102 protein-coding genes and 2 pseudogenes (2 of these 104 only partly in view) are annotated in these 114,380 nt (G+C 63.3%); 62 read left to right on the top strand and 42 right to left on the bottom strand.

Features of this window, described 5'->3' with window-relative positions; translation table 11 throughout:
- The 12 genes from NY023_RS22870 to lpxC form a co-directional block, all read left to right on the top strand.
- Positions 1-1,251, top strand: the 3' portion of a protein-coding gene (locus NY023_RS22870; RefSeq protein WP_013974116.1) for a UDP-N-acetylmuramoyl-L-alanyl-D-glutamate--2,6-diaminopimelate ligase. Its footprint begins 240 nt before the window's first position; 1,251 of the gene's 1,491 nt are visible here — the last part of the coding sequence; the start codon falls outside the window, past its left edge; its stop codon occupies positions 1,249-1,251.
- Positions 1,244-2,611 (top strand): UDP-N-acetylmuramoyl-tripeptide--D-alanyl-D-alanine ligase, encoded by a 1,368-nt coding sequence (locus tag NY023_RS22865; protein WP_023661970.1) that lies wholly within the window; start codon positions 1,244-1,246, stop codon positions 2,609-2,611. Before NY023_RS22870 ends, NY023_RS22865 begins: the two co-directional genes overlap by 8 nt.
- Positions 2,611-3,693, top strand: a complete 1,083-nt coding sequence (gene mraY / locus NY023_RS22860; protein ID WP_013974114.1) for a phospho-N-acetylmuramoyl-pentapeptide-transferase — start codon at positions 2,611-2,613, stop codon at positions 3,691-3,693. The genes NY023_RS22865 and mraY overlap by 1 nt, the downstream gene beginning before the upstream one ends.
- Positions 3,694-3,699: 6 nt before the next feature.
- A complete protein-coding gene (gene murD / locus NY023_RS22855; protein ID WP_024087703.1) occupies positions 3,700-5,046 on the top strand; it encodes a UDP-N-acetylmuramoyl-L-alanine--D-glutamate ligase in 1,347 nt (448 codons plus the stop codon).
- Entirely contained in the window at positions 5,043-6,257 is a 1,215-nt protein-coding gene (ftsW, locus tag NY023_RS22850; protein ID WP_013974112.1) for a putative lipid II flippase FtsW, read from the top strand. Before murD ends, ftsW begins: the two co-directional genes overlap by 4 nt.
- Positions 6,247-7,326 (top strand): undecaprenyldiphospho-muramoylpentapeptide beta-N-acetylglucosaminyltransferase, encoded by a 1,080-nt coding sequence (gene murG, locus NY023_RS22845; RefSeq protein WP_013974111.1) that lies wholly within the window; start codon positions 6,247-6,249, stop codon positions 7,324-7,326. The genes ftsW and murG overlap by 11 nt, the downstream gene beginning before the upstream one ends.
- On the top strand, positions 7,319-8,767 hold the full coding sequence (gene murC, locus NY023_RS22840) for a UDP-N-acetylmuramate--L-alanine ligase (protein WP_013974110.1): 1,449 nt from the start codon (positions 7,319-7,321) through the stop codon (positions 8,765-8,767). Before murG ends, murC begins: the two co-directional genes overlap by 8 nt.
- Positions 8,764-9,720 (top strand): D-alanine--D-alanine ligase, encoded by a 957-nt coding sequence (locus NY023_RS22835; protein WP_013974109.1) that lies wholly within the window; start codon positions 8,764-8,766, stop codon positions 9,718-9,720. Before murC ends, NY023_RS22835 begins: the two co-directional genes overlap by 4 nt.
- Before the next feature lie 4 nt (positions 9,721-9,724).
- Positions 9,725-10,594: a cell division protein FtsQ/DivIB gene (locus NY023_RS22830; RefSeq protein ID WP_012274056.1), complete on the top strand. Its 870-nt coding sequence runs from the start codon at positions 9,725-9,727 to the stop codon at positions 10,592-10,594.
- Positions 10,595-10,608: 14 nt separating this feature from the next.
- Positions 10,609-11,865, top strand: coding sequence for a cell division protein FtsA (gene ftsA / locus NY023_RS22825; RefSeq protein WP_015271706.1), 1,257 nt, complete (start codon positions 10,609-10,611; stop codon positions 11,863-11,865).
- Positions 11,866-11,920: 55 nt separating this feature from the next.
- Complete coding sequence (ftsZ, locus tag NY023_RS22820; RefSeq protein ID WP_003260772.1) at positions 11,921-13,117, top strand: cell division protein FtsZ; 1,197 nt, start codon at positions 11,921-11,923, stop codon at positions 13,115-13,117.
- A gap of 112 nt (positions 13,118-13,229) precedes the next feature.
- Positions 13,230-14,141: a UDP-3-O-acyl-N-acetylglucosamine deacetylase gene (gene lpxC / locus NY023_RS22815; protein ID WP_003260771.1), complete on the top strand. Its 912-nt coding sequence runs from the start codon at positions 13,230-13,232 to the stop codon at positions 14,139-14,141.
- Positions 14,142-14,188: 47 nt separating this feature from the next.
- On the opposite strand, the gene NY023_RS22810 is transcribed toward lpxC, so the two are convergent.
- Positions 14,189-14,644 carry a DUF721 domain-containing protein gene (locus NY023_RS22810; RefSeq protein ID WP_023661964.1) on the bottom strand — a complete coding sequence of 152 codons (456 nt, stop codon included), beginning with the start codon at positions 14,642-14,644 and terminating at the stop codon, positions 14,189-14,191.
- 390 nt (positions 14,645-15,034) lie between these two features.
- Here NY023_RS22810 and secA point away from each other — a divergent pair, with 390 nt between their 5' ends.
- From secA to NY023_RS22790, 4 genes are all read left to right on the top strand, one after another.
- Positions 15,035-17,770, top strand: coding sequence for a preprotein translocase subunit SecA (secA, locus tag NY023_RS22805; RefSeq protein WP_015271704.1), 2,736 nt, complete (start codon positions 15,035-15,037; stop codon positions 17,768-17,770).
- Positions 17,771-17,944: 174 nt separating this feature from the next.
- The gene (gene argJ / locus NY023_RS22800) at positions 17,945-19,162 is read left to right on the top strand and encodes a bifunctional glutamate N-acetyltransferase/amino-acid acetyltransferase ArgJ (RefSeq protein WP_013974105.1); all 1,218 of its coding nucleotides are present in this window, start codon (positions 17,945-17,947) and stop codon (positions 19,160-19,162) included.
- A 143-nt stretch (positions 19,163-19,305) separates the two neighbouring features.
- Positions 19,306-19,938 (top strand): glutathione S-transferase family protein, encoded by a 633-nt coding sequence (locus NY023_RS22795; RefSeq protein WP_013974104.1) that lies wholly within the window; start codon positions 19,306-19,308, stop codon positions 19,936-19,938.
- Positions 19,935-20,879, top strand: a complete 945-nt coding sequence (locus tag NY023_RS22790; RefSeq protein ID WP_013974103.1) for a Nudix family hydrolase — start codon at positions 19,935-19,937, stop codon at positions 20,877-20,879. The genes NY023_RS22795 and NY023_RS22790 overlap by 4 nt, the downstream gene beginning before the upstream one ends.
- A gap of 125 nt (positions 20,880-21,004) precedes the next feature.
- Here the strand turns inward: NY023_RS22790 and NY023_RS22785 are convergent, their stop codons facing one another.
- From NY023_RS22785 to NY023_RS22775, 3 genes are read right to left on the bottom strand one after another with little or no spacing between them, the layout of a single operon-like run.
- Positions 21,005-21,571 (bottom strand): cob(I)yrinic acid a,c-diamide adenosyltransferase, encoded by a 567-nt coding sequence (locus NY023_RS22785; RefSeq protein ID WP_013974102.1) that lies wholly within the window; start codon positions 21,569-21,571, stop codon positions 21,005-21,007.
- Between the two features lies 1 nt (position 21,572).
- Entirely contained in the window at positions 21,573-23,603 is a 2,031-nt protein-coding gene (locus NY023_RS22780) for an ATP-binding protein (RefSeq protein ID WP_013974101.1), read from the bottom strand.
- Between the two features lie 38 nt (positions 23,604-23,641).
- Positions 23,642-24,559 (bottom strand): putative 2-dehydropantoate 2-reductase, encoded by a 918-nt coding sequence (locus tag NY023_RS22775; protein ID WP_013974100.1) that lies wholly within the window; start codon positions 24,557-24,559, stop codon positions 23,642-23,644.
- A 100-nt stretch (positions 24,560-24,659) separates the two neighbouring features.
- Here NY023_RS22775 and NY023_RS22770 point away from each other — a divergent pair, with 100 nt between their 5' ends.
- The 3 genes from NY023_RS22770 (at position 24,660) to NY023_RS22760 (ending at position 27,551) form a co-directional block, all read left to right on the top strand.
- Positions 24,660-25,145, top strand: a complete 486-nt coding sequence (locus NY023_RS22770; protein ID WP_013974099.1) for a YajQ family cyclic di-GMP-binding protein — start codon at positions 24,660-24,662, stop codon at positions 25,143-25,145.
- Between the two features lie 114 nt (positions 25,146-25,259).
- A complete protein-coding gene (locus tag NY023_RS22765; RefSeq protein WP_015271698.1) occupies positions 25,260-26,102 on the top strand; it encodes a mechanosensitive ion channel family protein in 843 nt (280 codons plus the stop codon).
- A gap of 204 nt (positions 26,103-26,306) precedes the next feature.
- Positions 26,307-27,551 carry an MFS transporter gene (locus NY023_RS22760; RefSeq protein ID WP_013974097.1) on the top strand — a complete coding sequence of 415 codons (1,245 nt, stop codon included), beginning with the start codon at positions 26,307-26,309 and terminating at the stop codon, positions 27,549-27,551.
- A gap of 50 nt (positions 27,552-27,601) precedes the next feature.
- Here the strand turns inward: NY023_RS22760 and NY023_RS22755 are convergent, their stop codons facing one another.
- Positions 27,602-29,149: an AmpG family muropeptide MFS transporter gene (locus tag NY023_RS22755; protein WP_013974096.1), complete on the bottom strand. Its 1,548-nt coding sequence runs from the start codon at positions 29,147-29,149 to the stop codon at positions 27,602-27,604.
- Positions 29,150-29,192: 43 nt separating this feature from the next.
- Positions 29,193-29,546 carry an MGMT family protein gene (locus tag NY023_RS22750; protein WP_003260756.1) on the bottom strand — a complete coding sequence of 118 codons (354 nt, stop codon included), beginning with the start codon at positions 29,544-29,546 and terminating at the stop codon, positions 29,193-29,195.
- Between the two features lie 166 nt (positions 29,547-29,712).
- On the opposite strand from NY023_RS22750, the gene NY023_RS22745 reads away from it, so the two are divergent.
- The 5 genes from NY023_RS22745 (at position 29,713) to groL (ending at position 34,481) form a co-directional block, all read left to right on the top strand.
- On the top strand, positions 29,713-30,723 hold the full coding sequence (locus NY023_RS22745) for a DUF481 domain-containing protein (protein WP_023662443.1): 1,011 nt from the start codon (positions 29,713-29,715) through the stop codon (positions 30,721-30,723).
- 181 nt (positions 30,724-30,904) lie between these two features.
- Positions 30,905-31,636 (top strand): HugZ family protein, encoded by a 732-nt coding sequence (locus tag NY023_RS22740; protein WP_013974093.1) that lies wholly within the window; start codon positions 30,905-30,907, stop codon positions 31,634-31,636.
- A gap of 67 nt (positions 31,637-31,703) precedes the next feature.
- The gene (locus NY023_RS22735) at positions 31,704-32,165 is read left to right on the top strand and encodes an FxsA family protein (RefSeq protein WP_039612990.1); all 462 of its coding nucleotides are present in this window, start codon (positions 31,704-31,706) and stop codon (positions 32,163-32,165) included.
- A gap of 333 nt (positions 32,166-32,498) precedes the next feature.
- Positions 32,499-32,792: a co-chaperone GroES gene (locus NY023_RS22730; RefSeq protein WP_003260750.1), complete on the top strand. Its 294-nt coding sequence runs from the start codon at positions 32,499-32,501 to the stop codon at positions 32,790-32,792.
- A 48-nt stretch (positions 32,793-32,840) separates the two neighbouring features.
- Positions 32,841-34,481 carry a chaperonin GroEL gene (gene groL / locus NY023_RS22725; protein ID WP_013974091.1) on the top strand — a complete coding sequence of 547 codons (1,641 nt, stop codon included), beginning with the start codon at positions 32,841-32,843 and terminating at the stop codon, positions 34,479-34,481.
- Between the two features lie 178 nt (positions 34,482-34,659).
- Here the strand turns inward: groL and NY023_RS22720 are convergent, their stop codons facing one another.
- Complete coding sequence (locus tag NY023_RS22720; protein WP_013974090.1) at positions 34,660-35,388, bottom strand: phosphatase PAP2 family protein; 729 nt, start codon at positions 35,386-35,388, stop codon at positions 34,660-34,662.
- A 183-nt stretch (positions 35,389-35,571) separates the two neighbouring features.
- Here NY023_RS22720 and colR point away from each other — a divergent pair, with 183 nt between their 5' ends.
- The 5 genes from colR to NY023_RS22695 all read left to right on the top strand — a co-directional run bounded on the left by colR (position 35,572) and on the right by NY023_RS22695 (position 39,284).
- Positions 35,572-36,255, top strand: a complete 684-nt coding sequence (gene colR, locus NY023_RS22715; RefSeq protein WP_003255215.1) for a two-component system response regulator ColR — start codon at positions 35,572-35,574, stop codon at positions 36,253-36,255.
- Positions 36,245-37,555 (top strand): sensor histidine kinase, encoded by a 1,311-nt coding sequence (locus NY023_RS22710; protein WP_013974089.1) that lies wholly within the window; start codon positions 36,245-36,247, stop codon positions 37,553-37,555. The genes colR and NY023_RS22710 overlap by 11 nt, the downstream gene beginning before the upstream one ends.
- Before the next feature lie 107 nt (positions 37,556-37,662).
- Positions 37,663-38,346: a class I SAM-dependent methyltransferase gene (locus NY023_RS22705; protein WP_013974088.1), complete on the top strand. Its 684-nt coding sequence runs from the start codon at positions 37,663-37,665 to the stop codon at positions 38,344-38,346.
- Positions 38,347-38,352: 6 nt separating this feature from the next.
- Positions 38,353-39,054 (top strand): lipopolysaccharide kinase InaA family protein, encoded by a 702-nt coding sequence (locus NY023_RS22700; RefSeq protein WP_013974087.1) that lies wholly within the window; start codon positions 38,353-38,355, stop codon positions 39,052-39,054.
- A complete protein-coding gene (locus NY023_RS22695) occupies positions 39,051-39,284 on the top strand; it encodes a hypothetical protein (RefSeq protein ID WP_013974086.1) in 234 nt (77 codons plus the stop codon). Before NY023_RS22700 ends, NY023_RS22695 begins: the two co-directional genes overlap by 4 nt.
- Before the next feature lie 168 nt (positions 39,285-39,452).
- Here NY023_RS22695 and NY023_RS22690 read toward each other — a convergent pair whose 3' ends face one another.
- The 10 genes from NY023_RS22690 to NY023_RS22645 all read right to left on the bottom strand — a co-directional run bounded on the left by NY023_RS22690 (position 39,453) and on the right by NY023_RS22645 (position 54,475).
- Positions 39,453-42,497, bottom strand: a complete 3,045-nt coding sequence (locus tag NY023_RS22690; RefSeq protein ID WP_013974085.1) for a multidrug efflux RND transporter permease subunit — start codon at positions 42,495-42,497, stop codon at positions 39,453-39,455.
- A gap of 12 nt (positions 42,498-42,509) precedes the next feature.
- Positions 42,510-43,658 (bottom strand): efflux RND transporter periplasmic adaptor subunit, encoded by a 1,149-nt coding sequence (locus NY023_RS22685; RefSeq protein WP_013974084.1) that lies wholly within the window; start codon positions 43,656-43,658, stop codon positions 42,510-42,512.
- A gap of 233 nt (positions 43,659-43,891) precedes the next feature.
- On the bottom strand, positions 43,892-44,989 hold the full coding sequence (locus NY023_RS22680) for a DUF1513 domain-containing protein (RefSeq protein WP_013974083.1): 1,098 nt from the start codon (positions 44,987-44,989) through the stop codon (positions 43,892-43,894).
- Between the two features lie 2 nt (positions 44,990-44,991).
- Complete coding sequence (locus NY023_RS22675) at positions 44,992-46,056, bottom strand: imelysin family protein (RefSeq protein WP_013974082.1); 1,065 nt, start codon at positions 46,054-46,056, stop codon at positions 44,992-44,994.
- 20 nt (positions 46,057-46,076) lie between these two features.
- Complete coding sequence (locus NY023_RS22670) at positions 46,077-47,504, bottom strand: di-heme oxidoredictase family protein (protein ID WP_013974081.1); 1,428 nt, start codon at positions 47,502-47,504, stop codon at positions 46,077-46,079.
- A 316-nt stretch (positions 47,505-47,820) separates the two neighbouring features.
- On the bottom strand, positions 47,821-49,158 hold the full coding sequence (locus NY023_RS22665; protein ID WP_013974080.1) for an imelysin family protein: 1,338 nt from the start codon (positions 49,156-49,158) through the stop codon (positions 47,821-47,823).
- Positions 49,159-49,314: 156 nt separating this feature from the next.
- Positions 49,315-51,369: a putative bifunctional diguanylate cyclase/phosphodiesterase gene (locus NY023_RS22660; protein WP_015271685.1), complete on the bottom strand. Its 2,055-nt coding sequence runs from the start codon at positions 51,367-51,369 to the stop codon at positions 49,315-49,317.
- Positions 51,370-51,806: 437 nt separating this feature from the next.
- Positions 51,807-52,844, bottom strand: coding sequence for a hypothetical protein (locus NY023_RS22655; RefSeq protein ID WP_230397017.1), 1,038 nt, complete (start codon positions 52,842-52,844; stop codon positions 51,807-51,809).
- A complete protein-coding gene (locus NY023_RS22650; RefSeq protein ID WP_230397018.1) occupies positions 52,841-53,359 on the bottom strand; it encodes a hypothetical protein in 519 nt (172 codons plus the stop codon). Before NY023_RS22650 ends, NY023_RS22655 begins: the two co-directional genes overlap by 4 nt.
- Positions 53,360-53,572: 213 nt before the next feature.
- Positions 53,573-54,475 carry a GntR family transcriptional regulator gene (locus NY023_RS22645; protein ID WP_044047155.1) on the bottom strand — a complete coding sequence of 301 codons (903 nt, stop codon included), beginning with the start codon at positions 54,473-54,475 and terminating at the stop codon, positions 53,573-53,575.
- A gap of 93 nt (positions 54,476-54,568) precedes the next feature.
- On the opposite strand from NY023_RS22645, the gene NY023_RS22640 reads away from it, so the two are divergent.
- Positions 54,569-55,318 carry a hydroxypyruvate isomerase family protein gene (locus tag NY023_RS22640; protein ID WP_013974077.1) on the top strand — a complete coding sequence of 250 codons (750 nt, stop codon included), beginning with the start codon at positions 54,569-54,571 and terminating at the stop codon, positions 55,316-55,318.
- 115 nt (positions 55,319-55,433) lie between these two features.
- On the opposite strand, the gene NY023_RS22635 is transcribed toward NY023_RS22640, so the two are convergent.
- Both NY023_RS22635 and NY023_RS22630 read right to left on the bottom strand, forming a co-directional pair.
- Positions 55,434-56,030, bottom strand: coding sequence for a superoxide dismutase (locus NY023_RS22635; protein WP_013974076.1), 597 nt, complete (start codon positions 56,028-56,030; stop codon positions 55,434-55,436).
- Positions 56,031-56,339: 309 nt separating this feature from the next.
- A complete protein-coding gene (locus tag NY023_RS22630; protein WP_003258234.1) occupies positions 56,340-56,939 on the bottom strand; it encodes a LysE/ArgO family amino acid transporter in 600 nt (199 codons plus the stop codon).
- Between the two features lie 97 nt (positions 56,940-57,036).
- Here NY023_RS22630 and NY023_RS22625 point away from each other — a divergent pair, with 97 nt between their 5' ends.
- The 3 genes from NY023_RS22625 to NY023_RS22615 all read left to right on the top strand — a co-directional run bounded on the left by NY023_RS22625 (position 57,037) and on the right by NY023_RS22615 (position 59,925).
- Positions 57,037-57,927, top strand: coding sequence for a LysR family transcriptional regulator ArgP (locus tag NY023_RS22625; protein WP_013974075.1), 891 nt, complete (start codon positions 57,037-57,039; stop codon positions 57,925-57,927).
- Between the two features lie 45 nt (positions 57,928-57,972).
- Complete coding sequence (locus NY023_RS22620) at positions 57,973-58,968, top strand: NAD-dependent epimerase/dehydratase family protein (protein WP_013974074.1); 996 nt, start codon at positions 57,973-57,975, stop codon at positions 58,966-58,968.
- Positions 58,969-59,055: 87 nt separating this feature from the next.
- Positions 59,056-59,925 carry a hypothetical protein gene (locus NY023_RS22615; RefSeq protein WP_013974073.1) on the top strand — a complete coding sequence of 290 codons (870 nt, stop codon included), beginning with the start codon at positions 59,056-59,058 and terminating at the stop codon, positions 59,923-59,925.
- Between the two features lie 108 nt (positions 59,926-60,033).
- On the opposite strand, the gene NY023_RS22610 is transcribed toward NY023_RS22615, so the two are convergent.
- Both NY023_RS22610 and NY023_RS22605 read right to left on the bottom strand, forming a co-directional pair.
- Positions 60,034-61,083 (bottom strand): alkene reductase, encoded by a 1,050-nt coding sequence (locus tag NY023_RS22610; protein WP_013974072.1) that lies wholly within the window; start codon positions 61,081-61,083, stop codon positions 60,034-60,036.
- Between the two features lie 17 nt (positions 61,084-61,100).
- Positions 61,101-61,403 carry an ArsR/SmtB family transcription factor gene (locus NY023_RS22605; protein WP_003258229.1) on the bottom strand — a complete coding sequence of 101 codons (303 nt, stop codon included), beginning with the start codon at positions 61,401-61,403 and terminating at the stop codon, positions 61,101-61,103.
- Positions 61,404-61,553: 150 nt separating this feature from the next.
- Between NY023_RS22605 and NY023_RS22600 the strand changes: the two genes are divergently transcribed.
- Positions 61,554-62,138 carry an ACP phosphodiesterase gene (locus NY023_RS22600; RefSeq protein ID WP_013974071.1) on the top strand — a complete coding sequence of 195 codons (585 nt, stop codon included), beginning with the start codon at positions 61,554-61,556 and terminating at the stop codon, positions 62,136-62,138.
- Positions 62,139-62,271: 133 nt separating this feature from the next.
- Here NY023_RS22600 and NY023_RS22595 read toward each other — a convergent pair whose 3' ends face one another.
- On the bottom strand, positions 62,272-63,060 hold the full coding sequence (locus NY023_RS22595; RefSeq protein ID WP_013974070.1) for a lysophospholipid acyltransferase family protein: 789 nt from the start codon (positions 63,058-63,060) through the stop codon (positions 62,272-62,274).
- Entirely contained in the window at positions 63,060-63,815 is a 756-nt protein-coding gene (gene olsB / locus NY023_RS22590; RefSeq protein ID WP_013974069.1) for an L-ornithine N(alpha)-acyltransferase, read from the bottom strand. The genes NY023_RS22595 and olsB overlap by 1 nt, the downstream gene beginning before the upstream one ends.
- 160 nt (positions 63,816-63,975) lie before the next feature.
- Between olsB and NY023_RS22585 the strand changes: the two genes are divergently transcribed.
- From NY023_RS22585 to NY023_RS22560, 6 genes are all read left to right on the top strand, one after another.
- Positions 63,976-64,863 (top strand): hypothetical protein, encoded by an 888-nt coding sequence (locus tag NY023_RS22585; protein WP_013974068.1) that lies wholly within the window; start codon positions 63,976-63,978, stop codon positions 64,861-64,863.
- 175 nt (positions 64,864-65,038) lie between these two features.
- Positions 65,039-66,121 (top strand): serine hydrolase domain-containing protein, encoded by a 1,083-nt coding sequence (locus NY023_RS22580; protein WP_013974067.1) that lies wholly within the window; start codon positions 65,039-65,041, stop codon positions 66,119-66,121.
- Positions 66,118-66,414 (top strand): hypothetical protein, encoded by a 297-nt coding sequence (locus NY023_RS22575; RefSeq protein ID WP_013974066.1) that lies wholly within the window; start codon positions 66,118-66,120, stop codon positions 66,412-66,414. The genes NY023_RS22580 and NY023_RS22575 overlap by 4 nt, the downstream gene beginning before the upstream one ends.
- 44 nt (positions 66,415-66,458) lie before the next feature.
- The gene (locus tag NY023_RS22570; protein WP_013974065.1) at positions 66,459-67,040 is read left to right on the top strand and encodes a YceI family protein; all 582 of its coding nucleotides are present in this window, start codon (positions 66,459-66,461) and stop codon (positions 67,038-67,040) included.
- Between the two features lies 1 nt (position 67,041).
- Positions 67,042-68,199: a phospholipase D-like domain-containing protein gene (locus NY023_RS22565; RefSeq protein ID WP_013974064.1), complete on the top strand. Its 1,158-nt coding sequence runs from the start codon at positions 67,042-67,044 to the stop codon at positions 68,197-68,199.
- Positions 68,200-68,250: 51 nt separating this feature from the next.
- Complete coding sequence (locus NY023_RS22560) at positions 68,251-68,829, top strand: DJ-1/PfpI family protein (protein WP_024087698.1); 579 nt, start codon at positions 68,251-68,253, stop codon at positions 68,827-68,829.
- Between the two features lie 118 nt (positions 68,830-68,947).
- On the opposite strand, the gene NY023_RS22555 is transcribed toward NY023_RS22560, so the two are convergent.
- Positions 68,948-69,346 carry a nuclear transport factor 2 family protein gene (locus tag NY023_RS22555; RefSeq protein ID WP_013974062.1) on the bottom strand — a complete coding sequence of 133 codons (399 nt, stop codon included), beginning with the start codon at positions 69,344-69,346 and terminating at the stop codon, positions 68,948-68,950.
- Between the two features lie 115 nt (positions 69,347-69,461).
- On the opposite strand from NY023_RS22555, the gene NY023_RS22550 reads away from it, so the two are divergent.
- The gene (locus tag NY023_RS22550) at positions 69,462-70,052 is read left to right on the top strand and encodes a GNAT family N-acetyltransferase (RefSeq protein WP_013974061.1); all 591 of its coding nucleotides are present in this window, start codon (positions 69,462-69,464) and stop codon (positions 70,050-70,052) included.
- Positions 70,049-70,921, top strand: a complete 873-nt coding sequence (locus NY023_RS22545; RefSeq protein ID WP_013974060.1) for a carbon-nitrogen hydrolase family protein — start codon at positions 70,049-70,051, stop codon at positions 70,919-70,921. Before NY023_RS22550 ends, NY023_RS22545 begins: the two co-directional genes overlap by 4 nt.
- 121 nt (positions 70,922-71,042) lie before the next feature.
- On the opposite strand, the gene NY023_RS22540 is transcribed toward NY023_RS22545, so the two are convergent.
- A complete protein-coding gene (locus NY023_RS22540) occupies positions 71,043-72,566 on the bottom strand; it encodes a fumarate hydratase (protein WP_013974059.1) in 1,524 nt (507 codons plus the stop codon).
- A 248-nt stretch (positions 72,567-72,814) separates the two neighbouring features.
- Between NY023_RS22540 and NY023_RS22535 the strand changes: the two genes are divergently transcribed.
- A complete protein-coding gene (locus NY023_RS22535) occupies positions 72,815-73,735 on the top strand; it encodes an iron-sulfur-binding ferredoxin reductase (RefSeq protein WP_024087696.1) in 921 nt (306 codons plus the stop codon).
- A gap of 138 nt (positions 73,736-73,873) precedes the next feature.
- Here the strand turns inward: NY023_RS22535 and pyk are convergent, their stop codons facing one another.
- Positions 73,874-75,328, bottom strand: coding sequence for a pyruvate kinase (pyk, locus tag NY023_RS22530; RefSeq protein WP_013974057.1), 1,455 nt, complete (start codon positions 75,326-75,328; stop codon positions 73,874-73,876).
- Between the two features lie 179 nt (positions 75,329-75,507).
- Here pyk and NY023_RS22525 point away from each other — a divergent pair, with 179 nt between their 5' ends.
- From NY023_RS22525 to sbcB, 3 genes are all read left to right on the top strand, one after another.
- On the top strand, positions 75,508-75,894 hold the full coding sequence (locus NY023_RS22525; protein WP_003259593.1) for a hypothetical protein: 387 nt from the start codon (positions 75,508-75,510) through the stop codon (positions 75,892-75,894).
- Between the two features lie 123 nt (positions 75,895-76,017).
- Positions 76,018-76,377, top strand: coding sequence for a PilZ domain-containing protein (locus NY023_RS22520; protein WP_003259592.1), 360 nt, complete (start codon positions 76,018-76,020; stop codon positions 76,375-76,377).
- A 71-nt stretch (positions 76,378-76,448) separates the two neighbouring features.
- Complete coding sequence (sbcB, locus tag NY023_RS22515; RefSeq protein ID WP_013974056.1) at positions 76,449-77,882, top strand: exodeoxyribonuclease I; 1,434 nt, start codon at positions 76,449-76,451, stop codon at positions 77,880-77,882.
- A gap of 85 nt (positions 77,883-77,967) precedes the next feature.
- Here sbcB and mvaT read toward each other — a convergent pair whose 3' ends face one another.
- Positions 77,968-78,345: a histone-like nucleoid-structuring protein MvaT gene (gene mvaT / locus NY023_RS22510; RefSeq protein WP_003259590.1), complete on the bottom strand. Its 378-nt coding sequence runs from the start codon at positions 78,343-78,345 to the stop codon at positions 77,968-77,970.
- A 284-nt stretch (positions 78,346-78,629) separates the two neighbouring features.
- Here mvaT and purU point away from each other — a divergent pair, with 284 nt between their 5' ends.
- Positions 78,630-79,481 (top strand): formyltetrahydrofolate deformylase, encoded by an 852-nt coding sequence (gene purU, locus NY023_RS22505; RefSeq protein WP_013974055.1) that lies wholly within the window; start codon positions 78,630-78,632, stop codon positions 79,479-79,481.
- A 297-nt stretch (positions 79,482-79,778) separates the two neighbouring features.
- Here the strand turns inward: purU and NY023_RS22500 are convergent, their stop codons facing one another.
- The 5 genes and pseudogenes from NY023_RS22500 to NY023_RS27825 all read right to left on the bottom strand — a co-directional run.
- Entirely contained in the window at positions 79,779-80,771 is a 993-nt protein-coding gene (locus NY023_RS22500; protein ID WP_013974054.1) for a lysylphosphatidylglycerol synthase transmembrane domain-containing protein, read from the bottom strand.
- Entirely contained in the window at positions 80,768-81,532 is a 765-nt protein-coding gene (locus tag NY023_RS22495; protein WP_013974053.1) for a DUF2334 domain-containing protein, read from the bottom strand. The genes NY023_RS22500 and NY023_RS22495 overlap by 4 nt, the downstream gene beginning before the upstream one ends.
- The gene (locus NY023_RS22490; protein ID WP_013974052.1) at positions 81,525-82,646 is read right to left on the bottom strand and encodes a glycosyltransferase family 4 protein; all 1,122 of its coding nucleotides are present in this window, start codon (positions 82,644-82,646) and stop codon (positions 81,525-81,527) included. The genes NY023_RS22495 and NY023_RS22490 overlap by 8 nt, the downstream gene beginning before the upstream one ends.
- 233 nt (positions 82,647-82,879) lie before the next feature.
- A complete protein-coding gene (locus NY023_RS27830) occupies positions 82,880-83,644 on the bottom strand; it encodes a methyl-accepting chemotaxis protein (protein ID WP_370464237.1) in 765 nt (254 codons plus the stop codon).
- Positions 83,645-83,785: 141 nt separating this feature from the next.
- Positions 83,786-84,610, bottom strand: a pseudogene (locus NY023_RS27825) (cache domain-containing protein); the annotation flags it as partial.
- Positions 84,611-84,924: 314 nt separating this feature from the next.
- Here NY023_RS27825 and NY023_RS22480 point away from each other — a divergent pair.
- Complete coding sequence (locus NY023_RS22480) at positions 84,925-86,400, top strand: helicase HerA-like domain-containing protein (protein ID WP_013974050.1); 1,476 nt, start codon at positions 84,925-84,927, stop codon at positions 86,398-86,400.
- A gap of 156 nt (positions 86,401-86,556) precedes the next feature.
- Here the strand turns inward: NY023_RS22480 and NY023_RS22475 are convergent, their stop codons facing one another.
- Both NY023_RS22475 and NY023_RS22470 read right to left on the bottom strand, forming a co-directional pair.
- Positions 86,557-88,029, bottom strand: coding sequence for an inorganic phosphate transporter (locus tag NY023_RS22475; RefSeq protein WP_013974049.1), 1,473 nt, complete (start codon positions 88,027-88,029; stop codon positions 86,557-86,559).
- Between the two features lie 311 nt (positions 88,030-88,340).
- Entirely contained in the window at positions 88,341-88,541 is a 201-nt protein-coding gene (locus tag NY023_RS22470) for a hypothetical protein (protein WP_003259583.1), read from the bottom strand.
- A gap of 488 nt (positions 88,542-89,029) precedes the next feature.
- Here NY023_RS22470 and pcaR point away from each other — a divergent pair, with 488 nt between their 5' ends.
- The 9 genes from pcaR (at position 89,030) to pcaC (ending at position 98,633) form a co-directional block, all read left to right on the top strand.
- Positions 89,030-89,920, top strand: a complete 891-nt coding sequence (gene pcaR, locus NY023_RS22465) for a pca regulon transcriptional regulator PcaR (RefSeq protein ID WP_013974048.1) — start codon at positions 89,030-89,032, stop codon at positions 89,918-89,920.
- A gap of 328 nt (positions 89,921-90,248) precedes the next feature.
- A complete protein-coding gene (locus NY023_RS22460) occupies positions 90,249-91,595 on the top strand; it encodes an MFS transporter (protein ID WP_023660978.1) in 1,347 nt (448 codons plus the stop codon).
- A 152-nt stretch (positions 91,596-91,747) separates the two neighbouring features.
- Positions 91,748-92,608 carry a CoA transferase subunit A gene (locus NY023_RS22455; protein WP_015271654.1) on the top strand — a complete coding sequence of 287 codons (861 nt, stop codon included), beginning with the start codon at positions 91,748-91,750 and terminating at the stop codon, positions 92,606-92,608.
- Positions 92,605-93,384, top strand: a complete 780-nt coding sequence (locus NY023_RS22450; protein WP_013974045.1) for a CoA-transferase subunit beta — start codon at positions 92,605-92,607, stop codon at positions 93,382-93,384. The genes NY023_RS22455 and NY023_RS22450 overlap by 4 nt, the downstream gene beginning before the upstream one ends.
- The gene (pcaF, locus tag NY023_RS22445) at positions 93,381-94,586 is read left to right on the top strand and encodes a 3-oxoadipyl-CoA thiolase (RefSeq protein ID WP_169774743.1); all 1,206 of its coding nucleotides are present in this window, start codon (positions 93,381-93,383) and stop codon (positions 94,584-94,586) included. The genes NY023_RS22450 and pcaF overlap by 4 nt, the downstream gene beginning before the upstream one ends.
- A 189-nt stretch (positions 94,587-94,775) precedes the next feature.
- Positions 94,776-96,065 carry an MFS family transporter gene (locus NY023_RS22440; RefSeq protein ID WP_013974043.1) on the top strand — a complete coding sequence of 430 codons (1,290 nt, stop codon included), beginning with the start codon at positions 94,776-94,778 and terminating at the stop codon, positions 96,063-96,065.
- Positions 96,066-96,074: 9 nt separating this feature from the next.
- Positions 96,075-97,427, top strand: a complete 1,353-nt coding sequence (locus tag NY023_RS22435) for a 3-carboxy-cis,cis-muconate cycloisomerase (RefSeq protein ID WP_013974042.1) — start codon at positions 96,075-96,077, stop codon at positions 97,425-97,427.
- Positions 97,428-97,438: 11 nt separating this feature from the next.
- The gene (gene pcaD / locus NY023_RS22430) at positions 97,439-98,230 is read left to right on the top strand and encodes a 3-oxoadipate enol-lactonase (RefSeq protein ID WP_013974041.1); all 792 of its coding nucleotides are present in this window, start codon (positions 97,439-97,441) and stop codon (positions 98,228-98,230) included.
- Between the two features lie 10 nt (positions 98,231-98,240).
- Positions 98,241-98,633, top strand: a complete 393-nt coding sequence (gene pcaC, locus NY023_RS22425) for a 4-carboxymuconolactone decarboxylase (protein WP_013974040.1) — start codon at positions 98,241-98,243, stop codon at positions 98,631-98,633.
- 127 nt (positions 98,634-98,760) lie between these two features.
- Here pcaC and NY023_RS22420 read toward each other — a convergent pair whose 3' ends face one another.
- From NY023_RS22420 to ttgA, 6 genes and pseudogenes are all read right to left on the bottom strand, one after another.
- On the bottom strand, positions 98,761-99,273 hold the full coding sequence (locus tag NY023_RS22420; protein WP_013974039.1) for a DUF962 domain-containing protein: 513 nt from the start codon (positions 99,271-99,273) through the stop codon (positions 98,761-98,763).
- Positions 99,274-99,499: 226 nt separating this feature from the next.
- Positions 99,500-99,583 (bottom strand): annotated as a pseudogene (locus NY023_RS22415) (hypothetical protein); the annotation flags it as partial.
- A gap of 9 nt (positions 99,584-99,592) precedes the next feature.
- Entirely contained in the window at positions 99,593-100,849 is a 1,257-nt protein-coding gene (locus NY023_RS22410) for an OprD family porin (protein ID WP_013974038.1), read from the bottom strand.
- Between the two features lie 362 nt (positions 100,850-101,211).
- A complete protein-coding gene (locus NY023_RS22405; protein ID WP_013974037.1) occupies positions 101,212-102,669 on the bottom strand; it encodes an AdeC/AdeK/OprM family multidrug efflux complex outer membrane factor in 1,458 nt (485 codons plus the stop codon).
- Entirely contained in the window at positions 102,666-105,818 is a 3,153-nt protein-coding gene (gene ttgB / locus NY023_RS22400; RefSeq protein WP_013974036.1) for a multidrug efflux RND transporter permease subunit TtgB, read from the bottom strand. Before ttgB ends, NY023_RS22405 begins: the two co-directional genes overlap by 4 nt.
- Positions 105,819-105,821: 3 nt before the next feature.
- Positions 105,822-106,976, bottom strand: coding sequence for a toluene efflux RND transporter periplasmic adaptor subunit TtgA (ttgA, locus tag NY023_RS22395; RefSeq protein ID WP_013974035.1), 1,155 nt, complete (start codon positions 106,974-106,976; stop codon positions 105,822-105,824).
- A 258-nt stretch (positions 106,977-107,234) separates the two neighbouring features.
- On the opposite strand from ttgA, the gene ttgR reads away from it, so the two are divergent.
- Positions 107,235-107,867 carry an efflux transport transcriptional regulator TtgR gene (gene ttgR / locus NY023_RS22390; protein WP_013974034.1) on the top strand — a complete coding sequence of 211 codons (633 nt, stop codon included), beginning with the start codon at positions 107,235-107,237 and terminating at the stop codon, positions 107,865-107,867.
- A gap of 251 nt (positions 107,868-108,118) precedes the next feature.
- Here ttgR and NY023_RS22385 read toward each other — a convergent pair whose 3' ends face one another.
- Positions 108,119-109,570 (bottom strand): MDR family MFS transporter, encoded by a 1,452-nt coding sequence (locus NY023_RS22385; protein ID WP_044047154.1) that lies wholly within the window; start codon positions 109,568-109,570, stop codon positions 108,119-108,121.
- Between the two features lie 452 nt (positions 109,571-110,022).
- Between NY023_RS22385 and NY023_RS22380 the strand changes: the two genes are divergently transcribed.
- Positions 110,023-110,892 carry an oxaloacetate decarboxylase gene (locus tag NY023_RS22380; RefSeq protein ID WP_003259571.1) on the top strand — a complete coding sequence of 290 codons (870 nt, stop codon included), beginning with the start codon at positions 110,023-110,025 and terminating at the stop codon, positions 110,890-110,892.
- A gap of 25 nt (positions 110,893-110,917) precedes the next feature.
- On the opposite strand, the gene NY023_RS22375 is transcribed toward NY023_RS22380, so the two are convergent.
- Positions 110,918-111,823, bottom strand: a complete 906-nt coding sequence (locus NY023_RS22375; protein WP_013974031.1) for a LysR family transcriptional regulator — start codon at positions 111,821-111,823, stop codon at positions 110,918-110,920.
- A gap of 103 nt (positions 111,824-111,926) precedes the next feature.
- Here NY023_RS22375 and NY023_RS22370 point away from each other — a divergent pair, with 103 nt between their 5' ends.
- The 3 genes from NY023_RS22370 to NY023_RS22360 all read left to right on the top strand — a co-directional run.
- Positions 111,927-112,802, top strand: a complete 876-nt coding sequence (locus NY023_RS22370) for an MBL fold metallo-hydrolase (protein WP_024087688.1) — start codon at positions 111,927-111,929, stop codon at positions 112,800-112,802.
- A 27-nt stretch (positions 112,803-112,829) separates the two neighbouring features.
- Complete coding sequence (locus NY023_RS22365; protein ID WP_013974029.1) at positions 112,830-113,444, top strand: NAD(P)-dependent oxidoreductase; 615 nt, start codon at positions 112,830-112,832, stop codon at positions 113,442-113,444.
- Between the two features lie 231 nt (positions 113,445-113,675).
- Positions 113,676-114,380, top strand: partial view of an IS110 family transposase gene (locus NY023_RS22360; RefSeq protein ID WP_013970314.1) — the 5' portion only. Its footprint extends 249 nt past the window's final position; only the first 705 of its 954 coding nucleotides appear in the window; its start codon is at positions 113,676-113,678; its stop codon lies beyond the right edge, outside the window.

Below are 114,380 nucleotides of genomic sequence, written 5' to 3'. Positions count from 1 at the left end.
AAGGGCCTGATCGCCCAGCTTTCGGATATCGCAGGTCGCTTCTATGGCGAACCAAGCCGCCAGCTGAATCTGGTGGGCGTTACCGGTACCAACGGCAAGACCAGCGTCACCCAGCTGGTGGCTCAGGCGCTGGATTTGCTTGGCCAGCGTTGTGGCCTGATCGGCACCTTGGGTACCGGCTTCTATGGTGAGCTGCAGAGTGGCCGCCTGACCACGCCCGACCCGATCGCCGTACAGTCGACCCTCAATGACCTCAAGAAAGGTGGCGCCAAAGCCGTGGCCATGGAGGTTTCCTCCCACGCACTGGAGCAGGGCCGGGTCGCCGCTCTGGAATTCGACATTGCGGTCATGACCAACCTGTCCCGCGACCACCTGGACTACCACGGCAGCATGGAGGCCTATGAGGCCGCCAAGGCCAAGCTGTTCGCCTGGCCGAGCCTGCGTTGCCAGGTGGTCAACCTGGATGACGATTTCGGCCGTCGCCTGGCCGCCGATTTTGCCCGCCGCCCGAGTGTCGACCATATCGAAACCCGGTTGCTCAGCTACAGCCTGGAGAACCCGGAGGCCTCGCTGTACTGCCGTGAAGCCGTGTTCAATGACGATGGCGTGTGCGCCACCCTGGTCACCGCCCAGGGCGAACGTACCCTGCGCAGCCAGTTGCTGGGCCGCTTCAACCTGAGCAACATGCTCGCCGCCGTGGCGACTCTGTTGGCGCTGGACTATGCGCTGGACGAAATCCTCGAGGTCACCCGGAAACTGCAGGGGCCTATCGGCCGTATGCAGCGCCTGGGTGGGGGCGACAAGCCGTTGGTGGTGGTCGACTATGCGCACACCCCGGACGCCCTGGAGAAAGTGCTCGAAGCCCTGCGCCCGCATGCGCACGGCAAGCTGCTGTGCCTCTTCGGCTGCGGCGGCGACCGAGACCGCGGCAAGCGCCCGCTGATGGCTGAAGTGGCCGAGCGCCTGGCCGACCGCGTGCTGGTAACAGACGACAACCCGCGTACTGAAGACCCGCTGCGCATCTTTGACGACATCCGCCCGGGTTTCACCAAGCCTGTCGAAGTCGAGTTCGTTGCCGGTCGTGGCGAAGCCATCGCGCACCTGATCGCCACCGCCGCTGCCGACGATGTGATCGTGCTGGCCGGCAAGGGGCACGAGGATTACCAGGAGATCAATGGCGAGCGCCATGATTTCTCCGATTTGACCGAGGCCGAAAAGGCACTTGCAGCCTGGGAGGCTCCACATGCTTAAGCCGATGTCACTCAGCCAGCTGACCACAGCACTGAGTGGTCAACAAATCGGTGCTGACGCCACCTTCACCGGCGTCAGCATCGACAGCCGCAGTGTTGGCGCCGGGCAATTGTTCGTCGCCCTGGCTGGCCCGCGCTTCGATGGCCACGACTACCTGGCCGATGTGAAGGCCAAGGGCGCTGTCGCTGCCCTGGTCGAGCGTGAAGTGGCCGATGTCGACCTGCCGCAGCTGCTGGTCGCCGATTGCCGCCTGGCCCTCGGCCAGCTTGGCGCGCTGAACCGTGCTGCCTTCGACAAGCCGGTGGTGGCCATCACCGGTTCCAGCGGCAAGACCACGGTCAAGGAGATGCTCGCCAGCATCCTGCGCACCCGTGGCCTGGTGCACGCCACCCGCGGCAACCTGAACAACGACCTCGGCGCGCCGCTGACCCTGCTGGAGATCGCCCCCGAGCACAGCGCCGCGGTGATCGAGCTGGGCGCCTCGCGCATTGGCGAGATCCGCTACACCGTCGGCCTGACCCGGCCCCAGGTGGTCATCATCAACAACGCCGGCACCGCCCACGTTGGCGAGTTCGGCGGCCCGGAAAAGATCGTCGAAGCCAAGGGCGAGATTCTCGAAGGCCTGGGCGAGGGCGGTATCGCCATCCTCAACCTGGACGACAAGGCCTTTGATATATGGAAGGCACGTGCCGGCGCGCACAAGGTCTTCAGCTTTGCCCGCAACAATCCAAAGGCCGATTTCCATGCCTCTGACATCGGCCGCGATGCCCGTGGTTGCCCGTCGTTCAAGCTGCATGGCGCTGGCGACACGGTAGACGTGCAACTCAATGTGCTCGGTGAGCACAACGTCAGCAATGCCCTGGCCGCCGCTGCCGCTGCCCATGCCGTTGGTCTGAGCCTGAGCGGCATCGCCGCAGGCCTGGCTGCCGTGCAACCGGTCAAGGGCCGTACCGTGGCGCAGATTGCGCCGAACGGCGTGCGGGTGATCGACGACAGTTACAACGCAAATCCCACCTCCATGTGCGCGGCCATTGATATACTCGCCGGCTTTTCCGGGCGCACCGTCTTGGTGCTTGGGGATATCGGCGAACTGGGGCAATGGGCGGAAGAAGGCCACCGTCAGGTGGGTGACTACGCGCGTGGCAAGGTCGACGCCCTGTACGCAGTGGGTTCCAACATGACACACGCGGTCAAGGCGTTCGGAGCCAATGGCCGCCATTTCGCTACTCAAGCTGAGCTGATCGACGCGGTTGGCGCCGAGAATGCCAGCGACACCACTATCTTGATCAAGGGCTCGCGCAGCGCTGCGATGGAAAACGTCGTGGCGGCATTGTGCGGTGCCAGCGGGGAGAAACATTAATGCTGCTGCTGTTGGCCGAGTATCTGCAACAGTTCCACAAAGGCTTCGCGGTCTTCCAGTACCTGTCCCTGCGCGGGATTCTGGGTGTGCTGACCGCGTTGTCCCTGGCGCTGTGGCTGGGGCCGTGGATGATCCGTACCCTGCAAATCCGCCAGATCGGCCAGGCCGTGCGTAACGACGGCCCGCAATCGCACTTGTCCAAGTCCGGCACCCCGACCATGGGTGGGGCGCTGATCCTGTCCGCCATCGCCGTCAGCACGCTGCTATGGGCCGACCTGACCAACCGCTACGTGTGGGTGGTGCTGATCGTTACCCTGGCATTCGGTGCCATCGGCTGGGTCGACGACTACCGCAAGGTGATCGAAAAGAGCTCGCGTGGCCTGCCAAGCCGCTGGAAGTACTTCTGGCAGTCGGTGTTCGGCCTGGCTGCAGCCATCTTCCTTTACAAGACCGCGCCGACCAGCGTCGAAACCACGCTGATCCTGCCGTTCATCAAGGATGTCACCATTCCGCTGGGCATCGGCTTCGTCGTGCTGACCTACTTCGTCATTGTCGGTTCGAGCAACGCGGTCAACCTCACTGACGGCCTCGACGGCCTGGCGATCATGCCGACGGTGATGGTCGGCGGCGCTCTGGGCATCTTCTGCTACCTGTCGGGCAACGTTAAGTTCGCCGAATACCTGCTGATCCCCTATGTGCCGGGCTCGGGCGAGCTGATCGTGTTCTGCGGCGCGCTGATCGGTGCCGGCCTGGGCTTCCTGTGGTTCAACACCTACCCAGCGCAGGTATTCATGGGTGACGTCGGTGCGCTGGCGCTGGGCGCTGCGCTGGGCACCATCGCCGTGATCGTCCGCCAGGAAATCGTGCTGTTCATCATGGGCGGCGTGTTCGTCATGGAAACCCTGTCGGTGGTGATCCAGGTTGCCTCCTTCAAGCTGACCGGCAAGCGCGTGTTCCGCATGGCGCCGATCCACCACCACTTTGAACTCAAGGGCTGGCCAGAGCCACGGGTGATCGTCCGCTTCTGGATCATCACCGTGATCCTGGTGCTGATCGGCCTTGCAACCCTGAAACTGAGGTAGATGAGCGTGTCCTTGATCGCTTCCGACCAATTCCGCATCGTTGTCGGCCTCGGCAAGAGCGGCATGTCCCTGGTTCGCTTCCTGGCGAGCCGGGGCATTGCCTTTGCGGTCGCCGACACCCGCGAGCAACCGCCGGAACTGGACACCCTGCGCCGTGATTACCCGCAGGTGGAAGTGCGCTGTGGTGAACTGGACGTGGACTTCCTGTGCCGCGCCAACGAGCTGTACGTCAGCCCCGGCCTGGCCCTTGCCACCCCGGCCTTGCAGCAGGCGGCCGCGCGTGGGGTGAAGCTGTCCGGTGACATCGAACTGTTCGCCCGCCACGCCAAGGCTCCGATCATTGCCATCAGCGGCTCCAACGCCAAGAGCACCGTCACTACCCTGGTCGGCGAAATGGCCGCCAAGGCGGGCAAGCGCGTGGCGGTGGGCGGCAACCTCGGTACCCCGGCGCTGGACCTGCTGGCCGATGACGTCGAGCTGTACGTGCTGGAACTGTCCAGCTTCCAGCTGGAAACCACCGACCAGCTCAACGCCGAAGTGGCCACCGTGCTGAACATCAGCGAAGACCACATGGACCGCTACAGCGGCCTGCCGGCCTACCACCTGGCCAAGCACCGGATCTTCCGTGGTGCCCGTCAGGTCGTGGTCAACCGCCAGGACGCCCTGAGCCGACCGCTGCCGGTGGAAGGCCGCCCATGCTGGACCTTCGGTCTCAACCAACCGGATTTCAAGGCCTTCGGCCTGCGTGAAGTGGACGGCGAAAAATACCTGGCGTTCGAGTTCCAGGCGCTGATGCCGGCACGTGAGCTGAAGATTCGTGGCGCCCACAATCAGAGCAACGCCCTGGCGGCTCTGGCTCTGGGGCACGCTGCCGGCCTGCCGTTCGAACCAATGCTCGAGGCACTGCGCGAGTTCGGCGGCCTGGCCCACCGTTGCCAGTGGGTGCGCGAGCGCAACGGCGTGAACTGGTACGACGATTCCAAGGCCACCAACGTCGGTGCTGCCCTGGCCGCGATCGAAGGCCTGGGTTCCGACATCGAAGGCAAACTGGTGCTGATCGCCGGTGGCGACGGCAAGGGCGCCGACTTCGCCGCGTTGCGCGAGCCGGTCAAGCGCTTCTGCCGCGCCGTGGTGCTGCTTGGCCGTGATGCCGAGCGCCTGGCCGAAGCCCTGGGTGATGGCGTGCAACTGGTCCGCGTTAAGTCTCTTGACGAGGCTGTAAAGCAATGCGCCGAACTGTCCCGGGCGGGTGATGCCGTGCTGCTGTCGCCGGCGTGCGCCAGCCTCGACATGTTCAAGAACTTCGAAGAGCGCGGGCGCCTGTTCGCCCAGGCAGCGGGAGGCCTTGCATGATCTTTGGCATCCTCAAGCCCTATCCGTCGCCGCTGATCAGCGGCCGTGGCATCGACCTGGACTTCGCGATGCTCGCCGGCTGCCTGGCTTTGCTGGGCCTGGGCCTGGTGATGATCACCTCGGCGTCCTCGGAAGTGGCTGCGGTGCAGTCTGGCAACCCGCTTTACCACATGTTCCGCCACTTGGTGTACGTGTTCCTCGGCCTGGTCGCCTGTGGCGCCACCATGATGGTGCCGATCGCCACCTGGCAGCGCATGGGCTTCCTGATGCTGCTGGGAGCCTTCGGCCTGCTGGTGCTGGTGCTGGTGCCGGGTATCGGCCGCGAAGTGAACGGTTCCATGCGCTGGATCGGCTTCAGCTTCTTCAACGTGCAGCCTTCGGAAATTGCCAAGGTGTTCGTGGTCATCTACCTGGCTGGCTACCTGGTGCGCCGGCAGACCGAGGTGCGCGAAACCTGGATGGGCTTCTTCAAACCGTTCATCGTGCTGCTGCCCATGGCTGCCCTGCTGCTGATGGAGCCGGACTTCGGTGCCACCGTGGTGATGATGGGCGCGGCGGCGGCCATGCTGTTCCTCGGCGGGGTGGGGCTGTTCCGCTTCAGCCTGATGGTGGTATTGGCGGTGGTCGCGGTGTTCGTCCTGGTACAGGCGCAGCCTTACCGGATGGCGCGCCTGATTACCTTTACCGACCCGTGGTCCGACCAGTTCGGCTCGGGCTACCAGCTGACCCAGGCGCTGATTGCCTTCGGCCGTGGCGAGTGGCTGGGCGTTGGCCTGGGCAACAGCGTGCAGAAGCAGTTCTACCTGCCTGAAGCGCACACCGACTTCGTGTTCTCGGTACTGGCCGAAGAACTCGGTGTGGTCGGCTCGCTGCTGACTATCGCGCTGTTCGTATTCGTGACTGTGCGTGCCCTGTATATCGGCCTGTGGGCGGAAAAAGCCAAACAGTTCTTTGCCGCTTATGTTGCGTTCGGCCTTGCCTTCCTGTGGATCGGCCAGTTCCTGATCAACATCGGTGTGAACGTCGGCCTGCTGCCGACCAAGGGCCTGACCCTGCCGTTCCTCAGCTACGGGGGCAGCTCGCTGGTGATCTGCTGTGCCTGCGTGGGCCTGTTGCTGCGTATCGAGTGGGAAAGCCGTACGCACCTGGGCAGTGAGGAGCACGAATTCAGCGAAAGCGATTTTGCCGAGGAGACCAATCATGGCCGCTGACGGCAGGAACGTACTGATCATGGCGGGCGGCACCGGGGGCCACGTATTCCCGGCCCTGGCCTGCGCCCGTGAATTCCAGGCGCGCGGTTACAGCGTGCACTGGCTGGGCACCCCGCGTGGCATCGAGAACGAACTGGTGCCCCAGGCCGGCCTGCCGTTGCATCTGATCCAGGTCAGTGGCCTTCGCGGCAAGGGCAAGCTGTCGTTGCTCAAGGCGCCGTTGACCCTGATCAAGGCCGTGCTGCAGGCGCGGCGTATCGTGCGTGAGCTCAAGCCGGTATGCGTGGTCGGCTTCGGTGGCTATGTGACCGGCCCAGGTGGCGTGGCCGCACGCCTGTGCGGCGTACCGCTGGTGATCCACGAGCAGAACGCCCGCGCCGGTACTACCAACCGCCTGCTGCTGCCGCTGGCTGCCCGCGTGTGCGAAGCCTTCCCGGCCACCTTCGCCGCCAGCGACAAACTGCGCACCACCGGCAATCCTGTGCGCCCGGAGCTGTTCATGGATGCCCTGCGCGCGCCGCTGGCCGAGCGCCGTGCGCGCCTGCTGGTGATGGGCGGCAGCCTGGGGGCGGAACCATTGAACAAATTGTTGCCTAAGGCCCTGTCCGAAGTGCCCCCCGCGCTGCGGCCAGAGGTATTCCACCAGGCCGGCAAGCAACACGCGCCGGCCACCGCCGAGCGTTATCGCGAGGCGGGCGTCGAGGCTCAGGTAGAGCCCTTCATCAAGGACATGGCCCAAGCCTATGGCTGGGCCGACATTGTGGTGTGCCGGGCCGGCGCCCTGACCGTCAGCGAGCTGGCGGCAGCGGGCCTGCCTTCGATGCTGGTGCCATTGCCCCACGCGATCGACGACCACCAGACCCACAACGCCCAATATCTGGCCCGGGAAGGCGCTGCCTTCCTGATGCCACAAGCGACAACTGGCGCAGCGCAGCTCGCTGAACGCCTGAACGAGGTGCTGATGCAACCCGAGAAACTCAACGTCATGGCAGGCACCGCACGGCGCCTGGCCAAACCTGCCGCAACCAGCACCGTGGTCGATATCTGCCTGGAGGTGGCCCATGGTTGAAAGCCAGAAAGCCATGCCCCAGCCAAAGATGGGCCGTATCCGCCGTATCCACTTCGTCGGTATCGGCGGCGTGGGCATGTGCGGCATTGCCGAAGTGTTGCTGAACCTGGGCTATGAAGTGTCCGGTTCCGACCTGAAGGCTTCGCCGGTCACCGAGCGTCTGGAGTCGTTCGGCGCCGAGATTTTCGTCGGCCACCGCGCCGAGAACGCCGCCACTGCCGATGTGCTGGTGGTTTCCAGCGCCATCAACCCAGCCAACCCGGAAGTCGCCACCGCCCTCGAGCGGCGCATTCCGGTGGTGCCGCGCGCCGAGATGCTCGCCGAGCTGATGCGCTATCGCCATGGCGTGGCCGTTGCCGGCACCCACGGCAAGACCACCACCACCAGCCTGCTGGCCTCGGTGTTCGCCGCTGGCGGCCTGGACCCGACCTTCGTCATCGGTGGCCGCCTGACCGCTGCCGGCACCAATGCCCAGCTGGGTACCAGCCGCTACCTGATTGCCGAAGCGGACGAGAGCGATGCCAGCTTCCTGCACCTGCAACCGATGGTAGCCGTGGTCACCAACATCGACGCCGACCACATGGCGACCTACGAAGGTGACTTCAACAAACTGAAGAAAACCTTCGTCGAGTTCCTGCACAACCTGCCGTTCTACGGCCTGGCCGTGATGTGCCTGGACGACCCGGTGGTGCGCGAGATCCTGCCACAGGTCAAGCGCCCGACCGTGACCTATGGCTTCAGCGACGAGGCCGACATCCGCGCCATCAACGTGCGCCAGATGGGCATGCAGACCCACTTCACCGTGCTGCGTCGCGACCGCGAGCCGCTGGAGGTGTCGGTGAACATGCCCGGTAACCACAACGTGCTCAACGCCTTGGCCACCATCGCCATCGCCACCGACGAAGGCATCACCGACGAAGCCATTGTCCAGGGCCTGTCCGGGTTCCAGGGCGTCGGCCGCCGCTTCCAGGTGTACGGCGAACTGCCGGTCGAAGGCGGCAGCGTGATGCTGGTCGACGACTACGGCCACCACCCGACCGAAGTGGCTGCGGTGATCCAGGCCGTGCGCGGCGGTTGGCCAAGCCGTCGCCTGGTGATCGTCTACCAGCCGCACCGCTACAGCCGTACCCGCGACCTGTACGACGATTTCGTCCAGGTGCTGGGCGATGCCAACGTGCTGCTGCTGATGGAAGTCTACCCGGCTGGCGAAGAGCCGATCCCCGGCGCCGACAGCCGCCAGCTGTGCCACAGCATCCGCCAGCGCGGCAAGCTGGACCCGATATACATCGAACGTGGTGTCGACCTTGCGCCACTGGTCAAGCCACTGCTGCGCGCTGGCGACATCCTGATCTGCCAAGGTGCCGGTGATGTCGGCGGCCTGGCCCCTCAATTGATGAAAAGCCCGCTGTTCGCTGGCGCCAAGCAGGAGAAGTCGAAATGACCAGCGCCTACGACAAACTGCACTCGACCCTGGACGTCAAGGCGTTCGGCCGCGTCGCGGTGCTGTACGGCGGCAAGAGCGCCGAGCGCGAAGTGTCGCTCAAGTCCGGCGCCGCAGTGATCGACGCGCTGACCACCGCCGGTGTCGACGTGGTCGCCATCGACGTGGGGGACGACCTGCTCGACCGCCTGCAAAGCGAGAAGATCGACCGCGCCTTCATCATTCTCCACGGTCGTGGCGGTGAAGACGGCAGCATGCAAGGCCTGCTCGAGTGCCTGGGCATTCCCTATACCGGCAGTGGCATCCTTGCTTCGGCACTGGCCATGGACAAGCTGCGCACCAAGCAGGTGTGGCAGAGCCTGGGCATTCCGACTCCGCGCCACGCAGTGCTGGCGAGCGAAAGCGATTGTTTGCAGGCCAGTACGGAACTGGGCTTCCCGCTTATCGTCAAACCCGCCCATGAAGGTTCCAGCATCGGCATGGCCAAGGTGAACAGCGCCCAGGAACTGGTCGCCGCCTGGCAGGACGCAGCTAAATACGATTCCCAGGTACTGGTGGAGCAGTGGATCCACGGGCCGGAGTTCACCGTCGCGGTATTGCGCGGCCAGGTGCTGCCGCCGATCGCCCTGGGTACGCCGCACGTGTTCTACGACTACGACGCCAAGTACATCGCCAACGATACCCAGTACCGCATTCCGTGCGGCCTGGACAGCGTCAAGGAACAGGAACTGATCAACCTGACCGCGCGTGCCTGCGATGCCATCGGCATCGAAGGCTGGGGGCGGCTGGACGTGATGCAGGACGAGCAGGGCCGGTTCTGGCTGCTCGAAGTCAACACCGCACCCGGCATGACTGACCATAGCCTGGTGCCCATGGCGGCCCGCGCGGCCGGCCTGGACTTCCAGCAACTGGTGCTGGCAATCCTGGCCGAGAGCGTGGCGACGCGAGGTTAAAACCATGCAAGGCGCGATGATACGTCAGCAGCAACCCGTTACCGGCCGTAGCAAGCCGGTGCCGCGTGGTGCCAGCAGGCTGGTGGCCGACGAGCCCGTATCGGCGCGCCTGCCGCGGCCAAGCCTGGGTGGTCTCAAGCGCCTGCTGTGGCCGGTGCTGTTGGTGGCGGCCGGTTTTGGCGCCTACGAGGGCGCCATTCGCCTGATGCCATATGCCGACCGGCCGATCACCAAGATCGACGTGCAGGGCGACCTCAGCTACATCAGCCAGCAGTCGGTGCAGCAGCGTATCGCGCCCTATGTGGCAGCGAGCTTCTTCAGTGTCGACCTGCCGGCGATGCGCGCAGAGCTCGAGCAGATGCCGTGGATCGCCCACGCCGAAGTGCGCCGGGTGTGGCCCGACGAGGTGGTGATCCGCCTGGAAGAGCAGTTGCCGGTAGCGCGCTGGGGTGACGAAGCCTTGCTCAACAACCAGGGCCAGGCCTTCACCCCGCGCGAACTGGCCAACTACGAGCACCTGCCGCAGCTGGCCGGGCCGCAGCGTGCTCAGCAACAAGTCATGCAGCAGTATCAGGTATTGAGCCAGATGCTGCGCCCCCTGGGCTTTTCCATCGCTCGCCTGGAGCTGCGCGAGCGAGGCAGCTGGTTCCTGACCACGGGCGCGAGCAGCGCCGGGCCGGGCATCGAGCTGCTGCTGGGGCGCGACCATCTGGTGGAGAAGATGCGCCGTTTCATTGCCATTTACGACAAGACACTCAAAGACCAGATCACCACTATCGCCCGCATTGATCTGCGTTACTCCAACGGACTTGCCGTTGGTTGGCGGGAACCGATTGCACCGACGACGGCCCAACCCGCCGTTGCGAAGAATTAGAGAGAGGCAGGACCATGGCAAACGCGCATAGCGGCAAAATGATCGTCGGGCTGGACATCGGCACCTCCAAGGTGGTGGCGCTGGTGGGTGAAGTGGGCGAGGACGGCACCCTGGAAATCGTCGGGATCGGTACTCATCCGTCCCGCGGCCTGAAAAAAGGCGTGGTGGTGAACATCGAGTCCACCGTGCAGTCGATCCAGCGCGCCGTGGAAGAGGCGCAGCTGATGGCAGGCTGCCGCATCCACTCGGCCTTCGTCGGCGTGGCCGGCAATCACATCCGCAGCCTGAACTCCCACGGCATCGTCGCCATCCGCGACCGCGAGGTCAGCCTGGCCGACCTGGAGCGCGTACTCGACGCCGCCCAGGCCGTTGCCATCCCGGCCGACCAGCGCGTGCTGCACACCCTGCCGCAGGACTACGTGATCGACAACCAGGAAGGCGTGCGCGAGCCGCTGGGCATGTCTGGCGTACGTCTGGAAGCCAAGGTCCACGTGGTCACCTGCGCGGTCAACGCGGCGCAGAACATCGAGAAGTGCGTACGCCGTTGCGGCCTGGAAATCGACGACATCATCCTCGAGCAGTTGGCCTCGGCCTACTCGGTGCTGACCGACGATGAAAAAGAGCTGGGCGTGTGCCTGGTGGACATTGGCGGTGGCACTACCGACATCGCCATCTTCACCGAGGGCGCGATCCGTCACACCGCGGTGATTCCGATTGCTGGCGACCAGGTGACCAACGACATCGCCATGGCGCTGCGTACTCCGACCCAGTATGCCGAAGAAATCAAGATCCGCTACGCCTGCGCCCTGGCCAAACTGGCTGGCGCCGGCGAGACCATCAAGGTGCCGAGCGTGGGCGATCGCCCACCGCGCGAGCTGTCGCGCCAGGCCCTGGCCGAGGTGGTGGAGCCACGTTACGACGAGCTCTTCACCCTGATCCAGGCCGAACTGCGCCGCAGTGGCTACGAGGACCTGGTGCCGGCCGGCATCGTTCTCACCGGCGGCACCGCGAAGATGGAAGGCGCCGTGGAACTGGCCGAGGAAATCTTCCACATGCCGGTACGCCTGGGCGTACCGCACAGCGTTCGGGGGCTCAGCGACGTGGTTCGCAACCCGATCTATTCCACCGGCGTGGGCTTGCTCACCTACGGCCTGCAGAAGCAGACCGAAGACCTGCCCCTGACCGGTAACAGCAGCAACAACAGCTATGGCGATGAACCGAAGGCTCCAGTGCTTGAACGCTTCAAGCGCTGGGTCCAGGGCAATTTCTAAGTTTCAAAGCAGTAGTGGTAGGCGCGACAACTAGAGAACTGTAAGGAGAGGGAAAATGTTCGAGCTCGTAGACAACGTCCCGCAAAGCCCGGTCATCAAAGTGATCGGTGTTGGCGGTGGTGGCGGCAACGCCGTCAACCACATGGTCAAGAGCAGCATCGAAGGCGTGGAATTCATCTGCGCCAACACCGATGCCCAGGCGCTGAAGAACATCGGCGCGCGCACCATCCTGCAATTGGGCACTGGCGTGACCAAGGGCCTGGGTGCTGGTGCCAATCCGGAAGTCGGCCGTCAGGCCGCGCTGGAAGACCGTGAGCGCATCGCTGAAGTGCTGCAGGGCACCAACATGGTGTTCATCACCACTGGCATGGGTGGCGGTACCGGTACCGGTGCAGCGCCGATCATCGCCGAAGTGGCCAAGGAAATGGGCATCCTCACCGTCGCCGTGGTGACCCGTCCGTTCCCGTTCGAAGGCCGCAAGCGCATGCAGATCGCCGATGAAGGCATCCGCATGCTGGCCGAAAGCGTCGACTCGTTGATCACCATCCCCAACGAGAAGCTGCTGACCATCCTGGGCAAGGATGCCAGCCTGTTGTCCGCCTTCGCCAAGGCCGACGACGTACTGGCCGGTGCCGTGCGCGGTATCTCCGATATCATCAAGCGCCCGGGCATGATCAACGTCGACTTCGCCGACGTGCGTACCGTGATGGGTGAAATGGGCATGGCCATGATGGGTACTGGCTGCGCCAGCGGCCCGAACCGTGCGCGTGAAGCCACCGAGGCAGCGATCCGCAACCCGCTGCTGGAAGACGTCAACCTGCAGGGCGCCCGCGGCATCCTGGTGAACATCACCGCAGGCCCTGACCTGTCGCTGGGTGAGTACTCCGATGTGGGTAGCATCATCGAAGCCTTCGCCTCCGACCACGCCATGGTCAAGGTCGGCACCGTGATCGACCCGGACATGCGTGACGAGCTGCACGTGACCGTGGTGGCTACTGGCCTGGGCGCGCGCATCGAGAAGCCTGTGAAGGTGGTCGACAATACCCTGCAGACTGCCCAGCAGGTGTACGAGGCCTCCAACCCGGCGCCGGTTCGCCAGGAGCAGCCTGCGGTCAACTACCGTGACCTGGAGCGCCCGACCGTAATGCGCAACCAGGCTCATGCAGGTGCCGCTGCAGCCGCTAAACTGAACCCTCAGGATGACCTGGACTACCTCGATATCCCGGCATTTCTGCGTCGTCAGGCTGATTAATGGAATTTATCAGGGGTATAAAGGTGATTGGTATTCATCAAAGGTTGGGTCTGTTATCATCCCCAGCCTTTGTTGATACCTGTTCGCAATTTGCGCTGAAGCGGCCAATGCCATGATTAAACAACGCACCCTGAAGAATACCATCCGTGCCACAGGTGTCGGTCTGCACTCCGGGGAGAAGGTTTACCTGACCCTCAAGCCTGCACCTGTTGACACCGGCATCGTCTTCCGCCGCGCCGACCTCGACCCTGTGGTCGAAATCCCGGCGCGCGCGGCCAACGTCGGCGAGACAACCATGTCGACGACGCTGGTCAACGGTGACGTCAAGGTCGATACGGTCGAGCACCTGCTCTCCGCCATGGCGGGCCTGGGCATCGATAACGCCTACGTCGAGCTCTCCGCCTCGGAAGTGCCGATCATGGATGGCAGCGCCGGACCCTTTGTATTTCTGATTCAGTCTGCCGGCCTGGAAGAACAGGACGCAGCCAAGAAGTTCATCCGCATCCTGCGTGAGGTAACCGTGGAAGAGGGCGACAAGCGCGCCACTTTCCTGCCTTTCGACGGCTTCAAGGTGAGCTTCGAGATCGACTTCGATCATCCGGTCCTCAAGGGCCAGACCCAGAGTGCGGTCGTCGACTTCTCCAGCACCTCGTTCGTGAAGGAAGTCAGCCGCGCCCGTACCTTCGGCTTCATGCGTGACATCGAGTACCTGCGCAAGCACAACCTTGCGCTGGGTGGCAGTGTCGAGAACGCCATCGTGGTCGACGAGACCGGTGTGCTCAACGAAGACGGCCTTCGTTCCGATGACGAATTCGTCAAGCACAAGATCCTCGACGCCATTGGCGACCTTTATCTGCTGGGCAACAGCCTGATCGGCGAGTTCAAGGGCTACAAGTCCGGCCACGCGCTGAACAACCAGCTGTTGCGCAAGCTGATTGCCGAAACCGATGCCTGGGAAGTGGTCACCTTCGAAGATGCCAGCACGGCACCGATCTCGTACATGCGCCCTGTTGCGGCCGTGTAAGTTCGAACACTCTCTAGTTCATTAAGGCCACCTTCGGGTGGCCTTTTTTATGGCTTGTCCCGGGCGTGGGCGGCCAATCGTTCCAGTGCTGCGCGCAGCTTGGGGTCAGTGATGCCCTCGGCGGTATCGCGCAGGCTCTCGGCTGCGTTATTGGACAGTTCTGCGGCATTGCCACCACGCTTGGCTGGCACCAGCGGGGGCTGGACCTTGTACAGGATGCGCCTGAGGTTGGCGAATGCCTCCATGGCCTGTAATGCAGACATCAAGCGTTTCTGCTGATAGCGCAGGCGGGTTGCCCAATGGCCGTCTGTCACCACCAGCAACAATGTGCCATCGCGCCACGACGCCACATGGCAATGCTCGCGGGCGGCCGGTTGCAGCTGGCTTTCCAGCAGGCGCTGCAGGTGCTCCAGGCGTTCGGCCTGGTTCAGCAGCAGGCGCAGCGGGCGGACCTGGCGGAGCAGGGCCGAGGGCGGCTGGGCGGGGGAGGGTTTGTAGGCCATGGGGGTACGCATGAGGTTACATGGTCCGCAGTCTAACATCTCTATAGCCTGCACTGGCCTCTTCGCGGGTGAACCCGCTCCTACACGCACGGCACTGCCCTTGATGTGTAGGTAATCCTGTGGGAGCGGGTTTACCCGCGAAGTGGCCGGCACAGATAACAAAAGACAAGACTCATTCTCGATACGTTTCATCTTCCCGAACCTTGAACTCAGGGAAAATGCCCCTATCTAAAACAAGCCCCCGCCAAAACGCTGTCCAAGCATCGTGGAAATCCACCACTTTCCTCACCATCGTTTCCGGGTAGAATGCTCGTTCGCATGCGGCCTCAGGGCTGCACGGGCGACTCATGGGGCCGCCCTCCATCCCTACGTGTGGAAGATCCTGCCGATATGTTTGCGCCTTTGTTAAAGAAACTTTTTGGAAGCAAGAACGAGCGTGAAGTCAAACGCATGCTCAAGACGGTGAACATCGTCAATGCTCTCGAAGAGAAGATGGTGGCCCTCTCCGACGAGCAACTGCGGGGCAAGACCGCAGAGTTCAAGGAGCGCCTGGCCAAAGGCGAGACACTGGACCAGTTGCTGCCTGAAGCCTTCGCCGTGGCCCGTGAGGCCGGCAAGCGCGTGATGGGCATGCGCCACTTCGACGTGCAGCTGATCGGTGGCATGACCCTGCACGAGGGCATGATCGCAGAAATGCGTACCGGTGAAGGCAAGACCTTGGTCGGTACCCTGGCCGTGTACCTCAACGCATTGTCCGGCAAGGGCGTGCACGTGGTCACCGTCAACGACTACCTGGCCCGCCGCGACGCCAACTGGATGCGCCCGCTGTACGAGTTCCTTGGCCTGTCGGTCGGCATCGTCTCGGCCTTCCAGCCGCCGGAAGAAAAGCGTGCCGCCTACGCGTCCGACATCACCTACGGCACCAACAACGAATTCGGTTTCGACTACCTGCGCGACAACATGGCGTTCAGCCAGGAAGAGAAGTTCCAGCGTGAACTGAACTTCGCCGTGATCGACGAAGTCGACTCCATCCTCATCGACGAAGCGCGTACCCCGCTGATCATTTCCGGCCAGGCCGAGGACAGCTCCAAGCTGTACATCGAGATCAACCGTCTGATCCCGCGCCTTACCCAGCACATCGAGGAAGTGGAAGGCCAGGTCACCCAGGAAGGCCACTTCACCATTGACGAAAAGAGCCGTCAGGTCGAGCTGAACGAAGCCGGTCACCAGTTCATCGAAGAGATGCTCACCCAGTCCGGCCTGCTGGCCGAGGGCGAGAGCCTGTATTCGGCGCATAACCTGAGCCTGCTGACCCACGTCTATGCAGGCCTGCGCGCGCACAAGCTGTTCCACCGCAACATCGAGTACATCGTCCAGGACGGCCAGGTCCTGCTGATCGACGAGCACACCGGCCGTACCATGCCGGGCCGCCGTCTGTCCGAAGGCCTGCACCAAGCCATCGAAGCCAAAGAGAACCTGAACATCCAGGCCGAGAGCCAGACCCTGGCTTCGACTACCTTCCAGAACTACTTCCGCCTGTACACCAAGCTGTCCGGCATGACCGGTACCGCTGACACCGAAGCGTTCGAGTTCCAGTCGATCTATGGTCTCAACGTGATGGTCATTCCGCCGAACAAACCGTTGGCACGTAAAGACTTCAACGACCTGGTGTACCTGACCGCCGACGAGAAATACGCCGCGATCATCGCCGACATCAAGGAAAGCATGAAGCAGGGTCGCCCGGTGCTGGTGGGTACTGCGACCATCGAAACCTCCGAGCACATGTCCAACCTCCTGAAGAAGGAAGGTATCGACCACAAGGTGCTCAACGCCAAGTACCACGAGAAGGAAGCCGAGATCATCGCGCAAGCCGGTGCGCCAGGTGCCCTGACCATCGCCACCAACATGGCCGGCCGTGGTACCGACATCCTGCTGGGCGGTAACTGGGAAGCCGAAGTGGCAGCCCTGGAAAACCCGACCGCCGAGCAGATCGCCCAGATCAAGGCCGACTGGCAGAAGCGTCACCAGCAGGTGATCGAGTCGGGTGGCCTGCACGTGATCGCTTCCGAGCGCCACGAATCGCGCCGTATCGACAACCAGCTGCGTGGCCGTTCCGGCCGTCAGGGCGACCCGGGCTCCAGCCGCTTCTACCTGTCGCTGGAAGACAGCCTGATGCGTATCTTCGCCTCTGACCGGGTGAAGAACTTCATGAAGGCGCTGGGCATGCAGTCCGGCGAGGCCATCGAGCACCGCATGGTCACCAACGCCATCGAGAAGGCCCAGCGCAAGGTCGAAGGCCGCAACTTCGACATCCGCAAGCAGTTGCTGGAATACGACGACGTGGCCAACGAGCAGCGCAAGGTGATCTACCACATGCGCAACAGCCTGCTGGCCGCCGAGAACATCGGCGACACCATCGTCGAATTCCGCAAGGAAGTACTGGACGCTACCATCAGCCAGCACATTCCGCCGCAGTCGCTGCCCGAACAGTGGGACGTGGCCGGCCTGGAGGCTTCGCTGGCCAGCGATTTCGCCATGAAGCTGCCGATCCAGCAGTGGCTCGACGAGGACGATCACCTCTACGAAGAGACCCTGCGCGAGAAGCTGCTGAACGAAATCACCACCGCGTACACCGAGAAGGAAGACCAGGCCGGTATCGAAGCCCTGCGTACCTTCGAGAAGCAGATCCTGCTGCGTGTGCTGGATGACCTGTGGAAAGACCACCTGTCGACCATGGACCACCTGCGTCACGGTATCCACCTGCGTGGTTATGCGCAGAAGAACCCGAAGCAGGAGTACAAGCGCGAATCCTTCAGCCTGTTCCAGGAGCTGCTCGAGTCGATCAAGCGCGACACCATCCGCGTGCTGTCGCACGTTCAGGTACGCCGCGAAGACCCGGTCGAAGAGGAAGCACGCCTGCGCCGCGAGGCCGAGGAACTGGCCAGCCGCATGCAGTTCCAGCATGCCGCTGCTCCGGGCCTGGAAAGCGAGCAACTGAACGAGGAGGGCGCCGAAGTGGCCGTTGCCTCGGCACCGGTGCGCAACGAGCAGAAGCTGGGCCGCAACGAGCCGTGCTGGTGTGGTTCGGGCAAGAAGTTCAAGCATTGCCACGGGCAGATCGAGTGATCTGACCTGAATTGGGGCCGCGGTGCGGCCCTATCGCGACACAAGGCCGCTCCCACAGGGATAGCGCACAGCCGCAACGCTGCGCCATCCTATGTAGGAGCGGCCTTGTGTCGCGATGGGGCGCGAAGCGGCCCCGCTTTTTGCAACTCAACCGTATTTTCTAGGAGCGCTCTAATGGCTGTTGGTCTTGGTCCTTTGCCCACCCTGCACCCGGTTCCGGGTTTTGAACTCGGCATCGCTTCTGCCGGCATCAAGCGCCCGGGGCGCAAGGATGTGGTGGTCATGCGCTGCGCCGAAGGCTCCAGCGTGGCTGGCGTGTTCACCCTCAACGCCTTCTGCGCAGCGCCGGTGATCCTGTCCAAGCAGCGTGTACAGGGCACCGTGCGCTATCTGCTGACCAACACTGGTAACGCCAACGCCGGCACCGGCGCGCCAGGCCTGGCCGCCGCCGAGCGCACCTGCGCCAGGCTGGCCGAACTGGCCGGCGTACCGGCCGAGTCGGTACTGCCATTCTCCACCGGCGTTATCGGCGAGCCGCTGCCGGTCGAGAAGATCGAAGGCGCACTGCAGGCCGCCCTCGACAACCTGTCGGAAAACCACTGGGCTGAAGCTGCCACCGGCATCATGACCACCGACACCCTGCCCAAGGGGGCCAGCCGCCAGTTCCAGCACGATGGCGTGACGGTTACCGTCACCGGCATCAGCAAGGGTGCAGGCATGATCCGCCCGAACATGGCCACCATGCTCGGCTACATCGCCACCGACGCCAAGGTTGCCCCGGCGGTGCTCAAGGACCTGATGCTGGACGGCGCCAACAAGTCGTTCAACCGCATCACCATCGATGGCGACACCTCGACCAACGACTGCTGCATGCTGATTGCCACTGGCAAGGCCAACCTGCCGGAAGTCACCGAAGCCAGCGGCGCACTGTTCGAAGCTCTGAAAAAGGCAGTGTTCGAAGTGTGCATGGAAGTGGCCCAGGCCATCGTCCGTGACGGCGAAGGCGCCACCAAGTTCGTTACCGTGCAGGTCAACGGCGGTGGCAACCACCAGGAATGCCTGGACGTCGGCTACGCCGTGGCCCACTCGCCGCTGATCAAGACTGCGCTGTTCGCTTCCGACCCCAACTGGGGCCGTATCCTCGCCGCCGTCGGCCGTGCCGGCGTACCGGAGCTGGACGTGAGCCTGATCGATGTGTACCTGGACAGCGTGTGCATTGCCAGCAAAGGCGGCCGTAGCCCGAGCTACACCGAAGACCAGGGTGCCAAGGTTATGGCCCAGGAAGAGATCACCATCCGTATCGAACTGGGTCGTGGCCAGTGCAGCGAAACCATCTGGACCACCGACCTGTCCCACGAGTACGTGAAGATCAACGCCGAGTACCGTACCTGATGTAGCTGGGGCCGCTTTGCGGCCCATCGCGACACAAGGCCGCTCCCACAAGGACCTTCGTACACCGCCCCATGTGGGAGCGGCCTTGTGTCGCGAAAGGGCTGCAGAGCAGCCCCAGAATTCCCAAACGATGGAGCCGAACCATGAGCTATCACCTGATCATCGGCGACAAGCTGTATTCCTCCTGGTCGCTGCGTGGCGCCCTGGCCCTCGAGCTGGCTGGCGTGCCTTACGAAGAAACACTGATCAAGCTGAACCAGCCTGACACCCGTCAGCGCATCCTCGCCTTTTCGGCTACCGGCAAGGTACCGCTGCTCAAGACCGAGCACGGTGTGATCGCCGACTCGCTGGCCATTGCCGAATACCTCAACGAACGCCACCCCGACGCGCAGCTGTGGCCTGCCGACGTGGCGGCCCGGGCCCAGGCCCGTTCGGCCTGCGCGCAGATGCACAGCGGCTTCTTCGCCCTGCGCGGCGCGATGCCGTTCGACCTGTCCCGCGACCAGGCGCTGGACGGTGTGCCGCTGGAGGTTCAAATCGATATCGACCGTATCGTTGCACTGTGGTCGGAATGTCGCCTTGCGGCCAAGGACAGCGGCCCGTTCCTGTTCGGCAGGCCGAGCCTGGCTGATGCCTTCTTCGCCCCGGTGGCGGTGCGCCTGCGCACCTACCGTGTGGAAGTGCCAGCAGAGGCAGCGGCTTATATCGAAACCATTTATCAGTGGCCAGCCTTCCAGGCCTGGCAAAAGGCTGGCCTGGCGGAGCGTGAAGGGTGAAACGGATTCATGTTGTAGCTGCTGTCATTCGCGGTACTGACGGCCGTATTCTGATCGCACGGCGCGCCGATACCCAGCACCAGGGCGGTCTGTGGGAATTCCCGGGCGGCAAGGTAGAAGAGGGTGAGGGCGTCGAGGCGGCGCTGGCCCGCGAGCTGCGCGAGGAGCTGGGTATCGAGGTGAGCCGTTCGCGCGCGCTGATCAAGGTCAGCCACGATTACCCGGACAAGCAGGTGCTGCTGGATGTGCGCGAAGTCGAGGCATTCGCCGGCGAGCCGCATGGCGCCGAAGGGCAGCCGCTGGAATGGGTTGCTCCACGCGATTTGCCCCAATACGAATTCCCCGAGGCCAACAAGCCGATCGTTGCAGCCGCGCGCCTGCCGGATCAGTACCTGATCACCCCCGATGGCCTGGAAGTGCCGCAGATGCTCAAGGGCATCCAGAAGGCAGTGGCCAGTGGCATTCGCCTGATCCAGTTGCGTGCCCCGGACATGTACGATCCCAAGTATCGCGATGTGGCGGTGGATGCGGTCGGCCTTTGCGCGGGCAAGGCGCAGCTGATGCTCAAGGGGCCGCTGGAGTGGCTGGGTGACTTCCCAGCCGCGGGTTGGCACCTGACGGCTGCACAACTGCGCAAATATGCCGCCAACGGCCGGCCGTTCCCCAAGGAGCGCTGGTTGGCGGCGTCCTGCCACAGTGCCGAAGAGCTGGCGCTGGCGGAGCAGATGGGCGTGGACTTCGTCACCTTGTCGCCGGTGCAGGCAACCCGGACACACCCTGAGGCGGTGCCGCTGGGGTGGGACGAGGCACAGCGGTTGATTGCCGGGTTCAACAAGCCGGTCTACCTGCTGGGTGGGGTAGGGCCGGGTGAGCGTGAGCAGGCCTGGGAAGCGGGGGCACAGGGTGTGGCCGGGATCCGGGCGTTCTGGCCTGAGATCTGAGTCGCCTGTAATTGGGGCCGCTTTGCGGCCCATCGCCGGCAAGCCAGCTCCCACAGAGGCAGCACAGACCGGGCTCTGTGGGAGCTGGCTTGCCGGCGATGGGCTGCGCAGCAGCCCCAGAAATATCAGCCGTTTGGTTTCTCAGCAGGCTGCCACAAAACCTCCGCCACCCCCTGCCGCCGCCCAATGATCCGCGCGGCCACGAACAGTAGATCCGAAAGCCGGTTGATATACGCCAACCCAACCCCCGCCAACGGCTCCAGCGCATTCAGCTGCTGGCACCGCCGCTCCGCACTGCGCGCCAGGCTCCGGCACACATGCGCCTGTGCCACCAGCGCCGAGCCACTGGGCAAGATGAAGTTTTTCAACGGCCCCAGCTCTTCATTCCACACATCGATCGCTGCCTCAAGCCGCTCCACCTCCGCCAGGTCCAACGCCTGATAACTGGGCATCGCCAGCTCACCGCCCAGGTCGAACAGGCGGTGCTGACACGGCGCCAACACCGCGCTCACTTCATCCAGCCCTTGTTCGGCCAGCCCCGCCAGCAGCAAACCCAGCTGGCTGTTCAGGCTGTCCACCTCGCCAATCGCCTCGATTCGCGGGTGGTCCTTGGGCACTCGGCGCCCGTCGCCCAGGCCGGTTTCGCCTTTGTCGCCGGTGCGGGTGTAGATCTTCGACAGGCGGTAGCCCATGTCATTTCTCCATTTTGGCCGGCGCCACCGCTGCCGGCTGGCCAAGGGGCAGGCGCAGGGTGAAGCAGGTGCCCTGGCCGGGCGTGGACTGCACTTCCATCTGCCCCTTGTGGTTGTTGGTGATGATGAAGTACGAGACCGACAGCCCCAGCCCGGTACCCTGGCCGATTTCCTTGGTGGTGAAGAACGGCTCGAAGGTGCGCTTGCGCACCCCTTCGGGCATGCCGACGCCGTTGTCCTCGACCTGGATTTCCGCCCATGGCGGGCTCAAGCGGGTGCGCAGGGTGATGCGCCCGGGCTCGCTCGGCTGTGGCCGCTGGTGGATGGCCTGGGCCGCGTTTTTCAGCAGGTTGAGCAGCACCTGCTCCAATTCGTTGGCGGTGCACGGCACCGGCCCCAGGTCGGGGTCGAACTGACGCACGATGGCCTGGCCCTTGAAATCGAAGCCTATGGCCAGGTCGAAGTCGTTGCTGGCAATTTCCACCGCCTGATCGATCAGCGCCGGCAGGTCGCACGGCGCCAGCTGACGGTTGCTGCGGCGGCTGAAGCTGAGCATGTGGGTGACGATCTTCGCTGCCCGGGCACCGGCCTGCTGGATGCCGTCGAGCAATTGCGGCACTTCGCGGCTCTCCAGGTAGCGGTTGACCGTGGGCAGGTCGATGCCCAGTTCCTCTGCCTGTTCCTGATTGCGCGGCAGTTCTGGTGACAGGCGCCGGCGGATGTTCTGCACGTTATGCAGGATCGCGCCCAGCGGGTTGTTGATCTCGTGGGCCATGCCGGCGGCCAGGCCGCCGACCGAAAGCATCTTTTCCGATTGCACCATCATTTCTTCCAGCGACAGGCGCTGGGTGATGTCGTCGATACGGATGACAACGCCACGGCCGCCGCCACCGGTCAGCGGGTAGAAGGTCAGGGCGTAGTGGCGCAGGTCGTCACCCTTGGGCCAGGTGACCCGCTCGATCTTTGCCACCCGGTGCTTTTCCACTGTTTCCTTCAGTTGCGGCAGGAACGGCTTGAGCGGTTCGAAGGCAATGAAGATCGGCTGGTTCAGCGCCTCGTCCAGAGGCGTGCCGGAAAGTACCGTGGCTTCGTGGTTCCACTGGGTCACGTAGAGCTGTTCATCCAGGGCGATCAGCGCCGAGGGCATCGAGTCGATGATGCTGTTGAGGTAGTTCTGGAAGCCGGTGAGTTTTTTCTCGATCTTGCTGCGCACCTGGACTTCCAGTTCCAGCTTGCGGTTGGTGTGGCGGGTTTCCTCGGCCAGGCCCTGGGCCTGGTCGTAGGCCTCCTGAAACTCGTCGCGGGTGCGCTTGAGTTGCTGTTCGCGGGCTTCGATGCGCGAGAGCATGGTGTTGAACGCTTCGGCCAGGCTGCCGATTTCGTCGTCGTTACCGCGCTGCGCGCGCAAGGCATAGCTCTCTTCGCGGGTGACCTGGCGGCTGAGCTCTTCGAGCTGGTTGATCGGCTGGGTGATCAGGCGTTTTATCTGTCGGGCGATGACGATCCACAGCAGGATGCTGAACACCAGGATGCCCAGGCTGGCGCTGAGGGTGCCGGTATAGAAAGCCGTGGGCAGTTCACTGCTGGCCACCAGCAGCAGGTGTGCGGGCGGGTTGGCGTCACGTGGCATGCGGATCAGCTGGGTGCTGCGAAACTCCATCAGGCGCCAGCCGTCGATGTTGCGAAAACGCTTGGGCAGTGCCAGCGGCTCGCCGTGCTGCAGCTGCGCCAACATGCGGCCATCGCCACCGTAGACGGCAGCGGCGCGCAGCGGCGTGTAGCTGTCCAGCTCTTTCAGCAGGGCGCTGGCGGTGTCCGGTGTATCGCCGGCGCGCGCCGCCAGTTGCGGGTTGGCCACCAGCCGGCCGATGGTGTGCAGCGCCTGTGGCGCCATGCTTTCCTGGGTGATCCAGTAGGCGGCGCTGATGAAGGTGAGGTTGGCCACCAACAGGATGGTCACCAGCAACACCAGCAGGGCTGCCAGCAGCTTCTGCCCGACCGGGAGGTTTTCCAGGCGTTGGCGCAAGGTCATGGGCTAGGCAATGTCCGTATCCGGTTGAAAGGGCTGCGTCAGTCGCAGGGCAAACCACGCACACGCAGGTTATCGACCAGGTGCTGCAGCAGGCGTTCCAGCTCTGGCAGCTGTAGGCCATGACGGCCGGCGGTGCGGCAGGCATGGCCAAGCAGGTAGTGCACCTCGGTGCGGCGGCCTGCGCGTACATCCTGGTACATGGAAGAGTAGTTGGCCGCAGTGGCGAGGATCACCCGCTGCACTTCCTCGTTCAGCCCGTCTGCCGCTTCTGGCTGGCCACAGCGGCGCAGCAGTTGGGCCAGCTCGGCGCACAGCGCATCCACTTCGCCCAGGTGCCCCAGCAGCCCGCCGTTCTGGCAGTCGTGCAGCACGGTCAGCGGGTTGATGGCGCAATTGAGTGCCAGCTTGCGCCACAGACGGGTAAGGATATCCACCGTCCACTCGGCAGGGATGCCAGCCTGATGCAGGTCATCGAACCAGGCCGGGATCGTCGGGTTGCGTGGGTCACCCAGCCAGTTGAAGCCGTGGCCGGCAAAGCGTACCTGCCAATCTCCCTCGCGGAATGCGCCTTCGGTACTGGAGGCGAAGATGCAGCGTGCATGGGGCACCAGGTCGGCGACCTCGTCCTGGCTGCCCAGGCCGTTCTGCAGCAGAACCACCTCGGCGTCTTCGGCCAGGCGAGGTGCCACGCCGGCGATGGCCGGGGCGGCGTCGTAGGCCTTGCAGGCCACCAGCAGGCGATGGATCGGGCCGTGTGCCTGCGCGGTTTCGGCGGGGATGGCGTAGTGGCGGGACTGGTCCTGTTCGACCAGGGTCAGGCCGCCGGCCTGCTGGTAGGCCTGCAGCCGCTGCCCGTCACGCAGGATCAGGCGCACTGCCTTGCCCGCGCGCGCCAGGCGGCAAGCCCACAGGCTGCCCAGGCTACCGGCGCCGAGAATATGCCAGGTGCTGCTCATATGCGTTTCGCAACCCGTTATAATGAGCCCGCATTTTAACCGTCAAACCCAGCGCGCTCCATCTTCAGCCTGAGCGCGCTTTTATTTTGGGAGAACAACCATGCCTTCGTTCGACGTGGTATCGGAACTGGACAAGCACGAAGTGCAGAACGCGGTCGACAACGCCATCAAGGACCTGGACCGTCGCTACGACCTCAAGGGCAAGGGCACCTTCGAGTTCAAGGACAAAGAGCAGACCGTGATGCTCACCGCCGAGGAAGAGTTCCAGCTCGAAGCGATGCTGGAAATCCTGCGCCTGGCGCTGGTCAAGCGCAAGATCGACGTGAAGTGCCTGGAAACCAAGGACCCGTATGCCTCGGGCAAGGAAAAGAAACAGGAAGCCAAGTTCCGCGAAGGTATCGACAAGGATCTGGCGAAGAAGATCGTCGCCACCATCAAGGATGCCAAGCTGAAAGTGCAGGCCGCCATCCAGGGCGAGCAGGTACGCGTTACCGGCAAAAAGCGCGACGACCTGCAGGAAGCCATTGCGCTGCTGCGTACCAAGGAATTCGACATGCCACTGCAGTTCAATAACTTCCGCGACTGATGTGGGCATCGCCCGGAACCCCGATGGCCAAATGATGTCCATGGGGGCCGGGGCTGCGCCATCGCGCGTGGCCAGTTCTACCGTGTACTTGCCGCTCGGCATCAGGAGATGAATATGGATTTGAACGCTGAAGTCGATCAGCTGGTCCGCCAATCCCAGACCTGGATCCCCTTGATCATGGAATATGGCAGCCGTGTGTTGCTGGCGCTGCTGACCCTGGCGGTCGGCTGGTGGATCATCAACAAGGTCAGCGCCCGCCTGGGCAAGCTGGTTGGCCTGCGCAACGCCGACCTGGCACTGCAGGGCTTCATCAGCACCTTGTCGAATATCGTGCTGAAGGTGCTGCTGTTCGTCAGCGTGGCGTCGATGATCGGTATCGAGACCACCTCGTTCGTTGCCGCCATCGGTGCCGCGGGCCTGGCCATCGGCCTGGCCTTGCAGGGCAGCTTGGCGAACTTCGCCGGCGGTGTGCTGATCCTGATGTTTCGCCCGTTCCGCATCGGTGACTGGATCGAGGCGCAAGGCGTGGCCGGCACCGTCGACAGCATCCAGATCTTCCACACCGTGCTGCGCACTGGTGACAACAAGACGGTGATCATGCCCAACGGCAGCCTGTCCAACGGCATCATCACCAACACCAACCGCCAGCCGACGCGCAAGGTGGTGTTCGATGTGGGCGTGGACTACGAGGCCGACCTGCAGAAGGCCCGCAACGTGCTGCTGGAGCTGGCGCAGGACCCGCGCGTGCTGCCCGACCCGGCGCCGCAGGCGGTGGTCGCGACCCTGGGCGACAGCTCGATCACAGTGTCCTTGCGCTTGTGGACCAAGACTGCCGATTACTGGGATGTGATGTTCATGCTCAACGAGCATGCGCGTGACCGGTTGAAGGCCGAAGGGATCGACATTCCGTTCCCGCAGCGGGTGATTCGCGTGGTGCAGGAGACTGCAGCGCAGTAATACCGCGTTGTCATTGATTGGGGCCGCTTCGCGCCCCATCGCGACACAAGGCCGCTCCTACAGGGAATCGCGTAACCCTTGTAGGAGCGGCCTTGTGTCGCGATGGGGCGCGAAGCGGCCTCGGCTTTTTACACTTGTTCACAGCAATACCCCGCCATTTCTGGCATATAGCCTGACCCCACCTGCCACACCCGATACGCCATCATGAAACCACTGCTGTACATCACCCCCCTGCGCGCCTTGCTGTTCGGTCTGACCCTGGCCCTGTTCGAGCTGCTCACCTACCTGGCCAGCGACGCCGTCATGCCGGCCATGCCGGTGGTGGTCGGCGACCTGAATGCCAGCCCCGAATACATTCCCCACGCCCTCAACTTGTACCTGCTGGGGGGCGTGGTGCTGCAATGGCTGATCGGTCCGCTGGCCGACCGCTATGGCAGGCGCCCGTTGCTGCTGATCGGCTGCGCGTTCTTCGGCCTGGCCTGTCTGGCCACCTTCTGGGTCCACGACATCGGCCTGTTCAACTTGCTGCGCCTGCTGCAAGGCATCGGCCTGGGCTTTGTGGTCACGGTCAGCTACCCGGCCCTGAACGAAGCCTTCAGCGAAGCCGACGCCGTGCGCATGATGGCCCTGCTGGCCAACATCGCCTTGCTCTCGCCACTGCTCGGGCCGCTGGTGGGCACCTTGCTGCTGCAGTGGCTGGACTGGCGTTGGCTGTTCGTGGCCTTCGCCATTGGCGCGGTTGTGGCCTGGCTGCTGCTGTACCGGCTGATGCCGGAGACCTTGGGCGTGGAGCGCCGTGACGGCTCGCGCCTGGCATTCACGCCGATCCACCTGCTGCCACTGCTGGCCGGCTACGGCCAGTTGCTGGGCAACCGCCGCTTTGTCGCTGGCAGCGCGGCCCTGGGCCTGGTCGGTCTGCCGCTGATTGGCTGGATCGGCCTGTCGCCGGTGCTGCTGATCCACGACGAGGGGCTGAGCACCATGGAGTACGCCTTGTGGCAGTTGCCGGTGTTTGGCGGGCTGATCCTGGGCAACCTGATCATCAACCGCATTGCCGATCGCTATCCGTTGGCGGCGCTGGTGCGCGGTGCATTGTGGCCATACCTGGCCGGCCTGTGCCTGATGGGACTGGCGACATGGTACTGGCCGAGTGTGACCAGCGTGGTGGCGGGCATGTCGCTGTACGCGCTGGGGTTGGGCGTGGCCAACGCGGTGCTGTATCGCATGACGCTGTTCGCCAGCGAGCAGAGCAAGGGCCTGGTCTCGGCCATGCTGGGGATGATCACCATTGCCTTGCTGGGGTTGGGTGGGGCGCTGCTGGCGATGATTGGGGCCGGGGCCAGCTTGCTGCACTTTGCCCTGGCGGCGGGTGTGGCGGGGGCCTTGGCGCTGTGGCCGCTGTGGTTTGTGGTGGGTGGACGGCCTGGTGAGGGGGCTGTTGCTCGGTAAACTTTATTGCCTGAACTGGCCTCTTCGCGGGTACAGGCAATACAAACCTGTCAGGGCCGCTCGGCCGCCGAACCTTCCTCTGCAACCGGTTTGCCCGGCCCGGCTTCCTGGCGCCACTGCAGGGCAATCAGGATCAGGGTCGGCACGCCAAGGAGGGCAGTGATCAGGAAGAAGTCGTGGTAACCGAACTTCTCCACCATGACCCCCGAATAACCCCCGATCAGCCTTGGCAACAGCAGCATGATCGAGCTGAGCAACGCGTACTGGGTAGCCGAGAACTTCAGGTTGGTCAGGCTCGACAGGTAGGCAACGAAGGCCGAGGTGGCCAGGCCGGAGCTGAAGTTGTCCAGCGAGATGGTCACCACCAGCATTTGCAAGTTCGGGCCCATGTCGGCCAGCATCAGGAACAGAATGTTGGTGCCCGCGGAGGCCGCACCGCCGATGAACAGGATCGGCATGATGCCGAAGCGCACGATCAGCAGGCCGCCAACACCGGCGCCGACCAGGGTCATGATTAGGCCGAAGATCTTGCTGACGCTGGCGATCTGGTCCTTGGTGAAGCCCATGTCGATGTAGAACACGTTGGCCATCACGCCCATTACCGTGTCCGACATGCGATAGGTGGCGATCAGGCCGAGCAGCAGCAGGGCCTGCCAGCGGTAGCGGGCGATGAAGTCGTTGACCGGGGTCAGCACCGGCGCGAGGCCGCGACGGCCCAGGCTCGACAGGCACGCCCAGGTCAGCAGCACATAGAGGATCAGGCGCAGGAAGGCGCGGTCTTCCAGCAGCAGGTCCAGTGGCGTTGCATCACCGGAGATGACGCTGGACCAGCCGGTATTGAACATCTGGGTGAAGCTGGCCGGTACCGATACCAGCAGGATTATCAGCACGAACACCGAGGCCAGCTGGTGCACCAGCCCATAGCGCGCTGCCGACAGCTGGGTACGCATGGGTACGGGCGGTTCGCGCATGATCAGGGTGGTGAACACGGCGGGCAGCATCATCACCGCGAACATGACGTAGGTGCCGGCCCAAGCCTTGTGCAGGTAGCTGAAACCGGTGGAGCCGAACCACTCGGCGAAGAACAGGGCACCAGCCGTGGCCAGCAGGGCCGCCACGCGGTAGCCGGCCATGTAGCTGGCGGCGAGTGCAGCCTGGCGCTGGTCGTCGGCGATTTCCAGGCGGTAGGCATCGACCGCGATGTCCTGGGTGGCCGAAGCGAAGGCCACCAGCACCGCCAGGGCGATCAGCCATGACAGGTGCTGCTGCGGGTCGCACAGGCTCATGCCGACCAGCCCGATCACCACCAGCGCTTGCGACAGCAGCAACCACGAACGCCGGCGCCCCAGGCTGCCGAGCAGCGGCAGGCGCCATTGGTCGAGCAGTGGCGACCACACCCACTTGAAGGCGTACGCCAGGCCGATCAGGCTGGCGTAACCAATGGTCTCGCGGGCCACGCCAGCTTCGCGCAACCACACCGAAAGGGTGGAGAACACCAGCATGTAGGGCAGACCGGCGGCGAAGCCGAGCAGCAAAAGTACCAAGGTTGACGGGCTGGCATAGGCAGCAAGCGCAGCGCGCCAGGTTTTACGGGGCATGGGCCAACATCTGCCTCAAGTTTGCGAAAACAAAGCGCGCACTCTAACCGCTGTGCTCCATCGGGCGCCAGCCATGGCGCGTCATATCCACACGATTGTTGGTTACATTTACACCCTCCGCACGCAGGCGCGCCCGTTGTTCATCCCCAGACGGGGTACCCAGTGCCAGGCTCAGGCGGCCGCCTGCACCGAGCACCCGGTGCCAGGGCAGGCGAGTGTCCGCGGGCAGTTGCCCGAGGGTACGCCCGACCCAGCGTGCCGCCCGACCAAGCCCTGCCAGTTCGGCCAGTTGGCCATAGCTGACCACCTTGCCGGCCGGAACTTGGCCAAGTACCGAATACAGCACCGTCCGTCGGCCCTCGGCGGAGTCGAGGGCGTGCTCATATCCGTCAGACATCAGGCCCCCTCTGGGCTGCAGATGAAACCGGACCGGCGGTCTGGCAAATGAGAGTTGAACTCAACGGCATGCTCCCGGTCTTTTCTTGCTCTGGTCGTCGTTATCCGGATAATGCCCGGCTTTTTTCGCCAAATCGAACCCGTAGTCCGCAAATCATAGCCCGCTTATGTATTCTAGATCCTTGTTGTGCCTGCTTGCTGTTTCCCTCTGCGCCTCCCCGGTGTTCGCCGACACCGTATGGATGAAGAACGGTGACCGTCTCAGCGGCAAGATCAAAGTCTTCGACGGCGGCAAGCTGCTGCTGGAAACCCCTTATGGCGGTTCCATCGCCCTGGACTGGAAAGAGGTCCAGACCCTGGAGAGCGACCAGGAGATGCTGGTCAAGCAGGACGCCTACAGCGGTGAGCGCGCCAAGTCGCTGAAGGCCGCCGAGCCCGGCAAGGTGACCTTGGCCAATGGCGAGGCGCCAAAGACCGTGGAGCTGGCCAGCATCGAGCAGATCATGAAGCCCAAGCCCCTGGTCGAGGACTTCGTGTGGAAGGGCAACGTCGACGTGGCGCTGGACTACAAGCGCGCCGAGAACGACACCGACGACTACGACGTCGGCTTCAAGACCAGCGCCCGCCATGGCCGCTGGCGGCACAACGCTGAAGGCGAATACAACCGCGAGACCAAGGACGACGTCACCACCACCGACAACTGGAGTGCCGAGTACGCCCTGGACCGCTTCCTCACCGAGAAGTGGTTCTGGCAGGGGCGCATGGAGTACAAGCGCGACCGCATCGAAGACCTAGCCCGCCAGCGCACCGTGGGTACCGGCCCGGGTTACCAGTTCTGGGACAACGAACTGGGCGCGTTTTCGCTGGGGTCGCTGATCAACCGCACCGACTTCGAATACCAGGATGGCGCCAAGGACAACTTCTATTCTGCGGCGGTGAAGTGGGACTACACCCGCTACCTGATTGGCAAGAATGTGCAACTGTTCACCAACGGCGAGTTCGCCAAGCCGCTGGGTGGCGTGGCCGACTATGCGCTTGATGCCGAGGTTGGCCTGCGCTACAAGGTCACTGAATGGGCCTCGCTCAACCTCAAGGCGGAGAAGGACATCATCACCGGTACCCGTGAGAGTGACCTGGACAAGACCCGCTATACCGCAGGCTTCGGCGTCACCTGGTAAACCGCCGGGGGCGCGTTGCGCCCCTATCGCGACACAAGGCCGCTCCCACAAAGGCAAGATATACGTCGGTCCATGTGGGAGCGGCCTTGTATCGCGATGGGCTGCAAAGCAGCCCCATTGGCACTGGATCTGATAATGCTTATCTTGTCCTATCCAGCCCGATATCAGGAGCCGCCCCCAAGTGAGTACCAATGCCATCCGTCCCGCCCGGGAGCTGCTGCTCAAGGAATACCGCGGCGTGCTCTCGACCCATTCCAAGTCGATGCCCGGCTACCCCTTCGGCTCGGTCGTGCCGTACTGCCTGGACGCCCAGGGCAACCCGTTGATCCTCATCAGCCGCATCGCCCAGCACACGCACAACCTGCAGAAGGATCCCAAGTGCTCGCTGCTGGTAGGTGAGCGCGAAGCCGAGGACGCGCAGGCCGTGGGGCGCCTGACGGTGATGGCCGAGGCGCACAAGCTGGTGGAAGAGGCCGCCATCGAGGCTGCCGCCGAGCGTTACTACCGCTATTTCCCGGACGCGGCCAACTACCACAAGGCCCACGACTTCGACTTCTGGGTGCTGCAGCCGGTGCGCCACCGCTACATCGGCGGCTTCGGCGCGATCCACTGGCTCGATCAGGTGACCCTGGCCAACCCGTTCGCCGGCAAGGCCGAGACGAGCATGGTCGAGCACATGAACAACGACCACGCCAACGCCATCGCCCATTATGTGGAACTGACCGATTTGCCACGCCATGCGCCAGTACAGATGGTCGGGGTGGACAGTGAAGGCATGCACCTGCGTATTGGCCAGGCGGTTTACTGGTTGCCCTTCCCAAGTACTTGCAACACGCCGACACAAGTCCGCGAAGCCCTGGTTTTGCTGGCTCGCGCCGACCAGTGGCCGGTTGCGACGGAAGTCGAGGGTTGAAAAGCCGAGCGCACGCATCCATCTGTTGGTCTTACAGGAAGGTTCTCTTCCGACGAGGAATGCTTTGATGCGTGCTTTTCTACTGCTGTTTCTCCTGTTTCCCGTGCTGGAGCTGTTCGTCTTCGTGAAGGTCAGTGCCGCCATCGGTTTCTTCCCGGCACTGCTGCTGATCATCGCCGGCTCCGCCCTGGGTGTGCTGGTGATGCGCGTGGCCGGGCTGGCAACCGCACTGCGCGCCCGTGAAAGCCTGCAGCGTGGCGAACTGCCCGCCGAGGACATGTTCCAGGGCATGATGCTGGCCGTTGGTGGTGGCCTGCTGTTGCTGCCAGGTTTCATCAGCGACGTGCTGGGCCTGCTGTGCCTGCTGCCATTCACCCGTCATCTGGCCGCGCGCAAGATGCGCGAGCGTGCCGAGGCCCAAGCCATGCGACAGCGCGCCTTCCAGGACGACCCGTTCCAGGCCCGGCCGCGTGATGGCGGGCATAGGCCGAATGTGATCGAAGGCGAGTACGAGCGCCGCGACAAGTAATAACCGGGGGCCGCTTTGCGGCCCTTTCGCGACACAAGGCCGCTCCCACAGGCAATGCATACCTTCTGTGGGAGCGGCCTTGTGTCGCGAAAGGGGCGCAACGCGGCCCCAGCTTTTTGCGGGGCCAAGGCGCTAATGAAAAATTTTCTGAAGCAAGCCTTGTAATTGAATATGGCGGCCTCATGTATGTGGTCACCGCAAGGTTTCTGGTGGCAACACCAGGCATAACTCAGGTGGTTCGCCCATTGCGGGCCACCCCGGCAACGCCGGACAGCTACAACCCGCCGGTGTCGACACCGGCCGATGAAAACCACAATTTGGGAGAGATCGACAATGAAGCTTCGTCCTCTGCATGACCGCGTCGTTATCCGTCGCAGCGAAGAAGAATCGAAAACCGCTGGCGGTATCGTCCTGCCGGGTTCGGCCGCTGAAAAACCAAACCGCGGCGAAGTCGTCGCCGTCGGCACCGGTCGCATCCTGGACAACGGCGAAGTTCGCGCACTGGCCGTGAAAGTGGGTGACAAAGTGGTTTTCGGCCCTTACTCGGGCAGCAACACCGTGAAAGTCGATGGCGAAGACCTGCTGGTCATGGCCGAGAACGAAATCCTCGCCGTTATCGAAGGCTGATTTCCCCGACTTCCCGTTACTCCAAAGAATTCCAAGGATTAAACGATCATGGCTGCTAAAGACGTAAAATTCGGCGATTCCGCTCGTAAGAAAATGCTGGTTGGTGTCAACGTTCTGGCTGACGCGGTAAAAGCGACCCTGGGCCCGAAAGGCCGTAACGTGGTGCTGGCCAAGAGCTTCGGCGCTCCGACCATCACCAAGGACGGCGTTTCCGTCGCCAAGGAAATCGAGCTGAAAGACGCCTTCGAGAACATGGGCGCCCAACTGGTCAAGGAAGTTGCTTCCAAGGCCAACGACGCTGCCGGTGACGGCACCACCACCGCTACCGTCCTGGCTCAGGCCATCGTCAACGAAGGCCTGAAAGCCGTCGCTGCCGGCATGAACCCGATGGACCTGAAGCGCGGCATCGACAAGGCCACCGCTGCCGTCGTCGCCGAGCTGAAGAACCTGTCCAAGCCATGCGCCGACTCCAAGGCCATCGCCCAGGTAGGTACCATCTCCGCCAACTCCGACAACTCCATCGGTGAAATCATCGCCGAAGCCATGGAAAAAGTCGGTAAAGAAGGCGTGATCACCGTTGAAGAAGGCTCGGGCCTGGAAAACGAACTGTCGGTCGTTGAAGGCATGCAGTTCGACCGCGGCTACCTGTCCCCGTACTTCGTCAACAAGCCGGACACCATGGTTGCCGAGCTGGAAGGCCCGCTGCTGCTGCTGGTCGACAAGAAGATCTCCAACATCCGTGAGCTGCTGCCAGTTCTGGAAGCCGTTGCCAAGGCCGGCCGCCCACTGCTGATCGTTGCCGAAGACGTTGAAGGCGAAGCCCTGGCTACCCTGGTAGTCAACAACATGCGCGGCATCGTCAAGGTTGCTGCGGTCAAGGCTCCGGGCTTCGGCGACCGCCGCAAGGCCATGCTGCAGGACATCGCCGTCCTGACTGGCGGCCAGGTCATCTCCGAAGAAATCGGCCTGTCGCTGGAAACCGCTACCCTGGAGCACCTGGGTAACGCCAAGCGCGTCATCCTGTCCAAGGAAAACACCACCATCATCGACGGCGCTGGCGCCGATACCGAGATCGAAGCACGCGTCAAGCAGATCCGTGCCCAGATCGAAGAGACTTCCTCGGACTACGACCGTGAGAAGCTGCAAGAGCGTCTGGCCAAACTGGCTGGCGGTGTTGCCGTGATCAAGGTCGGTGCCGGCACCGAAGTTGAAATGAAAGAGAAGAAAGCCCGCGTTGAAGACGCCCTGCACGCTACCCGTGCAGCCGTTGAAGAAGGCGTGGTACCTGGCGGTGGTGTAGCCCTGGTTCGCTCCCTGGCTGCCATTGCCAACCTCAAAGGCGACAACGAAGACCAGAACGTCGGTATCGCCCTGCTGCGTCGCGCTGTTGAAGCGCCGCTGCGCCAGATCACTGCCAACGCCGGCGACGAGCCAAGCGTTGTCGCTGACAAGGTCAAGCAAGGTTCGGGTAACTTCGGTTACAACGCTGCTACCGGCGAATACGGCGACATGATCGAGATGGGTATCCTGGACCCAGCCAAGGTCACCCGCTCGGCGCTGCAAGCTGCTGCTTCGATCGGCGGTCTGATGATCACCACTGAAGCCATGGTTGCCGACCTGCCGGAAGACAAGCCAGCTGCTGGCATGCCTGACATGGGCGGCATGGGTGGCATGGGCGGCATGATGTAAGCCAGCCTTACCCCCTGCACCATGAAAAGCCCCGGTTCGCGAGAACCGGGGCTTTTTTGTTTTCCTGTTGGGACCATTGGGGCTGCTGTGCAGCCACAGGTTTGCGCCAACCTTGTGACAGGCGTTTTACCTGTAGGAGCTGGCTTGCCGGCGAAAGGGCCGCAAAGCGGCCCCGGGTTCAGGCGACGCTACGCTCAGCGGCGGGTACCTCAGCCATTCCCCGACGATACAGAACCAGGTAATACGACCCCAAGCCGATCAGCCAGCAGAACACCGCCGTCCACACGTTGTGCGACAGGAAGTGCGCCCCCTGCATCATCCGCCCCAGCGACAGCACTGACCCGGCGACGAAGGCCACCGTCAACGCCACCCGTGCCAGCCTCGGCTTGCGATCACGCAACATGAAGAACAGCCCGAACAGGCAGAACCCGGTGGCGGCATGCCCGCCCGGCCAGCACAGCCCGGGCTTGTCGGTCGCCGGCCGCGGTTCCAGCAGCTTGCTGTAGGTTTCCTTCCCGCCAAACTGGGTCAGGCTCCACGGGCATTGCACCTGGGTCACTTTCTTCAGCGGTGTGACAAACGCCGTGGACAGGCCCAGTGCCAGTACCAGGCAGCCCAGCTCACGGCGCCAGCCGAACAGGCGCTTCCAGAAGAAGCTGGCAGCAAAGGTCACCAGTGACATCACTCCCAGCAGGATCACCCCCTGCTTGACCCTGTCATGCAGGATGTTCTCCAGCAAATAGCTGTGGCGGCCGATGAACTGCCCGGCAGCAGGGTCGAAGAACAGGTTGGCAATGTCCATGTCGACCGAGGTCAGTTCCAGCAGGATCAGGCCAAGCGCGGTCGCCAGGGGTAGCCCCAGGTACAGCCAGAAATTGATCGGGCGAGGGCGGGTTGGTTGCTGCATGACGGCTCCAGGGCGCGAAAAAGATCGGGCATTGTCGGCCGCCCGCTATCCTGTGTCCGTGAAGGATCAGTGAAAAAACCGTCAAGTGCGCTGAATTTTCCCTGGGGCTGGCACCCTGCAGGCATAGGCCTTAAGCTGCGCCTGCCGCGCACCACAGCGAGAAGCGCCGCACAGGAGAAACCGATGCGCATTCTTTTGGTTGAAGACAACCGCGATATCCTGGCCAACCTGGCCGATTACCTGGGCATGAAGGGCTACACCGTCGACTGTGCCCAGGATGGCCTGTCCGGCCTGCACCTGGCTGCCACCGAGCACTACGACCTGATCGTGCTCGACATCATGTTGCCGGGCATCGACGGCTACACCCTGTGCAAGCGCCTGCGCGAAGACGCCCGCCGCGATACGCCGGTGATCATGCTCACCGCCCGCGACCAACTGGACGACCGCCTGCAGGGCTTCCGCTCCGGTGCCGACGATTACCTGCTCAAGCCCTTCGCCCTGTCGGAGCTGGCTGCCCGCATCGAAGCGGTGCTGCGCCGGGCCCAGGGCGGCGGGCGCCGCACCTTGCAGGTGGCCGACCTCAGTTATGACCTGGACACCCTCGAAGTCACCCGCCAGGGCCGCCTGCTCAAGCTCAACCCTGTCGGCCTCAAGCTGCTGGCGGTGCTGATGCAGAAAAGCCCGCACGTATTGCGTCGCGAAGTGCTGGAAGAAGCCCTTTGGGGAGATGATTGCCCTGACAGCGACAGCCTGCGCAGCCACGTGCACCAGCTGCGCCAGGTGATCGACAAGCCGTTTGAAAAACCGCTGCTGCATACCGTCCATGGCGTCGGCTATCGCCTCGCCGAGGGCCGTGATGGAGTTTAAGCAAAGCCTTGCCCAGCGCATCATCATCGCCTTTGCCCTGATGAGCGCGCTGGTGGCCGGGGCCTTCGCCTTTGGCATCGTCGGCACCGTGCACCTGGTCGAGGAGCGGCTGATTTCGTCGGTGCTGGGCGGTGACCTGCAGCGCCTGCTGCGCATGGACAGCGTCAGCGACTGGAGCCACCGCCCCCGCCCCGACCAGCTGTTCTATTTCAGCGGCGGGCGCGACGACTTCGAACTTCCCAAGGACCTGCGCCACCTTGACCGCGGCTTCCACGAGGTATTCCGCGATCAACTGTCGTACCACGCCATGGTCGAGATCGTTGATGGCCGTCGCTATGTGCTGTTGCAGGACCAGAGCGACTTCGAAGAGCGCGAGCGCTTGCTGTTCGCGGTGGTGGTGGTGGGCTTCGTGCTCAGCCTGGTACTGGCGGTGATCCTCGGCTGGCTGGTGGCGCGCCGGGTGATGGCGCCGGTGATCCGCCTGGCGCGCCAGGTACGCCACCGTGACCAGTTGCTGGGGCTGGCCCCGCCGCTGGCACCGGACTATGCCGCAGACGAAGTCGGCCAGCTGGCGGTAGCCTTCGACGATACCCTGGGCCGCCTGCGCGATGCCCTGACCCGCGAACGGTTGTTCACCAGCGACGTCAGCCATGAATTGCGCACACCCTTGATGGTGCTGGCCACCTCGTGTGAGCTGCTGATGGAAAACCCGACGCTGGACGCCCGCTCGCGCAGCCAGGTGGAGCGTGTGGCGCGGGCCACGGAAGAAATGCGCGAGCTGGTCAAGACCTTCCTGATGCTGGCCCGGGCACAGCGCGACGAGGGTGCGGTGGCATCGCGGGCCACCCTGCGGGAGGTGGCTGACGAACTGGTCGGGGTTTGGCGCGACACCATCGAGCAGAAGGGCCTGGCCTTGTATTACGATGGCCGCGTCAGTGCCAGCCCGGTACTGTACAACGCCACCTTCCTGCAGTCGGTAATGGGCAACCTGCTGCGTAATGCCGCGCACTACACCGACAGCGGCTACATCCGCCTGAGCCTGGAAGCCACCGGCTTCAGCGTGGAGGACAGTGGCGTGGGTATCCCGGAGGAACAGCGCGAGGCGATGTTCCGGCCGTTCGTGCGCGGCGATGAGCGGCGCGGTGAGGGCCTGGGCCTGGGCCTGTCGTTGGTACAGCGCATCTGCGATGACCAAGGTTGGCATGTCACCCTGACATCAACCTTGCCACACGGCTGCCGTTTCGTGGTCGACCTGAGCAAAACCGCAGTGAAGGGCGATCCAGAGGCTTTGGTCGAGTAATCTGTTGTTACAGGCCATTCGGCGCTCAACATATTTTTCACATCAGCATGACCTGATTCCTACGCTTACTTACCTAATGTGGGCGGAATGGAGTCAGGAGATGCCCAATGCGTAGCCCCATCAAGCTTGAATTTTCCGAGAAGTACGACAAAGAACATGCCCGCGAGTACTTTCTCAAGCACCAGGATGGCCTTGCGCGACGCCTTTCCCACAAGCGTGATGAGCAACTGGCGCGTCGTGCCTTGGCATTGGCTGGTGAGCCTGGGCTGGTCCTCGACCTGCCATGCGGTGCTGGCCGCTTCTGGCCGTTGCTGGCAGAAAAGCCCAACCGGGTGATCATCGGCGCCGACAACTCAGAAGCGATGATCGAGACAGCCTGTACCGCGCAAGCGCCAGAGGTGGTGGCACGGGTACGCCCTTTGCAGACTTCGGCATTTGCCATCGACTTGCCGGACAATTCGGTGGACAGCATCTTCTGCATGCGCTTGTTCCACCACATCGGCGAAGCGGCGCACAGAAAGACCATTCTTTCGGAATTTCAACGGGTTAGCCGTGATAGTGTGATCCTGTCATTGTGGGTGGATGGTAATTTCAAAGCATGGCGCCGGAAAAAACTGGAACAGCGCCGCAGGTCCAGGAAGGGCGACCAGGACAATTACCAGAACCGGTTTGTGTTACCGGCCGACACGGTCGAAGAAGAATTCCGAGCCGCCGGCTTCAGAATCCAGGAACGCCTCGACTTCCTGCCGTTCTATGCCATGTGGCGGGTATATGTATTGCGTAAGGGGTAGTGTTTGATGGCTGTAGCCCAGAGCGGGGAGTCGCGGTTCGATTTTTACTGGCGCCAGCAGGGCGAGTGGGTCGAGGAGCCTAACCAGCGCCGTGGTGGCGAGAGCGGTGTGCAACGCCTCGACGATGGCAATGGCAAGCTGCTGTATGCCAAGCGCCAGGTCGGGCATATCTACCGTAGCCTGCTGCACCCTTTCGGCCGGCCGACCGTATTGCGTGAGCTCGATGCGTTGAACAGCTTCGAGCAACTGGGCGTGCGTGTACCGCGCATCGTCTTCTGTGGCGCCGAACGTGGTGCCGACAAGCAGTGGCGTGCGCTATTGGTGAGCGAAGCACTCGACGGTTTCGTCGAACTCGATACCTGGCATGCCGAAGGTGCCCGCGAGCGTTACCCGCAGGTGGTGCATGAGCGCATGCTCAAGGACCTGGCGGACAACCTGGCGCGCATGCACCTGGGGCACTGGCAGCACGGTTGTCTGTATGGCAAGCATGTGTTCGTCAAGGTGATTGGCGAGGGCGAGCAGGCCCGGGTCGAAGTCGCGCTGCTGGACCTGGAAAAATGCCGTCGGCGCATCAGCTGCCAGCGTGCGGCGGGCAATGACCTGCGCCAGCTGCGCCGCCATTCGTCGATGAATGACGCGGAATGGCAAACACTGCTCTACTTTTACCAGATGGCGTTTGGCAGCGCTGTCAAAGGGTTAGGGCAATGAAACTAGAAATAGCTCGAGCTTTGTTCCTGGTAGCTGGCCTGGCGGTGACCACCGTGGCGGTGGCTGCCTGGGAGGAGCCGAAGCCGACAGTGTTCAGCAAGGCCGAACTGGCCGACCAGTGCGCGTTGCCGCGGGAAATGAAACCGCAGCAACAAGCCGAGGCCGCGCCGGATCAGGATCTGTTGCTGTTCCTGTTCGGCATGCGCCAGGGGTTGCGGCCGTTCGGTTGAATCCGGTGTAGATGGAAATGCCAGAGGCCTCGCGATTGCGGGGCCTTTGGCATTTTTGCATTTGCCTCGCCGGCCTCTTCGCGGGTGAACCCGCTCCCACAGGTACTGCACCCATTCCGGATCCGGTGCCGTACCTGTGGGAGCGGGTTCATCCGCGAAGAGGCCGGTTCAGGCAACCGATGTTTCCCTGGCAACCGCCTTGTGCGCCAGCAGGGTGTAGATACAAGGCAACACGAACAGGGTAAACAGCGTGCCGATCGACATCCCGGTGGCAATCACCGTACCGATGTCGAAGCGGCTGACTGCCCCCGCACCAGTCGCCAGGATCAGCGGTACCATGCCAAATACCATCGCCGCCGTGGTCATCAGCACCGGCCGCAGGCGAATCGCCGCGGCTTCCTCGATCGCTTCGTGCACACTCATGCCGCGCTCCTCACGTAACTGGTTGGCGAACTCGACAATCAGGATGCCGTGCTTGCTGATCAGCCCAATCAGTGTCACCAGCCCGACCTGGGTGTAGATGTTCATGCTCGATACGCCAAGGAACAGTGGCAGCAGCGCGCCACAGATCGACAACGGCACCGTCACCAGTATTACCAGTGGGTCGCGGAAGCTTTCGAACTGCGCCGCCAGCACCAGGAAGATGATCGCCAATGCCAGGCCGAAGGTCACCCACAGCGCGCTGCCTTCCTGGACGTACTGGCGCGCCACGCCGGCATAGTCGAAGGCGAAACCTTCCGGAGCCTCCTCGCGGGCGATGCCCTGTACGGTCTGCAGCGCCTCGCCCAGGCTGACCATGGGCACGCCCTGGATGATCGCCGAGTTCAGCTGCTGGAACTGGTTGAGCTGGCGCGGGCGGGCGCGGTCGGTAAGGGTGATCAGGGTGGATAGCGGCAGCAGTTGGCCCTGGTCGTTCTTCACGTAGTAGTTGTTCAGCCAGCCGGGGTTGTCGCGGTAAGGCCGCTCGACCTGGGCAATCACCTTGTAGCTGCGGCCTTCGAGGGTGAAGCGGTTGATTTCCGCCTCGCCCAGCAAGGTCGCCAGGGTGCTGCCCAAGGTGTCCATCGACACCCCCATCTGCGCCGCCTTGGCCCGGTCGATATCCACCACCACCTCGGGCTTGTCGAAGGCCAGGTCGATGTCGAGGAAGGCGAACTTGCCTGATTCCTGGGCGCGGGCCTTGATGCGCTGGGCCACATCCAGCAGTGCCGGGTAGTCGCCAGCGCTGTTGATCACGAACTGGAATGGCAGGCCCTCGCCGGTGCCGGGCAGCGACGGCAGGTTGAAGCCGAAGATCTGCAGGCCACTGATTTCTTCGAGCTTGCTCTGCACCAGCGGCAGCAGCTCCATCTGCGTGCGCTCGCGCTCGTTCCAGGGCTTGAGCAGGAAGCCGCCGATGCCGGTCTGCACGCCATTGAAACCGTTGATCTGGAACGACGAGTAATACTCCGGGAAAGCCTTGAACAGCGGAGTGAATTCGTCGGTATAGGCGTTGAGGTAATCAAGGTTGGCCGGCTGCGGCGAACTGCTCATCATGAAAATCACCCCCTGGTCCTCGTTCGGCGCCAGTTCGTTCTGGGTGAACTTCAGCAGTACCGGAATCAGGCACAGGATGATCACGGCAAACACCAGCACGACAGGCCGGCTGTCGAGGGTGGTGTGCAGCAGGCGCTGGTAGCGCACCTTCAGGCGTTCGAACAGCACGTCCAGGCGGTGGGCCAGGCCGCTGGGGTTCTGTTCCTGGCGCAGCAGCAGCGCGCACATCATCGGTGACAGGGTGAGGGCAACGATGCCGGAGATGATCACCGCACCGGCCAGGGTCAGGGCAAACTCCTTGAACAGCGCGCCGGTGAGCCCGGTAAGGAAGCCGATCGGTGCATACACCGCTGCCAGGGTGATGGTCATCGACACCACCGGCATGGCGATTTCGCGGGCGCCCTCGAGGGCGGCGTCGAACGGTGACTTGCCTTCTTCCATGTGCCGGTGGATGTTTTCCACCACGACGATCGCGTCGTCCACCACCAGCCCGATGGCCAGCACCATTGCCAGCAGGGTCAGCAGATTGAGCGAATAGCCCATCATCTGCATGAAGAACAGCACGCCGATCATCGACAGCGGAATGGTCACCACCGGAATCAGCACCGAACGCAGGGCACCGAGGAACAGGAACACCACCACGATGACGATCAGTACCGCTTCGCCGAGGGTCTTGATCACTTCGTCGATGGAGGCCTGGATGAACAGCGTGGCGTCATAGGCGATCGATACCTTCAGCGCCGAGGGCAGCTGGCTTTCCAGCTCGGGCATGATGCGCCGCACTTCCTTGATGACGTCCAGCGGGTTGGCGGCTGGTGTGGCCTTGATGCCGATGTACACCGATGGGGTGCCGTCGAACGAGCTGACCGTATCGTAGTTTTCAGCCCCCATCTCGACCCGCGCCACATCGCCAAGCAGCACGCGGCTGTCGCCACTGGTCTTGACCGGCAGGGCGGCGAACGCCTCGGCCGACTTCAGCTCGGTGCTGGCGTTGATGCTGGTGACCACGTATTCACCCTTCACCTCGCCGGCCGCGGAAAGGAAGTTGTAGCGGCGCACGGCATTGGTCACGTCGATGGCAGACAGGCCATAGCCCGCCAGTTTCACCGGGTCGATCCAGATGCGCATGGCGAACACCTGGTTGCCGAGGATTTCCGCTTCGGCCATGCCCGGCAGGGTCGCCAGCTTGGGCTGGATCACCCGCGACAGGTAGTCGGTGATTTGCGGGTTGCTCATCTCTTTGCTGTAGAAACTGATGTACATAAGCGCCGAAGCATCGGCGGCTTCCTTGCTCAGTACCGGGTCTTCGGAGTCCTGGGGCAGCTTGTTGCGCACTTCGTTGGCCTTGGCCAGCAGTTCGGTGAACAACCGGTCGCTGTCGGCGCCGATGCGGGCGTAGATGGAAATGATCGAGAAGTTCTGTCTGCTCACCGAGGTCATGTAGTCGATGCCTTCGGCGCTGGCCAGGCTTTGCTGCAGCGGCTGGGTGATATAGCCCTGGATGGTCTCGGCGTTGGCGCCGGGGTAGGCGGTGGTTACGGTGATCAGGGCATTTTCCATTTGCGGGTACTGGCGGATCTGCAGCTTGTTCCAGGCCTGGAAGCCCAGCAGCAGGATCAGCAGGCTCACCACGCTAGCCAGCACCGGGCGGCGGATGAACGGGTCGGTGAACGCCATGCCAGCCTCCTGTCAGTCCTTGCCCGGCGTGCCCGGTGCGGGCTTCAGGGCTTTGTCCTGGCCGATGCGGATCGCGGCACCGGGGGTGAGCTTCAGTTGGCCGGCAGTGACCACCTGTTCCCCGGCCTGCAGGCCCTTGCTGACCACCACCACGCCGTCACGGCGCTCGCCGGTTTGCACCGTGCGCTGCTCGGCGGTGAGCTGCGGCTGGCCCTTGTCGTCGTTTAGTGGCTTGCCGTCCTTGTCCTTTTTCGGCGTTGCGACATACACCGAGTTGCCATACAGGGTGTAGGTGATGGCGCTTTCCGGCACCACCACTTGTGGCTGCGGGTTGGGTAGCAGGATCAGCAGGCTGGCGAACATGCCCGGCAGCAGCTTGCTGTCCGGGTTGGCCATGGTTGCGCGCACCAGCAGGTTGCGCGTGGTTTCCTCGACCTTGGGGTTGATGGCGCTGAGGCTGGCGGGGAAGGTCTGGCCCGGGTAGGCGGCCACCTGCACCAGCACCTGCTGGCCCAGGCTGAGGTGCGGCAGGGCCTGTTCCGGTACGTTGAAGTCGACGTAGAGGCTGGATGTGTCCTGCAGGGTGGCGATCACCGTGCCGGCGGCCAGATAGTCGCCGACGTCCACTTGGCGAATGCCGATGGTGCCACTGAACGGAGCGCTGATGCTCTTCTTGGTCTTCGATGCCTTGAGCTGGTCGACCACCGCCTGATTGCGCCGGTACTGGGCGGTGAGGCGGTCGAATTCGCCGCGGGAGATGGCTGAGTCGCCGACCAGCTGGCTGCCACGGCCGAAATCTACCTTGGCCAGGCCCAGGTCGGCCTGGGCGGTGCCGAGCAGGGCGGTTTCCTGGTCGTCGTTGAGTTGCAGCAACAGTTGCCCGGCCTTGACCTGCTGGCCTGAGTCGAAATGCAGGGCCTTGACGATGCCTTCCACTTCCAGGCTCAGCTCAACGCCCTGTAGCGCCTTGAGGCTGCCGACAGCGGGCAGGCGCTCTTGCCACGGGCGCTGTTCGGCCAAGGCGGCCGCCACGGTGATGGGCGGCTTGGGGGCAGTGAACATCTGGATCTGCTGGTAGATCGAAAAGGCTTTGTAGCCCCCCAGGGCCAGCACGATCAGCAGAACCACGGCCAACATGATGAGCATGCGGCGGCGCAGCATAGGTCCGGTTCCTTGGATGCGGTTGTTATTCGCTTAGACACGACAACGGGCGATCCTGCCCACGTGTGGATGGGGGAAGTATTGACTGTTTTTTGGGGGAAAGGGAGTGGAATGCCTGGGCCGGCCCCTTCGCGGCTGAAGCCGCTCCCACAGGGACCGCGCAGTCAGCGGGTTGCGCTATTCCTGTGGGAGCGGCTTTAGCCGCGAAGGGGCCAGTACAGCCAACCCGAAAATCAGACGAGATGCAGGTGGTTGTCCCAGAAACCGGACGGCAGGTTCATCGGTTGCCCGACCAGCTCGGCCTTGCGGCAATCATAGAACCGGCAACGGCCCTGCCCGGAGGTGACGACAAAGCCGTCCTGTACCGCGCCCACCCCCGCGCAATCGGGCATTGGCGCATCCAGCCGCACCGCGCCGCTGTCCAGGTCCCAGACGAACAGGCGGTTGGCTCGTGGCGCGGTCAGCGCGACCAGCCGCAGCTCGCTGTGGATAGCCACGCTGGCGGTGTACTGGGCCATGGCCTGCAACTGTCGCTCCGGCACCGGGAAGGCCTTGAACGGCTCGCCCGGGCGCTTGATCGCCAGCAGTTCGGCGGTTTCATCGGCATCGCCCATGAACTGTTGGCAGGCGGCGATGGTGCCATCGCTGCCCACCGCCAGGTGGCGCACGCTATTCATCTGCTGGGCCAGGGTTTCCTTGCTCAGCAGGGTACCGTCGCGCTGCATCAGCACCAGGCTCGGTTCCATGGCGTCGAGGTTCATCTCCACCCGGCTTTCGGCTTCGGTGCGGATACCGCCGTTGGCCACGATCAGCGTTTCGCCGTCCGGCAGCCAGGCCACTTCGTGCGGGCCGATGCCGTGGGTCGGAATCTCCCCGCTGTGCACCAGGCGCTCGCCTTCGAAGCGGTACACGCCGAGTACGCCACGCCCCGGGTCGGTGGTGTCGTTCTCGGTGGCATACAGCCATTCGCCACCTTTGTGAATGACCGCGTGGCCGTAGAAGTGCCGGTTCGGCTGCGAGGTGACGGTTTGCAGCAGGCGCCCGTCGCGCAGGTCGACCAGGTAGCTTTCGGTGCCGGGACGGCGGGCGACGAACAGGGCGATCGGCAGGTCCGGGTGATGGATGATGGCATGGCAACGTTGGGCGACCTGGGTGCTGAACACCTGGGTGCCGTCCAAGCGGAACCCGACCGCATAGTGCTTGCCGTCGCCGTCGTCACGCGCCGACAGCAGCAGGGGCTCGCTGCCTTTGTTGCGGAACAGGCTCCAGCCGCCCAGGGTGAGGGCGCTGAGCAATACGCTACCGAGTTTGAGGGCCTGGCGTCGCAGCATGATCAGTCACCGTCGTTGGCATTGAAGCCCAGCTGGATGTTCAACGCCTTGGCCAGCTCGCCTTCGTGCAGGCGGTGGACGGCGTTGAGGCTGTCGTAGATCTGGTTCAGGGTTTGCTGGCCAGCGTCGTCGGCCAGCAGCTCGCCCAAGGTTTTCTGGTTGTCGGCCAGCAGCTTGAGCGAGGCAGCGTAGGCGGCGTCGATCTTGTCTGCCAGGGCTTTCTGATCGCTGGACAGCAAGCCGCGCAGGCCTTGGTTGTCGACCCCGACCCAGACCGCTTCGGCGGCCTTGAGGCTGGCCTCCAGGCTCTTGAGCGAGCTGTGGCTGCGCCAGGCTTCGGCCTGCAGTGGCTGTGGAATGCCCTTGCTCTGGCGGCCCATCGGCGCACCGAGCTTTTTCTTCAGGCTGTCCAGAGCGGTGACCTGGGCGCGCAGCAGGTCGGCGATGGCCTCGTGGGAGTCGGCGTAGCGCTGGTTGGGGAACTTGGTCATCTGCGAGAGCATGCCGTCGGTGCTGTTCCAGCCCTTGAGGATCTCTTCGGCCAGGGTTTTCTGGTGTTCACCGATGGCCACCAGCAACGGGCAGTAGCGGGCTTTCTGCTCGGCAGTGGCGATGTCCGGCTTGCTGTCGAACAGGATGTACTCGTAGGCCGACAGGCCACGTACCACCACGCTGGCCTTGCCCAAGGCCGCGGCATCGACCGGCTGGTCTGCGTTGACCAGCTGCTCGACCTGGCGGCCGACCAGGTTCTTCTTGTCGGGCCAGAACTGTACTTGCCAGGCGCGGTTGCCTTCGGCCAGCGGGCCGACCAGCAGCGGTTGCAGCTCGGCCCAGGCCTTTTGCGCGTTGAGGAAGTCGGCACGGGCCTTGTCCAGGGTTTCCTTGCCTTCGCAGTAGGCCAGGGCGCTGGCGGCCAGCGTGCGGTCGGCTTCGACCCAGCGGCTGTAGGTGGGCAGGATCACCTGCTTGGCGATGGCAGCGGAGGTGACTGCTTGCGGGTCCTGCGGCGAGCAGGCGCCGAGGGCGAGTGCGGCGAGGCTGGTGAACAACAGTTTGGGTCGGAACATGCCCGGCTCCTTTGCGCTTTTTAAAGTGAGTTCAGGAAAGCCAGCAACGCGGCACGCTGCTCGGCATTGAAAGTGAGTACGAAATTGCGTGCCGACTCGGCTTCGCCACCGTGCCAGAGCACGGCCTCGAGCAGGTTGCGGGCGCGGCCGTCGTGCAGGAACTGGCTGTGGCCACTGACCGTTTCGCTCAGGCCGATGCCCCACAATGGCGGGGTGCGCCAGTCCTGGCCGTTGGCGGCGAATTCGGTGCGCTCGTCGGCCAGGCCCGGGCCCATGTCATGCAACAGCAGGTCGCTGTAAGGGCGGATCAACTGGTTGGCCAGCTCCGGCTCGGCGGCATTGGCGGCTGTGGTGAACTGCGGTGTATGGCAGCCCTGGCAGCCGGCCTGGTAGAACAGGTTCTTGCCCGCCAGCACCTGCGGCGAGCCAACATCGCGGCGGGCCGGCACGGCCAGGTTGCGGGTGTAGAAAGTGACCAGGCGCAGGATATTATCGCTGACTTCCTTCTCGCCATCGGCACCGTCGCCGTTGGGCGCGGCCAGGCAGTCGGCCTGCGCCGGGGTACAGTCGTCGTTGGGCTGCAGGGTGGTGGTCAGGCCCATGTCGCCGGCAAAGGCATGCACGTTCTGCTGGTTGACGTTGGGCTGCCCGGCCTTCCAGCCGAAGCGGCCGACCACGGTTTTGCCCTGGGCGTCATCCCACACCCGGTTGGCCCGGCCGCGGATGCCGTCGCGGTTGCGGTCGTCGGGATCCTCGTTGGCCAGCAGGTCGGCTTCGGGGATGGCTTCGAGCAGGCCCAAGCCGATCATCGGCGGCGCCACTCGCGCCGAAAAGCGCGTGTCGGGGTGCATCACGCCATAGCCGAGCTGGGTGATCTGCAGGGCCGGCTTGCGCAGCTCGACCTGGTGGCCATCCTCGAACGACACCGTTTCGCTGGTGTAGCTCACCCGCACCTTGCCTTCCGGCGTCACGCCGGGGATGGCCATGTCCTGCAGCTGGGTGCCATAGACCGGCTCCGGCACCACGCCGAGGCGTTCGACCACCTTGGCCAGGTAGGGCTGGTCGGGGATCGACAGGCGTACCAGCATCGATACGGCGTTGCTGTCGCCCGGCTCTGGCGGGTGGCCGCGGCCGTCGCGCACGTGGCAGTTCTGGCAGGCATTGGTATTGAACAGCGGCCCCAGGCCGTCACGTGCGGTGGTAGTGGATGGGGCGATCACCCAGGGGTTGCGGAAGAAGCTGTTGCCTACGGCGAAGTCCAGGCGCCGCTCGGGCGAGAGGTTGGCCGAGGGCAGGGAATAGGCATTGCGGTCAGTACGCTGCACGGTGGCTTTGCCGCCCGACAACGCTTCGCCGGGCTCGGCCTGGGTGAAACGCGGGGCGTCGTCGCAGGCGGCAAGGGCTAAGGCCAGCAGCAGGGGGGAGAGTCGGGACAGCGACAAGGACATCGAAAATCCTGGGCGTGAGCGAAAAACCGGCGTGCAAGCTTAGCAGGGTGAGTGAGTTTGAATAAGAGCAATTTGCAATTGCTGGATGAAATCGGTGTCAGTTGGCCATGTCGGCATGCTCGGTCTCTTGTGGGAGCGGCCTTGTGTCGCGAAAGGGCTGCAAAGCAGCCCCAGGATTTCGGCACCGATGCAAACAATGCCGGGGGGGCCGCTTTGCGGCCCTTTCGCGACACAAGGCCGCTCCTACAAGGGGGTGTGTTGCCTGAACGAAAAAGGCGACCCGAAGGCCGCCTCTTTCAGAACCGCTACAGCAGGATCAGAACTCGTGATCCGCGGTATCCGGGTTCAGGTTGGCAATGCCCAGCTTGCCCGCGGCCTGCTCGATCGCACCGGTCTGCTTGACCAGGGAGGCGATGGCGTCACGCACGATCTGGTTGCCGGCTGCGTTGTCGGCAGCGATCAGCTGGTCGTAGTGCTCGCCCTTGAGCGCGTGGTCGACGATCACCTGGATCTTGGCTTCGGTGGCTTCCAGGTCGGCCTTGAGGGTGGCGTCGGCAGCCGGGTCTACCTTGGCCACCAGCGACGACAGGCTCGGGCCGGTCACCTTGCTGCCGTCCGGGCGGGTGTACTCGCCCAGATAGACGTTACGGATGCCCTTGGCATCGTAGAAGTGCGAGTAGTGGGTGTTGTCGCTGAAGCAGTCGTGCTCGTCTTCCGGCGAGTTGGCCTCCAGCGAAACCTTCATGCGCTCGCCAGCCAGTTCGCCCAGCGACAGGCTGCCCATGCCGAACAGCATCTTGCGCAGGCCGTCGTTGACCGACTCGGCTTCCAGCTTGGCGCGGTAGTTGTCGGCAACGTTCGGGGCCCAGTTGCCGACCATCTCTTCGAGGTCCTTGACCAGCAGGTCGGTGACCGCTTTCAGGTAGGCACGGCGGCGGTCGTTGTGGCCACCGGTGGCGCCTTTGCCTTCCAGGTAGTCCGACGCCGGACGGTTGCCCGCGCCCGGGCCGGTGCCGTTCAGGTCCTGGCCCCAGAGCAGGAACTCGATGGCGTGATAGCCGGTGGCGACGTTGGCTTCAGAGCCGCCCAGTTCGTTCAGGCTGGCCAGCTTCTCGGGGGTGATGTCCTTGACGTCGATCTTCTCTTCGCCCACCTGGATCTCGGTGTTGGCGATGATGTTGGCGTTGGCCGCCGGGTTGCCCAGGGCGTGCTCATAGCTCTTGTCGACGTAGTCGATCAGGCCTTCGTCCAGCGGCCAGGCGTTCACCTGTCCTTCCCAGTCGTCGATGATGGTGTTGCCGAAGCGGAATACTTCGCTCTGCAGGTACGGTACGCGCGAGGCGACCCATGCTTCCCTGGCTGCTTTCAGAGTTTCGTCGTTCGGCTTGGCCAGGAACGCGTCGACTGCGGTCTGCAGGGTCTTGGCGGTGCTCAGCGAGTCGCTGTACACGGCGTAGACCAGCTCGGCGTAATGCTTGACCACGGCTTTGCCGGCGGCTTCGTCGACAGCCCCGGGCGCTGCAGCGGTGGTGCTGGCGGCAGCAGGTGCCTGGGCTTGCGGCGCGGCGGCCTTGTCGTCCTTGCCTTCACCGCAACCGGCGAGAGCGATGGCAATGGCCAGCAGACTGGCGGAGGCCAGAGGCATTCGAATCATTATTGGTTTCCTGCGTCGTGTGGTTGGACCAAGGGGTGGACGGTGCGCCGTGGCACGCGAAACGACAACATCATGCGAAAGATTTGCATTTGCTGTAAAGGGGCGGGCATGCAATTCGTGTAAATGCCGGTCACGGGCTGTAATCGGGCAGGCGGCTCAGAACATCGAAACCTGGTTTCGCTGTGCCTGCTTGAGGAAGTTGGTCAGCTCACGGGCCGACAGCGGCTTGCTGTAGTGGTAGCCCTGGCCCTCGTGGCAGCCCTGGGCGACGATGTAGGTTTCCTGTTCGGCGGTTTCCACGCCTTCGGCGATTACCTGCATCCCCAGGCTCTTGCCCAGCTGGATGATGGCGCGGACGATGGTGGCGTCGTCATCGTCGTCCAGCAGGTCCTGGACGAAGCTCTTGTCGATCTTGATCTTGTCCAGAGGCAGCGATTTCAGGTAGCTGAGCGACGAGTAGCCGGTGCCGAAGTCGTCGATGGCAATCAGTGCTCCGGAGCGGCGCAGGCTCAGCAGGTGCTGGGCAGCGGTGCTGATGTCTTCCATCAGGCCGGTCTCGGTGACTTCCAGCTCCAGGCTGCGTGGTGGCAGGCGGTAAGCCTGCAGCAGGTTGTTGACCACCCGCGGCAGCTCGTTGTGGTGCAGCTGCACGGTGGACAGGTTGACCGCCATGCGCAGGTCGCTGAAGCCCATGTCGTGCCATTCGCGCAATTGCCGGCAGGCCTGGTCGAGCACCCATTCGCCGATGCCGATGATGCTGCCGTTCTGTTCGGCCAGGGGGATGAACTGGTCCGGGGGCACCATGCCCAGCTCCGGATGTTGCCAGCGCAGCAGTGCTTCGACACCGACCACGCGGTGGTCGCGGTAGCTGATCTGTGGCTGATACACCAGGTACAGCTGGTTGCGTGGCAGGGCTTCGCGCAGGTCCTTTTCCAGTTCGCGACGGCGGCGCATCTCGCTGTCGACGCTGGCGATGTAGAACTGGTAGCGGTTGCGCGAACGGGCCTTGGCCAAGGTCATGGTCTGTTCGGCTTTCTGCAGCAGCTTCTCGGTGCTGTCGCCGTCTTCCGGGAACAGGGTGATGCCGATGGTGGCGCGCAGGCGGATCTGCTGGTGGTGGTCGAGGTCGAACGGCACTTCCAGGTCGTCGAGGATACTCTGCGCCAGTTCGGCGGCCTCGTAGGGCTGCTCGATATTGGCCTGCACCAGGGCGAACTGGTCACCACCCAGGCGTGCCAGGGCGCCCAGTCGGCCGCTGTGGGCGCGCAGGCGGTCGGCCAGGGCCAGCAGCAACTGGTCGCCGACCTGGTAGCTGAACTGCTCGTTGATGCCCTTGAAGTCGTCCAGGCCTACGCATAGCACCGCCACGCGGTGTTGCAGGCGGCCACCGTCGACGAGGATCTTGTCCAGTTGCTGCTGCAGTTGCTGACGGTTGGGCAGGCCGGTGAGGAAGTCATACTGGGCCATGCGTTGCAGGCTGTTTTCCGCCTCGTGACGCAGGTGGGTGTTGCGCTCGATCGAGGCCAGCAGCTGGTTGGCGGTATTTACCCACAGGCCCAGCTCGTTCTTCTCGTGGCCCTTGAGCAGCGGCAGCTGGTGCTGGCTTGGGCGGTCGGGGTTGATCTGGGTGAGGTGCTCGATGATCTTCGACAGCGGTTTGGTCAGCAGCCAGTGGTAGACCAGATACAGCACCAGGCCCATGGCCAGGGCCCGCAGCACGCCGGAAATGAAGATGATCACGGCGTTGATCAGGAAATCTTCGCCGTAGGACGAGGTGTCGAGGGTGATGCTCAGGTCGCCGTAATATTCGCTGTAGGGGCCGCGGCCGACCAGTTGCGTGCTGTAGGTACGTTCCTGGCCGAGGATCAGGTCGGTCAGCCAGCGCATGGACATGTCCTGCAGCGGGCGGGACTTTTCTGCGAGCATGGTTTCGTTGGGGTGGCCAATGGAGGCCATGCGTACCGATTCGTCCTGGAACAGGCCTTCAATCACCTGCATGCCCATTTCGCGGTCGAGGCTATATACCGCCTGGGTCGAGGGGTCGCGGAACATGTCGAGGATGCGTTGGGCATCGCTGTTCACGGCTTGGCGGGTCTTGTAGGTGTCGTAGACGATTTGCGCACAGCTGAGCACGACACCGACCGCTAGCGCCGACAGCAGCACGACCCTGAGCAACTTGACCGACAAGCTGTTCCGCAATTCCAGCTTCAATGGGGGTTTCCTTAATCCATGCGCATGGCATCATTTTGCCATCAACGATGACGATACACTATCGGCCGACCATCAGAAGTGTATCGGTTGCCTGACCCCGCAACTTGAATGCGCCGTGACAATCTTCCAGAGGTTTGATGTTAGCGTGGTATGCGGGCTGAGCAAGCGTTTTGCGGGTGGGGCGTGGATGAAAACCGTGTCGACCGCTTCGCGGGCAAGCCCGCCCCCTCAGGCATGGCACATTCCTCCAAATGGAGTAGCGTCTGTGGGGCGGGTCTAATTTGCACGCCGCTGGAGAAGCGGACGGGTCCCTGCGATGAACGGCAACTACCACCCGACGGCGCACGGCGCGCCATCGGCTGTCGATGATTGGTTGATAGCGGGTATGTCAGCGCCTGGCTTTCAGTGCCGAACAGCGCCTTTACGCAGCGGGCGCGCTATTTTTCCGGCAGCGCCCAGGCAATGATGCTGTCACCCAGCTTGGTCGGAATCCGGTCATGCCCGCCGACCACGGCAACAACGTACTGCCGCCCTTCGCTCATGTAGTCCCAGAGGTCGTGATGGACGGTCTGGAAATGCCATTTGACCTTGCCGGTGAGCGCATCCAGGGCCACCAGTGAAGAGCTGAACTTGTCTTCCTGTTCGGTACGGGTACCGCCATAGAAGTCGCCTGCAGCATTGCCGGTGGTGATGTAGACCAGCCCCAGTTCGTCGTCGGCGGAAATCGGCGCCCATGAGTTGGGCGTGCTGAGCGTATAGGTTTCATCGGCGTCGGCAGGCGCAGTGCTGTCGGGGCGACCGAGGTCCCAGGCCCACTTCTGTTTGCCGCTGACTGCGTCGTAGGCGCGAACCACACCTGATGGCGCTGGGCGCACATCCGAATCAAGCACGCGGCCACCGGTAATGACCACACCGCGGATTACCAGTGGTGCAGAAGTGATGCCGGTGGAGCCTTTGCGGAAGGTGCCCAGGCCGTCCTTGAGGTCGGCAAAGCCTGCCGTGCCGAAATCTGGGCAGGCCTGCCCGGTGAGCGCATCAACTGCACCCAGGCGGATGTCGTTGGTGCCCCAGATGATGCGTTTGGCGCATAGGCCACTGGCATTGGATACTTCGTAGTACGAGACACCACGGCAATAGGCACCACCGTTGGCGAAATAGTCCGGGTCGACTTTCGAGTCGTAGCGCCAGTTCTCTTTGCCGGTAGTGGCGCTCAACGAAATGATGATTTGCTTGGGCGTGCAGGTATACAGCGAGTCGCCAACCTTGATTGGCGTGGCCTCGTTCAGATACTTGGTTTTTTCGCCAGGCTGTTTCACATCGCCATGATGATACTCCCAGGCCTTGACCAGGCCGGAAACGTTGCTTGGGGTAATCTGCGCCGCAGCGGAATAGTGGTTGCCGAGGTTGGAGCCGGCATAGGCGGTCCAGTTGGTCTTGTCGTGGGACGCGGCGACATTGGCGTCCGGTGAGGTCACCTACTGCGGCTGAAGGGTTGCTGTGTATGCGCGGTGATAGCGGGCGAGTCGGCCAGGTGAACGGTGTTGGGGAAGAACAGCGGTGTCAGGATGGTGGCCGCCATCAGCAGCGGCATCCCCCCCATGATGCTGAAATACAGTGCCTTGTTGACTTTGGCAAAGTCGCGCCGGACAAGAGGCCAGAAGGCCAGAAAGATCACACTGAGAAGTACCAGCCATGCCAGACGTGGGATATAGGCCCAGCCGTTGTAGCCGGATTCCCAGATTGCCCAGCCGTAGGTGGCCAGGGATGCTGCACCGTAGAGATAGATGCCGAGCGACTTCTTCAGGCCCATGAGTGCGGCTGACAGCAGCAATGCGGTACCCATCATTGCGTAGTAAGGCGAGCCGCCGGCACTGACCAGCGTGCTTCCCTGACAGGCCAGCGTCAGGCCAAGCAGGGCCAGCAGAATCGTGTACACCCCGAACAGCAGGCTGGAGACCCCCGTCCCGTTAGCCAACGTTCCTTGTTTCATTGCAATCATCCCTGTGTGATTCGGTGCCACAGTGCGTCCGAGCGGCGCGCATAATTGCTTATTCTTGCAATGAAATACAATAAGTGGCGCGAAATTCAATCCTGGCGCTGGATCTCAGGGTTGTTTTGTATCTTGCGTTAAAAGAAGGCAATGTCTAAGCTGCCTTCCCTGATCTGAACGCGCGGGTAATGAAAGGTAGGCGGGGGAAGGGGTTTACGCCTGCTGGCTTTCCAGCAAGGCATCCTGACGGGTCTTGAGCCGGCCGACTTCGTCCAGATGTTTCCAGAGAAACTGAGCGGCTTCTTCACGCCGACCGGACTCGATCAAGTCGAGCAGGTGCAGGTGCTCCAGGCATTGCGTCATCAGGCGACTGCGGTCGACGTTGGCTTTGTAGCTCATGAAGCGTCTGAGCTGGTTTTGCCGACGTATGGCATCTATGAAGAAGAGATTGCCCGAGCACTGCACGATCATTTCGTGAAACTGGGCGCCAATTTCGAACAGTTGGGCACGTGAGAGCAGGTGAATTTCGCCGTCGAGCATGGCCTGCTGTTGCTCCCGGGCTTTGGCAAATGCGGCCTGGTTGACCTTGTAGCCTGGTTCGCGCAGTGCGGCCGGCTCGATGGCCATGCGGAAGCGGTAGCTCTGGATGTGGGTCTGGGCGTTGTGTACGAATTCGTTAAGGCTCCAGCCTTGCCCGGGCTTGCGCTCGACCATGGCTTCGCTTGCCAGCCGGTTGAGGACCTTGAGCATTTGCCCGCGGGGCACGGAGTAGCGTCGCAGTAATTGGGCCTCAAAGAATTCGGCAGGGATTTCCCCGCTGAGGATGTCGTCCACCACGCGCAGGTAGAAGTCTTCGAATGGGTCGCAGGTGGGCGGTACAGTGGTTTCCTGGATCTGCCCGGCGTCCTGTTTCAGAAAGTAGCCGCGATTGGGCTCCTGCACCGCGATGTTCCACTCGGCGAGCAGGGCAAATACCCTGCGAATGGGGGAGCGGGAGACATCGAAGGCTTGGGCGAAGGTCTGCTCGCGCAATGGCTCGCCGGCCTTCATCGACCGGGCGCGGATCATCTCGATGACGCGAGGGGCCAACTGCAGGGCGAGATCTTTCTTTATCACAGGCTGTATTCCGAATGGTTAACTTCAGTCGATCCAGCAGATTCGGGTCGGACTGGGGACAGGAAAATACCACACACGGATGGATCTATACGTATGCTCAAATTCAATGCTCATCTCGGCTTCCAGTTCACTGAACTGCCTTTTCTGCAGCGTATCGAAGCCGCTGCCGCCGCCGGATTTCGCGCGGTGGAATTCCCGTCACCCTATGAATTCGACGCGAGTTTGTTGGCTGATCAACTGGCGCAATATGCGTTGCCATTGGTCCAGTTTGCCGCGCCGGCCGGCGTTTCCAAGGGCATTGCTGCTGTGGCGGGCAAGGAGCTCGAATTCCGTGACGGGTTAAGCCAGGCCGTCAGCTATGCCCGCGCACTGGCGTGTGCGGATGTGCACCTGATGTCTGGGGTAACCCACGAGGATGGCGCCGACAAGGTGTATGCGAGCAACCTGGACTATGCCGTGAAGTATTTTGAGGACCAGGGGCTGCGGCCATTGATCGAGGTGATCTGCACGCAGGCAATGCCGGGGTATTACATGTCCGATTTCGGCAAGGCGCAGCAGGTACTGGAGGCGCATCCCGGTATTGGGCTGATCCTTGATCTTTATCATGCACAGTTGCTGACTGGAAATGCTGCCGATGTGTTGGCGCAGTTCTTTGAACGGACGGTGCATGTGCAGGTGGCCGACTGTCCGGGGCGGCATCAGCCGGGAACGGGACAGATGGATGTTGCGGGGTTGTTGGCGGCGCTGGAGCAGCGCGGGTATGCGGGGTGGGTTGGATGTGAGTATCGGCCTACGGGTGCCACCGTAGATAGCCTTGGCTGGCTTGATCGGTACGCTTCCTGAAAACAGGGCGTTCTGGCCCCTCGCATGCCCCGAAAAATCCGATACCAGGGGACTGGCATCGGATTTTCGAAGAGCCCCGGCGTGGCGCCGGGGTTGTGTCTCAAGGCTGGATGACTCAGGCCTTGAAGGTCTTGCCTTCGAACTGTTCGGCGACGAAGGCCCAGTTGACCAGGTTCCAGAACGCCTCGACGTACTTCGGACGCAGGTTGCGGTAGTCGATGTAGTAGGCGTGTTCCCAGACGTCGCAGGTCAGCAGCGGGGTGTCGCCGCTGGTCAGCGGGCAGCCGGCGCCGATGGTGCTGGCCAGGGCCAGGGAACCGTCAGCCTTCTTCACCAGCCAGCCCCAGCCGGAACCGAAGGTGCCAACCGAAGTCTTGGTGAACTCTTCCTTGAACTTGTCGAAGGAACCGAAAGCGGCGTTGATGGCGTCAGCCAGGGCACCGGTCGGCTGGCCACCGGCGTTTGGTGCCAGGCAGTTCCAGTAGAAGGTGTGGTTCCAGACTTGAGCGGCGTTGTTGAAGATGCCGCCCGAAGAGCTCTTGACGATCTCTTCCAGGGTCTTGCCTTCGAATTCGGTGCCTGGGACCAGGTTGTTCAGGTTCACGACATAGGTGTTGTGGTGTTTGTCGTGGTGATACTCCAGGGTTTCCTTGGAGATGTGCGGCTGCAGGGCATCGTGGGCGTACGGCAGCGGCGGCAATTCAAAAGCCATGGTGGATCTCCTGATTCAGGTCTGTTTGCGGTTTGCGCAAGGCCGATCACGGGCGGCCCGATGTGCGTCGACGAGTTTGTACTCTTTGCGACGCAAGGGCTGGATCATAGCACCGGGCCCGGCGCATAACCACGCAACAAAGATAGGGAATAGAGGTTCCAGAGCGGTTGGGCTGTGCCGACCAGTGGCGTCAGCTGTTGCCTGCAAGGGCCTCATCGCCGGCAAGCCAGCTCCCACAGGGATATCACCGCCCTCAGGCCTGGTGACATCTCTGTGGGAGCTGGCTTGCCGGCGATAGGGCCCTTGATGTCAGTTGAAGATCAACTGCGCCGCCACCGCGAACATCATCACCGCCACCATCAGGTCGAGCATGCGCCAGGTCGCCGGCCGGGCCAGCCACGGTGCCAGCCAGGCCGCACCGATCGCCAGGGTCGAGAACCACAGCAGCGAGGCACTGGCAGCGCCGGCCACGTAGGCGCCAGGCGCAGCCTGCTGGGCGCCCAGCGAGCCGATCAGCAGCACCGTGTCGAGGTACACGTGCGGGTTCAGCAGGGTCACCGCCAGTGCACTGAGCAACACCGCGCGGCGTGAGCGCGCACCCTGGCCCTGCTGGTGCTGCAGGCTCTGCCTGGAGCAGGCGCTGCGCAACGCCTTGGCGCCGTACCAGATCAGGAACACCGCGCCGCCCCAGCGGGCGATCGCCAGCAAGGTCGGGTTGTGCGCCAGCACGGTGGCCAGGCCGAACACTCCGGCCGCCACCAGGATGGCGTCACAGACGATGCACAGTGCCGCCACCGGCAAATGATGCTCGCGGCGCAAGCTCTGGGCGAGGACGAAAGCGTTCTGTGCACCGATGGCCATGATCAGGCCGAAGGCCACGAGCATGCCGTTGAGATAGCTTTGCCACATGGCGCGCTCTCCAAAGCGTCTAAAAGATGCTGGCCATTGTGATGAACCACGCTGTATAAGAAAAACAAATAGAGCTGATCCGTCATTAGGAAAAACGATGTTCGACTACAAGCTGCTGGCCGCCCTCGCCGCCGTGATCGAGCAGGGTGGTTTCGAACGCGCGGCGCAGGTGCTGGGCTTGTCGCAGTCGGCCATTTCCCAGCGCATCAAGCTGCTCGAGGCGCGGGTCGGCCAGCCGGTGCTGGTGCGTGCCACACCGCCAAGCCCGACCGAAGTCGGCCGCCAGTTGCTCAACCATGTGCAGCAGGTGCGCCTGCTCGAACGCGACCTGCAGCGCCAGGTGCCGGCACTGGACGAGGAGGGCATGCCGGAGCGCCTGCGCATTGCTCTCAATGCCGACAGCCTGGCCACCTGGTGGGCCGGGGCAGTGGGCACTTTCTGCGCGCAGCAGAATGTGCTGACCGACCTGGTGGTGGAAGACCAGGAAGTGGGTCTGAAACGCATGCGTGCGGGCGAAGTTGCGGCCTGCCTGTGTGGCAGCGAGCGGCCGGTGGCCGGCGCGCGCAGCCTGCCGCTGGGCGCCATGCGCTACCGGGCGCTGGCCAGCCCCGGGTTCATGGCGCGGCATTTTCCGCAGGGCTTCGCTGCCAGCCGCCTGGCCCGTACCCCGGCGATCGTTTACGGCCCGGACGACTTCCTGCAACACCGCTACCTGGCATCGCTGGGCATCGAGGATGGCTTCCTGCACCACTTGTGCCCGTCGTCCGAAGGCTTCCTGCGCATGACCGAAGCCGGCCTGGGGTGGGGCCTGGTGCCCGAACTGCAGGCCCGCGAGCAACTGGCCAGCGGCCAGCTGGTGGAAATCTGCAGTGATACCCCCATCGATGTGCCGCTGTACTGGCATCATTGGCGCAATGGCGGGCAACTGCTCGCGCAACTGACCGACCACCTGCGGCACACCGCAAGGCAATGGCTGGTGCCCTTGTAGCCACGGCTGGCGTCAGTTGCATCTGAAATCTAGACGGAGTCTTACATGCGAATTCTGGTCACCGGCGCGAGTGGCTTCATTGGCGGGCGCTTTGCACGCTTTGCCCTGGAGCAGGGCCTGGACGTGCGGGTCAGCGGCCGTCGAGCCGAAGGGGTCGAGCACCTGGTCAAGCGCGGCGCCCAGTTCATCCCCGGCGACCTGGGGGATGCCGAGCTGGCCCGCCGCCTGTGCCAGGGCGTCGAGGCGGTAGTGCACTGCGCCGGCGCAGTGGGCAACTGGGGGCGCTACCAGGACTTCTATCAAGGCAATGTGGTGGTCACCGAAAACGTGGTCGAGGGCTGCTTGAAGGAGCACGTACGGCGGCTGGTACACCTGTCGTCGCCGTCGATCTACTTCAATGGCCGCTCGCGCCTGGAAATCCGTGAAGACCAGGTGCCGCGCCGCTTCCACGACCACTACGGGCAGACCAAGTACATGGCCGAGCAGAAAGTGTTCGGTGCCCAGGAATTCGGCCTCGAGGTGCTGGCGCTGCGCCCACGCTTCGTCACCGGCGCTGGCGATGCCAGTATCTTCCCGCGGCTGATGCAGATGCAGCGCAAGGGGCGCGTGGCGATCATCGGCAACGGCCTGAACAAAGTCGATTTCACCAGCGTGCACAATCTTAACGAAGCGCTGCTCAGTGCCCTGTTCGCCGATGACCGGGCGCTGGGCCAAGCCTATAACATCAGCAACGGCCAGCCGCTGCCGCTGTGGGACGTGGTCAACTACGTGATGCGCCAGATGCAGCTGCCGCAGGTTACCCGTTACCGTTCCTACGGCCTGGCCTACAGCCTGGCCGCGCTGAACGAGGCGGCCTGCATGTTGTGGCCGGGACGCCCGCAACCGACCCTGTCGCGCCTGGGGATGCAGGTGATGAGCCGCGATTTCACCCTGGATATCAGCCGCGCCCGACAGTACCTGGACTACCAGCCCAAGGTCAGCCTGTGGACGGCATTGGATGAATTCTGTGCCTGGTGGAAGCACCAGCCGCCGGGGCAGTAAAGCCGGCCGGCCGACAATGGTCATCAACGCGCCGCGCTGGCGGTTTATACTCGTGCCTCTTTGCGACTACCGCGGTTGAATGTATCCATGCGTAACCATGCTCACGATGACTACGATGACGTGCCTAGCCTGCGGGCGGGCACCCATGACGATGACGAACTGATGCCGGCGCACGTGGTGCGCAGCCGCCAGAAGGCCGCTCGCGGTGCCAGCACGGCGCCGCTGTGGGCATTGCTCGGGGCCTCGTTCATCGCCTTGGCGGGCCTTGGCTGGTGGAGCTTCCAGCAGATCTCGTTGATGGAGCAGCAACTGGTGGCGACCCAGGAAAGCTTCGCTCGCATCAGCGAAGAGGCTGCCGGGCGCCTGCAAGCGATCAGCGGCAAGGTGGCTGCCAGCGAATCCGGCGCGACTACCAACAGCGAGGAGTTGAAGCTGCAGTTGCGCCAGTTGCAGAAGGGTGTGGCCGGGCAGACCGGCGACCTGGGCAAGCGCCTGGAGCAGGTACTGGCTGATACCCGTGAACAGCAGAAGGTCGTGACCCAACTGCAAACCCAGTTGCAGGCGCAGTTGAAGGCGGTGAATGGCGAGCTGGCCGCGTTGCGCTCGGGCCAGGTCGATGGTGGCAAGCTGGATACCCAGTTCAAGGGCCTGAACGAACAGGTTGCTGCGCTGAAGGCCGCACAGGTGGATGGCGCCAAGCTGGATGCGCAGCTCAAGAGCCTGGGCAGCGAGGTTGCTGCGCTGAAGAAGCAGGGTAACCCGAGCGCGGCCATCCAGGACCTGGAGCAGGACATCCTGGTGCTCAAGAGCCAGATCGACAACCGCCCGGCCGCGGCGGCGTCCAGTGGTGCTTCGGTGCAGGAATTCGACGCCTTCCGGGCGCAGACGACACGCAACCTGAATACCTTGCAGAGCCAGATCCAGAACCTGCAGCAGCAGATCAATGCCCGGCCCTGAGGTCACCTGAGCCTTCTTCGCGGGCACGCCCGCTCCCACAGGGTCAGCACAATCTTCAAGCTTGTCGCTGTACTTGTGGGAGCGGGCGTGCCCGCGAATGGCCTTGAATCACAACCGCGGATAGTCGATGTACCCCACCGGCCCCTTGCCATAGAAAGTCTCCGGCCGCGCCTCGTTCAACGGCGCATCCGCCGCCAGCCGCGCCGGCAGATCAGGGTTGGCGATGAACGGCACGCCAAACGCCACGGCGTCGGCCTTGCCATTGGCCAGGGCTGCATTGGCACTGGCCTTGTCAAAGCGCTCATTGACGATGTACGGGCCCCCGAACGCTTCCTTGATCAGCGGGCCGATACTGTCATCGGCTTCCTTTTCCCGCGAGCAGATGAAGGCAATACCACGCTTGCCCAGCTCACGGGCCACGTAGGTAAATGTTTCGGCACGGTCGGCATCGCCCATGTCATGGGCATCGGCCCGCGGCGCCAGGTGCACGCCCACGCGGTTTGCGCCCCATACCTCGATGGCCGCATCGGTCACTTCCAGCAGCAGCCGTGCACGGTTTTCCAGCGAACCACCGTAGCGGTCGGTGCGCTGGTTGGTGCTGCTCTGCAGGAACTGGTCGAGCAGGTAGCCGTTGGCGCCGTGGATTTCCACACCATCGAAACCGGCAGCCTTGGCATTCTCGGCACCGCTGCGGTAGGCCTCGACGATGTCGATGATTTCTTCGGTTTCCAGCGCACGTGGGGTGGGGTAGTCACTGAGCGGGCGCACCAGGCTTACATGGCCCTTGGGCTGGATCGCGCTGGGGGCCACCGGCAGCTCGCCGTTCAGGTAGCTGGGGTGGGAGATGCGGCCAACATGCCACAGCTGCAGGAAGATGCGCCCGCCGGCGGCATGCACGGCCTTGGTCACGTTGTTCCAGCCACGCACCTGTTCGTCGTTCCAGATACCGGGGGTATCCGGGTAGCCGACGCCCATGGCGCTGACCGAGGTCGCCTCGCTGAGGATCAGCCCGGCGCTGGCGCGCTGCACGTAATACTCGGCCATCAGCGCGTTGGGCACGCGGCCTTCGTCGGCCCGGCAGCGGGTGAGCGGGGCCATGATGATGCGGTTGGGCAGTTGCAGGTCGCCCAGGGTGATCGGATCGAAAAGCGTGGTCATGACGGTTACCTGCCTGTTCAGAGTGCTTGGCGCAGTTGTTCGAGAAACGCCTGGATGGTGGCTTCGTTGCGTTTGAAGAAATGCCATTGGCCGATCTTCTGGCTGCTGATCAGCCCGGCGCGCTGCAAGGTGGCCAGGTGGGCGGAGACGGTCGACTGCGACAGGCCGCAGCGTTGGTCGATCTGCCCGGCACACACACCGTTCTCGGTGCTGTGGTACTGGTCGGGGAATTGCGTAGCCGGGTCCTTCAGCCAGCTGAGGATTTCTCGCCTGACCGGGTGGGCCAGCGCTTTTATGATTTCGTCGAGATCGAGAGGCATGGGTTGAGGCTCGTTGTAGCGGTATATCGCGATAGGACGAAATGTAAATCGTGGTTTCCCGATATACAAATATGAAGAGGTTCTGAGCTGAGCACGAATCGCTATATCGCGTTATAACGATATATGGGCCGGCGGTGCTAGACTGCGCTCATGAACTACCTCGCACACCTGCACCTTGGCGGCCCGGCGCCGCAACAACTGCTTGGCAGCCTGTATGGCGACTTCGTCAAAGGCTCGCTGGAAGGGCGCTTCCCGCCAGCGCTGGAGGCGGCCATCCGGTTGCACCGGCATATCGACAGCTATACCGACCAGCACCCGTTGGTGCTGGCGGCACTGGCGCGCTTTCCGCGGGAGCGGCGGCGCTTTGCCGGCATCGTTCTGGATGTGTTTTTCGACCATTGCCTGGCCCGGCATTGGCAGGATTATGCCGAGCAGCCGCTGGAGCAGTTCACCGGGGATTTTTATCGGGTATTGCTTGCGGAGCCCGAGTTGCCGGGGCGGCTGGCGCGGATAGCGCCGTTCATGGCGGCGGATGACTGGCTGGGTGCGTATGGCGACTTTGCCACGCTGGAGCAGGTGTTCAACGGCATTGCCCGGCGCCTATCGCGGCCGGAGGGCATGGTTGGGGTGATGGGGGAGCTGGAGCGGCTGTATGAGCCATTGCTGGCGGACTTCAGGGAGTTTTATCCACAGTTGCAGGCGTTTGCTGCAGCGGGGCGGATGTCTGACAGTTAGTGCTGGGTTGGCATTGCCGGCCTCTTCGCGGGTAAACCCGCTCCCACAGGTACACCACAGAACTCAGGATGAGCGCCATCCCTGTGGGAGCGGGTTCACCCGCGAAAAGGCCAGAACAGGCAGTGCATAAAACTCAGGCAGCCCGCGCCTGCCGCCGTGGCGCCAGCTCAACCTCTTCAACCCCGAACAACGCCAGGTGAATCGCCTGCTGCGCCTGCAACGCCAGCACCGCTCGCTCCTTGCCCACGCTGCCGATCGGCTGCAGCAGGTGAATGCATACCTCGCCCCGCGGCAGGGCAAACAGGCGCATCAGGTGCGACACCAGGTCATCGTCACCAATAAACGGTGCAATCGGGTCGATCTGGCCATCGCGCAGGTACTGGATGGCGACCGGCTGCACCGCCACGCCACGGTCGATGGCACCTGCCAGCAGGCGACCATGGAAGGTGCGCAGGGTACGGCCACTGGTGGTGGTGCCCTCCGGGAAGATCAGTAGCGGCCGGGAAAGACCCAGTTGCCTGGCGATCTGCTCACGCAGGCGCTGGCTGTCGCCCCCGCCACGGCGGATGAACAAGGTGCCGGCCTTTTCCGCCAGCCAGCCGGCCACCGGCCAGTGCCGCACTTCGGCCTTGGACAGGAACGACAGCGGCAGCAGCATGCCAAGCAACGGGATATCGGTCCAGGACACGTGGTTGCTGACCCACAGCATTGGCCGTTGGGGCAGCTCTCCGATCACCCGCACATCGAAGGGCAGGGCCGCGACCAGGCGCTTCATGAAAAGGCAGGTCCAGCGCTGGCGGCGCTCGATGGGCGTCTTGAACCCCAGGCGTTCGCCCAGGGCGATCACGCTGGCCATCAGCATGCCCAGCAGCAGTACCAGCAGCAGTCGAGTCAGGCGGGCCATTACCCGCAGCTTCGGCATCAGACCGCTGCCTTGAAGTGGCGGGCGTAGCGTGGGCACAGTTCGTCGCGTTTGAGCAGGATGAACACGTCGGCCACCTGAAAGTCTTCGTCCCAGCACGGCTCGCCGCAGATCTTCGCGCCCAGGCGCATGTACGCCTTGAGCAGCGGTGGCATCTCGGCGATGACGTTGTTCGGCAGTGCCAGGTTGGGCAATGGGTTCTTCGGCTCGGCGCGCAGGTGCTCGGTGCACAGGTAGCGGTCACGCAGGCGCTGCATCACCGCATGGGCCTGTACCCCGCCATCCTGCATGGGGATGCTGGCGCAGCCCATCAGGTAGCTGTAGCGGCCTTCGTTGAGCACTTCGGCCAGTTCGCCCCAGAGCACGGCGATGGTGCCGCCGTTGCGGTAGTCGGGAGCTACGCAGGTTCGGCCCAGCTCCAGGATCGGGCCCTGCAGCTGCAACAGGCCATGCAGGCTGAATTCTTCTTCGCTATAGAAGCGGCCCAGGCTGCTGGCGGCCTGATGGTCGAGCAGGCGGGTGGTGGCAACCAGCTCGCCGGTGCTCAGGTCGCGTACGCCAATGTGGCGGCAGTGCACGTCGTAGTCGTCCATGTCCAGGCCTTGCTCGGCTCCTTTGAGCTTGGCCTTGAATTCGGCGCTGAACACTTTGTAGCGCAGGGCCTGGGCTTCCTGCAGGGCCGTGGCGCCAACCAGGCGTTCGGCTTGCAGACGGCGTTCGGTGCTGTTGTCGCCAGCGTGAGCGATCCGAGTCATTACGAGTCTCCATAAGCCAGCCATGAAGGGTTGCGGCCGGTCGGCTTTGTTGTGCAAAGTCAGCCTAGGTAGATGGGGTGTCACCCCTGTGAATCTTTGGTGATGCTTGCGTGACACCCCCTGAGCCACAACTGAAAGCCCTTCAGCAAGGAGCCGACCGATGGCCTGGTTGCAACGACTCAACGACCCGCTTCGCCAAGCGCTGGCGGGCACTCTGGGCGAAACCTATGCTGCGCTGCTCGAGCGCCTTGGCCCGGTTGCCCCGTTCGAACTGGCGGTGCTCGGCGGGCGCGCGATGGCCACCCCCGGCCTGGCCTTCCTGGTCGGCTACCAGGCCGCCTTGCGCATGCTGTGGCCCAGTGCTCCACCCAGCCTCGGCGCCCTGTGCGCCACCGAACGGCGCAGCGTGCGGCCGGCGGACATGCGCACGCGCCTGGACGGCTTGCGGCTGACCGGTAGCAAGGACTTCGTCACTGCCGGCCTGGAGGCGGAATGGCTGCTGGTGGCGGCGCGCTGCGAGGCGACGGGCGCGGCACCGCAGTTGAACCTGGCGGTGGTCTACCCCGGGGAGCCAGGCGTGACGCTGGAAGCGCTGCCGACGCTGCCGCTGATGCCGGAAGTAGGCCATGGGCGACTGGTGCTGGAGCACGCGGCGTGCGAGTTGTTGGCCGGTGATGGTTGGGATGCCTATGTGAAGCCGTTCCGTTCGCTGGAGGACTTGTATGTGCTTACGGCGTTGACGGCCTGGTTATATGGCGTGGGGCAGGAGTGCGCCTGGCCGCAGGCCCTGCGCCTGCAGCTGCTTGGGCTGCTGGCCGGGTGTGCCGAAGGTAGCCGGCAGTGCGCCGATAGCGTTGGTTGCCATTTGTTGCTGGGAGGATTGTTTGCACAGTTCCAGGCGCTGCGAGGGGAGATCGATGCCGCGTTGGCGGCGGGGCCGGCGCAGTGGGCGCAGATCTGGCAGCGTGACCAGGGGGTGATGGCGCTGGCGGCGGCGGCGCGGGAGAAGCGGCTGAACAAGGCTTGGGCTGCTGCGGGATTGTCATGAATGGCTGATAGGTTTGTGTGATCCGATGAATCCTGGGGCCGCTGTGCGGCCCTTCGCGGGCTTGCCCGCTCCCACAGGTATATCGCTTAGCCCATGAATGGTGCGATCCCTGTGGGAGCGGGCGGGCCCGCGAAGGGCTGCAAGGCAGCCCCATAAAACGCGAGCCTCTACTGGGATGCTGAAAGGTCTGCTGCTGCTTTTTTGCATGGCCATGGCCCCTGCCAAGGCTGAGGTCTGGCCTGACCCTGACTGGCACAACGACCCTGCCTCCCTCGACTGGCAAGCCGTCGACGCCTACGCCTTCCCCGCACGCACCACCCCCGAACGCAGCGGCATCCGCACCGACGCCCTGCTGATCATCCGCGACGGCCGCATCCTCCACGAACGCTACGCCGCCCCCAGCACTGCCGCCACCGCCCACCTCACCTGGTCGATCAGCAAGAGCGTACTCGCCACGCTATTGGGCGTAGCCCAGGGCGAAGGCCGCTTCCAGCTGCAGGACCCGGTGACCCGTTTCTACCCGGCCATGCACGCCCATCCCGGCGTGCGCATGGCCGATCTGCTGCATTGGGCCAGCGGCCTGGACTGGCAGGAAGACTACGAATACGCCCCGCTCAAGTCCTCGGTGGTGGCCATGCTGTATACCCGTGGCCGCGAGGACATGGCGGCCTACACGGCGGCGCGGGAAGCGGTGGCCAGCCCGGGCCAGCGGTTTCTCTATTCCAGTGGCGACAGCAACCTGCTGGCCGCCGCGTTGCGCGGCATGCTCGATGCCGGTCAGTACCACGACTACCCCTGGCATGCGCTGTTCATTCCGTTGGGGATCGACAGCGCGGTATGGGAGCGGGACCGCGCGGGTACCTATGTGGGTTCGTCCTACCTGTACCTCAGCGCTCGCGACCTGGCGCGCATCGGCCTGCTGATGCAGCGCGACGGGCGTTGGCAGGATCGGCAATTGCTGCCCAAGCCCTGGGTGACCTTCAACCGCACGCCGTTTGCTGAGGCCGAAGCGCTGCCCGGCGAGGCCAACCCCGGTGGCCACTGGTGGCTCAACCAGCCGCTGCCCGGCGCTGCCCGGCCTTGGCCGAGTGCTCCCGCAGACACCTATGCCGCCCTTGGCCACTGGGGCCAGGCGCTGTACGTGCTGCCCGCGCAAAAGCTGGTGATCGTGCGTTACGCCGATGACCGCGACGGCAGCTACCAGCACGATGAACTGCTAAAGCGGATACTCGCGGCGCTGGCTGGGGAGGGAGCATGAAGCGGGTGCTGCTGGTGGTGTTGCTGGGGGTGGTGTACTGGGCCTGGCATGAGCGCCAGGCCCTGGCGGACTTCCCTGGTATCCTTTCGGCCTACTCGGCCAAGGAATATTGCTCGTGCCGCTTCGTCATGGGGTTCGAGCCGGCGTATTGCCAAGGCTACGTGAAGCAATGGCTGCCGCTGAGCCTGCTGGAGGAAGACAGCCAACAGCGGCAGGTCACCGCCGAAGGCCTGGGCCGTCGCAATCAGGCTGCTTGGCAAGGCCCGCGCGAGGGCTGCCGCTTGCTGCCGTGAAGGCGGGCGGGTAAGGTTGGCGGCCTGGTTTCACGAGATCTGTCATGTTCAAGCTGCCCCGCCTGCTGCCCGCCTTGTTGCTGGCTTTTTGCCTGCCCGCCCACGCCAACTGGCACCTCGATGGCGAGTCTTCGCGCCTTTCGTTCATTACCGGCAAGAACGGTAACACCGCCGAAGTGCACCGCTTCCTGGTGCTGCATGGCACGGTCGACCGCAAGGGAGTGGCCGGGTTGAGCATCGAGATGGACTCGGTGAGCAGCGGTATTCCGCTGCGTGATGAACGCATGCGCGAGGACCTGTTCGAGGTCGAACGCTTTGCCGAAGCCAAGGTGCAGGCGCAACTGGACCTACGGCCGATCAACGACCTGGCCAACGGTGCCCAGATCGAACTGCGCCTGCCATTGACCGTGACGCTGCATGGCCAGTCCCACAGCTACAACGCCCTGCTGCTGGCCACCCGCCTGGACGAGCGACGCTTCCAGGTGGTGACCCTGGAGCCCCTGGTGCTGCGCGCCGAGGATTTCGGCCTGCTGCCGGGGCTGCAACGCCTGCGCAAGTTCGCCGGGCTCAAGTCCATCAACCCGTCGGTGCCGGTTAGCGCGGTGCTGATCTTCACCGCCCGCTGACATGCCGGGGCCGGTCTTTCCCTGGCGGGATGGCAACCAGTTCGAACTGCTGATCGACGGCCCCGAGTTTTTTCCGCGCATGCTCCTGGCGATCATGCGCGCCGAATTCCAGGTCGACCTGGAACTGTATCTGGTCGAGGCCGGTGACTGCGCGGATGCGGTGGTTGAAGCGCTGGAGCACGCTGCCCGACGTGGCGTGCGGGTGCGCTGCCTGTTCGACGACTATGGCTCGCTGGCCTTCAACAGCAAGTTGCGTCAGCGCCTGCTGGACGCAGGTGTGTACCTGCGCTGGTACAACCGCCTGCGCTGGAAGCGTGGCTTGCGCAACCTGTACCGCGATCACCGCAAGTTGCTGCTGGTGGACGAACGCTGGGCAGTGGTGGGCGGCACGGGCGTCACCGACGAGTTCTGGACGCCGGGCGAGGCGACCAGTGAATGGCACGAGGTGATGGTGCAGATGCAGGGGCCGGTGGTAAGCGACTGGCAGTTGCTGTTCGACCGCCAGTGGCACGCCAACAACCGTCGCACCGCCTGGCGCCCCGCCGAAGGCTTTGGCCTGCCGCGCCTGCCCAAGGTGCCTGCACAGGGGCAGGGCATGGGCCGGGTGGCCTATGCCGACGCCCGCCAGCACCAGGACATCCTGCATTCGCTGGTGCGCGCGATCAACAGCGGCAAGCAGCGAGTGTGGCTGGCCACGCCTTACTTCCTGCCGACCTGGAGCGTGCGCCGGTCGCTGCGCCGGGCTGCCGGCAAGGGGGTCGATGTGCGGCTGCTGCTGACCGGGCCGCGCACCGATCACCCCTCGGTACGTTACGCCGGGCACCGCTATTACCCGCGTCTGCTGCGCGCCGGGGTGCGCATCTATGAGTACCAGCCGTGTTTCCTGCACCTGAAGATGGTGCTGATCGACGACTGGGTCAGTATCGGCTCATGCAACTTCGATCACTGGAACCTGCGCTTCAACCTCGAGGCCAATATCGAGGCACTCGACCCGCCGCTGACGGCTGCCGTGCAGGCCAGTTTCGAGCGTGATTTCGCCTTGAGCGAGGTGGTCGACCTGGGCCACTGGAATGCCCGGCCGCTGTGGCGCCGGGTGAAGCAGCGGTTGTGGGGGTGGCTGGACCGGTTGGTGGTCAACTTGCTCGACCGTCGCGACTGAGACCAGCTATCGTGCAGTGATTGGCTCAAGGCAATCGAAGGAGTGGGTGCGATGACGGCAAAGAAAATTCTCATGTTGGTCGGCGACTACGTCGAAGATTACGAAGTCATGGTGCCGTTCCAGGCGCTGAGCATGGTCGGGCACACGGTGCATGCGGTATGCCCGGAAAAAGTCGCGGGGCAGACGGTGCGTACCGCGATTCATGATTTCGAGGGCGAACAGACCTACAGCGAAAAGCCGGGGCACAACTTTGCCTTGAATTATGACTTCGTGCGTGTACGGCCCGAGAGTTACGACGCGCTGCTGATCCCTGGTGGTCGTGCGCCAGAGTACCTGCGCCTGGATGAAAAGGTGCTGGAGCTGGTACGCGCATTCAACCAGGCGGGCAAGCCGATCGCGGCGGTATGCCATGGCGCCCAGTTGCTGGCGGCGGCTGGCGTGCTGGAAGGGCGCGAATGCAGTGCGTACCCGGCGTGTGCCCCGGATGTGCGCTTGGCGGGCGGGACGTTCATCGATATCGCGGTGGACCAGGCGCATGTGGAGGGCAACCTGGTGACGGCACCGGCATGGCCGGCGCATCCAGCGTGGCTTGCGGCTTTTCTCAAGTTGCTTGGTACCCGTATTGCCTGACAGGGCCTCTTCGCGGGTATGCCCGCTCCCACCTGTACCTCACTGCTCTCAAGTCGTGCGGGATCCCTGTGGGAGCGGGCGAGCCCGCGAATAGGCCAGCACAAGCAATACACCCTGATCAGGCCACCTGCTCGACCCAGTCATTGAGGTTGTAGTAGTTGGTCACCCGGGCAATCTTTCCGCAGTGGATATAGAAGAACGCCCCTGCCGGCAGCACATAGGTCTGCCCGTTGGCCGCCGGCAACCCTTCGTCATCGACCAGATATTCCCCATGCACGGTGAACTCCGCCGCCGCGCGGCTGCCGTCGGCGTTCTGCATCACCACGATATCGGCCAGGCGCTCGCGGTAGCAGCGGTTCATCTTGTCCATGAACGCTGCAAACCGGGCCTTGCCCATCTGCCGCTCGCCCTGGTTGATGTCGTGGATCACATCCTCGCTGAGCAGGGCGAGAAAGGCCGGCATGTCGCCCGCATTGAAGGCGGCGTAGTAAGCATTTATCAGTTCGGTAGCGGTCATGGAACAATACCTGTCGTGGAGGGAAAAGGCGGGTCGTCGCTCCGGATGATAGGGTTTCCCCTCAAGCCCGGCTTAGCCGAGCGCGTCATCCACATCGACAAAACGACCGCCAAGCATGGAAATACGCCTGTTGCACGGCGCCGCTATCGCGCCTTACATCGATGACCTCGCTCGCCTGCGCCTTACCGTGTTTCGCGAGTTTCCCTACCTTTATGACGGCACCCCGGAGTACGAGGCCGACTACCTGGCCACTTATGCCCGCTCCGGGCGCAGCCTGGTGGTGCTGGCGCTGGACGACGGCAAGGTGGTCGGCGCCTCCACCGGCCTGCCGCTGGTGGACGTCGCCCCCGAGTTCCAGCAGCCGTTCCTGGCCCAGGGGCGCGACCCGGCCAGCGTGTATTACTTCGGTGAATCTGTGGTACTGCCCGAGTACCGTGGCCAGGGCCTGGGGGTGCGCTTTTTCATCGAGCGCGAGTCCTACGCACACAAGCTGGCCGAGTTCGACTATTGCGCGTTCTGTGCGGTCGAGCGGCCAGGTGTGCATCCGCGGCGGCCTGCGGACTACAAACCGTTGCATGGCTTCTGGCGTAACCGCGGCTTCCTGCACGACCCGTCGCTGCGCACCAGCTACGCCTGGCGCGACCTGGACGAACAGGAAAGCTCCGACAAGCTGATGTCGTTCTGGCTCAAGGAACTGCCGATATGATCCGCCTGGCGGCCTGCCAGTACGCCATCGAGCTGCATGAAACCTGGGAGGCCTACGCCGACCACCTGCAAGGCCTGTGTGCCGAAGCGGTGGAGGCGGGGGCCCGCCTGCTGCTGTTGCCGGAGTACGCCGGGCTGGTGCTCAGCGGGCAACTGAGTGCCGAGCAGCGGGGTGACCTGCAGGCCTCCATCGCCGGTATCCAGCCGCTGATCGAGCCCTGGAAGGCCTTGTGCGAGAGCCTTGCCCGGCGCTGCGGAATCTACCTGCAACCGGGTAGCGTACCGGTGCTGGACAGCGATGGGCGCTACCGCAACCGTGCCTGGCTGTTCGGCCCCAAGGGTGTACTGGGTTACCAGGACAAGCTGATGATGACCCGCTTCGAGCGCGAGCAATGGGATATAGCCGCAGGCCAGGGGTTGCAGGTGTTCGACACCGAACTGGGGCGCCTGGGGATCCTGATCTGCTACGACAACGAATTCCCGATGCTGGCGCGGCGCCTGGCGGAGGGTGGTGCCGACCTGATCCTCGCCCCGAGCTGTACCGACACCGAGGCGGGTTACCACCGGGTGCGCATCGGTGCCCAGGCGCGGGCGCTGGAGAACCAGATTGCGGTGTTGCAGAGCCCCACGGTCGGGCTGGCGCCCTGGTCGCCGGCGCTGGACGAGAATATCGGCCGGGCAGGGCTGTTCGTGCCGCCGGATCATGGGATGCCGGGGGATGGGGTGGTGGCCTTGAGTGAAGAATCGAGCCCTGCAACCAGTCAGTGGCTGGTCTGTGAGGTGGACCTTGAGGAAGTACGGCGGGTGAGGCGGGAAGGGCAGGTGTTTACCCGAAGGGATTGGCCGGAGCAGTTTGACAGAGTCCTGTGAAAACAGCGGCGGCCTCTTCGCGGACTTGCCCGCTCCCTCAGGTACAGCGCAAGCCCGAGGGCTACGCGTTACCTGTGGGAGCGGGCAAGCCCGCGAAGAGGCCGCCGCCGTTACATCAGGTTTACTTCACTTCGACTGCCAGGCTCTGGGCAATCTTGCTCTGCCACAGGGCAGGGCCAGTGATGTGTACCGACTCACCGTTGCTGTCCACGGCGACGGTCACCGGCATGTCCTTGACCTCGAACTCGTAGATCGCTTCCATGCCCAGCTCGGCGAAGGCCAGGACCTTCGACTTGCGGATGGCCTGGGCCACCAGGTAGGCAGCACCGCCGACGGCCATCAGGTACACGGCCTTGTTGTCCTTGATCGCTTCGATGGCGGCAGGGCCGCGCTCGGACTTGCCGATCATGCCGAGCAGGCCGGTCTGTTCGAGGATCTGGCGGGTGAACTTGTCCATGCGGGTGGCGGTGGTCGGGCCGGCTGGGCCTACCACTTCGTCACCGACCGGGTCGACCGGGCCAACGTAGTAGATGAAGCGGCCTTTCAGGTCCACCGGCAGCTCTTCGCCACGGTTGAGCATTTCGACCATGCGCTTGTGCGCGGCATCGCGGCCGGTCAGCATCTTGCCGTTGAGCAGGATGGTTTCGCCCGGCTTCCAGCTCGCGACTTCTTCCGGGGTGATGGCGTCGAGGTTGACGCGACGGGCGCTCGGGCCAGCTTCCCAGACGATTTCCGGGTAGGCGTCCAGCGACGGCGCTTCCAGCTCGGCCGGGCCGGAGCCATCGAGCACGAAGTGGGCGTGGCGGGTGGCGGCGCAGTTGGGGATCATGCACACCGGCAGCGAAGCGGCGTGGGTCGGGTAGTCCATGATCTTGACGTCGAGCACGGTGGTCAGGCCACCCAGGCCCTGGGCGCCGATGCCCAGCTGGTTGACCTTCTCGAACAGTTCCAGGCGGATTTCTTCCAGACGGTTCTGCGGCCCACGGGCTTTCAGTTCGTGGATGTCGATGGACTCCATCAACACTTCCTTGGCCATGACGGCGGCCTTCTCGGCGGTACCGCCGATGCCGATGCCGAGCATGCCAGGCGGGCACCAGCCAGCGCCCATGGTCGGGACAGTCTTCAGTACCCAGTCGACGATCGAGTCGGACGGGTTGAGCATGGCCATCTTCGACTTGTTCTCCGAGCCGCCGCCTTTGGCTGCGACATCGACCTCGACCTTGTCGCCGGGGACGATGGAGTAGTGGATCACTGCCGGGGTGTTGTCCTTGGTGTTCTTGCGGGCACCGGCCGGGTCGGCCAGGATCGAAGCGCGCAGGACGTTTTCAGGCAGATTGTAGGCGCGACGCACACCTTCGTTGATCATGTCGTCGACGCTCATGGTGGCGCCGTCCCAGCGCACGTCCATGCCCACGCGGATGAACACGGTGACGATACCGGTGTCTTGGCAGATCGGGCGATGGCCAGTGGCGCACATGCGCGAGTTGATCAGGATCTGGGCGATGGAATCGCGCGCAGCAGGCGATTCTTCACGCAGATAGGCCTCGTGCATGGCCTGGATGAAATCGACGGGGTGGTAGTACGAGATGAATTGCAGGGCGTCGGCGACGCTCTGAATCAGGTCGTCTTGCTTGATCACGGTCATGCAGCGCGCTCCTCTTAAAGACGGGAACATTCATTACGGCGCTCGACGGTGCCGACCAGCGTGTCGAAGCGCCTTGCAAGGCGCCGGCAGGTCAGGCCGACGGAAAAAGGCGCGGCAGTATAGCGCGCATCCGTGCCGGGCACACCTGCGGTCGGTCTGGACCATGGTCGGCAGTGGTTGGGCATCCTTTTTGCTGCCGTTGCGTGCTTGGCTTAAAGTGCACTGTGATATGTGGAGAAAGACCGACCATGCCCGAACTTTGCGTGGGCGAGCGCCGCTGGGCGGTGCCGACCGGCAGCAACCTGCTCGATGCCTTGAACGAGGCCGGGCTGAACGTACCCTACAGTTGCCGCGCCGGCAGTTGCCATGCCTGCCTGGTGCACTGCCTGGGCGGGCAACCGCTGGATGCCATGCCCGAGGCCCTGGCGCCGGACAAGCATGCCCAGGGCTGGCGGCTGGCCTGTCAGTGTCGGGTAGTCGAAGATCTGCGCGTGGCGCTGTTCGACCCGCAGCAAGATGGCCTGCCGGCGCAGGTCTGTGCCCTGGACTGGTTCGGCGATGTGCTGCGCGTGCGGCTGCGGCCCGAACGGGCAATGCGTTACCAGGCGGGGCAGCATGTGGTGCTGTGGAATGGCGCGGTGGCGCGGCCTTACTCCTTGGCCAGCCTGCCGGGCGAAGATGATTTCCTCGAGTTTCATATCGACTGCCAGCACCCCGGCGCCTTTTGTGACAAGGCCCGTGGCTTGCAGCTGGGTGATGTGCTGCGCCTGGGCGAGCTCAGGGGTGGGGCCTTGCACTACGACCCGGACTGGCAGCAGCGGCCGCTGTGGTTGCTGGCGGCGGGGACCGGGCTGGCGCCGTTGTGGGGCATCTTGCGCGAGGCTCTGCGGCAGGGGCACCAAGGGGAAATCAGGGTCATGCATGTGGCGCGCGAGGGCGTTGGGCATTATCTGGTCGAGCCGTTGCGCCAGATGGCGGATGTGAATGTCGAGTTGGTACTGGCAGAGCGGCTGGATGAAGCGTTGGCCGGGTTGCGGCCGTCATCGCGGCAGACGGTGGCGCTGGTGTGCGGGGCGCCGGGGAGTGTCGAGCGGTTTGCCCGGCGGCTGTTCATTGCCGGGGTGCCACGGGGGCAGGTGTTGGCCGATGTGTTTGTCGAGCATGCCTGAGGCATTTGTGTTGATCGTGCCGGCCCATTCGCGGGCACGCCCGCTCCCACAGGTACAGCGCTAGCCTCAGGCTTGTTGCTAACCCTGTGGGAGCGGGCGTGCCCGCGAACGGGGCCATGGCGCGGCCCCTTGGCGGGATCAACCGACCAGCGGATCACCGACATGCAGGATCTTCATGCCATTGGTGCCACCGATGGTGTGGTAGCTGTCACCCTTGGTCAGGATTACCCAGTCACCTTGCTCCACCAGGCCACGCTTGAGCAGTTCGTCGACCGCTGCCTGACTCACCTTGTCGGCCGGCAGCGAGGCCGGATCGAAGGCGATCGGGTACACGCCGCGGAACATGTTGGCACGGGCCTGGGTAGCGCGGTGCGGCGACAGGGCGAAGATCGGCACGTGCGAACGCAGGCGCGACATGATCAGCGGGGTGTAGCCACTCTCGGTCAGGGCGATGATCGCCTTCACGCCTGGGAAGTGGTTGGCGGTGTACATGGCCGCCAGGGCGATGCTCTCGTCGCAGCGCTCGAAGGTAGTGTGCAGGCGGTGGCTGGACTTCTGGCTGGTCGGGTGCTTTTCGGCACCCAGGCAGATGCGGGCCATGGCCTGGACAGCTTCGATCGGGTAGGCACCGGCGGCGCTCTCGGCCGACAGCATCACCGCGTCGGTGTTGTCCAGCACGGCGTTGGCTACGTCGGACACTTCGGCACGGGTCGGCATCGGGTTCTGGATCATCGACTCCATCATCTGGGTCGCCACGATCACCGCCTTGTTGTTGCGGCGGGCGTGCTGGATGATCTTCTTCTGGATGGCGATCAGCTCGGCGTCGCCGATTTCCACGCCCAGGTCGCCACGGGCGACCATGACGGCGTCGGATGCGAGGATCAGCTTGTCGAGGGTCTCGTCGTCGGCCACCGCTTCGGCGCGTTCGATCTTGGCCACCAGCCAGGCGCTGCCGCCAGCTTCGTCACGCAGCTTGCGCGCGTATTCCATGTCGCTGGCGTCACGCGGGAAGGACACGGCCAGGTAGTCCAGGTCCATTTCCGCGGCCAGCTTGATGTCGGCCTTGTCTTTCTCGGTCAGGGCCGGTGCGGTAAGGCCGCCACCTTTACGGTTGATGCCTTTGTGGTCGGACAGCGGGCCACCGATGATCACCACGCAGTGCAGGGCATCTGCGGTGGCGGTCTCGACGCGCATCACCACGCGGCCATCGTCGAGCAGCAGTTCGTCACCAACGCCGCAGTCCTTGACCAGGTCGGGGTAGTCGATACCGACGATGTCCTGGTTGCCTTCGGTCAGCGGGTGGGCGGTGGAGAAGGTGAACTTGTCACCGATCTTCAATTCGATACGCTTGTTGGCGAACTTGGCGATGCGGATCTTCGGACCCTGCAGGTCGCCCAGCAGTGCAACATGGCGGCCGTTCTTGGCGGCGATGTCACGGATCAGGCGCGCGCGGGCCTTGTGCTCGTCCGGAGTGCCGTGGGAGAAGTTCAGGCGTGCCACGTCCAGGCCGGCGAGGATCAGCTGTTCGATCACTTCCGGCGAGTTGCTGGCGGGGCCAAGGGTGGCGACGATTTTGGTACGGCGGATGCTCATGCACAGACTCCTATAGTGAAGCGCAGCGAAAGGCTACTCCTGAATCTCGCTGTAGTCATTGTTCCGTTGCACTACCTGCGACCGAGGCAGGGTGGCATTTGAACGGGCAGGGCATCCTTGCAAAAGGGTGTGAAGATTTGCCGGCAAAGGCCGATACACTGGCATCAAAGGAGACCCCCATGCGAGCCCTGATCGTTTTAGCCCTGGCGGCCAGCGCCGTCGGCTGCACCCGCTGGTCCATGGACCACCACCTGAACAATGCCTACCGTGCCTACGACCGTGGCGATTGCGCGCGGGTCATGCTCGAGCTGTCGCAGGTCGACCGCACCAGCCGTGCACGACCGTTCATCCACCCCGAGGTGTCGCTGCTGCGCGGCCAGTGCCTGGAGCGCCAGGCCTTGTACGTGGATGCGGCGCAGACCTACCAGTACCTGATCCAGCAGTACCCGGGCAATGAATACGCGTATCGTGCCCAGGCACGCCTGCAGACCCTGGAGAAACTCGGCCATTTGCGCGGCACCGAAGCCGCCGTGGCGAACCCGGTGACCGCCGCACCTTGGCGTTAACACCAAGGTGTGATTTATTTCACGGGATTTGCCGCGCGCGCTGCGCTAATCTGTAACTCAGTTGTTACAACAACCGCCAGTTCCACGTATTCCTGGCATCGGATACGGACTGCACTTGCGATCATGTTCAACAAGCGCCACATCGAACGCCATCAGCTGCCTTGTGTTCTCAAGGTGTTCAATCGCATTACCGGCCAGGCCATCGGCCAGCTGGGTAACGCCTCTGAAGACGGGCTGATGCTGATAAGCCAGCTACCTGTGCTGGTCGGGCCCGACTACGATCTGCAATTACGCCTGCCGCTGCTTGGTGGCGGGCATCAATTCGTCAACCTTACCGCCAGCTGCCTGTGGTGTCGTGAAGACCAGACGCCCGGGCACTACGATTCCGGTTTCATGCTGCTGCAGGCCCCCCGCGAGTACGATGAATTCGTCCGTTCGTTGCGCGACTATTTCAGTTTCCGCCCCGCCAACGCATCTGCCTGAACCTGCTGAGCCCCGGGCCCAGCTACTGGAATCGCGCTAGAATCGGGTCGACCTCGATACAGGACGACCCCGTGACCTCCAGCATTTTCTGGCACGACTACGAAACCACCGGCATCAACCCGCGTTGCGACCGGCCGCTGCAGGTGGCCGGCGTGCGCACCGACTTCGACCTCAACGAAATCGACGAGCCGATAAGCCTTTATTGTCGGCCCTCCGACGATATCCTGCCGCACCCGGCGGCTTGCCTGGTGACCGGCATCACCCCGCACCTGCTGGCCGAGCAGGGTTTGTGCGAAGCGGAGTTCATGACCCGGGTGCATGCGCAACTCGCGCACCCTGGTACCTGCGGTGCCGGCTACAACACCCTGCGCTTCGACGACGAAGTGACCCGTTACAGCCTGTACCGCAACTTTTTCGACCCTTATGCCCGAGAGTGGCAGGGCGGCAACAGCCGCTGGGACCTGATCGACATCGTGCGCACGGCCTATGCACTGCGCCCGGACGGCATCGAGTGGCCGCAACAGGACGGGCGCACCAGCCTGCGTCTTGAACTGCTGAGCAAGGCCAATGGCATCGACCACGGGCATGCCCACGAAGCGCTTTCCGACGTGCGGGCAACCATCGCCCTGGCCCGCCTGATCCGACAGAAACAGCCCAAGTTGTATGACTGGCTGTTTCAGTTGCGCAGCAAGCATAAAGTGATGGAGCAGATCAGTTTGTTGCAGCCACTGGTGCATATATCCGGGCGCTTCTCGGCGGCACGCAATTACCTTGGTGTCGTATTGCCACTGGCCTGGCACCCGCGTAATCGCAATGCACTGATTGTGTGCGACCTGCATCAGGAAACCCTACCGTTACTACGGGAAAGTGCTGAAGTTCTACGCCAGCGTTTGTATACCCGCCATGAAGAACTGGCCGAAGGCGAATTACCCGTGCCGCTCAAATTGGTGCAGATCAATCGCTGCCCGGTACTGGCGCCACTTTCGGTATTGCGCCCGGCCGATCAACAACGGTTGGGCCTGGACTTGACGTTGTTACAATTGCGCGGCGAAGAATTGGCCGAGCAACAGGCGCAATGGCAAGACAAGCTGGAACACATCTACGGCAAGGAAGACTTTGCCCCGAGTGAAGACCCGGAACAACAATTGTATGACGGTTTTCTGGGGGACCGTGACCGCCGCTTATGCGAGCAAGTTCGTGCACTGGAGCCGGCGCAGTTGAGCCGTGGGCAGTGGATGTTCGATGACCCGCGCCTGCCTGAACTGTTGTTCCGCTATCGGGCGCGCAACTTCCCCGAGACCCTGAGCGGCGAAGAGCGGCAACGCTGGTTCAGCTTCTGCCAGCAACGCCTGAGCGACCCGCAGTGGGGCGCGCCGAATACGCTGGGCGACTTCGAACAGGCGCGGCAGCAAGCCTGGGAGGGCGCTGACGATGCCGGGCGGCGTGTGCTGGATGCCTGGCAGGTACATGCCCGGCAATTGCAGGCACAGTATGCAGTTGGCTGAGCGCTGGCACAAAACGCGGACAAACAAAAACGCCGGCAATATGCCGGCGTTCTTGTTGCGATAAGCAGCAGGCGTGTGCGGACAATCAGTCCAGCAGGGTCGCCCAGCTTTCAACCACATCGCCACCCCACTTGGCTTTCCATTCTTTCAGGGTCTTGTGGTTGCCGCCTTTGGTTTCGATCACTTCATTGTTGTGCGGGTTCTTGTATTGCTTGACCTTGCGTGCACGCTTGGTGGCGGTAGTCTTGACCGCACCACGAGGTGCCTTGCTCAGTTTCGACTCTGGGTCGAGCAGGGCAATCACGTCGCGCAGCGACTTGGAGTATTCGCCCATCAGTGTGCGCAGTTTGCCTTCGAACTCCAGTTCTTTCTTCAGCTTGTCATCCTGCGACAGGTTGGCCAAGCGGGCCTGAAGTTCCTTGATGGCTTCTTCGGTAGCGCGGTACTCGTTGATCAGGGACATGGAGTGTTCCTTAATGCGTGTTCAGAAATGTGTGGGGCAATAATAGACAGGCAATACTCGCAAGTAAACATATTGTTGGGCAATTAACTGTTAACTAAGCTGTGACAACCATTTCTCTAGGTGAACAAAAATTTACAATTAACCCTGCATTTCGTCACGTCTGTCATAGAATCTCGGCTGTGCATCTGGTCAGGAACACAGGCCACGGCCGCTACGATCATTACTGCGTTTTTCCTGGCGGGCCGCTAGAATGAGCGCCTTTGCGAAGTTCTGGAGTCTCATTCATGCGCACCTATCGTCTGGTGATCGCCTGCCCCGACCGTGTTGGCATCGTGGCGAAAGTCAGTAATTTCCTGGCCTTGTACAATGGCTGGATCAACGAAGCCAGCCACCACTCTGATGAGCAGAGCGGTTGGTTCTTCATGCGCCATGAAATCCGCGCCGAATCGCTGCCGTTCGGTATCGAAGCCTTCCGTGAAGCGTTCGCGCCGATCGCCGAAGAGTTCTCCATGGCCTGGCGCATTACCGACTCGGCGCAGAAAAAGCGCGTGGTGCTGATGGCCAGCCGCGAGTCGCACTGCCTGGCCGACCTGCTGCACCGCTGGCACACCGATGAACTGGACTGCGAGATCCCTTGCGTGATCTCCAACCACAACGACCTGCGCAGCATGGTCGAGTGGCACGGTATTCCGTTCTTCCATGTACCGGTCGACCCCAAAGACAAGGCACCGGCCTTTGCCGAAGTTTCGCGCCTGGTGCAGGAGCACGCCGCCGACGTGGTGGTGCTGGCCCGCTACATGCAGATCCTGCCGCCGCAGCTGTGCCAGGACTATGCTGAAAAGGTGATCAACATCCACCACAGCTTCCTGCCGTCGTTCGTCGGCGCCAAGCCGTATCACCAGGCCGCCCTTCGTGGTGTGAAACTGATCGGAGCGACTTGCCACTACGTAACCGAAGAGCTGGACGCCGGCCCGATCATCGAGCAGGACGTGGTGCGTGTCAGCCATGCCGACAGCATCGACGACATGGTCCGCTTTGGCCGTGATGTGGAGAAGATGGTGCTGGCCCGTGGCCTGCGTTATCACCTGGAAGACCGGGTGCTGGTGCATGGCAACAAGACTGTGGTGTTTGACTGACAGAGTCGGGTTGGCGGTGAGATCTTGGGGCTGCTGCGCAGCCCTTTCGCGACGCAAGGCCGCTCCCACAAGGGTATGGTGTACCCCGTTCCATGTGGGAGCGGCCTTGTGTCGCGAAAGGGGCGCAAGGCGCCCCCGGCAATCCTGAGGCATACGCAATGGCCAAGACCCGCAATAACCCCACCGCCTCACCCCCACCCACCCTCGGTGAAGGCTGCCTGGCCCGCTACGACCCCGAAGCCCTGGCCGACACCGATGGCACCGATTTCCCCGGCGCCGCCGAACTCTGGCAGCAGCTCAACCCGCCTGACGCCGCCAACGCTCCAGCAGCGGGCGCGCCAGCAGGCACACAAACACCGGCCCACCCGCCAGCAGATAAAAGTAGTAAGTGACCGCCCGCCATATCAGGATCGCCGCAGCAGCGGTCGAACTGCCTACCAGTGGCGTCAGCAGGCTGGCCGAAGTCAGCTCGGCGGCGCCGGCACCACCCGGCAACAGGCTGAACTGGCCAGCACTGAGCGACAGCATCTGCACCAGGAAGCTGGGGATCCACGCCAGGTCTACCCCCAACCCCCTCAATACCAGATACAACACGCTGTAGCGCAGGCCCCAGTGGGCGCAGGTCAGGGTGAACACCAAGGTCAGCGTACGCTTGGGCAGGCGCCAGGTCTGCGCCAGTGCATCGATGAAGCGTAGCAGTTTGCGTGCCCAGCGCCGCTTGCGCTGGCGGCTCATGCCCAGGCGGCGCAGCAACCTGCCGTTCACGCGCATCACCGTGCGCCGGTAGCGCAGCAGGCCGATCACCCCGGCCAGTGCCGTGCACAGCAGCAACGCGCTGCCCAGCAACATGCTTTCCTGGCTGCGGCCCAGGCTATGGAACAGTGCATAGCCGGCAATCGCCAGCATCGCGCAGAAAAAGAACACCAGATCGTTCAGCTGATCCATGGCAAACACCGCGCCGCTGCGCGCTGGGCCGATCCGGTCGCGTGCCAGCAGGGCCATCAGGGTCAAGGGGCCGCCGCTGCCGCCGGGGGTGGTACAGATGGCGAACTCGGTAGCCATCACCACACCCAGGCTGCGCAGGCGCCCAAGCCTTGCTCCTTGCTGGCCGAGCAGCAGGCGCAGGCGAATGGCGTTGATGACCCAGCACAGCAGGATCATGCCCAGTAGAGTCAGCATCAGGCTGGGGGCGAAGCGCTGCAGCCTCGGTAACAGCTCGCTGCCACCGAGCAGGGCTGGCACCAGCACGGCACTCAGCAGTGCCAGGGCCAGCCAGGCCAGGCGGTTCATACGCTGGCCTGGCGGTCGAGCCAGGTGGACTTGGTCAGCGGCTCGCGGCCCTGTGCCAGTAGCGTGTGCAAGGTGTTCAGCCAATAGTCGCGGGACACGCGATGGCGCATGTCCACCGGGTGCAGGCCCAGGCGCAGGGTCTGGGCGTCGCGCCAGCGCCGGCATTGCCAGTCGCACAGCACCCGTGACAGGCCACGGCGCCAGGCGCTGCGTGCACTCCAGACAAGCCCTGGGGCCTTGATCGCGGTGAAGTCCGGTAAACGATACAGGTGCTGTGGCGTGCTGGTGTAGCGCAGCGGCAGACGGCGCAGTGCCTGGCGGGTGCCTTCGCTCATCAGCCAGGCAGGCGCGACGAAGCCTGCCACTGGCCAGCCCTGCCGGGCGAACAGTGCCAGGCCGTGCTCCAGTCGTTGCAGGGCCTGCTGCTGGTCAAGGGCGTAGAATTCCCCTTCGTGGGTATAGATGCGGCGCATGAAGTATTCGCCGGGTGTGCGCGGTGGTGGCCCGCTGTCGGCATGGTAGAAGCCGTGCAGGGCAAGCTCGTCGCCCTGGGCCAGGCGCCGTTCGAGCAAGCGGCAGAAGGTAGGCGAGCGTTGCAGCGGGTTGCGGTGGTGAAAGTCCGGCACCACCAGCCAGGTCATTGGGATGCCGCCGATGGCGTCGACGGCCTGGACGAAAGGCTGGTAGTCGGGCCAGGTCTCGGGCGCGACATCGTGCAGCACCAGCATCAGGCTGCGCGATGCCGGTAGCGGCTCAGCCATGGGCACGTACCTGTGGCTGGTGACCGAGCACAGCCTGGTAGTGCTGCAGCAGGCCGGTGACCACGTTGTCCCACGAATAGTGCTGCTCGGCATGGCGACGGGCCTGTACCCCAAGCGTGCACACACCGGCTTCGAACGCCTCTTGTACGGCCGTCGCCATGGCTTGGCTATCGTTGGGGCGGCACAAGCGCCCGCACTGTTCGTTGACGATTTCGCCGAAAGCACCTGCGCGCACGGCCACTACCGGCGTGGCGCTGGCCATCGCTTCGAGAATGACCAGGCCGAAGGTTTCCTGGTCACCGGCATGCACCAGCAGGTCGGCGCTGGCCATCAGCCGGGCGACTTCCGGTGCCGGGCAGAAGTGATCGATCACACTGACGTTCCGCGGTACGTTGGCCGGCATGTTCGAACCCACCAACAGCAAGTGGTAGGGGTGGCCCAGGTGCTGCATGCAGTCGAGCAGCACCGGCAGGTTCTTTTCTCGCGAGCCACGGCCGGCGTAGATCAGCAGGCGACTGGTTTCGGCAATACCCAGTTCGGCACGCAGCTGCGGGTCGCGCTGGTTGGGGTGGAAGGTGGCCAGGTCGACGCCCAGGCGCTGCACGTGCACATCGCGCACGCCCAGGCGGCGCAACTTGTCGGCCATGACCTGGCTGGGGGCCAGGACCCGGTCGAAATTGCCGTACAGCTTGCTGACATAGGCCTCTACATTGGGGGTGAACCAGTTGCCCATGCGGTTGCTGACCAGCAGCGGCAGGTCGGAATGGTAGAAGCCGATTACCGGCACATCGAGCTTGCGCCGCGCTTCCAGCGCAGCCCAGGCGGTCAGGTAGGGGTCGCCGACTTCGATCAGGTCGGGCTTGAGCCTGCGCAGCACATTGCACCAAGGGGCCAGGCGTACCGGGAAGCGGTAGCCATTGCCGAACGGCAGCGGCGGTGCGGGCACCTGGTATATGCCATCGGCGTGCTGGGCGCTGGCACCGGGTATCAGCAAGCTGTGGCGGACGCCCTGGATGGCGTCGAGGCGGTGGTGTTTGGCATCAAGATAGGTACGTACGCCACCACTGGCGGGGGCGTAGAACATGGTGATGTCGGCGATGTGCACGATCAGCATCCCTCCGGGATCGTCTTCGGGTCTGTCATCCGGCGTTAACGGGCCGGCGATGACGCGCCTAAAGGTTGACCTATCAGAAGGATAGTTTGTTCGATCGGGGTTGGGTGGGGCGGGGGATCGGTGTGGGCTTCTTCGCGGGCTTGCCCGTTCCCACAGGGATTACACAGGCTTCAGGGTCTGTGCAGTTCCTGTGGTAACGGGCAAGCCTGCGAAGCAGGCGACGCGGATTGAGATCAGATGCGGAAGCTGCCCACCAGGTGCTTCAGGCGGCCGGCCTGCTGCTCCAGGTCGGAGCAGGCGCGCAGGGTGGCCTGCAGGTTTTCCACGCCCTCCTGGTTGAGCATGTTGATTTCGTTGATGTCCATGTTGATCGCTTCGACCACGGCGGTCTGCTCTTCGGTGGCGGTGGCTACCGACTGGTTCATGCCGTCGATCTCTCCGATGCGCACGGTAACGCTGTCCAGCCGTTCACCGGCCTGGTTGGCAATCTGCATGCTGTCCTGGCTGTGGCGCTGGCTCTGGTCCATGGTCTCGACCGATTCGCGCGCGCCGACCTGCAGTTCCTCGATCATGGTCTGCACCTGTTGCGCCGACTCCTGGGTGCGGTGCGCCAGGTTGCGTACTTCATCGGCGACAACCGCAAAACCACGCCCGGCTTCACCGGCGCGTGCCGCCTCGATGGCCGCGTTCAGCGCCAGCAGGTTGGTCTGCTGGGAAATGCTGGTGATCACCTCAAGGATCTGACCGATGTTGACGGTCTTGCTGTTCAGCGTCTCGATGTGCGCGCTGGAAGTGACGATCAGGTCGGACAGGCGGTTCATTGCTGCAATGTTGCGTTCCACCACCTGCTGTCCTTCTTCGGCCAGCAACCGCGCCGAACTGGCGTGCTGCGAGGCCTGGGCGGCGTTGCCGGCAATTTCCTGGGCGGCGGCGCCCAGTTCGTTGATGGCGGCGGCCACGCTGTTGGTGCGGTTGGACTGTTCGTCGGAGTTGGTCATCGACGAGTTCGAGGCACTGATGACCCGCAGGGCTACTTCGTTGACCTGCTCGGTGGCCGAGGACACTTCGCGGATTGAGCTGTGAATACGCTCGACGAAACGGTTGAAGGCGCTGCCCAAAATGCCGAATTCGTCATGGTTGTGGATACGCAGGCGCTTGGTCAGGTCGCCTTCACCTTCGGCGATGTCTTCCATGGCGCGGGTCATGGTGTGCAGCGGCTGCATCAGCACACGGATCAGCAGGCCGAGCAGGCCGATGATGATCACCACCGCCACCAGAGTGGCGATTACCGCCGAGGTGCGGAAGGTGCTCAGCATCGAGAAGGCTTTGTCCTTGTCCACCGACAGGCCGATGTACCAGTTGGCCGACGGCAGGCCGGTGATCGGGGTGAAGGTCAGCAGGCGGGCCTGGCCGTCGCTCTGCACTTCGGTCAACTCACCGCTCAGTTTCGGCGTGTGCTGCGGGAACAGGTCCGACAGCGACTTCATCACCAGGTCTTTGTCCGGGTGCACCAGGATCTTGCCTTGATCGTTGACCAGGAAGGCATAGCCCATGCCGCCGAAGTTCAGCGAGTTGATGATCTGCACCAGGCCGTCCAGGGCCAGGTCGCCACCGACGACACCGACACTGCCGGACACTTTGTTGATGATGCCGATGACCATCCTGTTGGTGGCCATGTCGATGTATGGCTCGGTCAGGATCGGGCCTGCGGCGTTCATGCCGTCCTTGTACCAGGGGCGGATGCGTGGGTCGTAGCCGTCTGGCATCTTCGTGTCAGGACGCACGCTGAAGCCACCGTCGACCTTGCCCACGTAAACTGTGAGAAAGCTCGAGATCAGTGCATTCTGGCTCATCAGGGTTTCTGCGCTGGCCGGGTTCTGGGCAATATTCTGCGCCAGGTTTTCCACCAGCTTGATACGGCCTTCGAACAGGTTGCGGATATTGGTCGAAGTGGAAGCGCCCATCTCAGCCAGATAGTTCTCGAGGTCCTCGCGGATCGCATTACGTTGGAGGTAATCGTTGTAGAGCGTGAAAAGGCTGAAGGCGAGTATCACGATCAGTGATGCTGCCAAAAGAATCTTGTGGCTGAAACGAAGGCTTTTGTTCATGGCGTAATCGGTTCCGCTAAGGTTTCATATCAGGCGTTTGCACGCGTGGGGTCGCAAAGCAGTGCAATATCCCGAAAAAGTCCCTTTTCGGTTGTTCCTCTCTATTAAGGCGAATATCACCCACAGGTATCGGCCGAATTACGGTAAAGCTTGAGCAGAGGATTTAAGAGATGTCGGAATTTTCGACCATCGTTGTAGGTGCTGGTCCGGATGGCCAGCCGGTTGGGCAAGCCATGAGGTTGGCCAACCGCCATGGCCTGGTTGCGGGCGCTACGGGTACTGGCAAGACCGTCACCCTGCAGCATCTGGCGGAAGCGTTCAGTGACGCCGGGGTTGCGGTGTTCGCCGCCGATGTCAAAGGCGACCTGTGCGGCCTGGGCGCTGCTGGTGCGCCGCAGGGGAAGGTGGCCGAGCGTATCGCCGGCATGCCCTGGCTGGGGCACAGGCCCCAGGCTTACCCGGTGAGCCTGTGGGACATTGCCGGGCAGTCCGGCCACCCGCTGCGTACCACCCTCAGTGAAATGGGGCCGCTGCTACTGGGCAACCTGCTGGAACTGACCGACAGCCAACAGGCGGCGCTTTACGCGGCGTTCAAGGTGGCCGACCGTGAAGGCCTGCTGCTGCTCGACCTCAAGGACCTCAAGGCGCTGCTCGCGCACCTGAAGGACAACCCGCAACTGCTGGGCGAAGACAGCGCGCTGATGACCACGGCCTCCACTCAGGCGCTGTTGCGCCGGTTGGCGACCCTGGAGCAGCAGGGCGCCGAGGCGTTGTTCGGTGAACCGGGGTTGCAGCTTGAGGACCTCCTGCGGCCAGACCCGGATGGCCGTGGGCGTATCCACCTGCTGGACGCCAGCCGGTTGGTTCACGATGCCCCCAAGGTGTACGCGACCTTCCTGTTGTGGCTACTGGCCGAGTTGTTCGAACAGTTGCCCGAGCGTGGTGATGCCGACAAGCCGGTGCTGGCGTTGTTCTTCGATGAAGCGCACTTGTTGTTCAACGATACACCCAAGGCATTGCAGGATCGTCTGGAGCAGGTGGTGCGGCTGATTCGTTCCAAGGGCGTGGGTGTGTACTTCGTCACCCAGTCGCCGGGAGACTTGCCAGATGCGGTGCTGGCCCAGTTGGGCTTGCGCATTCAGCATGGCTTGCGGGCGTTCACTGCCAAGGAGCAGAAGTCGCTGCGGGCGGTGGCTGATGGCTTCCGCCCCAACCCGGCGTTCGACACCTTGGCGGTGCTGACCGAACTGGGTATTGGCGAGGCGCTGGTGGGGACACTGGAAGAGAAGGGCACGCCAGCGATGGTGCAGCGTGTGCTGATTGCACCGCCGCAGTCGCGTATCGGGCCGTTGAGCGCGGCTGAGCGCAGTGTGCTGATTGCCAATTCGCCGCTGGCAGGGCGTTACGACAAGCCGGTGGACCGTGAGTCGGCGTATGAGATGCTGACCCAGCGCAAGGGCGAGCCGGTGGAGCCCGCGCCGCAACCCAAGGCGGATGAAGAAAGCTTTGCCGACAAGGCTGGTGAGTTCTTGCAAAGTGCGGCAGGGCAGGCCATCAAGTCGGCGGTGCGCCAGGCGGCCAACCAGTTGGGGCGGCAGTTGGTGCGAGGGTTGATGGGGTCGTTGCTGGGGGGCAAGAAAAGGTAGGTTGCCTGTACCGGCCCCTTCGCGGGTAAACCCGCTCCCACAGGTTCATCACAGATATCAAGAGCTGTGCATTACCTGTGGGAGCGGGTTTACCCGCGAAGAGGCCGGTACAGAAAAAAGGCGACCCGAAGGCCGCCTCTTTCAGAACCGTATCACTCAGCCAATGGCTTTGGACGCCAGCCAGAACAGGCCGGCCGCCAGGCCCATCGACGCAGGCAGGGTCAGTACCCAGGCCAGCAGGATGGTCTTCACGGTGCCGCCTTGCAGGCCGCTCTTGTTGGCGACCATGGTGCCGGCCACACCGGACGACAGCACGTGGGTGGTCGATACCGGCAGGGCGAAGATGTTGGCCATGCCGATGGCACAAGCCGCGGTGATCTGTGCCGACATGCCCTGGGCATAGGTCATACCCTGCTTGCCGATCTTCTCGCCAACGGTCAGTACCACGCGCTTCCAGCCGACCATGGTACCCAGGCCCAGGGCCAGGGCGACGGCCACGATCACCCAGAACGGGGCGTACTCGGTAGTGGCAGTCAGGTCTTTGCGCAGTTTTTCCAGATCGGCCTTTTCACGGGCTTCCAGACCCGGCAGCTTGCCGACCTTCTTCGCCGTGTCGTCCAGGCACAGCAGGTAGCGGCGCACTTCGACACGCTTGTCGGCACTCAGGCTGTGGTAGTCGGTCACGCCCTGCAGCGAGGACTGCAGCGCGGCAATGGTCGGCTCGGTCTGCTGCGGGTTGCAGCTGAACTGCTCCGGCAGGTCGCTGGACTTGGCCTTGCCCAGGGCCAGGAACTCGCCCAGGGTGGCGGCGTTGCGCTGGTAGAACTGGCTCATGTGCAAGGTGGCGTCGCGGGTACGCTCGATCTGGTAGGTGGTGCTGTTCAGGTCGAGGACGAATTTGGCCGGGACGATACCGATCAGCACCAGCATGATCAGGCCGATGCCTTTCTGGCCGTCGTTGGAACCATGCACGAAGCTCACGCCCATGGCCGAAACCACCAGTACCAGGCGGTTCCAGAACGGTGGGTGCTTTTTGTCGTCGAGCTTGCGGCGCTGCTCGGGGGTCTTGTGCATCTTCGACAGCGGACGCCACCACTTGAGGCCGATCAGCACCATAGCGGCAACGGCGAAGCCGGCCATCGGCGAGACCACCAGCGACATGGCGATGTCGATTGCCTTCTGCCAGTTGACACCGTCGCCCAGCGGGATGTCGTTGATCAGGGCGTTGGCCAGGCCGACGCCGAGGATGGAGCCGATCAGCGTGTGCGAGCTGGAGGCGGGGATACCGAAGTACCAGGTGCCCAGGTTCCAGGTGATGGCCGCAGCCAGCAGCGAGAAGACCATGGCCAGGCCGTGTCCGGTGTTCACATTGATCAGCAACTCTACTGGCAGCAGGTGCACGATGGCATAGGCCACCCCGACACCGCCGAGCAGAACGCCAAGGAAGTTGAACACGCCGGAGAAGAACACGGCGAGGTGCGGCGGCATGGCTTTGGTATAGATGACGGTAGCTACCGCGTTGGCGGTGTCATGAAAGCCATTGATGAACTCGAAGGCGAGCACGAAGGTCAAGGCGAGCAGCAGGCTCACCAACACCCAGGCATCCAGTCCGCTGAATAATTCGATCATGAAGGTTGTCTGGCGATCTTAGGGGGGCGGGATTATGCCAGAAAACGTTGGCAATCGATGCATTTGCGACAGACCGACGGCAATCTTCCTTACGCGAGCGTGATGTGCACGGTGCAACGTGCCGGCAGGGAAATATCCGCTAAAGCGCGTAAAAGCTGGCGAAAACCGGCAAAAAGCTGGATAAAAAGCCGCTTAGCTTCTTTTCAAACGGGCGTATGAAATTTGTGTAATTCCATTTCACCTTCGGCCGGACAGTAAAGATCGACCGCGCCCGGGCTGGCCGGGCGACGACGCGCTGGCGTGGTCCCGGGTCAGGGAGTGTCGCTGCGCAGTTCCTTTTCCATACGTTCCAGTTCCTGGCTGAAGGCCTGGTCGCGCACGCTGGCGCGCTTGCGCCAAGGTTTGCGTTCCGGATCCGGTTGTGCGGCGTAAGTGGTGACTTCGCCACCATAAACATCCTTGTAACGTTCAGCCTGGCGCTCGAGTTCCGCGCGCAGTTCATCTTTCGTCACAGTAGTACCTGAATTAAGTTTGATGACAGTTGTTATGCGTTGTGCAGCGTGCACATGCCTTGCTGGCAGCAACGGTTTGATACAGCGGAAGGTTCCATTGCCACGGCATCGTCGAGGCCTGCGCAATCGATTATAGCAATCGATATTCGCCGAACATCGTAATTTACCCAACCCTGACATCACAAGACGCAAGTAATGGAATGCATTCGATGACAGTTTGGGCCTTTCGTACAAGTTTGAAAGGCAATACGGACAAAAGTTCGTTGCAGTGCAGCAGCGGGACCGTCGAGCGGGAGGGTAATGAAAAACGGCCTCGCCAAAAGGCGAGGCCGTTGCCTGGGGACTTCTACGGTGGGTACCTGACCAGTCTCTCCAAAGAAGCCACAAGTGGCATGAGAAAGGTATAAGTAAAAGTGTCAGCGGTCAATTGCGATTATCGGCCGTTTGTTCGATAATCGCACGAGTGGGCGTTTTTTTTGAGGTGTGCGATGAGTGACGAAACCTTGGCCAGCGATTCCGTCAATCCAGAGTCGGTCAACCTGGAGCAGGGGCGACCTGCCTCGGCAGCCCTGGCACCGCCGATCGTGGCGTCACCGGCCAAGCGCATCCAGGCCTTTACCGGCGACCCGGACTTCATGACCTCCCTGGCGCGAGGCCTGGCAGTCATCCAGGCCTTTCAGGAACGCAAGCGTCACCTGACCATCGCCCAGATCAGCCACCGCACCGAAATCCCCCGTGCTGCGGTACGCCGTTGCCTGCACACGTTGATCAAGCTGGGTTACGCCACCACCGACGGGCGCACCTATTCGCTGTTGCCCAAAGTGCTGACGCTGGGGCATGCGTACCTGTCGTCGACGCCGCTGGCGATTTCCGCCCAGCCTTACCTGGACCGCATCAGCGACCAGCTGCACGAGGCGGCCAACATGGCCACGCTCGAAGGTGACGACATCCTTTATATAGCCCGTTCGGCGACCGTGGAGCGGTTGATTTCGGTCGACCTGTCGGTGGGCGGGCGCCTGCCGGCCTATTGCACATCGATGGGGCGCATCCTGTTGGCGGCCATGGACGACACCAGCCTGCGTGAATACCTGGAGCGTGCCGACCTGAAGGCGCGTACCAGCCGTACCTTGCACGACCCCGAGTCGCTGTTCGCCTGTATCCAGCAGGTGCGTGCCCAGGGCTGGTGCGTGGTAGACCAGGAGCTGGAGCAGGGGCTGCGCTCGATTGCGGTGCCGGTGTATGACGCCTCGGGGCAGGTGCTGGCGGCATTGAATGTGAGTACCCATGTCGGGCGGGTGACGCGCAGTGAGCTGGAGCAGCGGTTCTTGCCGATCCTGCTCGCAGCCAGCCGGGACCTTTGCCATCAGTTGTTTGGCTGAGCCCCGCAGGGCGCACAGCGCGCCACTTTCAAATTTAGAACAGGAAAAACCCTTTCCTGTGCGATAAACGCACAGTGTCGTTCGCGGTGAATTGCGCCGCCTCCGCCCGCTGATTAATGTCTCTCGCAACGGTCGGCTGTGCCGACCGAACAAGAAAAACATAAGAGGCACTTAACATGAATACTGTCCCCTCGCTGCCGCGGCCGCACCCGCGCGCAGTACCGTTATATCCAGGCTGACGCCGGCCGCATTCCCCCAAATCATCGTCCTCTGTACCGTTTGATCGCGTGCAGTGGGCTGGCTGTGCCCCTCATTCTGGAAAACAATAATGAATCAAGCGCAAACCAACGTCGGCAATAGCCTCGACGTCCAGTCGTTCATCAATCAGCAGCCGCTGTCCCGCTACCAATGGCGGGTGGTGTTGCTGTGCTTCCTGATCGTCTTCCTCGATGGCCTGGACACCGCCGCCATGGGCTTCATCGCCCCGGCCCTTTCGCAGGAGTGGGGGATAGACCGCGCCAGCCTCGGCCCGGTCATGAGTGCTGCATTGATCGGTATGGTTTTCGGTGCCCTCGGCTCCGGCCCGCTGGCGGACCGTTTTGGCCGCAAGGGCGTGCTGGTGGGCGCAGTGCTGGTATTCGGTGGCTTCAGCCTGGCCTCGGCCTACGCCACCAACGTCGATCAGTTGCTGGTGTTGCGCTTCCTGACTGGCCTGGGCCTTGGTGCAGGCATGCCCAACGCCACCACGCTATTGTCTGAATATACCCCCGAGCGCCTCAAGTCGCTGTTGGTGACCAGCATGTTCTGCGGCTTCAACCTGGGCATGGCCGGCGGTGGTTTCATTTCCGCCAAGATGATCCCGGCCTACGGCTGGCACAGTCTGCTGGTGATCGGTGGCGTGCTGCCGTTGCTGCTGGCGCTGGTGCTGATGGTGTGGCTGCCGGAGTCAGCGCGGTTCCTGGTGGTGCGCAACCGGGGGACTGACAAGGTGCGCAAGACCTTGTCGCCCATCGCGCCACAGGTGGTGGCCGAGGCGGGCAGCTTCAGCGTGCCGGAGCAAAAGGCAGTGGCTGCGCGCAACGTGTTTGCGCTGATCTTCTCCGGTACCTACGGCATGGGCACCATGCTGTTGTGGCTGACCTATTTCATGGGCCTTGTGATCGTCTATCTGCTGACCAGCTGGTTGCCAACCTTGATGCGCGACAGCGGCGCGAGCATGGAACAGGCTGCCTTCATCGGCGCACTGTTCCAGTTCGGTGGCGTGCTGAGCGCCGTCGGTGTGGGTTGGGCCATGGACCGCTTCAATCCGCACAAGGTGATCGGCATTTTCTACCTGCTGGCCGGGGTGTTCGCCTACGCCGTGGGGCAGAGCCTGGGCAACATCACCGTATTGGCCACGCTGGTGCTGGTTGCCGGCATGTGCGTGAACGGCGCCCAATCGGCGATGCCTTCGCTGGCGGCGCGCTTCTATCCGACACAGGGCCGCGCCACAGGGGTATCGTGGATGCTGGGTATCGGCCGCTTCGGTGCGATTCTCGGGGCCTGGAGTGGTGCGACGCTGCTGGGGCTGGGCTGGAACTTCGAACAGGTGCTGACGGCGTTGCTGGTGCCGGCGGGGCTGGCGACCGTGGGTGTGATCGTGAAAGGGCTGGTGAGCCACGCTGACGCTACCTGACGCAATGAGGCCAGTACAGGCAGTGAGGGGAGATAGGTAGGGATGCAATAATTGGTTCGATAATCGCACAAATAGTCGATTATCGGATTGTAAGCCACCCACCAGTCTCCTTAATCTGAGCTCACCGAAGCACCCTGACCAGGAGTCTCCAAATGGCTGCAATTCTCCCGCTTCACGAAGCCGTGAAGCAGTTCATCCAGGATGGCGATACCGTCGCCCTCGAAGGTTTCACCCACCTGATCCCGACTGCCGCCGGCCACGAGATCATCCGTCAGGGCAAGCGCGACCTGACCCTGGTGCGCATGACTCCGGACCTGATCTACGACCAGCTGATCGGCGCCGGCTGCGCCAGCAAGCTGATCTTCTCCTGGGGTGGTAACCCAGGTGTCGGTTCGCTGCACCGCCTGCGTGATGCTGTCGAGAAGCAGTGGCCACACGCCATCGAAATCGAAGAACACAGCCATGCTGACCTGGCAAACGCCTATGTCGCCGGTGCTTCTGGCCTGCCGTTCGCCGTGCTGCGTGCCTACGCCGGCTCCGACCTGCCGAAGGTCAACCCGCTGATCAAGAGCGTCACCTGCCCGTTCACCGGGGAAGTGCTGGCAGCTGTGCCGTCGGTGCGCCCGGATGTGACCGTGATCCACGCGCAAAAGGCCGACCGCAAAGGCAATGTGCTGCTGTGGGGCATCCTCGGCGTGCAGAAGGAAGCCGCCCTGGCCGCCAAGCGCTGCATCGTCACCGTCGAGGAAATCGTCGACGACCTGCAGGCCCCGATGAACGCCTGTGTGCTGCCGACCTGGGCCCTGAGCGCGGTATGCCTGGTACCTGGCGGTGCGCACCCGTCCTATGCCCACGGCTACTACGAGCGTGACAACCGCTTCTACCAGGCCTGGGACCCGATCGCGCGTAGCCGCGAATCGTTCACCGCCTGGATCGACACCTACATCCGTGGCACTGCCGATTTCAACGAATTCAAGGCCAAGCTGGCCAGCACTGCGGAGGCCGCACAATGAGCTACTCCACTTCCGAAATGATGACCGTCGCTGCAGCCCGTCGCCTGCGCAACGGTGCTGTGTGCTTCGTCGGCATCGGCCTGCCGTCCAAGGCTGCCAACCTGGCGCGCCTGACATCTTCGCCAGACGTGGTGCTGATCTACGAATCCGGCCCGATCGGCGCCAAGCCAAGCGTGCTGCCGCTGTCTATCGGCGACGGCGAGCTGGCCGAATCCGCTGACACCGTGGTGCCGACCGGCGAGATCTTCCGCTACTGGCTGCAAGGTGGGCGCATCGACGTCGGCTTCCTCGGCGCCGCCCAGGTCGACCGCTTCGGCAACATCAACACTACCGTCGTCGGTGATTACCACGCCCCGAAAACCCGCCTGCCAGGTGCTGGTGGCGCACCGGAAATCGCTGGTTCCGCCAAGCAGGTACTGATCATCCTTAAGCAGTCGCCGCGTGCCTTTGTCGACAAGCTGGACTTCATCACCTCGGTTGGCCACGGTGAAGGCGGCGACTCGCGCAAACGCCTGGGCCTGCCAGGCGACGGCCCGGTCGGCATTATCACCGACCTGTGCATCATGGAGCCGGAAGCCGGGACCCACGAATTCGTCGTCACTGCGATCCACCCGGGTGTGACCCGCGAACAGATCATCGCCGCCACTGGCTGGGCGATCCGCTTTGCCGACGATGTGCAGACCACCGCCGAACCGACCGAAGTCGAGCTGTCCGCCCTGCGTGACCTCGAAGCCCGTACCGCCGCGGCCCATGGCCAGGTCGCAGGAGAAGCCTGATGCGCGACGTATTCATCTGTGACGCCATTCGCACCCCGATCGGCCGCTTCGGTGGCGCCCTGGCCGGCGTGCGGGCCGACGACCTGGCCGCCGTGCCACTGAAGGCGCTGATCGAGCGCAACCCGACCGTGCAGTGGGATCAGGTTGACGAAGTGTTCTTCGGCTGCGCCAACCAGGCTGGTGAAGACAACCGCAACGTGGCACGCATGGCGCTGCTGCTGGCCGGCCTGCCGGAGAGCATTCCGGGTGTCACCTTGAACCGCCTGTGCGCGTCGGGCATGGATGCCATTGGCACTGCCTTCCGCGCCATTGCCAGCGGCGAAATGGAGCTGGCGATTGCCGGCGGCGTCGAGTCGATGTCGCGTGCCCCGTTCGTCATGGGCAAGGCCGAAAGCGGCTATTCGCGCAACATGAAGCTCGAAGACACCACCATCGGCTGGCGTTTCATCAACCCGCTGATGAAGAGCCAGTACGGTGTGGACTCCATGCCGGAAACCGCCGACAACGTGGCTGACGATTACCAGGTTTCGCGTGCCGACCAGGACGCCTTCGCCCTGCGCAGCCAGCAGAAGGCAGCTGCGGCCCAGGCCGCCGGCTTCTTCGCCGAAGAGATCGTGCCGGTGCGAATCGCGCACAAGAAGGGCGAGACCATCGTCGAGCGTGACGAACACCTGCGCCCGGAAACCACGCTGGAAGCCTTGACCAAGCTCAAGCCGGTCAACGGCCCGGACAAGACCGTCACCGCCGGCAATGCCTCGGGCGTGAACGACGGTGCCGCGGCGTTGATCCTGGCTTCGGCCGAGGCTGTGAAGAAGCACGGCCTGACCCCACGTGCCCGCGTACTGGGCATGGCCAGCGCCGGTGTTGCACCGCGAGTGATGGGCATTGGTCCGGTGCCGGCAGTGCGCAAGCTGACCGAGCGCCTGGGTGTGGCGGTGAATGATTTCGATGTGATCGAGCTCAACGAAGCCTTTGCCAGCCAAGGTCTGGCGGTGCTGCGTGAGCTGGGTGTGGCCGACGACGCACCGCAGGTGAACCCCAACGGCGGTGCCATCGCCCTGGGCCACCCGCTGGGCATGAGCGGTGCGCGGCTGGTGCTGACTGCGCTTCACCAGCTGGAGAAGAGCGGTGGGCGTAAAGGCCTGGCGACCATGTGTGTGGGCGTAGGCCAAGGTTTGGCGCTGGCCATCGAGCGGGTTTGACTTGTACCGGCCTCTTCGCGGGTAAATCCGCTCCCACAGGGGGAACCACGCCTCCCACTGTGGGAGCGGGCTTGCCCGCGAAGAGGCCGGTCCTGCCAGACTCAAGGCCAGATGCCAGCCAGATAGCGGAACGAGTGTGTTACCAGGTGTGTCTAGAATTACCTGCGACCCTCCAGGAGTAAACTCACCATGACCTCAACCTATTACACCGGCGAAGAACGCAGCAAACGCATCTTCGCTATCGTTGGTGCCTCTTCGGGCAACCTGGTGGAATGGTTCGACTTCTACGTCTATGCCTTCTGCGCGATCTACTTTGCCCCGGCTTTCTTCCCCTCCGACGACCCCACCGTGCAGTTGTTGAACACGGCAGGCGTGTTCGCCGCGGGCTTTCTGATGCGCCCCATCGGTGGCTGGATCTTCGGCCGCCTCGCTGACCGCCATGGTCGCAAGAATTCCCTGATGATCTCGGTGCTGATGATGTGCTTCGGCTCCCTGATGATCGCCTGCCTGCCTACCTATGCCAGCATCGGCACCTGGGCCCCGGCGCTGCTTTTGCTGGCCCGGTTGATCCAGGGCCTGTCGGTAGGCGGCGAGTACGGCACCACTGCCACTTACATGAGTGAAGTAGCCCTGCGCGGCCAGCGCGGTTTCTTCGCCTCGTTCCAGTACGTGACCCTGATCGGCGGCCAGTTGCTGGCGGTGCTGGTGGTGGTGATCCTGCAGCAGCTGCTCACCGAAGAAGAGCTGCGCGCCTGGGGCTGGCGCATTCCGTTCGTGGTCGGTGCCATTGCCGCACTGATCTCGCTGATGCTGCGCCGCTCGCTGCATGAGACCAGCAGCGCCGAAACCCGCCAGGACAAGGACGCCGGCACCATCAAGGGCCTGTTCCGCGACCACGCGGCGGCCTTCATCACCGTGCTCGGCTATACCGCGGGCGGTTCGCTGATCTTCTACACCTTCACTACCTACATGCAGAAGTACCTGGTCAACACCGCTGGCATGACCGCGAAAAATGCCAGCTACGTGATGACCGGCGCGCTGTTCCTGTTCATGGTGCTGCAGCCGTTCTTCGGCATGCTCTCCGACCGCATCGGCCGGCGTAACTCGATGATGCTGTTCGGTGCCCTGGGTACGCTGTTCACCGTGCCGTTGCTGATGGCGCTGAAGACCGTGAGCAGCCCGTTCATGGCCTTCGTGCTGATTTCCCTGGCGTTGTGTATCGTCAGTTTCTACACCTCGATCAGCGGCCTGGTGAAAGCCGAGATGTTCCCGCCGCAGGTGCGCGCACTGGGTGTGGGCCTGGCCTATGCAGTGGCAAACGCGGCGTTCGGCGGTTCGGCCGAGTACGTGGCCCTGGGCCTGAAGACCTTGGGCATGGAAAACACTTTCTACTGGTACGTGACGGCGATGATGGCGATTGCCTTCCTGTTCAGCCTGCGCCTGCCGAAGCAGGCCGCGTACCTGCACCACGATAATTAAGGACGTGGCATGACCAACCAACTGTTCGACGCCTACTTCACCGCACCGGCCATGCGCGAGATCTTCTCCGACCGTGGCCGCCTGCAGGGCATGCTCGATTTCGAAGCGGCGCTGGCGCGGGCCGAGGCTGCTGCCGGGCTGGTCCCGCATAGCGCTGTAGCGGCCATCGAGGCGGCGTGCCACGCCGAGCGCTATGACGTTGGCGCGCTGGCCAATGCCATCGCCACTGCAGGCAACTCGGCGATCCCGCTGGTGAAGGCGTTGGGCAAGGTGATTGCCAGTGGCGTGCCCGAAGCCGAGCGCTATGTGCACCTGGGCGCCACCAGCCAGGACGCGATGGACACTGGCCTGGTCCTGCAGCTGCGTGCTGCCCTCGACCTGATCGAAGCCGACCTCGGCAAGCTGGCCGATACCCTGTCGCGTCAGGCCTTGCAGCACGCCGACACGCCGCTGGTGGGGCGCACCTGGCTGCAGCACGCCACCCCCGTGACCCTGGGCATGAAACTGGCCGGTGTGCTGGGCGCCTTGACCCGTCATCGCCAGCGCTTGCAGGAGCTGCGCCCACGCTTGCTGGTGCTGCAGTTCGGCGGCGCCTCGGGTAGCCTGGCGGCGTTGGGCAGCAAGGCGATGCCGGTGGCCGAAGCCCTGGCCGAGCAGCTCAAGCTGACCCTGCCCGAGCAGCCCTGGCACACCCAGCGCGACCGCCTGGTGGAGTTTGCCTCGGTACTAGGCCTGGTCGCTGGTAGCCTGGGCAAGTTCGGCCGCGATGTCAGCTTGCTGATGCAGACCGAGGCGGGGGAACTGTTCGAGCCTTCCGCGCCGGGCAAGGGTGGGTCTTCGACCATGCCGCACAAGCGCAACCCTGTCGGCGCCGCGGTGCTGATCGGCGCCGCGACCCGCGTGCCGGGGCTGGTTTCGACGCTGTTCGCCGCCATGCCCCAGGAGCATGAGCGCAGCCTCGGCCTGTGGCATGCCGAATGGGAAACCCTACCGGACATCTGCTGCCTGGTCTCTGGTGCGCTGCGCCAGGCCCAGGTGATTGCCGAGGGCATGGAAGTGAATGCCGCGCGCATGCGCCGTAACCTCGACCTGACCCAGGGCCTGGTGCTGGCCGAAGCGGTGAGCATCGTCCTCGCCCAGCGCCTGGGCCGCGACCACGCCCATCACCTGCTGGAACAGTGCTGCCAGCGCGCTGTGGCCGAACAGCGCCACCTGCGCACCGTGCTGGGTGAAGAGCCGCAGGTCAGTGCCGAACTGTCCGCCGAAGAACTCGATCGCTTGCTCGACCCTGCCCATTACCTGGGCCAGGCCCGCGTCTGGGTGGCGCGCGCCGTGTCCGAACATCAACGTTTCACTGCCTGAAGGAGACCGCTGTGGCGCACTTGCAACTGGCCGATGGCGTTTTGAATTACCAGATCGATGGCCCGGAAAACGCCCCGGTGCTGGTCCTGTCCAACTCGCTGGGCACCGACCTGGGCATGTGGGACACACAGATACCACTGTGGAGCCAGCACTTGCGCGTGCTGCGCTACGACACCCGTGGCCACGGTGGGTCGCTGGTCACTGAAGGCCCCTACAGCATCGATCAGCTGGGCCGTGACGTGCTGGCCCTGCTCGATGGCCTGGATATCGCCAAGGCGCACTTCGTCGGCCTGTCGATGGGCGGCTTGATCGGCCAGTGGCTGGGCATCAACGCAGGCGAGCGCCTGCACAGCCTGACCCTGTGCAATACCGCCGCCAAGATCGCCAACGACGAGGTGTGGAACACACGTATCGACACCGTGCTCAAGGGCGGCCAGCAGGCCATGGTCGACCTGCGCGATGCCTCCATCGCCCGCTGGTTCACCCCGGGCTTCGCCCAGGCCCAGCCAGCGCAGGCCCAGCGCATCTGCCAGATGCTGGCGCAAACCAGCCCGCAAGGTTATGCCGGCAACTGCGCGGCGGTGCGTGATGCCGATTACCGCGAGCAACTGGGCCGTATCCAGGTGCCGGCGCTGATCGTTGCTGGTACCGAGGACGTGGTGACCACTCCGGAGCACGGCCGCTTCATGCAGGCCGGTATCGCGGGTGCCGAGTACGTCGACTTCCCGGCGGCGCACCTGTCCAACGTCGAGATCGGCGAGGCGTTCAGCCGCCGAGTGCTCGCCTTCCTGCAGGCTCACTGAGGATACCGCCATGGACGAGAAACAACGTTACGACGCCGGCATGCAAGTACGCCGCGCAGTGCTTGGCGATGCCCACGTGGACCGCAGCCTGGAGAAGCTCAACGACTTCAACGGCGAGTTCCAGGAGATGATCACCCGCCACGCCTGGGGTGACATCTGGACTCGCCCTGGCCTGCCGCGCCATACCCGTAGCCTGATCACCATCGCCATGCTGATTGGCATGAACCGCAACGACGAGCTGAAGCTGCACCTGCGCGCGGCGGCCAACAACGGCGTGACCCGCGACGAAATCAAGGAAGTGCTGATGCAGAGCGCGATCTATTGCGGCATTCCGGCGGCCAATGCCACCTTCCACATGGCTGAGTCGGTGTGGGATGAGCTGGGTGTGGAGTCGCGTACCTGACCACTACGCGGTCCCTTGTAGGAGCGGCCTTGCGTCGCGATGGGCCGCGCAGCGGCCCCTAGGCTTCAGCTTCGCAGCCAATATTGCCGGGGCCGCTTCGCAGCCCTATCGCGACACAAGGCCGCTCCTACATAGAGCGCGCCACCACGGGCCCGGCGTTGGCCTCGACGGCGCGTTTCAGGGCCGGGCACAGGCCGAGCATGAATGCCGCTTCTGCCACCACGAACAACGGCCCGATGATCAACCCGCTGACATCGTCGACAAACGCCGGCTTGCGGCCTTCGTAGTAATGGCCGACGAACTGGATGATCCAGCCCACCACGAACGCCCCCAGCCCGGTGCCGAGCCACAGCGCTGTCGTCTGCATCGCCAGCACCTGGCCGACCCACAGGCATAGCCCAAGCAACAACCCCATCACCAGGCCGAAGCGCAGATCCAGGCGCAGGTAGAACCAGACCGAGGCCGCCGCCGCCGGCAGGGCAGGGGACAGCCACATGCCGGCTACCTCCCAGCCAGGGCGCGACAGCAGGATAGTGACCGCCAGCACGATCATCGGGATGCCGACGAAGTGGGTGGCGATGTTGCGTGGGTCGCGGTGGTAGCTGGCGTATTGGCTCAGGTGGTCGACGAGGGTTTTCATTGTTTTGCCTCCCTGGTTGCCTGATCGAGGTGTATTGCCTGTTCCGGCCTCTTCGCGGGTAAACCCGCTCCCACAGGGTCACCACAACTCCTGAGGGCTGCGCTGGACCTGTGGGAGCGGGTTTACCCGCGAAAGGGCCGGTACAGGCGACCGATATAGCTCAGGATAGCCCGCCCCCGCCACCATCATCAGCTCAGCGAATGGCAGCAGCCCGCACTGGTATATCCAGGCGCCGGGCATGTTGCAGCACCACCAGGCCTTCTGGGGTGGGCGGCAGGGCTTTGCTGGCGCGGTCGACCAGGGGGCAGCCGCGAAGAATTCAAAGCAGATTCAGCGGGTAACTCACGATCAACCGGTTCTCATCGAACGAGTTGGTGCTGAAGTCCCGGCGCATGGTGGAGTTGCGCCACTTCACCGACAGGTCCTTGAAGCTGCCCGACTGCACCACATAGGCCAATTCGGTTTCCCGCGCCCATTCCTTGCCATCGTCCACGCCGCCTGCGGTGACGTTGTCACCCTTGATGTAGCGGTTCATCAGGGTCAGGCCTGGCACGCCGACGGTGGCGAAGTTGAAGTCATGGCGCACCTGCCAGGAGCGCTCCTTGGCGTTGTCGAAGCTGGAGTTGTAGCTGTCGTTTGCCAGGGTGCCGCCACTGGTGCCGTTCACCCGCATCCAGGCGTCGTCGCCGCTGACTTTCTGCAGGCCGACGTAGAAGGTGTGGCCCTGGTAGCGCGCGGAGAGCATGGCCGAGGCCGTGCGGTTGTCCAGTTCGCCGGCGCGTTCGGCGCCGTCTTCCTTGCCGATGAAGTAGCCCAGGTTGGCGCCCAGGGTCCAGTCGCCCAAGGGTTGGCTGTGCACCAGGTTGAGGTACTGCTGGCGGTAGATATCCTTGAGCTGGGCATTCCACAGGCCGATCATGGTGCGCTTGTCGTTGAAGGTGTATTCGCCGCCGCCAAAGTTGAAACGGTCGGAGGTGAACGCTGCCTTGCCGTTCATCGACATGTCTTCCATGCTGGCGTCGTTGCGCGGGCTGTTGCCGCGGAACTGGCCGGCGTACAGGGTCAGGCCGGCGATTTCCTTCGAGGTCAGCTGGCCGCCGCGGAAGGTCTGCGGCAGCGAGCGGCCATCGTCCGAGCGCAGGATCGGCAGTACCGGCATCCACTCGCCCACTTTCAGCTCGGTTTTGGACAGCTTGGCTTTCAGTGCCACGCCCAGGCGGCCGAAGTCATCGGCGGGGCGGCCATCGTCGTGCACCGGCAGCAGGTGGGTATTGGTGGTGCCTTTGCCGCCATCGAGCTTGACCGAATATAGGCCCAGTACGTCCACGCCGAAACCGACGGTGCCCTGGGTAAAGCCGGAGCGGGCGTCGAGGATGAAGCTCTGCGTCCACTCTTCGGCCTTGGCCTGCGGATGGGCCGGGTCGACGAAGTTGCGGTTGATGTAGAAGTTTCGCAGGTTGAGGGTGGCCTTCGCGTCCTCCAGGAAACCACCTTGGTCGGCGGCGAACACTGGGAGTGCGCAGGACATGGCCAACAGGCCGGGCAGCAGCTGGCGTGCGGGTTGCAAAGTGCTCATCTGTCGTGGATCTCTTGTTTTTATGGGCGAGCCGGTACGCTGCAGGATGCGGCCTGCAGGTGCGGGTCTTTTGGGATGAACCGGGGCAACGTTGCGTGGGAGGATGTTGCGGGGTGTGGCGGGGGTGAGGCAATTCGCCACAAGCGGAAGCGGGCGATAATCGAACGGAATGTTCTGGTTGGTTAATTGTTCTCCTGCACTGGCCTCTTCGCGGGTAAACCCGCACCCACAGGTACTGCACAGCCTTCAGCATTTATGCAAAACATTGTGGGAGCGGGTTTACCCGCGAAGAGGCCTGTACAGGCAACCGACAAACAAAAAGCCCACCGTTAAAGGTGGGCTCTTTGCTGTAACAGGGCTGATCAGCTCTTCGGTGCTTCCACAGCTGCCTGCTGGTTGTTGGCCTGCCCGGTCTGCTCGTACCAGCCACCGCCAAGCGCCTTGTACAGGTTGACCTCGCTGGTCAGCTGCGACAAGCGGTCGCCGATCAGTGCCTGCTGGGCGCTGAACAGGTTGCGCTGGGCGTCGAGGAAGGTCAGGTTGCTGTCGATACCGATGCGATAGCGGCGTTCGGCCAGGCGGTAGTAGTCCTGGTTCGCCTGCACCAGGTCGCGTTGCGCCTGCAGCTGCTCTTCGAAGGTCTTGCGCGCCGCCAGGCCATCGGAGACTTCCTGGAAAGCGGTCTGGATGGTCTTTTCGTACTTGGCGACGTTGATGTCCTTCTGAATCTTCGAGTAGTCCAGGCTGGCCTTCAGGCTGCCGGCGTTGAAGATCGGCAGGTTTATCTGCGGCTGGAACAGCCAGGTGCCCTGGCCGCCCGAGAACAGGTGGCCCATGTCGGGGCTCAGACTGCCGGCATTGGCGGTCAGGCTGATGCTCGGGAAGAACGCTGCGCGGGCCGCGCCAATGTTGGCATTGGCGGCCTTGAGCAGATGCTCGGCTTCCTGGATGTCCGGGCGACGCTGGAGGATGTCCGACGGCAGGCCGGCCGGTACTTCGGCCAGTTGGTCGGCATTGAGCTCCAGCGGCTTGGCCAGGTCGGCGGGAATGCCGGTGCCCAGCAGCACGGTCAGGCTGTTGACGTCCTGGGCGACCAGGCGCTGGTACTGCGAGTACTTGACCCGGGCGCCTTCCACGGCGGTACGCGCCTGGCTGACGTCCAGCGCCGAGGCTACGCCGACTTCGTTGCTGCGGCGGGTGAGGTTGTAGCTTTCCTCGTAGGTCTTCAGCGTTTCTTCGGTCAGCTTGAACAGCGCCTGGTCGGCCTGCCAGGTGTAGTAGGCGTTGGCCACGCTGGCCACCAGGCTGATCTGCGTGGAGCGACGCGCCTGCTCGCTGGACAAGTAGGTTTCCAGGGCCTGCTCGGTCAGGCTGCGCACGCGGCCGAACAGGTCCAGCTCATAGGCGCTGACGCCCAGGGTGGCCGAGTACTGGCTGGTGATGCCCGCTTCGCCCGTCTGCGACATGTTCGCCGGTACGCGCTGGCGGCTGCCGCTACCGTTGGCCGAAACCGCAGGGAACAGGTCGGCACGCTGGATGCGGTACTGCGCACGGTAGGCGTCGATGTTCAACGCGGCAACGCGCAGGTCGCGGTTGTTCACCAGCGCGGTCTGGATCAGCTGCTGCAGGGCCGGGTCGTGGAAGAACTGACGCCAGCCCTGTTCGGCGGCGGCAACCTCCGCCGACTGCGTCGGCGAGTAAGCCGGGCCTTGCGGCCACTGCGCAGCCACCGGCGATTCCGGGGTCTGGTAGTCAGGGATCAGCGAGCAGCCGCCAAGAATGAAAGCGGTTACTGCCAGGGACAACAAAGACTTGGTCATTGCCCAGCCTCATAACGTGGAGTTTCAGGGGTGACGTCTTTTTCCGGCTCTTTGCTGCCGAACAGTGACGACACTGCGACGAAGAACAGTGGTACCCAGAAGATAGCCAGCACGGTCGCACTGATCATGCCGCCGATCACACCAGTACCGATGGCGTGCTGGCTGCCGGCGCCGGCGCCGCTGGCGATAGTCAACGGTACCACGCCGAGGATGAACGCCAGCGAGGTCATGATGATCGGGCGCAGACGCATGCGGCACGCCTCGATCGCCGCGTCGTACAGGCTGCGGCCTTGTTCGTGCAGTTCCTTGGCGAACTCGACGATCAGAATGGCGTTTTTCGCCGCCAGGCCGATGGTGGTCAACAGGCCGACCAGGAAGTATACGTCGTTGGACAACCCGCGCATGCTGGTGGCGATCAGGGCACCGATGATACCCAGCGGTACTACCAGTACCACGGCGATCGGGATCGACCAGCTTTCGTACAGGGCTGCCAGGCACAGGAACACGAACAGTACCGAGAGGGCGAACAGTGCCGGCATCTGCGAACCGGAGAGTTTTTCCTCGTAGGACATGCCGGTCCAGGAGAAGCCGATGCCGCTTGGCAATTCGCCAGCAATGCGCTCGACCTCGGCCATGGCTTCACCGGTACTGTAGCCCGGGGCCGGAGCACCGAGGATTTCCATTGCCTCGACGCCGTTGTAACGCGACAGCTTCGGCGAACCGTAGGTCCATTCGCCCTTGGCGAAGGAGGAGAACGGCACCATTTCGCCGGCGCCATTGCGCACGTACCACTTCTGCAGGTCTTCCGGGCTCATCCGCGCGTTCGGCTCGCCCTGGATGTACACCTTCTTGACCCGGCCACGGTCGATGAAGTCGTTGACGTAGCTGGCACCCAAGGCAATCGACAGGGTGTTGTTGATGTCAGCGATGGTCACGCCCAGGGCGCTGGCACGCTCGTCATCAATGGTCAGCTGGTACTGCGGCTCGTCGTTCAGGCCGTTCGGGCGCACGGCGCTGAGGATCTTGCTCTGCGCGGCCTTGGCCAGGAACTGGTTGCGCGCTTCCATCAGCTTGGCATGGCCGACACCGCCGCGGTCCTGCAGGAACACGTCGAAGCCGGTGGCGTTACCCAGTTCGAGCACCGCAGGCGGGGCAAAGGCGAACACCATCGCATCGCGGAAGGTGAAGAAGTGCTGCTGGGCACGCTGGGCAAGGGCGAACACGCTGTTTTCCTTGGAGCGTTCATCCCACGGCTTGAGCATGATGAATGCCATACCCGAGCTCTGGCCACGGCCGGCGAAGTTGAAGCCGTTGACGGTGAAAACCGAAGCCACGGTGTCGGCCTCTTCGCTGAGCAGGTACTCACGCATCTGGTCGACCACCACTTGGGTGCGCTCGGCACTGGAGCCGGCCGGGGTCTGTACCTGGGCAAACAATACGCCCTGGTCTTCTTCCGGCAGGAACGCGGTAGGGATGCGGGCGAACAGCCAGATCATGCCGACCACGATCAGCGCGTAGGCCAGCAGGAACGGTACCTTGTTGCGCAGGATGGTGCCCACGCTGCGCTCGTAGCCGGTTACGCTGCGGTCGAAGTTGCGGTTGAACCAGCCAAAGAAGCCACGCTTGGCCACATGGTGCTCGCCCTTCTTCAGCGGCTTGAGCATGGTGGCGCACAGGGCCGGGGTGAAGATGAGCGCCACCAGCACCGACAGGCCCATGGCCGAGACGATGGTGATGGAGAACTGCCGATAGATCACACCCGTGGAGCCGCCGAAGAACGCCATGGGCAGCAGTACTGCCGACAGCACCAGGGCGATACCCACCAGGGCACCCTGGATCTGCTCCATCGAGCGCTTGGTCGCTTCCTTGGGCGGCAAGCCTTCCTCGGACATCACCCGCTCGACGTTCTCCACCACGACGATGGCGTCGTCCACCAGCAAGCCGATGGCCAGGACCATGGCGAACATGGTCAGGGTGTTGATGCTGAAGCCGGCAGCGGCAAGAATGCCGAAGGTACCCAGCAACACAACCGGTACGGTCATGGTGGTGATGATGGTGGCGCGGAAGTTCTGCAGGAACAGGTACATCACCAGGAACACCAGGACCACGGCTTCGATCAGGGTGTGGATAACGCCACTGATCGATTCGGTGACCACCGGGGTGGTGTCATACGGGAATACCGCTTTCACCCCAGGCGGGAAGAACGGTTCCAGGTCGGCGATGGTCTGGCGCAGGGCCTTGGCGGTGTCCAGGGCGTTGGCACCGGTAGCCAGTTTAACTGCCAGGCCGGAGGCCGGCTTGCCGTTGAACTGGGCGCTGACGGCATAGTTTTCACCACCCAGGCCAACCTGGGCGACATCACCCAGACGCACCTGCGAACCGTCGCTGTTGACCTTGAGCAGGATCTTCTCGAACTGCTCGGCAGTCTGCAGGCGGGTCTTGCCGATGATGGTGGCGTTCAGCTGGGTACCCGGCATGGCCGGCAGGCCACCGAGCTGGCCGGAGGATACCTGCACGTTCTGCGCGGCCACGGCGGTCTTGACGTCGACCGGGGTCAGCTGGAACTTGTTCAGCTTGGCCGGATCGAGCCAGATACGCATGGCGTACTGCGCACCGAACACCTGGAAGTCACCCACACCCGCGGTACGCGAGATCGGGTCCTGCATGTTGGAGACGATGTAGTTGGCCAGGTCGTCCTTGGTCATGCTGCCGTCTTCGGACACCAGGCCGATCACCAGCAGGAAGTTCTTCACTGCCTTGGTGACGCGGATACCTTGCTGCTGCACTTCCTGCGGCAGCAGCGGGGTGGCCAGGTTCAGCTTGTTCTGCACCTGCACCTGCGCGGTGTCTGGGTTGGTGCCCTGCTCGAAGGTGGCGGTAATGGTCATGCTGCCGTCGGAGTTACTTTCCGACGACACATAACGCAGGTTGTCGATACCGTTGAGCTGCTGCTCGATCACCTGTACCACGGTGTCCTGCACGGTTTGCGCCGAGGCGCCCGGGTAGGTCACGGCGATGGCGATGGCCGGCGGCGCGATGCTGGGGTACTGGTTGATCGGCAGCTTCAGGATCGACAAGGCGCCGACCAGCATGATCACCAAGGCGATCACCCAGGCGAAGATCGGGCGATCGATAAAGAACTTCGACATGGTTTACTCCGCTTTGGCGTCTGCTTTCGCCGCGTTGGCCTGAACAGGGCTGGCCGGCTTCTTGACGTTGGTGGCTTCGCTGACCTTGACCTCGACGCCCGGGCGCACGTACTGCAGCCCTTCGGTGATCAGGCGGTCACCCGGGTTCAGGCCTTCCTCGATCAGCCAATCGCTGCCCAGGGTACGGTTGGCCTTGAGCTGGCGCAGTTCGACCTTGTTCTCCTGGTTGACCACCAGCGCGGTCGGTGCGCCTTTCAGGTCGCGGGTCACGCCCTGTTGCGGGGCCAGGATGGCGTTGGCGTTGACCCCGGCCTTGAGCCGCGCATGCACGAACATGCCTGGCAGCAGGGTGTGGTCGGGGTTGGGGAAGAGGGCGCGCAGGGTGACCGAGCCGGTGGTCTCGTCGACCGCGACTTCGGAGAACTCCAGGCGGCCTTCCTGCTTGAACAGGCTGCCGTCTTCCAGCACCAGCTGCACCGAGGCGGCGTTGTCGCCGGCCTTCTGCAGCTGGCCGCTTTCCAGGTCACGGCGCAGCTTGAGGAGTTCGGCGGTGGACTGGGTGACGTCGACGTAGATCGGGTCGAGTTGCTGGATGGTGGCCATGGCGTTGGCCTGGCCATTGCTCACCAGTGCACCTTCGGTGAACGAAGAACGGCCGATACGGCCGCTGATCGGTGCCAGGACCTTGGTGTAGCGCAGGTCGATCTGCGCGCTTTTGAGCGAAGCCTCGGCCTGCAATCGTTTGGCATTGGCGTCGTCGTATTCCTGCTTGGAGACAGCCTGTTCGTCGATCAGCTGCTTGTAGCGCTCGGCCAGCGAGCGGGTGGCCTGCAGGTTGGCCTGGGCATTGGCCAGGTTGGCTTCGTACACGGCAGGGTCGATCTGGTACAGCTGCTGGCCTTCCTTGACCTCACTGCCTTCCTTGAACAGGCGCTTGAGGATGATGCCGTTGACCTGCGGGCGCACTTCGGCGACGCGGTAGGCAGTGGTACGCCCCGGCAATTCCGAGGTCAGGGTGAAGGCTTGGGGCTGGATGGTCACGACGCCGACCTGAGGAGCCTGCGCCGCTGGCGCTGCTTCTTCTTTCTTACAGCCACTGAGCAGGGTTGCCAGGGCGACGGCGGAAACCAGAGCGGTAACGGCTGGCTTGAATTGCATGAGGATCCTCGGGTCGCTGGAGCTGGGAGACGCTCAAGAGTAATGGAAGAGTCTTGATCTGGAAAAATTGCTATCCGGTGGATAAATAGCTTGCTAAGGAATATACTTACATTCATGGTTGTTTGTAAATACCGCTGGGTTGTACTCGGGTACTGCCACAGCTCTTGATTAGCTCCCCCGCGAGGCACCCTGCAGAGGTGCCCCCGGAGTGTTACCCGCACGCGCCGCGCGTTCGGGGCAGATGAGGTTTGTACTGCCATGGTCCGTCGAACCAAAGAAGAAGCCCAGGAAACCCGCGCCCAGATCATCGAGGCGGCGGAAAAGGCCTTCTACAAGCGCGGGGTTGCGCGAACCACCCTGGCCGACATCGCCGAACTGGCGGGTGTGACGCGAGGAGCGATCTACTGGCACTTCAACAACAAGGCCGAGTTGGTGCAGGCGTTGCTCGACAGCCTGCATGAAACCCATGACCACCTGGCGCGGGCGAGCGAAAGCGAGGACGAAGTGGACCCGCTTGGCTGCATGCGCAAGCTGTTGCTGCAAGTGTTCAACGAGCTGGTGCTCGATGCCCGAACCAGGCGTATCAACGAAATCCTGCATCACAAGTGCGAGTTCACCGATGACATGTGTGAAATTCGCCAGCAGCGCCAGGCTGCTGTGCTGGATTGCCACAAGGGCATCACCCTGGCGTTGGCCAATGCCGTGCGCCGGGGCCAGTTGCCAGGCGAGCTTGATGTCGAGCGCGCGGCCGTGGCCATGTTCGCCTATGTCGATGGCCTGATCGGGCGCTGGCTGTTGCTGCCTGACAGTGTCGATTTGTTGAAGGATGTCGAAAAATGGGTCGACACCGGGCTGGATATGCTGCGCTTGAGCCCGGCTCTGCGCAAATGACACTTTGTTAAGGATTGTGAGGGAGTGTTACCCCTTTGTGTTAAGGGGGGATTAATGCTCTCGGAATGCTCAGCTGTGCAGGTTCTGCCGGCGCGCCGAGATCTCTGTGGGAGCGGGTTTACCCGCGAACACCGGCGAAGCCGGTGCCATTCACCGCGCTGCCTTCTTCGCGGGTGAACCCGCTCCCACAGGGATCGCACAAGATGCAGGTTTGCAGCAAGGCAGCAGCCCACACAACGGTGCGGCCGACTTCAGCGTCCACGCAGTTGCCGGTCGGGCAATGCAAGCGCTGCAAACAGTCCCAGCACAGCTACCCCGGCACTCCCCATCAGCAAATGCTGGAACGTCTCCAGCAACCGCCCCTGTGTCACCAGGTCCACTTCTCCGGCCTTCAGGCTCCCCAGCAACGGATTACCCAGCGACTCGAACCCGCCCTGGTGCAGCAGCGCCAGCAGCAGGCTGGACATGCACGCCACTCCCATGGCCCCACCCAGCGAGCGGAACAGGTTGGTGGTGCTGGTGGCCACGCCGATGTCCTTGCTGTCCACCGCGCTTTGCGTGCCTACCAGCGAGGTCGGGAACTGCAGCCCGCAAGCGATGCCGGTCAGCAGCATGAACAGTGCACTGAGCAAGACCGACTGCGGCGGGGTCAGCGCCATGGCGAAAATGGCCAGTGGCATCAGCAGTGCGCCGGCCAGGATCTGCGGCTTGTAGCGCCCGGTCAGGCTGGTCATGCGCCCGCCGGTGAAGGCACCCATGGGCAGCCCCATCACCAGCGGCAGGAGGTGCAGGGCAGCACTGTCGGCGCCGGCACCGGTGATGCCCTGGTAGCGCAACGGCATGAGCATGGTCAGGGAGATCGACTGGAAGCTTGCGAAGAAGATCACGCCCCAGCACAGCACCGCCACGCGATTGCCGAACAGGCTGAGCGGCAGCAGCGGCTCCGGGCAGCGGCGCTCATGGGCAATGAACAGCATCAAGCCCAGCGCGGCGCAGGCGAACAAGGCCAGCACAGCCGGGTCGACCCAGGCGTGGCCCTGGCCGACCAGGGTAATGCCCAGCAACAGGCTACCCAGGCCGAGAATCAGCAAAACGGCACCCAGGTAATCCACCTGCGCCTCGCGGCGCTGCACCGGCATGCCGCCGAGGGCGCGGCGGATCGCCCACAGTGCAACCAGCCCCAGTGGCAGGTTGATCCAGAACACCCAGCGCCATGACAGGTATTCGGTCAACCAACCGCCCAGCACCGGGCCGGCGACACTGGCCACCGCGTACATGCTGCTGAAGTATCCCTGGTAGCGGCCGCGCTCCCGTGGGGGGACGAAGTCGCCGATGATCGCCTGGCTCACCGAGACCATGCCACCGGCACCAATGCCCTGCAGTACCCGGGCCAGCACCAGCTGTTGCATGTCCTGGGCCAGGGCGCAGGCGATCGAGGCCAGGGTGAACAGGCTGATGCCGGTGAGGATCATCCGGCGCCTTCCGTACAGGTCGCCCAGCTTGCCGTAGATCGGCACGGCGACAGTCATCGCCACCATGTAGCCGGAGATGACCCAGGCCAGCAGGCCGACATCGTTGAACTGCGCCGAGATCGCCGGCAGCGAGACGGCAACGATGGTCTGGTCCAGGGCGCCGAGGAAGATCGCCAGCATCAGGGCGGTGAGCACGTTGCGCAGGGTGGTGGGGGGCAGGGCGGCGGTCACGGGGATACCTTGTATGACGGTGGCGGCCTTCTTCGCGGGTAAACCCGCTCCCACAGGTCCGGTGTCGCTCCTGAGGACGGCGCGGTCCCTGTGGGAGCGGGTTTACCCGCGAAGAGGCCAGCATGAAGTCCCCGAATTGTAACCTGAGTTAGGTAGCTTCCTATCCACTATCTGCATCCCCTATGCAAGATCGGCATTGGCGCATTCATTCAGTGCTGCATGGCTGCGTGATATCGTTGGTATGCCACAGAGGCCGAAAATCGGGGGTTTGCACCAGCTTGGTGCAACATTATGCCGCAGGTTTTTGCGCCGCTGTCTCCCACACCTTTTATTCCTCTGCCTGCATGTCGAGCATGACCGCCCAGATGGCGACGGTTGGAACAGGCCAGGTAGACCCGATTACAGGGGTCGGTAGTTACCGTTCGAATTTCAACTTATTTTGCGGAGTGATCATGCCCAAGGCTTCCCATCAAGATCTGCGTTTTGCCTTCCGCGAGCTGCTCGCTTCAGGTTCCTGTTATCACACCGCATCGGTGTTCGACCCGATGTCGGCACGCATTGCCGCAGACCTGGGCTTCGAGGTCGGCATCCTCGGTGGCTCCGTCGCTTCGCTGCAGGTACTGGCTGCACCGGACTTCGCCCTGATCACCCTCAGCGAGTTCGTCGAGCAGGCCACCCGTATTGGTCGCGTGGCACAACTGCCGGTGCTGGCTGACGCCGACCACGGCTATGGCAACGCGCTGAACGTCATGCGTACGGTCATCGAACTGGAGCGCGCCGGCGTGGCTGCCCTGACCATCGAGGACACCCTGCTACCTGCCCAGTTCGGGCGCAAGTCCACCGACCTGATCCCGGTTGAAGAGGGCGTCGGCAAGATCCGTGCGGCGCTGGAGGCACGGGTCGATTCGTCGCTGTCGATCATTGCCCGGACCAACGCTGGCGTGCTCACCACCGAAGAAATCATCGTGCGTACCCAGAGCTACCAGAAGGCCGGAGCCGATGGCATCTGCATGGTGGGGGTGAAGGACTTCGAGCAACTCGAGCAGATTGCCGAGCACCTGACGGTGCCACTGATGCTGGTGACCTACGGCAACCCGAACCTGCGTGACGACGAGCGCCTGGCACGCCTGGGCGTGCGCATCGTGGTCGATGGTCACGCGGCCTACTTTGCCGCGATCAAGGCCACCTACGATTGCCTGCGGCTGCAGCGCGGCCAGCAGAACAAGTCGGAAAACCTCAGCGCCACCGAACTCTCGCACACCTACACCCAGCCCGAGGACTACATCCGCTGGGCCAAGGAGTACATGAGCGTCGAGGAGTGACAATGCCATTCCTGTAGGAGCGGCTTTACAAGTCCTGATCCCACTCCGGTTCGTCCTTGAACCGCTGCACAAGAAAATCCAGCATGCTGCGCAAGGTCGCCGGCATGTGCTTGCGTGAGGTGTACACCGCATTCAGGTTCAGTTCGCGCGGGCTGGCTTCGGGCAGCAGGCGCACCAGTTCACCCCGGCGCAGGGCCTGCGCTGCCTGGTAGGTCGGCAGCATGGCGATACCTGCGCCGGCCAGCGCCGCCTTCTGCAGTGTCATCGCCTCGTTGGCACTGATGTTCCCCGCCACTGGCACGGCGACTTGCTGGCCGGCTACCTCGAAATGCCACAGGCTGTGGCCGAAGTAGGCATGTGTCAGGCAGTTGTGCCGGCTCAGTTCCTCGACCCGTTGCGGCGTGCCGTGCTCGCGCAGGTAGGCCGGTGCCGCACACACTGCCGAGCGGCATACGCTCAGGCGCCGGGCAATAAGGTTGGGGTCCAGGTCATTGCTGGTGCGGATGGCCAGGTCGATGCGCTCGTCTACCAGGTTGACCGTGCGATCGAGCATCTGCAGTTCCACCTTCACCCCAGGGTAGCGTCGGACGTAATCGGCCACAGCATCCACCAGTTGGGCCTGGCCGAATGAGGTGCTGACGCTGATGCGCAGCGCGCCCTTGGGCGCGTCATCCGGCTGCTGCACCGCGGCCTGCAGGTCGCCAGCCAATTCCAGCAATTGCCGGCAGCGGGGCAGGGTTTCCTGTCCGGCGGCGGTGAGGCTGAGCTTGCGTGTGGTGCGCTGCATCAGCCGTGCGCCAACCCAGTCTTCCAGCTCTGCCAGGTAGCGCGATACCACCGGCCGCGACAGTTGCAGATGATCCGCCGCCGCCGACTGGCTGCCCAGGTCGACGACGGTGACGAAAACGCGCATGGCGTTGAGACGGTCCATGATTTGCCCGGTTTCAGAAACAAACTATGTTCGAGCATCGCATTTTTTGTCACGGATTGGGCAACTAAGCTGTTGGGCATTGTTCATTTGACGGGCGTTTGCGATGTCTCTTTTCACTCCCTTGCGTGGCCTGCTGCTGGCCTGTGTGACCCTGGCCGGCCCGGCGCTGGCTGCCGACCCCTTGCGGCTGGAGGTTTACAACCCCGGGCATGAGGCGATCTTCCCGGTCAGTTCGGTGATCGTCAGCGGCGAGCACGACGCCATCCTCGTCGATGCCCAGTTCGGCAAGGCCCAGGCCGAGCAACTGGTGCAGCGCCTGCGGGCAGGCGGCAAGCAGCTGACCACTATCTACATCAGCCATGGCGACCCGGACTACTATTTCGGCCTGGATACCCTGACCCAGGCCTTCCCGGACGCCAAGGTGCTGGCGTCGGCCGCCACGGTTGCCCATATCCGCCAGACCAAGGATGCCAAGCTGGCCTACTGGGGCCCGCAGATGGGCGCGGACAAGCCGGCGCGGCTGGTGCTGCCACAGGTGCTCGAAGGCAACCGCCTGACGGTGGAAGGGCAGGACCTTGAGGTGGTCGGCCTGGACGGCCCGCAACCTGACCGCAGTTTTGTGTGGATCCCGTCGATCAAGGCGGTGGTCGGTGGCGTGGTGGTGTCGGAGAACATTCATGTATGGATGGCCGACACGCAAACGGCCAAGTCCCACGCCGACTGGCTCGGCACCCTGGCGCACATCGAAGCGCTGGCGCCGCGCACGGTCATACCCGGGCATTACCTGGGGGACAGCAGCCGCTCGCTGCAGGCCGTGCGTTTCACGGCGAACTACATTCGTGATTTCGATGCCGAGACCGCCCAGGCGAAAGACGCCGGTGCGTTGATCGCGGCGATGAAGCGACGTTACCCGAGCCTGGCCGATGAAAGCTCGCTGGAGCTGGGGGCCAAGGTCGCCAAGGGCGAGATGAAGTGGTAGTTCCGTTCAACTGATGGAGAGTATCCCATGAGCAAGATTGCAATCATCGGTGCCACCGGCCGCGCTGGCAGCCAGTTGCTGGAAGAGGCCCTGCGCCGTGGCCACAGTGTGCTGGCCATCGCCCGCGACCCGTCGCGGTTGCAGGGGCGGGAGGGGGTGACCGTCAAGGCGCTGGATGCCAAGGACAGCGCAGCCCTGCAAGCGGCGGTCGCGGGTGTGGATGCGGTGCTGAGTGCGGCGCATTTCTCGACCATCGAGCCACACGCCATCATCGAGCCAGTCAAACGGGCCGGGGTCAGGCGCCTGCTGGTGGTGGGTGGGGCCGGTAGCCTTTTGCTGCCGTCTGGGCATCGGGTGATCGACAGCCCGGACTTCCCCGAGGCATACAAGGCCGAGGCCACTGCCGGAGTGCGTTTCCTGGAAGCGTTACAACGGGAGCCGAACCTGGACTGGACCTTCCTGTCGCCGTCGGCGGAGTTCGTTGAAGGTGAGCGCAGCGGGCATTACAAGCTGGGCAAGGATCATCTGTTGATCGGCGCGGAGGGCAAGAGCTGGATCACCTTTGCCGATTACGCGATTGCCATGCTCGACGAACTGGAAAAGCCGGCGCATTCGCGGCAGCGTTTCACTGTCGGCTATTGAGTCGCCTGCTTCGCGGGCACGCCCGCTTGTATGGTTAGACTTGAAGGGGTGGTGGGACTAAATGCCCGATTCTGACTGTTCACAGTAGTACAGACCGTGGGAGACATCGCCCCACCCCTTCCACCAAAGCGCCGATAAAGAATGCATCGTTTGCAAGCGACGATAGAAACAAGCCAGCGCCTCTTGGTGAAACCCCTTCAAGCCGAAAAACCATAACGTGAGGAGCGGCCCATGGCAATGCAGGTAGGTAAGTTGATCGTGGGTGCGGATGTCGCGAAAGCTGAGCTGGTTATCCACCACGATGATCGCGACGAGATCATCAGGCTCAAAAACTCCAAACTCGAGATCAGAAGGTGGCTCAAGCAACAACCCCTCAACACCGCTATCGCTGTTGAGGCGACCAACGTCTATCACTTGGACCTGGTTGAATTGGCCCACAGCCTAGGCTTCGAGGTCTATGTCATCGATGGTTTTCAATTGAGCAACTACCGGAAGAGTGTTGGGGGACGGGTTAAAACCGACCCCTCCGATGCTCGGTTGCTGTCCCGTTTTTTAAAAAATGAAGGCGAGGACCTTCGCCCTTGGAGCCCGCCTCCCGCTGTCTACGGCAAGCTTCAGAGCCTCTTGCGACGCAGAGCCGCCTTGGTGACTGCTCGTACTGCAATGACTCAGAGCTGGGCTAACGAAAGCCTTTTGAAAGCCGCCTTCGAAACTTTTGTGAAGTCGATAGATCGGCTGGATCAGTTGATTCAAAAGAAGATTAAAGAAGTACTGCGAGACGCTGGGCTGCAGGAACAAGTCGCTCGCTGCCAGGCAGTAGAGGGCATTGGTTTTCTCACCGCCGCAGCATTGGTGATGGCTTTTACAAGGGGCGAGTTCAAAAGCAGTGACTCGTACATTGCATTCCTAGGAATGGATTTACGAGTCAGTGATTCC

Source organism: Pseudomonas sp. NBB (genome assembly GCF_032701105.1).
Classification (GTDB): domain Bacteria; phylum Pseudomonadota; class Gammaproteobacteria; order Pseudomonadales; family Pseudomonadaceae; genus Aquipseudomonas; species Aquipseudomonas asiatica.
Note: the sequence above shows the minus strand (reverse complement) of the source record. Positions and strands in the feature narration are given on the sequence as shown.

Coding starts and splice junctions, on each gene's coding strand:
- NY023_RS22610 (WP_013974072.1), bottom strand. CDS start 61,083: ATGACCACGCTTTTCGATCCGATCACCCTGGGCGACCTGCAACTGCCC.
- NY023_RS22535 (WP_024087696.1), top strand. CDS start 72,815: ATGCCCGAACTTTGCGTGGGCGAGCGCCGCTGGGCGGTGCCGACCGGC.
- NY023_RS22495 (WP_013974053.1), bottom strand. CDS start 81,532: ATGGCTGAGCCGCTACCGGCATCGCGCAGCCTGATGCTGGTGCTGCAC.
- colR (WP_003255215.1), top strand. CDS start 35,572: ATGCGCATTCTTTTGGTTGAAGACAACCGCGATATCCTGGCCAACCTG.
- NY023_RS22570 (WP_013974065.1), top strand. CDS start 66,459: ATGTTCAAGCTGCCCCGCCTGCTGCCCGCCTTGTTGCTGGCTTTTTGC.
- NY023_RS22755 (WP_013974096.1), bottom strand. CDS start 29,149: ATGCCCCGTAAAACCTGGCGCGCTGCGCTTGCTGCCTATGCCAGCCCG.
- mraY (WP_013974114.1), top strand. CDS start 2,611: ATGCTGCTGCTGTTGGCCGAGTATCTGCAACAGTTCCACAAAGGCTTC.
- NY023_RS22730 (WP_003260750.1), top strand. CDS start 32,499: ATGAAGCTTCGTCCTCTGCATGACCGCGTCGTTATCCGTCGCAGCGAA.
- purU (WP_013974055.1), top strand. CDS start 78,630: ATGCGCACCTATCGTCTGGTGATCGCCTGCCCCGACCGTGTTGGCATC.
- NY023_RS22520 (WP_003259592.1), top strand. CDS start 76,018: ATGTTCAACAAGCGCCACATCGAACGCCATCAGCTGCCTTGTGTTCTC.
- NY023_RS22585 (WP_013974068.1), top strand. CDS start 63,976: ATGGCCTGGTTGCAACGACTCAACGACCCGCTTCGCCAAGCGCTGGCG.
- NY023_RS22615 (WP_013974073.1), top strand. CDS start 59,056: ATGCGTAACCATGCTCACGATGACTACGATGACGTGCCTAGCCTGCGG.
- NY023_RS22710 (WP_013974089.1), top strand. CDS start 36,245: ATGGAGTTTAAGCAAAGCCTTGCCCAGCGCATCATCATCGCCTTTGCC.
- NY023_RS22780 (WP_013974101.1), bottom strand. CDS start 23,603: ATGACCTTGCGCCAACGCCTGGAAAACCTCCCGGTCGGGCAGAAGCTG.
- NY023_RS22765 (WP_015271698.1), top strand. CDS start 25,260: ATGGATTTGAACGCTGAAGTCGATCAGCTGGTCCGCCAATCCCAGACC.
- NY023_RS22625 (WP_013974075.1), top strand. CDS start 57,037: ATGTTCGACTACAAGCTGCTGGCCGCCCTCGCCGCCGTGATCGAGCAG.
- NY023_RS22620 (WP_013974074.1), top strand. CDS start 57,973: ATGCGAATTCTGGTCACCGGCGCGAGTGGCTTCATTGGCGGGCGCTTT.
- NY023_RS22680 (WP_013974083.1), bottom strand. CDS start 44,989: ATGCTGCGACGCCAGGCCCTCAAACTCGGTAGCGTATTGCTCAGCGCC.
- NY023_RS22600 (WP_013974071.1), top strand. CDS start 61,554: ATGAACTACCTCGCACACCTGCACCTTGGCGGCCCGGCGCCGCAACAA.
- NY023_RS22435 (WP_013974042.1), top strand. CDS start 96,075: ATGACCAACCAACTGTTCGACGCCTACTTCACCGCACCGGCCATGCGC.
- groL (WP_013974091.1), top strand. CDS start 32,841: ATGGCTGCTAAAGACGTAAAATTCGGCGATTCCGCTCGTAAGAAAATG.
- pyk (WP_013974057.1), bottom strand. CDS start 75,328: ATGAGCATCCGCCGTACCAAAATCGTCGCCACCCTTGGCCCCGCCAGC.
- NY023_RS22575 (WP_013974066.1), top strand. CDS start 66,118: ATGAAGCGGGTGCTGCTGGTGGTGTTGCTGGGGGTGGTGTACTGGGCC.
- NY023_RS22605 (WP_003258229.1), bottom strand. CDS start 61,403: ATGCCTCTCGATCTCGACGAAATCATAAAAGCGCTGGCCCACCCGGTC.
- NY023_RS22525 (WP_003259593.1), top strand. CDS start 75,508: ATGCGAGCCCTGATCGTTTTAGCCCTGGCGGCCAGCGCCGTCGGCTGC.
- secA (WP_015271704.1), top strand. CDS start 15,035: ATGTTTGCGCCTTTGTTAAAGAAACTTTTTGGAAGCAAGAACGAGCGT.
- NY023_RS22550 (WP_013974061.1), top strand. CDS start 69,462: ATGGAAATACGCCTGTTGCACGGCGCCGCTATCGCGCCTTACATCGAT.
- NY023_RS22565 (WP_013974064.1), top strand. CDS start 67,042: ATGCCGGGGCCGGTCTTTCCCTGGCGGGATGGCAACCAGTTCGAACTG.
- olsB (WP_013974069.1), bottom strand. CDS start 63,815: ATGACTCGGATCGCTCACGCTGGCGACAACAGCACCGAACGCCGTCTG.
- NY023_RS22370 (WP_024087688.1), top strand. CDS start 111,927: ATGTCTCTTTTCACTCCCTTGCGTGGCCTGCTGCTGGCCTGTGTGACC.
- NY023_RS22720 (WP_013974090.1), bottom strand. CDS start 35,388: ATGCAGCAACCAACCCGCCCTCGCCCGATCAATTTCTGGCTGTACCTG.
- NY023_RS22700 (WP_013974087.1), top strand. CDS start 38,353: ATGGCTGTAGCCCAGAGCGGGGAGTCGCGGTTCGATTTTTACTGGCGC.
- NY023_RS22555 (WP_013974062.1), bottom strand. CDS start 69,346: ATGACCGCTACCGAACTGATAAATGCTTACTACGCCGCCTTCAATGCG.
- NY023_RS22440 (WP_013974043.1), top strand. CDS start 94,776: ATGACCTCAACCTATTACACCGGCGAAGAACGCAGCAAACGCATCTTC.
- NY023_RS22785 (WP_013974102.1), bottom strand. CDS start 21,571: ATGGGCTACCGCCTGTCGAAGATCTACACCCGCACCGGCGACAAAGGC.
- NY023_RS22770 (WP_013974099.1), top strand. CDS start 24,660: ATGCCTTCGTTCGACGTGGTATCGGAACTGGACAAGCACGAAGTGCAG.
- ttgA (WP_013974035.1), bottom strand. CDS start 106,976: ATGCAATTCAAGCCAGCCGTTACCGCTCTGGTTTCCGCCGTCGCCCTG.
- NY023_RS22685 (WP_013974084.1), bottom strand. CDS start 43,658: ATGCTGCGCCGCCGCATGCTCATCATGTTGGCCGTGGTTCTGCTGATC.
- NY023_RS22545 (WP_013974060.1), top strand. CDS start 70,049: ATGATCCGCCTGGCGGCCTGCCAGTACGCCATCGAGCTGCATGAAACC.
- NY023_RS22410 (WP_013974038.1), bottom strand. CDS start 100,849: ATGAGCACTTTGCAACCCGCACGCCAGCTGCTGCCCGGCCTGTTGGCC.
- NY023_RS22775 (WP_013974100.1), bottom strand. CDS start 24,559: ATGAGCAGCACCTGGCATATTCTCGGCGCCGGTAGCCTGGGCAGCCTG.
- NY023_RS22460 (WP_023660978.1), top strand. CDS start 90,249: ATGAATCAAGCGCAAACCAACGTCGGCAATAGCCTCGACGTCCAGTCG.
- ftsW (WP_013974112.1), top strand. CDS start 5,043: ATGATCTTTGGCATCCTCAAGCCCTATCCGTCGCCGCTGATCAGCGGC.
- NY023_RS22475 (WP_013974049.1), bottom strand. CDS start 88,029: ATGATCGAATTATTCAGCGGACTGGATGCCTGGGTGTTGGTGAGCCTG.
- NY023_RS22695 (WP_013974086.1), top strand. CDS start 39,051: ATGAAACTAGAAATAGCTCGAGCTTTGTTCCTGGTAGCTGGCCTGGCG.
- NY023_RS22405 (WP_013974037.1), bottom strand. CDS start 102,669: ATGACCAAGTCTTTGTTGTCCCTGGCAGTAACCGCTTTCATTCTTGGC.
- murC (WP_013974110.1), top strand. CDS start 7,319: ATGGTTGAAAGCCAGAAAGCCATGCCCCAGCCAAAGATGGGCCGTATC.
- lpxC (WP_003260771.1), top strand. CDS start 13,230: ATGATTAAACAACGCACCCTGAAGAATACCATCCGTGCCACAGGTGTC.
- NY023_RS22810 (WP_023661964.1), bottom strand. CDS start 14,644: ATGGCCTACAAACCCTCCCCCGCCCAGCCGCCCTCGGCCCTGCTCCGC.
- NY023_RS22630 (WP_003258234.1), bottom strand. CDS start 56,939: ATGTGGCAAAGCTATCTCAACGGCATGCTCGTGGCCTTCGGCCTGATC.
- NY023_RS22735 (WP_039612990.1), top strand. CDS start 31,704: ATGCGTGCTTTTCTACTGCTGTTTCTCCTGTTTCCCGTGCTGGAGCTG.
- NY023_RS22690 (WP_013974085.1), bottom strand. CDS start 42,497: ATGGCGTTCACCGACCCGTTCATCCGCCGCCCGGTGCTGGCTAGCGTG.
- NY023_RS22365 (WP_013974029.1), top strand. CDS start 112,830: ATGAGCAAGATTGCAATCATCGGTGCCACCGGCCGCGCTGGCAGCCAG.
- NY023_RS22450 (WP_013974045.1), top strand. CDS start 92,605: ATGAGCTACTCCACTTCCGAAATGATGACCGTCGCTGCAGCCCGTCGC.
- NY023_RS22675 (WP_013974082.1), bottom strand. CDS start 46,056: ATGTTCCGACCCAAACTGTTGTTCACCAGCCTCGCCGCACTCGCCCTC.
- NY023_RS22595 (WP_013974070.1), bottom strand. CDS start 63,060: ATGCCGAAGCTGCGGGTAATGGCCCGCCTGACTCGACTGCTGCTGGTA.
- NY023_RS22705 (WP_013974088.1), top strand. CDS start 37,663: ATGCGTAGCCCCATCAAGCTTGAATTTTCCGAGAAGTACGACAAAGAA.
- NY023_RS22500 (WP_013974054.1), bottom strand. CDS start 80,771: ATGAACCGCCTGGCCTGGCTGGCCCTGGCACTGCTGAGTGCCGTGCTG.
- NY023_RS22560 (WP_024087698.1), top strand. CDS start 68,251: ATGACGGCAAAGAAAATTCTCATGTTGGTCGGCGACTACGTCGAAGAT.
- ftsA (WP_015271706.1), top strand. CDS start 10,609: ATGGCAAACGCGCATAGCGGCAAAATGATCGTCGGGCTGGACATCGGC.
- NY023_RS22640 (WP_013974077.1), top strand. CDS start 54,569: ATGCTCAAATTCAATGCTCATCTCGGCTTCCAGTTCACTGAACTGCCT.
- NY023_RS22380 (WP_003259571.1), top strand. CDS start 110,023: ATGCCCAAGGCTTCCCATCAAGATCTGCGTTTTGCCTTCCGCGAGCTG.
- NY023_RS22835 (WP_013974109.1), top strand. CDS start 8,764: ATGACCAGCGCCTACGACAAACTGCACTCGACCCTGGACGTCAAGGCG.
- NY023_RS22665 (WP_013974080.1), bottom strand. CDS start 49,158: ATGATTCGAATGCCTCTGGCCTCCGCCAGTCTGCTGGCCATTGCCATC.
- ttgR (WP_013974034.1), top strand. CDS start 107,235: ATGGTCCGTCGAACCAAAGAAGAAGCCCAGGAAACCCGCGCCCAGATC.
- NY023_RS22455 (WP_015271654.1), top strand. CDS start 91,748: ATGGCTGCAATTCTCCCGCTTCACGAAGCCGTGAAGCAGTTCATCCAG.
- NY023_RS22540 (WP_013974059.1), bottom strand. CDS start 72,566: ATGACCGTGATCAAGCAAGACGACCTGATTCAGAGCGTCGCCGACGCC.
- NY023_RS22420 (WP_013974039.1), bottom strand. CDS start 99,273: ATGAAAACCCTCGTCGACCACCTGAGCCAATACGCCAGCTACCACCGC.
- NY023_RS22865 (WP_023661970.1), top strand. CDS start 1,244: ATGCTTAAGCCGATGTCACTCAGCCAGCTGACCACAGCACTGAGTGGT.
- NY023_RS22760 (WP_013974097.1), top strand. CDS start 26,307: ATGAAACCACTGCTGTACATCACCCCCCTGCGCGCCTTGCTGTTCGGT.
- NY023_RS27830 (WP_370464237.1), bottom strand. CDS start 83,644: ATGACCAACTCCGACGAACAGTCCAACCGCACCAACAGCGTGGCCGCC.
- NY023_RS22650 (WP_230397018.1), bottom strand. CDS start 53,359: ATGAAACAAGGAACGTTGGCTAACGGGACGGGGGTCTCCAGCCTGCTG.
- NY023_RS22830 (WP_012274056.1), top strand. CDS start 9,725: ATGCAAGGCGCGATGATACGTCAGCAGCAACCCGTTACCGGCCGTAGC.
- murG (WP_013974111.1), top strand. CDS start 6,247: ATGGCCGCTGACGGCAGGAACGTACTGATCATGGCGGGCGGCACCGGG.
- NY023_RS22490 (WP_013974052.1), bottom strand. CDS start 82,646: ATGCTGATCGTGCACATCGCCGACATCACCATGTTCTACGCCCCCGCC.
- NY023_RS22670 (WP_013974081.1), bottom strand. CDS start 47,504: ATGTCCTTGTCGCTGTCCCGACTCTCCCCCCTGCTGCTGGCCTTAGCC.
- mvaT (WP_003259590.1), bottom strand. CDS start 78,345: ATGTCCCTGATCAACGAGTACCGCGCTACCGAAGAAGCCATCAAGGAA.
- NY023_RS22480 (WP_013974050.1), top strand. CDS start 84,925: ATGTCGGAATTTTCGACCATCGTTGTAGGTGCTGGTCCGGATGGCCAG.
- NY023_RS22745 (WP_023662443.1), top strand. CDS start 29,713: ATGTATTCTAGATCCTTGTTGTGCCTGCTTGCTGTTTCCCTCTGCGCC.
- pcaR (WP_013974048.1), top strand. CDS start 89,030: ATGAGTGACGAAACCTTGGCCAGCGATTCCGTCAATCCAGAGTCGGTC.
- ftsZ (WP_003260772.1), top strand. CDS start 11,921: ATGTTCGAGCTCGTAGACAACGTCCCGCAAAGCCCGGTCATCAAAGTG.
- NY023_RS22580 (WP_013974067.1), top strand. CDS start 65,039: ATGCTGAAAGGTCTGCTGCTGCTTTTTTGCATGGCCATGGCCCCTGCC.
- argJ (WP_013974105.1), top strand. CDS start 17,945: ATGGCTGTTGGTCTTGGTCCTTTGCCCACCCTGCACCCGGTTCCGGGT.
- NY023_RS22750 (WP_003260756.1), bottom strand. CDS start 29,546: ATGTCTGACGGATATGAGCACGCCCTCGACTCCGCCGAGGGCCGACGG.
- pcaC (WP_013974040.1), top strand. CDS start 98,241: ATGGACGAGAAACAACGTTACGACGCCGGCATGCAAGTACGCCGCGCA.
- ttgB (WP_013974036.1), bottom strand. CDS start 105,818: ATGTCGAAGTTCTTTATCGATCGCCCGATCTTCGCCTGGGTGATCGCC.
- NY023_RS22795 (WP_013974104.1), top strand. CDS start 19,306: ATGAGCTATCACCTGATCATCGGCGACAAGCTGTATTCCTCCTGGTCG.
- NY023_RS22635 (WP_013974076.1), bottom strand. CDS start 56,030: ATGGCTTTTGAATTGCCGCCGCTGCCGTACGCCCACGATGCCCTGCAG.
- NY023_RS22375 (WP_013974031.1), bottom strand. CDS start 111,823: ATGGACCGTCTCAACGCCATGCGCGTTTTCGTCACCGTCGTCGACCTG.